The 115,343-nt window shown below is 44.7% G+C and carries 99 protein-coding genes, 3 tRNA genes and 1 pseudogene (1 of these 103 running past the window's edge); 43 read left to right on the plus strand and 60 right to left on the minus strand.

Annotated features, from left to right (window positions below):
• Positions 1 to 111: 111 nt before the first annotated feature.
• From QME20_RS00005 to lolB, 11 genes are all read right to left on the minus strand, one after another.
• Positions 112 to 188: transfer RNA gene (locus tag QME20_RS00005), tRNA-Met, on the minus strand.
• Between the two features lie 171 nt (positions 189 to 359).
• Entirely contained in the window at positions 360 to 1,355 is a 996-nt protein-coding gene (locus QME20_RS00010) for a peptidylprolyl isomerase (RefSeq protein ID WP_281715187.1), read from the minus strand.
• 125 nt (positions 1,356 to 1,480) lie between these two features.
• Positions 1,481 to 2,572 carry a redox-regulated ATPase YchF gene (gene ychF, locus QME20_RS00015; protein WP_014949009.1) on the minus strand — a complete coding sequence of 364 codons (1,092 nt, stop codon included), beginning with the start codon at positions 2,570 to 2,572 and terminating at the stop codon, positions 1,481 to 1,483.
• 41 nt (positions 2,573 to 2,613) lie between these two features.
• Complete coding sequence (pth, locus tag QME20_RS00020; RefSeq protein WP_014976149.1) at positions 2,614 to 3,195, minus strand: aminoacyl-tRNA hydrolase; 582 nt, start codon at positions 3,193 to 3,195, stop codon at positions 2,614 to 2,616.
• Between the two features lie 5 nt (positions 3,196 to 3,200).
• The gene (locus QME20_RS00025; protein ID WP_014976150.1) at positions 3,201 to 3,833 is read right to left on the minus strand and encodes a 50S ribosomal protein L25/general stress protein Ctc; all 633 of its coding nucleotides are present in this window, start codon (positions 3,831 to 3,833) and stop codon (positions 3,201 to 3,203) included.
• A gap of 366 nt (positions 3,834 to 4,199) precedes the next feature.
• Positions 4,200 to 5,201 (minus strand): NAD(P)-dependent alcohol dehydrogenase, encoded by a 1,002-nt coding sequence (locus QME20_RS00030; protein ID WP_049588854.1) that lies wholly within the window; start codon positions 5,199 to 5,201, stop codon positions 4,200 to 4,202.
• A gap of 124 nt (positions 5,202 to 5,325) precedes the next feature.
• On the minus strand, positions 5,326 to 5,808 hold the full coding sequence (locus QME20_RS00035) for a hypothetical protein (protein ID WP_049588855.1): 483 nt from the start codon (positions 5,806 to 5,808) through the stop codon (positions 5,326 to 5,328).
• 255 nt (positions 5,809 to 6,063) lie between these two features.
• On the minus strand, positions 6,064 to 7,011 hold the full coding sequence (locus QME20_RS00040; protein ID WP_014949014.1) for a ribose-phosphate pyrophosphokinase: 948 nt from the start codon (positions 7,009 to 7,011) through the stop codon (positions 6,064 to 6,066).
• A 33-nt stretch (positions 7,012 to 7,044) separates the two neighbouring features.
• A tRNA-Gln gene (locus tag QME20_RS00045) sits at positions 7,045 to 7,120 on the minus strand.
• Between the two features lie 33 nt (positions 7,121 to 7,153).
• Positions 7,154 to 8,020: a 4-(cytidine 5'-diphospho)-2-C-methyl-D-erythritol kinase gene (gene ispE / locus QME20_RS00050; protein ID WP_049588856.1), complete on the minus strand. Its 867-nt coding sequence runs from the start codon at positions 8,018 to 8,020 to the stop codon at positions 7,154 to 7,156.
• Positions 8,020 to 8,646 (minus strand): lipoprotein insertase outer membrane protein LolB, encoded by a 627-nt coding sequence (lolB, locus tag QME20_RS00055; protein ID WP_049588857.1) that lies wholly within the window; start codon positions 8,644 to 8,646, stop codon positions 8,020 to 8,022. Before lolB ends, ispE begins: the two co-directional genes overlap by 1 nt.
• 131 nt (positions 8,647 to 8,777) lie before the next feature.
• On the opposite strand from lolB, the gene hemA reads away from it, so the two are divergent.
• The 6 genes from hemA (at position 8,778) to kdsA (ending at position 15,223) form a co-directional block, all read left to right on the plus strand.
• Positions 8,778 to 10,052: a glutamyl-tRNA reductase gene (gene hemA, locus QME20_RS00060; RefSeq protein WP_014949017.1), complete on the plus strand. Its 1,275-nt coding sequence runs from the start codon at positions 8,778 to 8,780 to the stop codon at positions 10,050 to 10,052.
• Between the two features lie 15 nt (positions 10,053 to 10,067).
• Positions 10,068 to 11,153 carry a peptide chain release factor 1 gene (gene prfA / locus QME20_RS00065; RefSeq protein WP_014949018.1) on the plus strand — a complete coding sequence of 362 codons (1,086 nt, stop codon included), beginning with the start codon at positions 10,068 to 10,070 and terminating at the stop codon, positions 11,151 to 11,153.
• 36 nt (positions 11,154 to 11,189) lie between these two features.
• Complete coding sequence (prmC, locus tag QME20_RS00070; protein WP_049588858.1) at positions 11,190 to 12,029, plus strand: peptide chain release factor N(5)-glutamine methyltransferase; 840 nt, start codon at positions 11,190 to 11,192, stop codon at positions 12,027 to 12,029.
• Positions 12,030 to 12,182: 153 nt separating this feature from the next.
• Entirely contained in the window at positions 12,183 to 13,745 is a 1,563-nt protein-coding gene (locus tag QME20_RS00075; RefSeq protein WP_049588859.1) for a response regulator, read from the plus strand.
• Between the two features lie 237 nt (positions 13,746 to 13,982).
• Positions 13,983 to 14,348, plus strand: coding sequence for a SirB2 family protein (locus QME20_RS00080; protein ID WP_230598726.1), 366 nt, complete (start codon positions 13,983 to 13,985; stop codon positions 14,346 to 14,348).
• Positions 14,349 to 14,368: 20 nt separating this feature from the next.
• Positions 14,369 to 15,223: a 3-deoxy-8-phosphooctulonate synthase gene (gene kdsA / locus QME20_RS00085; RefSeq protein WP_014949022.1), complete on the plus strand. Its 855-nt coding sequence runs from the start codon at positions 14,369 to 14,371 to the stop codon at positions 15,221 to 15,223.
• A gap of 62 nt (positions 15,224 to 15,285) precedes the next feature.
• Here the strand turns inward: kdsA and QME20_RS00090 are convergent, their stop codons facing one another.
• Positions 15,286 to 15,564: a hypothetical protein gene (locus QME20_RS00090; protein WP_014949023.1), complete on the minus strand. Its 279-nt coding sequence runs from the start codon at positions 15,562 to 15,564 to the stop codon at positions 15,286 to 15,288.
• Between the two features lie 216 nt (positions 15,565 to 15,780).
• On the opposite strand from QME20_RS00090, the gene QME20_RS00095 reads away from it, so the two are divergent.
• From QME20_RS00095 to fusA, 5 genes are all read left to right on the plus strand, one after another.
• Positions 15,781 to 16,683: a transcriptional regulator GcvA gene (locus QME20_RS00095; protein ID WP_014949024.1), complete on the plus strand. Its 903-nt coding sequence runs from the start codon at positions 15,781 to 15,783 to the stop codon at positions 16,681 to 16,683.
• 1 nt (position 16,684) lies between these two features.
• Positions 16,685 to 17,377 carry an alpha/beta family hydrolase gene (locus QME20_RS00100; protein WP_281715188.1) on the plus strand — a complete coding sequence of 231 codons (693 nt, stop codon included), beginning with the start codon at positions 16,685 to 16,687 and terminating at the stop codon, positions 17,375 to 17,377.
• A gap of 35 nt (positions 17,378 to 17,412) precedes the next feature.
• Positions 17,413 to 17,880, plus strand: coding sequence for a DUF423 domain-containing protein (locus tag QME20_RS00105; protein WP_278345628.1), 468 nt, complete (start codon positions 17,413 to 17,415; stop codon positions 17,878 to 17,880).
• Positions 17,873 to 18,970 carry a 23S rRNA (cytidine(2498)-2'-O)-methyltransferase RlmM gene (rlmM, locus tag QME20_RS00110; RefSeq protein WP_278345627.1) on the plus strand — a complete coding sequence of 366 codons (1,098 nt, stop codon included), beginning with the start codon at positions 17,873 to 17,875 and terminating at the stop codon, positions 18,968 to 18,970. The genes QME20_RS00105 and rlmM overlap by 8 nt, the downstream gene beginning before the upstream one ends.
• Positions 18,971 to 19,154: 184 nt before the next feature.
• Entirely contained in the window at positions 19,155 to 21,242 is a 2,088-nt protein-coding gene (gene fusA, locus QME20_RS00115) for an elongation factor G (RefSeq protein WP_278345626.1), read from the plus strand.
• Between the two features lie 113 nt (positions 21,243 to 21,355).
• Here fusA and cynS read toward each other — a convergent pair whose 3' ends face one another.
• The 6 genes from cynS to QME20_RS00145 all read right to left on the minus strand — a co-directional run bounded on the left by cynS (position 21,356) and on the right by QME20_RS00145 (position 29,330).
• Entirely contained in the window at positions 21,356 to 21,805 is a 450-nt protein-coding gene (cynS, locus tag QME20_RS00120) for a cyanase (RefSeq protein ID WP_061094704.1), read from the minus strand.
• 18 nt (positions 21,806 to 21,823) lie between these two features.
• Positions 21,824 to 23,734, minus strand: coding sequence for a protein phosphatase 2C domain-containing protein (locus QME20_RS00125; protein ID WP_281715189.1), 1,911 nt, complete (start codon positions 23,732 to 23,734; stop codon positions 21,824 to 21,826).
• A 126-nt stretch (positions 23,735 to 23,860) separates the two neighbouring features.
• Positions 23,861 to 24,709: a formate/nitrite transporter family protein gene (locus QME20_RS00130; RefSeq protein ID WP_281715190.1), complete on the minus strand. Its 849-nt coding sequence runs from the start codon at positions 24,707 to 24,709 to the stop codon at positions 23,861 to 23,863.
• A 440-nt stretch (positions 24,710 to 25,149) separates the two neighbouring features.
• A complete protein-coding gene (locus tag QME20_RS00135) occupies positions 25,150 to 27,216 on the minus strand; it encodes a DUF3488 and transglutaminase-like domain-containing protein (protein ID WP_281715191.1) in 2,067 nt (688 codons plus the stop codon).
• Entirely contained in the window at positions 27,213 to 28,346 is a 1,134-nt protein-coding gene (locus QME20_RS00140; protein ID WP_281715192.1) for a DUF58 domain-containing protein, read from the minus strand. Before QME20_RS00140 ends, QME20_RS00135 begins: the two co-directional genes overlap by 4 nt.
• Before the next feature lie 36 nt (positions 28,347 to 28,382).
• On the minus strand, positions 28,383 to 29,330 hold the full coding sequence (locus tag QME20_RS00145; RefSeq protein WP_281715193.1) for a MoxR family ATPase: 948 nt from the start codon (positions 29,328 to 29,330) through the stop codon (positions 28,383 to 28,385).
• Positions 29,331 to 29,830: 500 nt separating this feature from the next.
• On the opposite strand from QME20_RS00145, the gene seqA reads away from it, so the two are divergent.
• From seqA to QME20_RS00180, 7 genes are all read left to right on the plus strand, one after another.
• Complete coding sequence (gene seqA / locus QME20_RS00150) at positions 29,831 to 30,616, plus strand: replication initiation negative regulator SeqA (protein WP_061094710.1); 786 nt, start codon at positions 29,831 to 29,833, stop codon at positions 30,614 to 30,616.
• Between the two features lie 47 nt (positions 30,617 to 30,663).
• The gene (pgm, locus tag QME20_RS00155) at positions 30,664 to 32,316 is read left to right on the plus strand and encodes a phosphoglucomutase (alpha-D-glucose-1,6-bisphosphate-dependent) (RefSeq protein ID WP_281715194.1); all 1,653 of its coding nucleotides are present in this window, start codon (positions 30,664 to 30,666) and stop codon (positions 32,314 to 32,316) included.
• Positions 32,317 to 32,534: 218 nt separating this feature from the next.
• Positions 32,535 to 35,012: a glycogen/starch/alpha-glucan phosphorylase gene (locus QME20_RS00160; RefSeq protein WP_061094712.1), complete on the plus strand. Its 2,478-nt coding sequence runs from the start codon at positions 32,535 to 32,537 to the stop codon at positions 35,010 to 35,012.
• A gap of 297 nt (positions 35,013 to 35,309) precedes the next feature.
• Positions 35,310 to 36,614 (plus strand): bifunctional diguanylate cyclase/phosphodiesterase, encoded by a 1,305-nt coding sequence (locus tag QME20_RS00165; RefSeq protein ID WP_049588977.1) that lies wholly within the window; start codon positions 35,310 to 35,312, stop codon positions 36,612 to 36,614.
• Positions 36,615 to 36,759: 145 nt separating this feature from the next.
• The gene (astE, locus tag QME20_RS00170) at positions 36,760 to 37,791 is read left to right on the plus strand and encodes a succinylglutamate desuccinylase (protein ID WP_049588976.1); all 1,032 of its coding nucleotides are present in this window, start codon (positions 36,760 to 36,762) and stop codon (positions 37,789 to 37,791) included.
• Complete coding sequence (locus tag QME20_RS00175; RefSeq protein WP_049588975.1) at positions 37,784 to 38,194, plus strand: HIT domain-containing protein; 411 nt, start codon at positions 37,784 to 37,786, stop codon at positions 38,192 to 38,194. The genes astE and QME20_RS00175 overlap by 8 nt, the downstream gene beginning before the upstream one ends.
• Before the next feature lie 56 nt (positions 38,195 to 38,250).
• The gene (locus QME20_RS00180) at positions 38,251 to 38,577 is read left to right on the plus strand and encodes a heavy metal-binding domain-containing protein (RefSeq protein ID WP_014949040.1); all 327 of its coding nucleotides are present in this window, start codon (positions 38,251 to 38,253) and stop codon (positions 38,575 to 38,577) included.
• 156 nt (positions 38,578 to 38,733) lie between these two features.
• Here QME20_RS00180 and QME20_RS00185 read toward each other — a convergent pair whose 3' ends face one another.
• The 7 genes from QME20_RS00185 to QME20_RS00215 form a co-directional block, all read right to left on the minus strand.
• Entirely contained in the window at positions 38,734 to 39,993 is a 1,260-nt protein-coding gene (locus QME20_RS00185) for a dicarboxylate/amino acid:cation symporter (RefSeq protein WP_281715195.1), read from the minus strand.
• Positions 39,994 to 40,183: 190 nt separating this feature from the next.
• The gene (locus QME20_RS00190; RefSeq protein ID WP_281715196.1) at positions 40,184 to 40,405 is read right to left on the minus strand and encodes a DUF2897 family protein; all 222 of its coding nucleotides are present in this window, start codon (positions 40,403 to 40,405) and stop codon (positions 40,184 to 40,186) included.
• A gap of 14 nt (positions 40,406 to 40,419) precedes the next feature.
• Positions 40,420 to 41,106: a M15 family metallopeptidase gene (locus QME20_RS00195; RefSeq protein WP_187447306.1), complete on the minus strand. Its 687-nt coding sequence runs from the start codon at positions 41,104 to 41,106 to the stop codon at positions 40,420 to 40,422.
• Positions 41,107 to 41,115: 9 nt separating this feature from the next.
• Positions 41,116 to 42,252 carry a succinyl-diaminopimelate desuccinylase gene (gene dapE, locus QME20_RS00200; RefSeq protein WP_281715197.1) on the minus strand — a complete coding sequence of 379 codons (1,137 nt, stop codon included), beginning with the start codon at positions 42,250 to 42,252 and terminating at the stop codon, positions 41,116 to 41,118.
• Positions 42,246 to 42,593: an ArsC family reductase gene (locus QME20_RS00205; protein WP_061094719.1), complete on the minus strand. Its 348-nt coding sequence runs from the start codon at positions 42,591 to 42,593 to the stop codon at positions 42,246 to 42,248. The genes dapE and QME20_RS00205 overlap by 7 nt, the downstream gene beginning before the upstream one ends.
• A gap of 257 nt (positions 42,594 to 42,850) precedes the next feature.
• On the minus strand, positions 42,851 to 43,351 hold the full coding sequence (locus QME20_RS00210; protein WP_281715198.1) for a PTS glucose transporter subunit IIA: 501 nt from the start codon (positions 43,349 to 43,351) through the stop codon (positions 42,851 to 42,853).
• 4 nt (positions 43,352 to 43,355) lie between these two features.
• Positions 43,356 to 43,745, minus strand: coding sequence for an ACT domain-containing protein (locus QME20_RS00215; RefSeq protein WP_281715199.1), 390 nt, complete (start codon positions 43,743 to 43,745; stop codon positions 43,356 to 43,358).
• Between the two features lie 954 nt (positions 43,746 to 44,699).
• On the opposite strand from QME20_RS00215, the gene QME20_RS00220 reads away from it, so the two are divergent.
• A complete protein-coding gene (locus QME20_RS00220; RefSeq protein ID WP_231506449.1) occupies positions 44,700 to 45,008 on the plus strand; it encodes a VOC family protein in 309 nt (102 codons plus the stop codon).
• A 37-nt stretch (positions 45,009 to 45,045) separates the two neighbouring features.
• On the opposite strand, the gene hppD is transcribed toward QME20_RS00220, so the two are convergent.
• Positions 45,046 to 46,119 (minus strand): 4-hydroxyphenylpyruvate dioxygenase, encoded by a 1,074-nt coding sequence (hppD, locus tag QME20_RS00225; RefSeq protein ID WP_014978916.1) that lies wholly within the window; start codon positions 46,117 to 46,119, stop codon positions 45,046 to 45,048.
• A gap of 292 nt (positions 46,120 to 46,411) precedes the next feature.
• Positions 46,412 to 47,707, minus strand: a complete 1,296-nt coding sequence (gene hmgA, locus QME20_RS00230) for a homogentisate 1,2-dioxygenase (protein WP_069944067.1) — start codon at positions 47,705 to 47,707, stop codon at positions 46,412 to 46,414.
• Positions 47,708 to 48,104: 397 nt separating this feature from the next.
• On the opposite strand from hmgA, the gene QME20_RS00235 reads away from it, so the two are divergent.
• The 4 genes from QME20_RS00235 (at position 48,105) to QME20_RS00250 (ending at position 51,957) form a co-directional block, all read left to right on the plus strand.
• The gene (locus tag QME20_RS00235; RefSeq protein WP_168532849.1) at positions 48,105 to 48,533 is read left to right on the plus strand and encodes a MarR family transcriptional regulator; all 429 of its coding nucleotides are present in this window, start codon (positions 48,105 to 48,107) and stop codon (positions 48,531 to 48,533) included.
• Between the two features lie 196 nt (positions 48,534 to 48,729).
• Positions 48,730 to 49,806, plus strand: coding sequence for a patatin-like phospholipase family protein (locus QME20_RS00240; protein ID WP_081106074.1), 1,077 nt, complete (start codon positions 48,730 to 48,732; stop codon positions 49,804 to 49,806).
• Between the two features lie 158 nt (positions 49,807 to 49,964).
• Positions 49,965 to 50,041 (plus strand) — tRNA-Val (locus QME20_RS00245).
• Between the two features lie 197 nt (positions 50,042 to 50,238).
• The gene (locus QME20_RS00250) at positions 50,239 to 51,957 is read left to right on the plus strand and encodes an EAL domain-containing protein (protein WP_281715200.1); all 1,719 of its coding nucleotides are present in this window, start codon (positions 50,239 to 50,241) and stop codon (positions 51,955 to 51,957) included.
• A gap of 159 nt (positions 51,958 to 52,116) precedes the next feature.
• Here the strand turns inward: QME20_RS00250 and QME20_RS00255 are convergent, their stop codons facing one another.
• The 6 genes from QME20_RS00255 to QME20_RS00280 all read right to left on the minus strand — a co-directional run bounded on the left by QME20_RS00255 (position 52,117) and on the right by QME20_RS00280 (position 62,597).
• Positions 52,117 to 54,051, minus strand: a complete 1,935-nt coding sequence (locus tag QME20_RS00255; RefSeq protein WP_281715201.1) for an EAL domain-containing protein — start codon at positions 54,049 to 54,051, stop codon at positions 52,117 to 52,119.
• Between the two features lie 194 nt (positions 54,052 to 54,245).
• Positions 54,246 to 55,313: an MBL fold metallo-hydrolase gene (locus QME20_RS00260; RefSeq protein WP_281715202.1), complete on the minus strand. Its 1,068-nt coding sequence runs from the start codon at positions 55,311 to 55,313 to the stop codon at positions 54,246 to 54,248.
• Positions 55,314 to 55,556: 243 nt separating this feature from the next.
• A complete protein-coding gene (locus QME20_RS00265; RefSeq protein WP_281715203.1) occupies positions 55,557 to 58,604 on the minus strand; it encodes an efflux RND transporter permease subunit in 3,048 nt (1,015 codons plus the stop codon).
• Between the two features lie 3 nt (positions 58,605 to 58,607).
• The gene (locus tag QME20_RS00270; RefSeq protein WP_039225671.1) at positions 58,608 to 59,741 is read right to left on the minus strand and encodes an efflux RND transporter periplasmic adaptor subunit; all 1,134 of its coding nucleotides are present in this window, start codon (positions 59,739 to 59,741) and stop codon (positions 58,608 to 58,610) included.
• Between the two features lie 278 nt (positions 59,742 to 60,019).
• Positions 60,020 to 61,945: a monovalent cation:proton antiporter-2 (CPA2) family protein gene (locus QME20_RS00275; RefSeq protein ID WP_281715204.1), complete on the minus strand. Its 1,926-nt coding sequence runs from the start codon at positions 61,943 to 61,945 to the stop codon at positions 60,020 to 60,022.
• A gap of 1 nt (position 61,946) precedes the next feature.
• Positions 61,947 to 62,597: an NAD(P)H-dependent oxidoreductase gene (locus tag QME20_RS00280; RefSeq protein ID WP_061094732.1), complete on the minus strand. Its 651-nt coding sequence runs from the start codon at positions 62,595 to 62,597 to the stop codon at positions 61,947 to 61,949.
• Positions 62,598 to 63,150: 553 nt separating this feature from the next.
• Between QME20_RS00280 and QME20_RS00285 the strand changes: the two genes are divergently transcribed.
• Together QME20_RS00285 and QME20_RS00290 are read left to right on the plus strand one after the other, a co-directional pair.
• On the plus strand, positions 63,151 to 63,645 hold the full coding sequence (locus QME20_RS00285) for an acyloxyacyl hydrolase (RefSeq protein ID WP_101564083.1): 495 nt from the start codon (positions 63,151 to 63,153) through the stop codon (positions 63,643 to 63,645).
• A gap of 202 nt (positions 63,646 to 63,847) precedes the next feature.
• On the plus strand, positions 63,848 to 64,207 hold the full coding sequence (locus QME20_RS00290; protein WP_239259659.1) for a helix-turn-helix domain-containing protein: 360 nt from the start codon (positions 63,848 to 63,850) through the stop codon (positions 64,205 to 64,207).
• 49 nt (positions 64,208 to 64,256) lie between these two features.
• On the opposite strand, the gene QME20_RS00295 is transcribed toward QME20_RS00290, so the two are convergent.
• A complete protein-coding gene (locus tag QME20_RS00295; RefSeq protein WP_014949064.1) occupies positions 64,257 to 64,532 on the minus strand; it encodes an antibiotic biosynthesis monooxygenase in 276 nt (91 codons plus the stop codon).
• Positions 64,533 to 64,825: 293 nt separating this feature from the next.
• Here QME20_RS00295 and QME20_RS00300 point away from each other — a divergent pair, with 293 nt between their 5' ends.
• The gene (locus QME20_RS00300) at positions 64,826 to 66,103 is read left to right on the plus strand and encodes a diguanylate cyclase (RefSeq protein ID WP_239259657.1); all 1,278 of its coding nucleotides are present in this window, start codon (positions 64,826 to 64,828) and stop codon (positions 66,101 to 66,103) included.
• Positions 66,104 to 66,146: 43 nt separating this feature from the next.
• Here the strand turns inward: QME20_RS00300 and QME20_RS00305 are convergent, their stop codons facing one another.
• Genes QME20_RS00305 through xdhA form a run of 7 tightly spaced genes read right to left on the minus strand, consistent with a single transcriptional unit; the run spans position 66,147 to position 74,330 of the window.
• Positions 66,147 to 67,406, minus strand: coding sequence for a urate hydroxylase PuuD (locus QME20_RS00305; protein WP_281715205.1), 1,260 nt, complete (start codon positions 67,404 to 67,406; stop codon positions 66,147 to 66,149).
• A 47-nt stretch (positions 67,407 to 67,453) separates the two neighbouring features.
• Positions 67,454 to 68,746: a guanine deaminase gene (gene guaD, locus QME20_RS00310; protein ID WP_049588801.1), complete on the minus strand. Its 1,293-nt coding sequence runs from the start codon at positions 68,744 to 68,746 to the stop codon at positions 67,454 to 67,456.
• Positions 68,747 to 68,751: 5 nt separating this feature from the next.
• Positions 68,752 to 69,078 carry a hydroxyisourate hydrolase gene (uraH, locus tag QME20_RS00315; protein ID WP_014976192.1) on the minus strand — a complete coding sequence of 109 codons (327 nt, stop codon included), beginning with the start codon at positions 69,076 to 69,078 and terminating at the stop codon, positions 68,752 to 68,754.
• A 58-nt stretch (positions 69,079 to 69,136) separates the two neighbouring features.
• On the minus strand, positions 69,137 to 69,640 hold the full coding sequence (uraD, locus tag QME20_RS00320) for a 2-oxo-4-hydroxy-4-carboxy-5-ureidoimidazoline decarboxylase (RefSeq protein ID WP_061485521.1): 504 nt from the start codon (positions 69,638 to 69,640) through the stop codon (positions 69,137 to 69,139).
• Entirely contained in the window at positions 69,630 to 70,529 is a 900-nt protein-coding gene (xdhC, locus tag QME20_RS00325) for a xanthine dehydrogenase accessory protein XdhC (protein WP_281715206.1), read from the minus strand. The genes uraD and xdhC overlap by 11 nt, the downstream gene beginning before the upstream one ends.
• Positions 70,526 to 72,892, minus strand: a complete 2,367-nt coding sequence (xdhB, locus tag QME20_RS00330; protein WP_281715207.1) for a xanthine dehydrogenase molybdopterin binding subunit — start codon at positions 72,890 to 72,892, stop codon at positions 70,526 to 70,528. Before xdhB ends, xdhC begins: the two co-directional genes overlap by 4 nt.
• The gene (xdhA, locus tag QME20_RS00335) at positions 72,885 to 74,330 is read right to left on the minus strand and encodes a xanthine dehydrogenase small subunit (RefSeq protein ID WP_281715208.1); all 1,446 of its coding nucleotides are present in this window, start codon (positions 74,328 to 74,330) and stop codon (positions 72,885 to 72,887) included. Before xdhA ends, xdhB begins: the two co-directional genes overlap by 8 nt.
• A 408-nt stretch (positions 74,331 to 74,738) precedes the next feature.
• Here xdhA and QME20_RS00340 point away from each other — a divergent pair, with 408 nt between their 5' ends.
• The 4 genes from QME20_RS00340 to QME20_RS00355 all read left to right on the plus strand — a co-directional run bounded on the left by QME20_RS00340 (position 74,739) and on the right by QME20_RS00355 (position 76,935).
• Positions 74,739 to 75,383: a TetR/AcrR family transcriptional regulator gene (locus tag QME20_RS00340; protein ID WP_014949073.1), complete on the plus strand. Its 645-nt coding sequence runs from the start codon at positions 74,739 to 74,741 to the stop codon at positions 75,381 to 75,383.
• Position 75,384: 1 nt separating this feature from the next.
• Positions 75,385 to 76,314, plus strand: coding sequence for an allantoinase PuuE (gene puuE / locus QME20_RS00345; RefSeq protein WP_281715209.1), 930 nt, complete (start codon positions 75,385 to 75,387; stop codon positions 76,312 to 76,314).
• 52 nt (positions 76,315 to 76,366) lie between these two features.
• The gene (locus QME20_RS00350; protein ID WP_275446548.1) at positions 76,367 to 76,501 is read left to right on the plus strand and encodes a hypothetical protein; all 135 of its coding nucleotides are present in this window, start codon (positions 76,367 to 76,369) and stop codon (positions 76,499 to 76,501) included.
• A gap of 266 nt (positions 76,502 to 76,767) precedes the next feature.
• Positions 76,768 to 76,935 (plus strand): hypothetical protein, encoded by a 168-nt coding sequence (locus QME20_RS00355; protein ID WP_231514267.1) that lies wholly within the window; start codon positions 76,768 to 76,770, stop codon positions 76,933 to 76,935.
• A 107-nt stretch (positions 76,936 to 77,042) separates the two neighbouring features.
• Here QME20_RS00355 and QME20_RS00360 read toward each other — a convergent pair whose 3' ends face one another.
• Positions 77,043 to 78,374, minus strand: coding sequence for an NCS2 family permease (locus QME20_RS00360; protein WP_014949076.1), 1,332 nt, complete (start codon positions 78,372 to 78,374; stop codon positions 77,043 to 77,045).
• A 322-nt stretch (positions 78,375 to 78,696) separates the two neighbouring features.
• On the opposite strand from QME20_RS00360, the gene QME20_RS00365 reads away from it, so the two are divergent.
• A complete protein-coding gene (locus QME20_RS00365; RefSeq protein WP_171338193.1) occupies positions 78,697 to 79,695 on the plus strand; it encodes an adenosine deaminase in 999 nt (332 codons plus the stop codon).
• 331 nt (positions 79,696 to 80,026) lie between these two features.
• Here the strand turns inward: QME20_RS00365 and QME20_RS00370 are convergent, their stop codons facing one another.
• Positions 80,027 to 80,389 (minus strand): Hpt domain-containing protein, encoded by a 363-nt coding sequence (locus tag QME20_RS00370; RefSeq protein WP_281715210.1) that lies wholly within the window; start codon positions 80,387 to 80,389, stop codon positions 80,027 to 80,029.
• Positions 80,390 to 80,559: 170 nt separating this feature from the next.
• Between QME20_RS00370 and QME20_RS00375 the strand changes: the two genes are divergently transcribed.
• From QME20_RS00375 to QME20_RS00385, 3 genes are all read left to right on the plus strand, one after another.
• Positions 80,560 to 80,811, plus strand: a complete 252-nt coding sequence (locus tag QME20_RS00375) for a hypothetical protein (protein WP_168533384.1) — start codon at positions 80,560 to 80,562, stop codon at positions 80,809 to 80,811.
• A gap of 236 nt (positions 80,812 to 81,047) precedes the next feature.
• Complete coding sequence (locus tag QME20_RS00380) at positions 81,048 to 81,968, plus strand: diguanylate cyclase (RefSeq protein WP_281715211.1); 921 nt, start codon at positions 81,048 to 81,050, stop codon at positions 81,966 to 81,968.
• A 159-nt stretch (positions 81,969 to 82,127) separates the two neighbouring features.
• A complete protein-coding gene (locus QME20_RS00385; protein ID WP_281715212.1) occupies positions 82,128 to 84,131 on the plus strand; it encodes an ATP-binding protein in 2,004 nt (667 codons plus the stop codon).
• Between the two features lie 14 nt (positions 84,132 to 84,145).
• Here the strand turns inward: QME20_RS00385 and QME20_RS00390 are convergent, their stop codons facing one another.
• The 12 genes from QME20_RS00390 to QME20_RS00445 all read right to left on the minus strand — a co-directional run bounded on the left by QME20_RS00390 (position 84,146) and on the right by QME20_RS00445 (position 99,965).
• Positions 84,146 to 85,282, minus strand: coding sequence for a purine nucleoside permease (locus QME20_RS00390; protein ID WP_049588837.1), 1,137 nt, complete (start codon positions 85,280 to 85,282; stop codon positions 84,146 to 84,148).
• Positions 85,283 to 85,413: 131 nt separating this feature from the next.
• Positions 85,414 to 87,849, minus strand: coding sequence for a TonB-dependent receptor (locus tag QME20_RS00395; RefSeq protein ID WP_281715213.1), 2,436 nt, complete (start codon positions 87,847 to 87,849; stop codon positions 85,414 to 85,416).
• Positions 87,850 to 88,090: 241 nt separating this feature from the next.
• Positions 88,091 to 89,668 (minus strand): nucleobase:cation symporter-2 family protein, encoded by a 1,578-nt coding sequence (locus QME20_RS00400; protein WP_281715214.1) that lies wholly within the window; start codon positions 89,666 to 89,668, stop codon positions 88,091 to 88,093.
• Between the two features lie 2 nt (positions 89,669 to 89,670).
• Positions 89,671 to 91,149: an adenosine deaminase gene (locus tag QME20_RS00405; RefSeq protein ID WP_281715215.1), complete on the minus strand. Its 1,479-nt coding sequence runs from the start codon at positions 91,147 to 91,149 to the stop codon at positions 89,671 to 89,673.
• 216 nt (positions 91,150 to 91,365) lie between these two features.
• The gene (locus QME20_RS00410) at positions 91,366 to 91,731 is read right to left on the minus strand and encodes an AraC family ligand binding domain-containing protein (protein WP_014976207.1); all 366 of its coding nucleotides are present in this window, start codon (positions 91,729 to 91,731) and stop codon (positions 91,366 to 91,368) included.
• Positions 91,732 to 91,767: 36 nt separating this feature from the next.
• Positions 91,768 to 93,012, minus strand: a complete 1,245-nt coding sequence (locus tag QME20_RS00415) for an allantoate amidohydrolase (protein WP_281715216.1) — start codon at positions 93,010 to 93,012, stop codon at positions 91,768 to 91,770.
• Complete coding sequence (locus tag QME20_RS00420) at positions 93,005 to 94,273, minus strand: alanine--glyoxylate aminotransferase family protein (RefSeq protein WP_281715217.1); 1,269 nt, start codon at positions 94,271 to 94,273, stop codon at positions 93,005 to 93,007. Before QME20_RS00420 ends, QME20_RS00415 begins: the two co-directional genes overlap by 8 nt.
• Positions 94,274 to 94,283: 10 nt before the next feature.
• Positions 94,284 to 95,102, minus strand: coding sequence for a sulfite exporter TauE/SafE family protein (locus QME20_RS00425; protein ID WP_014949089.1), 819 nt, complete (start codon positions 95,100 to 95,102; stop codon positions 94,284 to 94,286).
• 72 nt (positions 95,103 to 95,174) lie between these two features.
• The gene (locus QME20_RS00430) at positions 95,175 to 96,752 is read right to left on the minus strand and encodes a gamma-glutamyltransferase family protein (RefSeq protein ID WP_281715218.1); all 1,578 of its coding nucleotides are present in this window, start codon (positions 96,750 to 96,752) and stop codon (positions 95,175 to 95,177) included.
• Between the two features lie 168 nt (positions 96,753 to 96,920).
• The gene (locus QME20_RS00435; RefSeq protein ID WP_281715219.1) at positions 96,921 to 98,186 is read right to left on the minus strand and encodes an amidase; all 1,266 of its coding nucleotides are present in this window, start codon (positions 98,184 to 98,186) and stop codon (positions 96,921 to 96,923) included.
• Between the two features lie 181 nt (positions 98,187 to 98,367).
• Positions 98,368 to 98,931 carry a DUF924 family protein gene (locus QME20_RS00440; RefSeq protein ID WP_239259631.1) on the minus strand — a complete coding sequence of 188 codons (564 nt, stop codon included), beginning with the start codon at positions 98,929 to 98,931 and terminating at the stop codon, positions 98,368 to 98,370.
• Between the two features lie 200 nt (positions 98,932 to 99,131).
• Entirely contained in the window at positions 99,132 to 99,965 is an 834-nt protein-coding gene (locus QME20_RS00445) for a MurR/RpiR family transcriptional regulator (protein WP_281715220.1), read from the minus strand.
• A gap of 426 nt (positions 99,966 to 100,391) precedes the next feature.
• On the opposite strand from QME20_RS00445, the gene QME20_RS00450 reads away from it, so the two are divergent.
• Both QME20_RS00450 and QME20_RS00455 read left to right on the plus strand, forming a co-directional pair.
• Positions 100,392 to 101,018, plus strand: a complete 627-nt coding sequence (locus QME20_RS00450) for a CPBP family intramembrane glutamic endopeptidase (protein ID WP_101564128.1) — start codon at positions 100,392 to 100,394, stop codon at positions 101,016 to 101,018.
• A gap of 47 nt (positions 101,019 to 101,065) precedes the next feature.
• On the plus strand, positions 101,066 to 102,319 hold the full coding sequence (locus QME20_RS00455; protein ID WP_281715221.1) for a mechanosensitive ion channel family protein: 1,254 nt from the start codon (positions 101,066 to 101,068) through the stop codon (positions 102,317 to 102,319).
• Positions 102,320 to 102,472: 153 nt separating this feature from the next.
• Here the strand turns inward: QME20_RS00455 and QME20_RS00460 are convergent, their stop codons facing one another.
• The 3 genes from QME20_RS00460 to QME20_RS00470 form a co-directional block, all read right to left on the minus strand.
• The gene (locus tag QME20_RS00460; protein ID WP_348648715.1) at positions 102,473 to 103,570 is read right to left on the minus strand and encodes a DUF3080 family protein; all 1,098 of its coding nucleotides are present in this window, start codon (positions 103,568 to 103,570) and stop codon (positions 102,473 to 102,475) included.
• 80 nt (positions 103,571 to 103,650) lie between these two features.
• Positions 103,651 to 104,400, minus strand: a complete 750-nt coding sequence (locus QME20_RS00465) for a pteridine reductase (protein ID WP_281715223.1) — start codon at positions 104,398 to 104,400, stop codon at positions 103,651 to 103,653.
• A gap of 122 nt (positions 104,401 to 104,522) precedes the next feature.
• Positions 104,523 to 105,407 (minus strand): fructosamine kinase family protein, encoded by an 885-nt coding sequence (locus QME20_RS00470; RefSeq protein ID WP_281715224.1) that lies wholly within the window; start codon positions 105,405 to 105,407, stop codon positions 104,523 to 104,525.
• A 435-nt stretch (positions 105,408 to 105,842) separates the two neighbouring features.
• Here QME20_RS00470 and thrS point away from each other — a divergent pair, with 435 nt between their 5' ends.
• The 4 genes from thrS (at position 105,843) to rplT (ending at position 109,101) form a co-directional block, all read left to right on the plus strand.
• Positions 105,843 to 107,759, plus strand: a complete 1,917-nt coding sequence (thrS, locus tag QME20_RS00475; RefSeq protein WP_014976220.1) for a threonine--tRNA ligase — start codon at positions 105,843 to 105,845, stop codon at positions 107,757 to 107,759.
• 111 nt (positions 107,760 to 107,870) lie between these two features.
• Positions 107,871 to 108,410 (plus strand): translation initiation factor IF-3, encoded by a 540-nt coding sequence (infC, locus tag QME20_RS00480; RefSeq protein WP_071814473.1) that lies wholly within the window; start codon positions 107,871 to 107,873, stop codon positions 108,408 to 108,410.
• A gap of 118 nt (positions 108,411 to 108,528) precedes the next feature.
• Positions 108,529 to 108,726 carry a 50S ribosomal protein L35 gene (gene rpmI / locus QME20_RS00485; protein WP_012518091.1) on the plus strand — a complete coding sequence of 66 codons (198 nt, stop codon included), beginning with the start codon at positions 108,529 to 108,531 and terminating at the stop codon, positions 108,724 to 108,726.
• Positions 108,727 to 108,744: 18 nt separating this feature from the next.
• The gene (gene rplT / locus QME20_RS00490; RefSeq protein ID WP_012518092.1) at positions 108,745 to 109,101 is read left to right on the plus strand and encodes a 50S ribosomal protein L20; all 357 of its coding nucleotides are present in this window, start codon (positions 108,745 to 108,747) and stop codon (positions 109,099 to 109,101) included.
• 289 nt (positions 109,102 to 109,390) lie between these two features.
• On the opposite strand, the pseudogene QME20_RS00495 reads toward rplT, so the two are convergent.
• Positions 109,391 to 109,642: pseudogene (locus QME20_RS00495) on the minus strand (cupin domain-containing protein); the annotation flags it as partial.
• Positions 109,643 to 109,707: 65 nt separating this feature from the next.
• Positions 109,708 to 111,162, minus strand: coding sequence for an undecaprenyl-phosphate glucose phosphotransferase (locus tag QME20_RS00500; RefSeq protein ID WP_014949101.1), 1,455 nt, complete (start codon positions 111,160 to 111,162; stop codon positions 109,708 to 109,710).
• 683 nt (positions 111,163 to 111,845) lie between these two features.
• Between QME20_RS00500 and QME20_RS00505 the strand changes: the two genes are divergently transcribed.
• The 3 genes in view from QME20_RS00505 to QME20_RS00515 are tightly spaced (at most 24 nt apart) and all read left to right on the plus strand, a layout consistent with a single transcriptional unit that may run on beyond the window.
• Positions 111,846 to 113,051 (plus strand): outer membrane beta-barrel protein, encoded by a 1,206-nt coding sequence (locus QME20_RS00505; protein ID WP_049586449.1) that lies wholly within the window; start codon positions 111,846 to 111,848, stop codon positions 113,049 to 113,051.
• An 8-nt stretch (positions 113,052 to 113,059) separates the two neighbouring features.
• The gene (locus QME20_RS00510) at positions 113,060 to 113,596 is read left to right on the plus strand and encodes a polysaccharide biosynthesis/export family protein (protein ID WP_230598732.1); all 537 of its coding nucleotides are present in this window, start codon (positions 113,060 to 113,062) and stop codon (positions 113,594 to 113,596) included.
• Positions 113,597 to 113,620: 24 nt separating this feature from the next.
• A protein-coding gene (locus QME20_RS00515; protein WP_281715225.1) for a polysaccharide biosynthesis tyrosine autokinase crosses the window boundary here: on the plus strand, positions 113,621 to 115,343 show its 5' portion. The gene runs 494 nt beyond the window's last position; only the first 1,723 of its 2,217 coding nucleotides appear in the window; its start codon is at positions 113,621 to 113,623; its stop codon lies beyond the right edge, outside the window.

The raw sequence follows: 115,343 nt of genomic DNA on the forward strand, positions 1-115,343 counted from the left end.
AGGAGAGACTTGAACTCTCACGCCGTGAAGCACTGGAACCTAAATCCAGCGTGTCTACCAATTCCACCACTTCCGCGCAGCTAGACTTTCCTAAAAGAGATAAGTGAGAATTGGTGGCTACGGCGAGATTCGAACTTGCGACCCCATCATTATGAGTGATGTGCTCTAACCAACTGAGCTACGTAGCCTTACTATTCTCTTCCCTCTCAGGAAGTGGCGCGTATTATGCGTATATGACTGGCAACCGTCAACCCCTTTTTTACTAACTTTTTTTAAATGCTCATTAAGTGTGCGCATTAGGGCGAAATACGCGCAAAAAGCCGTGAAATTGAACAACTTGCACGAAATAAGCTAGCTATTTACCACGCTTTGTTACTGGTTTTTGTTTGGTAATAACATACGTCAATAGGGCGCGGGCCATACGTATTGTCATGAAAAAACGGGTTATCTAAGTTTCTTCCTGTGTTTGCCCGTTTTTTATATTCTTCATGATGCGGTGTTTGCAGAAAATAAGGTGTAGCGTTGTTTACATGCACAAAAGCCTGCTTAATTTTGCTTTCTTGCGTTATATCATCTAGAACGCCACCTCTGTCCATATTTCCTCGCGGCAACTTTTGAAGCACATCCATACCGTGCAGTACGCGACCAACGACCGACATATTTCTGTCTAAGTGTCGTGGTGCTTGCCCAATCACAATATAAAACTCCGTACTGGCTGTATCTTTCTCGCTATTGCGAGCAAACGCCACAACACCTGGGCAATGAAGTCCCCACATTTCTTTTCGGCTTTTATCAATGCCTACTGGAAAGCCATCTAAAAATCCGGTGTTAGGCGCAAACATATCCTGATTCTCAACCACGTTTACATTGCTATTAAGCGGTTGCGTAAATTCAGCGTTAATAGTTTTAAGCAGATTCGGCGGAAATTGTGATGCGTCATGCGTATCGTTGCTGCCTGCCTGTGCCACAAACCCGTCTACTACACGATAAAATGCTTGTTCGTTATAAAAGCCTGCGTCTATTAAACTTTTAAACCTGGCCACATGTTTTGGTGCAAGGGTAGGGTGAAGCGCAATAACTACATCGCCATATGCAGTTTTAAACGTCACAGTATTACTCTGAGGAACTTGATACCAACTGGCAGTGTTACTTGCTAATGCTGGTGCCTTTTCAACAGCATCGCTACTGATTTGTGAATTCACTGGATTAGTTTGAGGTTCACTGGCAAAAGAAAAATTAGCCAGGCTTAACAAGCACAACACTTTAATTGAGGTTTTTATTACTGAAAATCGTTTGGCGTGCTGTGATTTGCTGCAAGTTAAAGGGCGTGAAGCGCAAAGCTGATTAATAGTCATTACAAAAGCCGTTAGTTTTTTTACTAGTTATATCAGGCCTATGTGCGCTTCACAATTATTCGCTAGAAACAAAAAAGCCACCTTGCGGTGGCTTTAGTAAACAGTGCTAATTTCTACAATAGAAATTACACGTTAAAGCGGAAGTGAATAACGTCACCGTCTTTAACAATATAGTCTTTACCTTCTAAACGCCATTTGCCTGCGTCTTTCGCACCTTGCTCGCCATTGAACTCAACGAAGTGCTCGTAGCCTACGATTTCAGCGCGAATAAAGCCTTTTTCGAAATCGGTGTGAATTTTACCTGCCGCTTGTGGTGCAGTTGAGCCTTCAGGGAAGGTCCACGCACGTACTTCTTTTACGCCTGCAGTAAAATAGGTTTGTAGTGTAAGAAGACTGTAACCCGCACGAATTACGCGGTTAAGACCTGGTTCTTCTAGACCCATGTCTTGCATAAACTCTTCGCGTTCGTCGTCTTCAAGCTCAGCAATATCAGACTCGATTGCCGCGCACACTGCAACTACAGTGGCATTTTCGCCTGCTGCAATTTCTTTAACCTGATCAAGGTACGGGTTGTTTTCAAAACCGTCTTCATTCACGTTTGCAATGTACATGGTTGGCTTAAGGGTAAGCATGTTCATGTAGCTGATTGCCGCAAGCTCTTCTTTAGTCAGCTCAAGTGAACGTAGTAACAAGCCTTCGTCTAGGTGCGGCTTAATCTTCTCAAGCACTTTCATTTCGTACTTAGCTTCAGCATCGCCACCTTTTGCGCGCTTAGCAACACGGTGAAGTGCTTTTTCTGTTGTTTCTAAGTCGGCAAGTGCAAGCTCGGTGTTGATAACATCGATATCGTCTTTAGGGCTAACGCGACCTGCAACGTGAACAATGTTCTCATCATCAAAACAGCGTACTACGTGACCAATAGCGTCAGTCTCACGGATGTTAGCAAGGAATTTGTTTCCTAAACCTTCACCTTTAGAAGCACCTTCAACCAAGCCAGCAATATCTACGAATTCCATGGTAGTAGGAATAACGCGCTGAGGTTTTACGATTTCAGCCAACTTGTCCAAACGAAGATCTGGCACAGGAACAACACCTGTGTTTGGCTCGATAGTACAAAACGGGAAGTTTGCCGCTTCAATACCTGCTTTAGTTAATGCATTGAAAAGTGTTGATTTACCTACGTTTGGTAGGCCAACAATACCGCATTTAAAACCCATGGTATGGATCCTTAGTTTGGAAAAGTGATAACTGGCTAGGTTTACCCTTTGTGCGAGTGTAACCTGTTTTGTGCTTGCTTAAGGTCTTCTTTAAGCAAAATTTCTGTACAGCGTACCGCTTCATCGATGGCACTTTCAATGGCTGCTTTTTCTTCTGCTGGTGGTTTTCCAAGAACATGGCCGGTAACGCGGCTTTTATGACCTGGATGACCAATACCTATGCGCAAACGCAAAAAATTCTTGTTGTTACCCATTTTAGCCACAATGTCACGTACGCCATTTTGACTAGAGCTTCCGCCCACTTTGTATTTTGCAACACCTGGGGGTAAATCTAACTCGTCAAACGCTACTAATATTTGTTCTGGTTCTATGCGGTAAAAGTTAGCCAGTGCTGCTACGGCTTGTCCACTTTTATTCATAAAGGTAGTGGGGTAGAGCAAACGGATATCTTTGCCTGCAATGGTAATGCGAGCAGTTTTACCGAAGAATTTGGTTTCTGGTTTTAGCGGGGCGTTGTAGGCGTCGGCTAGTTGGTTGAGAAACCATTCACCGGCATTGTGTCGGGTATTTTCATATTCGGGGCCTGGATTACCCAGACCCACGATAAGGCGGATATCAGCCAAGAGGATTATTCCTCAGAAGCTGCTTCTTCGCCGTCTTCTTCTGCGTCAGCCGCTTTAGGAGCAGGCTTAACAGTTACAACCGCTAGGTCGTGAGCTTCGTCGTTCTTCGCAAGTTCAACTGAAGAAACGCCAGCTGGAAGAGTTAGGTCAGAAAGGTGTAGCGTTTGACCCATTTCAACACCAGCCATGTCTACTTCGATGAACTCAGGAAGGTTCTTAGGTAGACAAGTAACTTCGATTTCAGTTACGTGGTGCTCAGCAATACCGCCAGCTTTAACAGCAGCAGATTTCTCTTCATTTACGAAGTGAAGTGGTACGTTAGTGTGAACGTCTTGACCAGCGATTACACGTTGGAAGTCAATGTGTGTGATCTTTGGCTTGAACGGGTGACGTTGCATATCTTTAACTAGAACTTCAACAACTTTACCGTCAAGGTTAATCTCAAGAACGTGAGAATAAAACGCTTCAAAGTCAGCAGAGTTGTTTACTTTGTTATGATCTAGTGTGATAGAAACTGGTGCTTCTTCACCACCGTAGATGATACCAGGAAGCTTATCTTCGCGACGTAGGCGGCGGCTCGCACCTTTCCCTAGGTCTGTACGAACAGAAGCGTCTAGTTTGAAATTTGCTTCAGACATTGTCTGTCTCCAAAAATATAAGTCTAATGATGTGGATTTTTGCGACCAAAACCCACGGTAAAATGATGTGAATTACGTTTAAAAATAACTTTCTATGCGCAATAAAACACCAACCCAAAATTCAAGGGCGGCGAATTCTAACACCACCTACCAAAACATACAATTACAAAGGCAGATAAAATATCCAACTAAGCAAATGCAAGTATTTGCGTTACTCACAATAAAAGAAGCGCACCTTGGCGCGCTTCTATCATATTTATAGAAAAAAGCATTTTGTGAAGACTAACTTGACCGCTAATTGTCTTTTTCCCAAGGCTTGATAAGGTCAACAAGCCTTAGGAACATAGCAACTCTTTACACAAGCGTTTACTTCGTCAGCACCACTCTGTAATGGGCTTTACCTTCTCTTAATCGCGCAATAGCCTCATTTACGTCATCAAACTTGAAGGTTTCGGTCACAGGTTCAATATTGTGGTGTGCAGCGAAATCTAGCATGGTTTTAATGGTCGCGGGGCTTCCCACTGGCGAGCCTGACACACTTTTCTGACCACCAATTAAGTTAAATGCACCAATATCTAGAGGTTCAAGCGTGGCGCCTACAAAGTGAAGCCGGCCTTTCGGTGCCAATGTAGATAGGTACAAGTTCCAGTCAAGCTTTACATTTACGGTTGAAATAATTAAGTCAAACCGACCGCGCGCTTTTTTTATCTCATCTTCATCACGGCTATTAATCGTATCTGACGCACCTAGCTCTAGCGCTTCCGTCTTTTTAGATTCGCTAGAAGTGAACGCGACTACCTTACATCCCCATGCATTTAAAAACTGCAGGGCAAGATGACCCAGGCCGCCAATACCAACTACACCCACTTCACTGGTAGGACTAATACCAAACTGGACTAATGGGTTGAAGACGGTAATACCTCCGCAAAAAAGAGGGCCTGCCTTTGTACTATCGATAGCATCGGGAAGGGGAATAACGGCACGTGCTTGGGCGCGCACTTTATCTGCAAATCCACCGTGACGACCACCTATGGTCATCGTAGCATCGGCACACAGGTTATGATCGCCTTCTTCGCAGGTTCTACAACTATTGCAGTAGCCTGAATGCCAGCCTAAACCGACACGCTGTCCCACCTTAAGTGACGTTACATGTTCACCTATTTGGCTAATTGTGCCGACAACTTCGTGACCAGGTACAAAGGGATATTCTGTCATGCCCCATTCATTATCGAGCATGCTTAGGTCGCTGTGGCAGATACCACAGCTTTCAACGTCTATTTCAACATCATGTGAACCAAGCTTACCGGGGTCGTATTGAAACTTTTCTAGTTTTCCACCCGCTTCTTTAGCGGCATATGCATTAATCATCAATAACCGTCCTTTTAAGTGTTGCTACGCAACATTAACGCGTAAGCAAAAATTCTATAATTGCTAAATCGCTAGCTTAATTATTTTTGTCAGTAATTTGCTACACGCAAAGCAATATTCACGATCATTGTGTTTGCAGGTTATCAATGACTTTACTGGTATCGAGTACTTTAACGCTTGATACTTGAAGCACCGTACCGAATTGCGTAAAGGTCATCATATCAGGTTTAGGCGTACCTTTAACTTCCACAACAAGGCCGTTCTTTTGATAGGTTTCATCTAAACCATGTAGCGTATAACGATCGCCATTTTCAGCAATAAAAGCGTAAAAACCGCCTTCGAGATCTTTATAAATAATACTACCCTTCATAGTCATTTCACCTTTTGCATTATCTTCTACTGCTTCAGCCTGGGTAACAGGTTCGGCTACCAGTTCCTTGGGCATAGAACTCTTCTCATTAGCTTGAACTGTGGAAGATTTGTCTTTCATCTCAGTTCCTTGTTTCTCAAGATCTGCTTGTTTCACTGAGTCGTCATCTCCAGAGCAGCCCGTTGTATTTAAGAGGGCAGTAATTACTGCAACAAGGCATAGTGTTTTTGTTTTCATTTTATGTCCTTCATAGTAGTTTTAACGCGCAACAATTCTTAACGTTAAACCTAAAATAGATGAAAAGAAAGTCACATTAACGAGTCGGAAAACGGCAATAAAGTATATTTAAGGCCTAAACGGAATGTGTTTGGCTTGATGTACTGTTCTTATTTTTAAGGTGATGTTCGCTTTCAAAGAAAAAAGAAAGGTAAAAAAAGAGCCGGCGCCACTTACATGGGCCAGCTCTTTTGTAGGAGTAACAATATTTAAATTTTAGTATTCAAACATTGCTGAAATAGACTCTTCGTTGCTGATGCGACGAATAGTTTCTGCAAGCATCTCAGATAAAGTAAGCTGTTTTACTTTTCCAATTTGCTTCATCTCTGCACTTAATGGGATAGAGTCGGTAACGATAATTTCGTCAATAACAGACTCTTTAAGATTGTTTGCAGCGTTACCTGAAAAGATAGCGTGAGTTGCGTAAGCATAAACACGACGCGCACCATGTGCTTTAAGTGCTTCAGCTGCTTTTGCAAGCGTACCGCCTGTATCAATCATGTCATCGACAATGATGCAGTCTCTGTCTTTTACGTCACCAATGATGTTCATTACCTGAGCCACGTTCGCTTTAGGGCGACGCTTATCGATAATGGCAAGGTCGGTGTCGTTAAGTAGTTTCGCAGTAGCACGTGCACGTACAACACCGCCAATGTCAGGAGAAACGACTACAGGGTCGGCAAAATCACGTCTTACCATGTCAGCAAGAAGGATAGGAGTACCGAATGCGTTATCCACCGGAACATCAAAGAAACCTTGAATTTGTTCGGCGTGTAGGTCGATAGTAAGTACGCGGTCAACACCAACGTTAGACAGGAAGTCAGCCACTACTTTCGCAGTAATAGGCACCCTAGCTGAACGAACACGACGGTCTTGGCGTGCATAACCAAAGTAAGGAATTACTGCTGTAATACGACCAGCTGATGCGCGACGTAGTGCGTCGATCATCACAATAAGTTCCATAAGGTTATCGTTAGTAGGCGCACACGTAGACTGGATAATAAAAACGTCCGAGCCACGGACGTTTTCATGAATTTCTACGCTGATTTCACCGTCACTGAAACGGCCAACTTTGGCATTTCCAAGTTTGGTGTAGAGGCGATCGGCAACTTTCTGGGCAAGTTCTGGTACGGCATTACCTGCAAAGAGCTTCATATCTGGCACAAGTGGTTCCTCAGTGCGTTGATAAAAGAGGTTTGGCTGGGGTAGCAGGACTCGAACCTACGAATGGCGGGATCAAAACCCGCTGCCTTACCAACTTGGCTATACCCCAATTTTTAAGTTCTTGTCCGATGTGGCGTACACGCTATCTTTGTTGTTCTAATTTGTCTAATAGTGGTGAGCGATTCACACCTTTTGCGACAAAACTCTGCCAAGTTTCAGGCATTTGAGCCCTAACTTGTTCGGCTAAAGTGTAGTCAGAAAAAGTGGCAAACACGCATGCACCTGTGCCCGTCATTCGCGACGGTGCGTAGTGTACCAACCACTGTAATAATTTTGCAACTTCAGGATAGCGATTCGCGACTAATTGCTGACAATCATTCCAAGTTTTTTCAAATTTATAGTCTTCCCAACGTATCGCAGGTGTATTTCTGGGCAAATCCGGCGAGGTGAACACTTCGGCTGTGCTGACATGAACATTTGGGTTCGCTACAAGAAAATACTGTTCTTTTTGGGGAGCTGGCGTTATCTCTTCTCCAACGCCTCCTGCAAATGCCGTTAGACCTCGCACAAAAATAGGTACATCAGCGCCTAAAGATAACCCAAGCTCAGCCAGTTCATCTTCACTTAGCCCTGTGTTCCAAAGGTGATTAAGCACCACTAACGTGGTTGCCGCATTCGATGAACCCCCGCCAATTCCGCCCCCCATAGGAAGGCGCTTGTCTAACGAAATAACGGCACCTTTATCACATTTTGTTTTTGTTGCCAGCAGTCGCGCTGCTTTTACAATTAAATTGTCATCGTCTGGAACCCCATCCAGTGGGGTTTCCATGCGTATGGTTGTGTCGTCTGTACTTATGTCAAAGGCGAGTGCATCGCCGTAATCCAGCATTTGAAACAGACTTTGAAGCTGGTGATAGCCGTTGTCGTAGCGGCCAAGTATATGCAAGAAAAGATTCAGTTTAGCAGGGGAAGGCCACCAATCTTTATGTTCTGAAACAGATGAGTTCACTACAGAGTCCACTGATAAATTTTAATTTTAAGCTGAGTATTAGGCATGTCCGGCGTTTCATTCTGGGTAAGCGTTATGCTGTGAGGCAACCATACAGATGTGCCATCATCTAGCTCAATACTACCGTAGTTACCGTAAGCAACTTGCCAATTGCGGCAACCTTGGCAATAGCTCTCTAGGGTATTAACCAACCCTTTTTCAGTTAGGGTGAATTTATCACCGTCTAGCGGTAAGCCTTTTACCCAAGACAATAGTGATTCCACCGGAATGACCATTCCCGTAATCTGATAAATAAGTGGTTCTGGTAAAGCATCTACATACGTTTCACCGTCAGCCTCTAATACCGACTGCTGCTGGGTAACGTTAAGGTTAACCAGACTTACCCCTAGAAAATTGGTTAATCGAAAATCAAAATCACCGGAATCGTTTTTCCAGACTAAATTAAGGCTGGCCGCTTCCTTTCCTTGGCGAAATGCAATTTTTCCGCGCATTTGCCACTGATGTACTTCAGCAACTTTTTCAAGTTGGGCCGTGAGGTTTACCGCGTTTTCTGGGCCTTTGGGAGCGGTTGTGCATGCGCTCAGTACGAAGCAGAGAAACAACAGTAGGGAAATAAAGCGAATCATTAAGGCGCGTTACCTGTATAAAAATAAAACACATTTAATTGTGACATTATGGGAACACAGTTTCACCAACACTTTCAATCATTTTGGGTTTTTCGTACAATGCCGCTCCGACGTTGCCAGCACAGATTTTAATGACTTTACTCGCCCTCGGTATTAACCACAAAACAGCACCAGTAGCACTTCGCGAAAAAGTGGCCTTTACACCAGATTCTCTGGTGGAAGCGCTTGCGAGTTTAAAAAAGCTGGAAGGCGTAGATGAGTCTGTCATTGTATCGACCTGTAACCGCACTGAGCTATACGTTAATACTCAAGACGACACCGGCCAAAAGCTTCTACAATGGTTAAGTGACTTCCATCACTTGGATGTAGAAGAGATTGCCAATAACAGCTATGTGCTCGCGCAGGATGAAGCGGTAAAGCACATTATGCGTGTAGCCAGCGGACTTGATTCACTGATTTTGGGAGAACCTCAAATCTTAGGTCAGGTGAAGCAGGCGTTTGGTGATGCAAAACACTCAGGTATGGTGAGCAGCGAATTTGATAAGCTGTTTCAACATACGTTTTCGGTGGCGAAGCGAGTTCGCAGTGAAACAGATATAGGTGCAAACGCGGTAAGCGTGGCTTATGCAGCCGTTCAGTTGGCCAAGCATATATTCGCTGAACTACCAAAACGTTCAGTGTTATTAGTAGGAGCTGGCGAAACCATTGAACTTGTGGCTCAGCATTTGAAAGAGCAAGGCGTGAGCTGTTTGGCGGTGGCGAATAGAACCGTAGCGCGAGCAGAAGCCTTAGCCGAAACACTAGATGCGAGTGTGTTTACCTTATCGCAAGTGCCAGAGCACTTAAAAGACTTCGATATCGTGATAAGCTCTACCGCAAGCCAACTGCCTTTAATAGGCAAGGGAATGGTTGAGAAAGCCCTTAAGCAGCGCAAAAACATGCCGATGTTTTTGGTTGACCTTGCAGTACCACGAGATATCGAATCAGAGGTTAACGAGCTAGGCGATGCCTATCTTTATACCGTTGATGATTTGCAGCATATTGTTCAGAAGAATTTAGAAAACCGCGAGCAAGCAGCAAAAGAAGCCGAAAAGCTCATCGACAAACAAGCTGGCGACTACATGACGTGGAAGCAGTCGCAGCAATCGATAGATTTAGTAAGACAGTATCGCCAAAAAGGCATGGCACAGCGTGACGATATTGTGGAAAAAGCCAAAGCGCAATTAGCGGAAGGTAAAAATGCCGAAACGGTATTAGAAGAAATGGCGTATAAATTAACCAATACGCTATTGCACCCAACAACCTTAGCGTTACGCGAGGCTGCCATGCACGATGACCCGGCATTGAGCCGATGGATGGGACAGGCATTAGATTTATCTGACTTTTCGTCAGACGATAATAAATAAGGTAATAAGAAGCATATGAAAGAGTCGGTAGTTAGGAAACTCGAACACTTAGTCGAGCGTTTCGAAGAAGTTCAGGCGTTGTTAGGCGACCCTGGAGTTATCGGCGATCAGGATAAGTTTCGCAACTTGTCAAAAGAGTTCAGTCAGCTAGAAGATGTAGTGGCAGGCTTTAATGCTTATCAGCAAGCACAAGAAAACTTGGCTTCAGCGCAGGAAATGTTGAACGAAGATGACGCTGAAATGCGCGAGATGGCACAGGAAGAGATGAAAGATGCCAAGGCGGAAATTGAACGCCTTGAAACTGAACTTCAGGTGCTACTCCTGCCAAAAGATCCTAACGATGATAACAACTGTTTCTTGGAAATTCGCGCAGGTGCAGGTGGTGACGAAGCGGCAATATTTGCAGGTGACTTGTTCCGCATGTACAGCCGTTATGCCGAAAGTCGTGGCTGGCGTGTAGAGTTGGTTAACGCCAATGAAGGTGAGCACGGCGGTTATAAAGAAGTCATTGCGAATGTTAGCGGCGATGGCGTGTACGGCGTATTGAAATTCGAGTCGGGCGGTCACCGCGTACAGCGTGTACCAGAAACCGAATCACAAGGCCGTATCCATACCTCGGCATGTACCGTGGCGGTATTACCAGAAATTCCAGAGTCGCAGGCAATTGAAATTAACCCTGCAGAGCTTCGCATCGATACCTTCCGTGCATCAGGTGCGGGTGGTCAGCACGTTAACAAAACCGACTCGGCTATTCGTATTACCCACTTGCCAACAGGCTTGGTAGTGGAATGTCAGGACGAGCGCTCACAGCACAAAAACCGTGCGAAAGCGATGTCGGTACTTCAAGCGCGCTTAAATCAGATTGAAGAAGAAAAGCGTGCAGCAGAAGAGGCATCTACCCGTAAGAGCCTAGTCGGTAGCGGCGACCGCTCTGAGCGAATTCGTACTTATAACTTCCCGCAGGGACGTGTAACCGATCACCGTATCAACCTGACTATTTATCGATTAGATGAAGTGGTGGAAGGTGACCTTAAGCAGCTTATCGACCCAATTTTGCAAGAGCATCAGGCCGATCTGCTGGCCTCTCTTTCTGACGAATAACGCTGTCTTGTTAAACAAACTGTTTATAGAAAAACAATGCGCATAGACAACGCCTTAACATGGGCTGCTGAGCAACTAGAGGGTGGGGAGTCACCCTCTATTGACGCGAAAGTCATGTTGGCGAACATTCTAGGTAAGTCACAAACTTATCTATTCACATGGCCTGATAAAACCTTGGATGCCGACCAGAAAGCGCAATTTGAAGCGGATGTGACCAAGCGTAAACGGGGTGAGCCCGTGGCGTATATTATCGGCAAGCGTGATTTCTGGACCCTGTCACTGTTTACCTCGCCAGATACATTAATTCCACGACCGGATACAGAAGTATTGGTTGAGCAGGTGCTCAATTGGGCAAATCAACAATCCTCTGCGTCCTTATCTATCTGTGATTTGGGAACAGGTACGGGCGCCATTGCGTTGGCATTAGCGAGCGAACTGCCAGAAGCATCCGTTACTGGCGTAGACTTTCAAGCGGGGGCGGTGAACCTTGCTACCCGTAATGCCCAAGCTAATAGCATAGCCAATGCGCATTTTGTTCAAAGTGACTGGTTTAGTGCGCTGGCAGGTCAAACCTTCGACATTATTGTTTCAAACCCACCTTATATAGAAGAATCCAGTCCATACCTTAATGAGGGCGACGTGCGTTTTGAACCTAAAACAGCATTAACCTCGGGCACTGACGGCCTAGACGACATAAAACACATCATTAATAACGCGCCGCAATATCTCAATAAAGGTGCCTTACTTGCATTCGAACACGGCTTTGACCAAGGGGCTGCGGTTAACGCTTTGCTCGTAGATGCGGGATTTGTAGACGTCAAAACTGTTAAAGATTACGGCAACAATGACCGTGTAACGCTAGGACAGTGGCAGTAGTTTTCAACCTTCAAAGAAGTTATCTTTTCTGTAGTTATCAAAATTTAATTGCAAACTTGCTTATATTTTGTTTTACATTAGTATCTATTAAGCGGTTGTAAGACCTCAAAAAGCACTAAGTTAAACAATCTCTTACACTACAGGACGTACCAGATGAATGATGACTTTCTTTTCGCAGAAGATGACGATGAAAATGAAGTAGATGATCTGGGTAGCTGGAAAGTACTCATTGTTGATGATGAACCCGAAGTACACGCCGTTACCAAGCTGGCGCTAAATGACTTTAGTTTAAACGGCAAAACCCTTGAGTTTGTTAGTGCCTATAGCGGAGAGGAAGCGAAGGCCATTTTCAAAACCCATGATGATATCGCCGTTGTGTTACTTGATGTTGTTATGGAGACTGATGACGCCGGTCTTAAAGTGGCGGAGTATGTTCGTAACGAATTAGACAATCATTTCACGCGTATTATTTTGCGTACTGGACAGCCTGGCCAAGCCCCTGAAAAAGATGTCATCATTAATTACGACATCAACGACTACAAGTCGAAAACCGAACTGACCGCGCAAAAACTCTTTACTGTTATCATTGCAGCGCTCCGCTCATATCGAGATATTATCGTTATCGAAGAAAATAGACGCGGCCTTGAAAAAATTATAGATGCGTCTGTGGATTTATTTTCCTCCCGTTCCCTCGAAAAGTTCATGCAGGGGATTATTCAACAGCTGGCATCTATTCTGGGCTGTTCAAAGGATGCAGCCTACATTACTACAGCGGTGGCAACCACATCGCGTACTATTAATACCAGCAACAATAAACTGGGTGACGACGAACTATATGTTTTTGCTGGCAACGGTGAGTACGCCAGTAAGGAAGGGGTGCCTTTAAAAGACGCGATTAGCGCACAAGAATATGCCCTGTGCGCAAGAGCCATGCGCGATAAGCAAATTGTTTATGCAGAAGATCACGTTGTGGCTTATTGCAACAGTAAAAGCCACAATGGCGCACTCTTGTACTTGTCAGGATTACCGAGACGAATAGGGGAAAGTGATCGTCATCTGGTAAAACGCTTTTCAGACAGTGTTCAGCTTGCTTTTGACAACGTACTTAAAACCGTAGATGTTGAAGCGACGCAGAAAGAAATAATTGAGCGTTTAGGTCGAGCGTTAGAGCATGAGTCAAATGCATCAAATAATCTCACAAGAATGGTTGAAATGGCGCAACTGTTGGCAGAAAAGGTTGGGCTGAACGAGCAAGACATCCACGCATTACGCCTTGCCGTGCCACTCCATGATATTGGGACGTCTATAGTGCCTAAATCTATTTTGCACAAAACGACGCCGTTAACCGAAGAGGAAGTATTTAAAATACGTCAGCATGCTGAATTTGGTTACCAGATCTTGCGAGATTCAAGCCGGCCCACTATCCAACTTGCAGCAATGTTAGCAAAGCAGCATCACGAACGCTGGGATGGAAAGGGATATCCAGACGGGCTTGAAGGCGAAGAAATTGATATAAAAAGCCGTATTGCCACGTTAGTTGATGTGTTTGATGCACTGTTAAACGCAAGGCCGTATAAGCCAGCGTGGACAATTGATAAGGTTGAAGCCGTATTGAAAGAGGAAAGTGGCAAGCACTTCGACCCTGATTTAGTTCAGTGTATGCTAAATGACCTTCCGGCCTTTATGGCAATTCAAGCTCAATTCCCTGACGCATAATGATTTATTTCTCCGTTATTTACGTACTGTAATACGTTACAATAACAGCCTCTAAACAGGCGCCATAATTAAAACGAAGGCAGGTGCTACATGCACCTGTTTTTTGAGTCTGCTACTCGTATTCTGAGTCTGTTGAATTTTGCATTGCTGTAAAACTAAATCGGCTCAATTAACACCTGTGTTAAAGTAACCAGAAGCAGCCTTACTATCTAATAAGAACAGGAACACATTATGTACATGATGGCTAAACACCTTCACATGACCGCCGTTGGCTTAAGCATCTTATTTTTTGTCTTTCGCTTTATATGGAGTCAATTCGACGCTACAGCACTTAGCAAAAAATGGGTTAAAATTCTCCCACATATCATTGATACCGTGCTATTAGCCAGCGCAATTTGGCTATGCATTATTTTGTCTCAATATCCTTTAGTTAATGCATGGCTCACATTTAAAGTTGTGGGCGTGGTGCTGTACATAGTGTTTGGATTGTTTGCATTGAAAAAAGCCAAAACAGCGTTAGGCAAATGGAGCTTTTTCGTAGCAGCGCTTGTTGTGCTTATGGCAACGGCTATGGTTGCTGTAACCAAACAACCTCTTTTTTAAGATTTAATTGGAAATAGATAATGTCTGAATCTCAACAGATTATTAATGTAGGTAACGTTGACGTTGCCAACCACTTGCCGTTTGTTCTGTTCGGTGGAATGAACGTACTTGAGTCTCGCGATCTCGCTATGCGTATTGCAGAACACTATGTTGAAGTAACGCAAAAGCTCAATATCCCGTACGTTTTTAAAGCCTCGTTTGATAAAGCGAACCGTTCATCTGTGACTTCTTACCGTGGGCCTGGCATGGAAGAAGGGTTGCGTATTTTTGAAGAAATTAAGTCGACCTTTAACGTTCCGCTTATCACTGATGTGCACGAACCGCACCAAGCAGCTCCCGTAGCTGAAGTGGTGGATGTTATTCAACTGCCTGCTTTCTTGGCGCGCCAAACCGACCTTGTGGTTGCAATGGCAAAAACCGGTAGCGTTATCAATGTGAAAAAGCCTCAATTCTTAGCACCGCATGAAATGCGTCACATCATAGGAAAACTAGGCGAAGCGGGGAACGATAAGGTTATTCTTTGTGAGCGTGGTAGCTGCTTTGGATATAACAATTTAGTTGTGGATATGCTTGGCATGGACGCAATGAAAGAATATGCCCCAGTAATATTTGATGCGACTCACGCACTTCAAATGCCGGGTGGCCGTGCGACGTCTGCAGATGGTCGTAGAGCGCAAGCTGCACAGTTGGCCAGAAGCGGTATGGCATTGGGTTTGGCAGGGCTATTTATTGAAGCGCATCCTAACCCTGATGAAGCACTATGTGATGGGCCTTGCGCACTGCCGTTGGCAAAATTAGAGCCTTACTTGCAGCAGATGAAAGCACTAGATGAATTGGTGAAAGGTTTTGACGCGTTAGATACAAGTAATACCTAAGCTAGTATTTGATGGCGTATGCCGGTGCAAGCACCGGCATGCGTATCAGGTGTGTGAGTTGCTTATTCCGCTTCAGAAACGTTTACGCGCTCTTCACCTTTTGTCATTGCTAATAAGTTCTTGTGAAGCTGAACTTGCGTCTCTTCAGCTAAAATCGCTTTAGACTGCTTTTTCACAACAATGTGCGCATCGTTTTCTGGCAGTACTTCGGCCATTTTTACGCTGGTCATTGCTGTGTTGATTAACGATTGTAGATTGATCTTTTCTGGTTGTGCGTTAGCATTTGCAGCAGCGCTTACAAAAGCCATTACAGAAACACTAGCTAAAAGTAATTTTTTCATTTTCACACCTAATAAAAATAATTAAATAATTGTTGATGAATGTTAAAATGTTTAACAAATGTTCATCATAAAATGCTGAAATTAAATGTTCTTTTTTAATTTAGGGTAAATTATAGTCAGTGGGTGGTGAAAAATAAAACGAGTAAAAGTATGGGTTGTCATTAGAAAAACTAATGAATTTGTCATGCTTCGGTCACACTGGATTAAAAACGATATATGCATCGACGTTTACCCCCTCTCAACGCCTTGAAATCGTTTGAAGCGGCTGCTCGCCATTTGAGCTTTACTAAGGCTGCCGATGAGCTGTTTGTTACGCAAGCTGCCGTTAGCCACCAGATAAAAGCGCTTGAAGATTTCTTATCGATGAAGCTATTTCTTCGAAGAAATAGAACCCTGCTTCTAACCGAAGAAGGTCAAGCTTATTTTCTTGAGCTAAAAGATATCTTCAAAAACTTACAAGATGCGACAGAAAGGCTACTTGCGAAGGGCAGTAAAGGTGCTATCACGGTAGCGATGCCGCCCAGCTTTGCGAGCCAATGGCTGGTACCCCGTATTCATAAGTTTAGTTTGGCGCATCCAGACATCGACGTACGCATCAAGGCAGTTGATTTCGATGAAGGCTTCTTAGAAGACGATGTAGACGTTGCAATATATTACGGTAAAGGTCGTTGGGCTGGTCTTCAAGCCGACCAGCTACATCGAGAGTTTCTAACTCCGCTTTGCTCTCCAATGCTTTTTCAAGGCCCCAAACCTTTATCCAGCCTGTCTGACTTACGGCACCACGTGTTGCTTCACGACTTAAGCCGTACTGCATGGAAAAATTGGTTGAAGCATGTAGGTGTGGTTGGCGTAAACGTTAACCAAGGACCGGTTTTCAGTCACTCCATGCTAGTTTTGCAAGCCGCTGCACTCGGTCAAGGCATTGCGTTGGGTAACACGGTACTTGCAAGGCCGGAAATTGAAGCAGGAAGGCTAGTTATGCCGTTTGAAGAACGAGTGGAGAGTCGCGATGCGTTTTATCTCGTGTGTGAGGAATCACAGGCTGAACTGGGTAAGATTGCGGCATTTAGAGACTGGATTTTAGCGCTGGTCGAAGCTGAACAAGAGGACTTGTTGTAATATGACTAAGTTGAACACCATTGCTGAACAGCCTAGTTTTGACATTGAATTGCATGAAGCCGATAAGCCCTTAGCGTGTTTGATACTAGGCCATGGAGCCGGCGCCGGTAAGGAACATGAGTTCATGCAAGACATTGCGAAGGAACTTGTTGCTAGAGGTATATCAACCGTTCTTTTTAACTTTCCCTATATGCAAACCATAAAAGCTACCGGTAAGCGTAGGCCTCCCGATAAAGCCGATAAACTTATGTCACATTTTACTGCGGTGATTGAAACCTGCAGCAAAGATAACAAAGCCTTGCATAACTTGCCTGTGTTCATCGGTGGAAAGTCGATGGGCGGGCGTATGGCGACCATGGTGTACGAAGCGGTGAGCAATGTAAAAGGCGCGATAGCGCTGGGCTATCCGTTTCACCCTCCTGGTAAGCCAGAAAAAACACGCACCGACCATCTGCAAACGGCGTCTAAACCTTTACTTATTATTCAGGGTGAACGAGATACCTTTGGTACAAAGAGCGAAGTAGAGGATTACAAAAAGCACAACGTATTATCTACAGACATTGAATGCGCCTATTTAGACGACGGCGATCACAGTTTTAAGCCTCGCAAAGCAAGTGGCAAAACGCAGGAAGAACATATTGTTACCGCTGCCACGCTTACCGCTTCTTTTATTGAAGCCCATTTAAATAATTAATGATTAATTAGAAATCAGAGCGAACGACTAATTTAATGAAAACTGAAAAACTTGGGTTTGCCACCGTTGCTAAACCTTATCTTATTACTGGCGCATTGCTAGCGGGCCTTTCTGTTGTGCTAGGTGCGTTTGGCGCACATGGTTTAAAAAGCGTGTTAACCGCACAGCAGCTCAACACATTTGAAATTGGCGTGCGTTATCAAATGTATCACGCATTAGCCTTGCTTCTTTTACCTGCATTGTCAGGAGTTGTTTCATCGACGTGGGCTAATCGGGTAGCGTTTTGTTTTGTTACCGGAACTGTGTTGTTTAGTGGAAGTTTATATGCGCTAGGAATAAGCAGTATTAAATGGTTTGGCCCGATAACGCCTTTGGGTGGCATGTTCTTTATTATTGGATGGGTGTTGTTAGTGATTGGACTGATAAAAGGTCATGATTTAAACACGCAACAAAAAGAAGAGCAGAACAAAACTCACCATACGCCGGGGGCAGGTAATGTCTAATACCAGTATTTTGGGTTATTGTCGACCTGGTTATGAAAACGATACGGCTAACGAACTCACATCGCGTTATGGTGAAGCCCAGTGTTATGGCTACCCAGTGTCGAAGAAGAACAGTGGCTTTGTACTTTATCACTTATATGATGGCTCGCAGCTAGAGCGAACCATTACCCAGTTTACTGTTCACGACAGTATCTTCCCTCGTCAACTGGTGGCTGTTTTTGCCACGCTAAACGATATAGAGAAAGAGGACAGAGTAGGGCAAGTGCTCGAGGCTTTGAACGAGGTAGAAAAGCCATTTCAAATTTTTGGCGCCATAGACGTCGAATACCCAGATACAGAAGAAGGTAAAACCCTTGCAAAGTTTTGCCGGAAGTTTACTGTTCCTCTTCGCCAAACCTTAAGAAAGGCGGGATGGCTCACCGCAAAGGAAAATTTAGGTAAACCAAAGCTACATATTTTCTTTGAGTCATTTGAGATTTGCCATATTGGCTATACATTACCCAGTCATGCTAGTGGCGATCACTTGGGTATTTGCCGGTTAAAGTTCCCAAGTGATGCGCCGAGCCGCTCGACGCTTAAACTTGAAGATGCTTTAGTGAATATGCTGAGCGACAAACAGCAGGCTAAGGTACTTCGAAGCGGTGGACGTGCCGTGGACCTAGGTGCATGCCCGGGTGGTTGGACATATCAGCTGGTGAAGCGCGGAATGTATGTTGAAGCTATCGACAATGGACTTGTAGCCGATAGTTTAATGAGCACGGGCTTGGTTGAACATCACGCGGCAGACGGGTTTACCTATCGACCACAATTTGGTCGTGTAGATTTGCTGGTATGTGATATGATAGAGCAACCCGATAGGGTAGCTAAATTGATGGGTGATTGGCTAGTTAAGCACTGGGCAACGCACGCAATATTCAATTTAAAGTTACCTATGAAACAACGTTATGAAACTGTAGTTGAAGCCATGACGTTGCTAAGAAGCCGATTAAATGCTTTGGAAGATGCATTTGCGGTGAAGGTGAGGCATCTCTACCACGACAGAGATGAAGTTACAGTAACAATTGTTCGCACTTCAAAAGATGAGGTGTGATTTTGTTATTTTTCAAAAAAAGTGTCATTAATTAATAAATTATTGATACTTAAAGAAAAAAGTTAATGGTGGCGCGGATTTTAGCAAACGAATTTAAGGTTTATGCTAAAAAAGGTGTAAATCTGGTATAGAAATCCTTTATAATCCGGCCGTTTTTTTACTCTGAACCAATGAAAGTGAACTAATGGCAGACTTATCTCATTACAGAAACATTGGTATTTTCGCCCACGTAGACGCGGGTAAAACTACCACTACAGAACGTATTTTGAAACTAACCGGTAAAATCCACAAAATCGGTGACACTCACGATGGCTCAACTACAACTGACTTCATGGAGCAGGAAGCTGAGCGTGGTATTACCATTCAGTCAGCGGCGACTACCTGTTTCTGGAAAGATCACCGTATGAACATCATCGATACTCCTGGACACGTTGACTTCACAGTAGAAGTTTACCGTTCATTGAAAGTATTGGATGGTGGTATTGGTGTATTCTGTGGTTCTGGCGGTGTTGAGCCTCAGTCAGAAACTAACTGGCGCTATGCTAACGAATCTGGCGTTGCCCGCTGTATTTTCGTTAACAAGCTAGATCGTATGGGTGCAGACTTTTACCGTGTTGTTGGTCAAGTTAAGAAAGTACTTGCTGCTAACCCACTAGTAATGACGCTTCCAATCGGTATCGAAGACGATTTTAAAGGTGTTGTTAACCTTCTAGATATGAAAGCGTACATCTGGGACGATTCAGGTCTTCCTGAAAACTACGAAGTTGTAGATATCCCTGCAGATATGGTTGATAAGGCTAACGAGTACCGTGAGCAACTAATCGAAACTGCTGTTGAGCAAGACGACGATCTAATGATGGCTTACATGGATGGCGAAGAGCCGTCTTTAGAAGACATCAAGCGCTGTATCCGTAAAGGTACTCGTGACCTAGCGTTCTTCCCAACTTACTGTGGCTCTGCATACAAGAACAAAGGTATTCAGCTAGTTCTAGACGCGGTTGTAGACTTCCTTCCTTCTCCAACAGAAGTTGATCCACAAGATCTAACTGATGAAGAAACGGGCGAGCCTACTGGTGAAGTTGCAACAGTATCTGTTGACGAGCCGTTCCGTGCACTTGCGTTCAAAATCATGGACGACCGTTTCGGTGCCCTTACGTTTATCCGTGTCTATTCTGGTAAGCTAAACAAAGGCGACACCGTTCTTAACAGCGCAACGGGTAAGACTGAGCGTATCGGCCGTATGGTTGAGATGCACGCTGACGAACGTACTGAACTTACTTCAGCACAAGCGGGTGACATCCTAGCAGTTGTTGGTATGAAGAACGTTCAAACTGGTCACACATTATGTGATCCGAAGCACCCTTGTACACTAGAGCCAATGATCTTCCCTGAGCCAGTAATCTCGATTGCTGTTAAGCCAAAAGACAAAGGCGCTAACGAAAAGATGTCTATCGCTATCGGTAAACTAGTAGCAGAAGACCCATCTTTCCAAGTTGAAACTGATGAAGATTCAGGCGAAACCATCCTTAAAGGTATGGGTGAGCTTCACCTAGACATCAAAGTAGACATCTTGAAGCGTACATACGGCGTTGAGCTAGAAGTTGGTCAGCCTCAGGTTGCATACCGTGAAACTATCACGCAAGCGGTTGAAGACAGCTACACGCACAAGAAGCAGTCTGGTGGTTCTGGTCAATTCGGTAAGATTGATTACCGCATCCGTCCGGGCGAAACTAACTCTGGCTTCAAGTTCACATCTACTGTTGTGGGCGGTAACGTACCTAAAGAATTCTTCCCAGCCATTGAAAAAGGCTTCAAGGGTATGATGGAAGTGGGCCCTCTAGCTGGCTACCCAGTACTAGACGTTGAAGTTGAGCTATTCGACGGTGGTTTCCACGCAGTTGACTCATCAGCAATCGCGTTCGAAATTGCTGCTAAAGGCGCATTCCGTCAGTCAATGCCAAAAGCAGGCCCTCAAATTCTTGAGCCTGTGATGAAAGTTGACGTGTTCAGCCCAGAAGACAACGTTGGTGACGTAATCGGTGACCTTAACCGTCGTCGTGGTATGATCAAAGACCAAGAAGCTGGCGCTACTGGTGTTCGCATCAAGGCTGACGTACCTCTATCTGAGATGTTTGGTTACATCGGTCACCTACGTACTATTACATCTGGTCGTGGTCAGTTCTCTATGGAATTCAGCCACTACTCAGCATGTCCTCAGAACGTAGCTGACAAAGTAATTGAAGAAGCGAAAGCACGTAAAGCTGCTAAGTAATTAGCCTTTGCTAACGTAAGCTGACCTTGAGTTAGCTTACGCTTCAAGAAATACTAAAAAGCCGGTCGCATGACCGGCTTTTTTTATGTCGGGTGTCCCATCCTGAAATACGTTTAGTACATCTTATATGGCAGAAACTTCCCTGACATCACTACGCTGACACGGTCGCCTTTAGGGTCGTTCTCGCGCTGTAAATCCATAGAAAAATCAATGGCACTCATAATGCCGTCGCCAAACTCTTCATGAATTAATTCCTTTAATGTAGTGCCATACACACTCACCAATTCGTACCAGCGGTAAATAAGCGGGTCGGTAGGGACTTCTGTGGGTAACGAGCCTTTGTAAGGCACAATTTGAAGCCAGGCAATCGCTTCGTCGGTAAGCTCAAGTAACTCACCCACGGCTTCAGCTTGCTGCTTTGTCATGGCCATTTGTCCTAAGCAAGCTGCTGTACTCCATTCTTTTGACTGACCAACAGCTTCGGCAATCTGACTCCACTTTATGCCTTTTAAAATTTTGGCTGACTGGATCATGTCGGTAACTTGGGTTCTCGATGTAATCATTTGCATTTCCTTAAAGGGTTAGTTAAACAAAATGAGCGTAACTAGATTGCTGAAAATAAGTGCCAGTATTAGCACCTTGTACACAAAAAGAGGGTGTCGTTTTACTAACGGCTCGTACGCCGTATGTTGTGATGGATTTGGGTAGCGAAGCGAAAAAAGAAACTCAGATAGTGAAGAAAATCGCTTATCAGGGTTCACATGCAAAGCACGCTTAAGGGCGCTATCAACCCAATTAGGTATTGGTCGATTAGGAGCCAATGCGGTTTGGTATTTTAACTTTTTCTGCTCGGCCAACGTGCGACAATGAACGAGCTTTGTGCCATAGGGGTAACGCCCGCACAAGAGATAGTAGGTGAGTACGGCTAAGGAAAACAGATCAGAGCGCTCTGTGCCTACATTTCCTAAAAAGTATTCAGGTGCGGAAAAAAGTGCAGCGCCAGGAATAGGTGTGTCACTATAGAGGCTTGGGGCATCGGCTAAGGCTGCTGAACCCAAATCTATAATAGTACAGTGCCCTTGTTCGCTAATAATAATATTGTCGGGGCGTATATCCCTATGAAGAATGCCCTGACGGTGCATTGCCTGTAAACCTTTACCAACCTGCTCGATTATATTCCTAACTTGCTCTAATGGCGGCGTAGGGTTATCAACAGCCCATTGAGCTAGCGTTTGACCTTGCACATATTCACTTACGCTGTAAAAAGCAGAAGGAGAGTACGGTAAACCCAAATCAGTAAACGTTGGGCTTTTAATAACGTGTGCCGAATTAATCCGTCTCGAAAACCAGCTCTCTATTAGGAACCCATTTATTATTTCTGGTGATAGGGTAAAATCGGTAGCCGGCGTTTTTACAACCACAGGGCTTTTTGTGTGCGTAGCTTCACAAGACGAACTGGTGGCAATAAAGACATGGCTTCGGGCCGACGTATAAAGCTGTCGTTCTAGCTTCAGCCCATCAACATCATCACCCGTTTTGAAGTTTGCGGCAGCAGAGTCTTCGCATACTTGTTCATCAGACTGCTGATTTGAGTAATGAATCGCAGCATCAGAAACCTCAGAATTGGTTATCAGTTGGTCGCCCAATGACCTATTAAGTACAGATGAATGGGGTGAAGTTGAAACGCCGGCATACGGTGGATGTATGTGATCGTTTAGGCCATCATGGCTAGCTACAAAAACCTTTACGAGAAGTAAGGTGAGGTTGTCATCGCTTCCTCTAGTAAATGCCTCATGTACTACCAACGCAGCTTGGTTTTCAGAAAGCGTATCGGCCTCACTGATTTTCATAAGAATGGTAGATAGCGAAACAAACTCATAAACGCCGTCGCTACTAATCGAAAACGTGCTCGATGAGTTGAGGGTGAGTGTTGTGTGGTCGATATCTATATGTGCTTGAACGCCTAATGCTTTAGTAAGATAACTCTGCGAAGGCTCACTTTCCGATACTTGACGATGAGGTTTTGTGAGTAAGACAGGCGACTGTGCGTTCTTAGAAATAGCCTGAATTTGACAATCTCCCACATGAAATACATCCATGTGATTGCCTGTTACCACCGCCACTGTTAACGTGCACACATAACCTTTTTCTGGTGTATAGCAGAAGGGACTTCTTTGCGTACGTGTGTAAAGCAGCGCGTTTATCTCTTTAATAATGGTTTCAGCGCGCATCTTAACCGACCATTGTTCCGGCGCCATATTAAACAGTTTGATAAACTGACTGGTAGCAAAGTCGCTAGCAACTTGGCTAACCGTACTGCTACTTACACCGTCGGCGATTACAAAAACGCTGCTTTGATTTGGGTTATCAGAAACATGAAAAGCGTATGCATCTTGGTTTATCGCTTTAACGCCGGCTGTAGAAAAAGCACTTACACTGAGCGTGTTGGCTGGTGGATTAATTGGGGCGTTTAACGCGGCTCGCTCATTCATGTTTAATTGCTTCTTACCTGCATATTTAATTATGAGCCCAATTAGTTATTTCCAAGGAAACGGATAACGCCATCATGACATGTCTTGTAGGGACAAGGCATGATGGCTTTAAGATAAGCGCCTTAATTAAATAGGCAGTGTTTGCGATGCAGCGGCTTTATCAACAGGGATAGTACGTTTGGGTAGCGTCTTAACGTGGGTGGTGTACAGGGTTAGTCCAGTAAAGGCGAGGCCACCAACAAGATTTCCAAGTGCAGTTGGGATCTCGTTCCAAATGAAGTAGTCCATAACCGAGAAGTCGCCGCCCATAATAAGGCCAAATGGGAAAAGGAACATGTTTACTACTGAGTGCTCAAAACCCATAAAGAAGAACAGCATGATTGGCATCCACATGGCTAGTACTTTTCCGCTAACGTGGGTTGAAATCATTGCACCCACTACGCCTAGCGACACCATCCAGTTGCACAACATGCCGCGAATAAAAATGGTGAACCAGCCTGCAACGCCGTGCTCTGCGTAGCCCAATGTACGAGCTTCGCCAATGCTGGCTACCTTAGTCGCGATGGCACCGCCATCCACGTTATACCCCATGGTAAAAATAAACGACATCATAAAGGCCACGGTTAATGCGCCACCAAAGTTACCTAAAAATACTAATCCCCAATTCCGTAGAATTTGTTTTGGCGTGACGCCAGGTCGCTGTGCAAGCCAAGCGAGTGGGGTAAGTACAAACACGCCGGTTAATAGGTCAAACCCCATAAGGTAGAGCATACAAAAGCCCACTGGGAATAACACTGCGCCAAGAAGAAACACGCCGGTTTGAATGGCAATGGTAACGGCAAAAACAGCGGCAAGGGCCAATATTGCACCTGCCATATAAGCGCGGATTAGAGTATCTCGTGTAGACATATAAATTTTGGCTTCGCCTGCATCTACCATCTTGGTTGCAAACTCAGCGGGGAGAAGATAAGCCATGGTTTCACCTCACGTTGTCGTTATTAATAAGTTGTCATCTGTGTGTTGGCGTTTACTGTTTCAATGCGTTCCAGAAGATCAAAAAAAGGCGTCCGCAGCGCTCTCGTAAGAAAGAACTGGGGACGCCTTTGTCCGAAACTCATGCATTGTGGTAGCTAACAAATAAACCGTCGATTATGTGTACGCCTTTGTACTCTAAAGCCCGTTGGCAACTAATACTTGTATAAGCGCCTTCGTACTTTTGTTATCCATTTTTACAAAGCTAAAAAAGTGCCAATAACCAAAATGTAAGTAAAAGTGTTACTTATTTATATTAAAAACAATAGCTTGTATAAATTCGAAACTGTGTTGATAGACGCTTGCGCCAAGGCAGTATTAATTAGTCTGCACTAAAAAGGGGGGAGTGTGAGTGTTTAAGGTGCAACCGGTTTAACCATTTCCTACTTTAATGCCTGTTTTAACATTTTTAACTGACGCCTCATGGTTGGATAAACTTTTGTCTCTTGTGTTCGGTGTGCGTATTTTTCGTGCTCAAATTGTTCACACAGAAGTGTTAGTGCCTTGGCAGCATCTTCGTTTATCAAAGGGTTAACTTCACTCATAAAGGCGGACAAGGTTTTATTCCCTCTTTCTTTTCCTGTTTTAGCTTCAACGCATTTTATTGCGTTTAGTAAAACTCTGTGTGAGGGCGATAGTGTGTTGCGATGCGTTTTGGGTAAAAAATAAAGTGCTAAAATAAGCCCAATTAGGCCAATGGCGGAAAGAAATACAACTCGCATTTTTTGCGGCGTTAGCGAGCCTAGTAATTCTTTAAGCATGTTGGTTTGCGCAGTATTGTCAAAGCCCAGTACCCATTTACTCCACGAGTAATCGAGCTGTTGAAACCAGATTTGTAGCGTTGAAAAAATAGCAGCGTTGCTAAGGTCGCCCAAAATACTGGCTTCACGAGACTCCCCAAGTTCTTCCAACGCACGTTCAAGCCCGAAGGTTAAGCGTGACGGTGCCACCATACTCGTTGGGTCGTGTCGAATCCATACACCATCAATAAATGCTTCCACCCACGCATGTGCATCGTACTGCCTTATTTGCAGCACATTGTCATTAAGTGCGCTTCCGCCTTGGTAGCCTGTCACCATTCTTGCCGGCACCCCTGCGGCGCGAAGCACATACACCATGGCGCCTGCGTAATGGGCACAAAAACCTGAGCGTTCTTCAAATAAAAAACGATCGATGGGGTCGGTAGGCATGGCGTTCGGCGATAGGGTGTAGCGGAAGCCACCTTGATTAAATTCACGCATTATTGCGCTAACTATTTGCTGTGCGCCTGAATATTGTTTGGCAAGCGTCTGTCCCCATGCCCTGGCTTGAGGGTTACCATTCATGGAAACCTGAAGGTTTAGTTGTGATTCAAAATTTCCTATTGCGCTAGTGATTTGCGCAGTTGGATAGTAGCGCAGATAAAACGCTTTCTTACTGGATATTGGGCTATTCGCCCTTAACGTAAAATCAAAAAGACTTCTTACGAAAATACTGTTCTCGCGGTTGTTGGGTGTCGAAGGCGCTAACGCAAACAGCCACGTTTGCTGAGTGGGTTCCACGATCAATTCATAACTTATCACTTGAGGCGTGTTTTCCTCGGCCAGAGCTGACAAGGGCGTTGGCTTGCCCATGTAAGCTAGCTGTTGCTCTGCCTGTTTGCGTTTGTCGCTAATAGACCAGGTTTTCCCGTCAAAATGTTCTAAGGTCATAGCGCGCCAATACCTGGACGGTGCAACAGGGATTGCTTCTGCGTTTTCAAATGTAGCGCTGAAAGCCAATTCAGAGGAACTCGCCAGTGACGCAATATCACCAGGCGTCACTGTGTCAGAAAGCCCGGTTTCAGTAGATTTTGACGTGGGCATCTGCCAAAGCGGAGGGAGTTGGGGAAGCAGTAAGAACAGTAGCAGCGCGATAGGGAAAGCTTGGACAATAAGCACGGTCACGAATTTAATGCTTTTTGATTTGGGTATTCCTGCACCGTGATAAATGGCAGTCGCAAATAGCAGCAGGGCCAGTATTCCTGTATAGCCAATCCACGCAAATACGCTTAGAGACGAAATAAATCCACAGCCGATTAAGAACAAACAGGTACATACAATTAAGTGAAAATCTCGTTTTTTCTCAACCAGCATGATTTTGAGCGCGCATGCGGCGGTCAATAGGTTGATCATGCTATCAAGCAATCCTACTGAAAAGCCGAACCACGATAATGCGAACACTACCAATATCGCCAGCAAGTTAACCGTGCGTGATGTCGGCAGACTATTTAACGCACTAAGGCCTGCGGCCCTCACTATCACAGCACATCCACCTAGCATAATTACCCATGTCATGAGCGGCGCGGTGAGAGTAAAAAGAATAAGAGAGAAAGCTATGCAGAGCATAAGCACAGCCACGGAGGTTGGTTGGCTAAACACGCTTTTAACAACGGTTAATTGCGTTAAACGGCTTAAGATAGCGGAGCTCATTTTATTGACCTCGCTCTTTCATTCTTTATGGAAGATATTGAGACCGTTTTATTTGAGGTTGAAGAAGCTTGTGATGAATGCGAATTCAAACAAGCAAGTGCACTAAGACATTCGTGCCTATGTTTTACCCCGTGAGCAGGGGCAATGTTAAGCCCTTTGTACTGTATTCCAAATACCCGGTCTGCGCCTGTCCAAGACAATGTTGCATAGGTAAGTGCCGACACGGCAGTTTCTACATCGATGTTTGAGGGAACTGAAAGTACAAAACTGTCGCTTTGCAAGGAGGTAAAGGATTTCGAAACCCAATTTCCGTTTTTCGCCACATGCTTCCATGATACGCGATTAAGCGGCTGTCCAACTTCATAATCGTTTAATGCATAGAAGTCTTCGTTACTTGTAAGATCGTTCACCTGACTGACGCTATCTGACTCATTAGAACTGGCAATCTTATTAATAGTGACCGGGCCTTCTTGAGGTTTTGCATAGACAGTAACCTGTTGATCAAAATCGAGGTGGGTCCAGCATTTGTATAATCCCAGCGGAAAATCGCATGCAATAGTTAGTCTGCCCAATGCAAAATGGCCCCGTGCTGGTATTTGAAGAGGCACGCTAAGGGTTTGCGTTTGTTTTGTATCCGCAGCTTCATTGTCGTTTAAAGAAAAGCTGTACGTCTGCTGATCCACCGAGGTGTCTTCATTACTTGCATGAACAGCGGTTTCCATGGGGCGTACTGTATTTAGCCACTTTATTGCTAATACACCATTGCAGGTTTTCACTGGTGCTGCCGCGTGAGGGATAACCTGAAGCTGCAATTCACCCTGTAAGTTACAGTGAAACGAACGTGGGGGAGCCGCTTTAAGCGCTAAACGCGCAAAGTTTTGGTGAGTATAAAATAGCGTTAATAGCATAATGCTTAAGCACAAATAGCTAAGCAGTAACATCAAGTTGTTTTGGTAGTTAGTGCCAAGTAAAAACAAACACAGCGATAAAGTTATAAAAGACCAACCGAATCCGCTGGGCAATATAAAAATACTGTTCAGGGTGAGGTGATGTTCGTGAGAAGCCGGAACTCGCCTGTCTAACCACTTCAATAGCCTGTGCTTAAGGTAATTTGATAGTGAAGTTAGCATTCTACGCACCTTTAGCGCTCCGGTAATTCATGAATGCTAGGCTGCCAGCGGGTCAATACTATCAAGTAATTTCTGGCTCAGTTTTTCACCGTCAAAAGCATGGGTTTGCTGCCCTTGTGCCAACTGATGTGAAGACAATGTTAGCCTATGAGCGGTAATGGCCACGAAGACGGCCTGTACATCTTCTGGAGTAACATATGATTTTCCGGAAACAAACGCCCAGGCTTTGGCACCTTGGAGTATCGCTCTACTCGCTCGTGGCGATAGAGGATTAGGGTAATCATTACTTTCTCGACTTTCACTCACCAATCTTAGAATGTAATGAATAATGGCATCGCTGGTATGAATAGCGGCTACCTCTCGTTGCATCTCGCGCAAATTCTCCTCATTTAGTATTTGTGCAAGCGGTGCTATTGCATCCTGTTGCAATAGCATGGCTTTTTCTGCTTCCCACGCTGGATAGCCCAAAGAGATACGCATAAAGAAACGGTCAAGTTGGGACTCTGGCAAGGGATAAGTGCCCGATTGATAGCTTGGGTTTTGTGTAGCAATAACAAAAAATGGAGAGGGTAGCGCGTGGGTTACACCATCTATACTTACTTGTCGCTCTTCCATCGCTTCTAACAGGGCGCTTTGTGTTTTGGGACTGGCTCTGTTTAGCTCGTCCGCTAACACCACTTGGCTAAAAATAGGGCCGTGTCTAAATGAAAAGTGCTTTGCCTCGTCTTGTTCATTACTATGAAAAATGTTTACGCCCAACATATCTGATGGGAGTAAGTCAGAAGTAAATTGAATGCGAGAATATTGTAGGCCAAAAACTTGGGAAAGCGCATGAGAAAGGGTGGTTTTACCCATTCCTGGTAAGTCTTCAATTAATAAGTGGCCATTGGCAAGTAAACAAGTTATTGCGAGTTTTAACTGGTGATCTTTACCAATAATTTTCTGACTAAGAGCCCGCTGTACATTGATGATATCTTGGCGCATATAATTGTCACTTAAGTTTAAAGTTACTCTGTCACACTACGTATTAAACAGTGAGAAAGCGATTAAGGCTTTTCTAAGGATGTTGCGCAATGATGTTTAAGTTCATGTCTGAGTTCATGTTCTAGTTTACATGTTTAGCGAACGGTAACGAGTGCCGACAATGTGGTGTTTCGAAGGTCACTACTTCTTAATAATAGCAACGATAGTGAAAGGCTTTCTATTGAATTACCTGTTAAATTTTATACGCAGGTATATCAGCGACTTGATGGTTCGTTGTGTTGTTTCTCCTATGTTCTTAATGTTGTTAAGGCGACGTCTATTTTTGAAAAAGTAAAAACGGCTTACATGGACTTTATCGACAGCAAATACGACGGGTTGGGAAGCAGTAAAACGTCACTTTCTTATCTTATTAGCATAGATTCCCGCAAAACATCTGTTATTAAGTGCTGCGTAGTTTATCTGTGTTGTCTATAATGGTGCCTCTTAAAAAGGAAGTAGTTATGAAAAGCATTGAAATAGATGACGATTTATATGCCTTCATCGCCAGCCAAACGAAGCATATTGGTGAGAGTGCATCACAAATTTTAAGACGTTTACTTTTGCCTGAAGACGGTGCCGTGTCCCATGGTGTCCAGCATGGTGGGGCTTCATCTACATCTGTAAAAACAAGCGAACCAAAAAGTACAGACGTTGTAGAAACCGCAGATAACGCAAGTGAGTCAACACCCGAAGTTGAAACTCAAGTGGCGACTAAAGTACAAACCAAAGCGCCTACTAAAGCGACAGCCAGTTCAGCAGTTAAAGCAGCGCCAAAGGCTGCAGCGAAGAAAGCTCCAGCTAAAGCAACGGCAGCAAAAGCGCCTGCGAGCTCAAGGGCAGCTAAAAAGGTTTCGGAAGTTTCTTCAGTAACGCCAGCAACAGAAGCTCACTCGAAAAGAGACATTCTTGAAGCGGTGTCAAAAGATGCATTAGGCACATTTACCAAGCGCGTTGATCAATTCCTGTTTGTTTTAAGTGCAGCGCACAAGCTTAATGCAGAAAACTTTACTCGTGTTGAAAGTATAAAAGGTAAAAACCGTACGTACTTTGCGACAAGTAAGGCGGCATTGTTGGAAAACGGCAGCAGTACTAATCCTAAAGCTATCCCTGATAGCCCGTTCTGGGTGGTAACAAATAACAATACTGCCAAGAAAACGAATATGCTGGAACAAGTTTTGCGTAACTTAGGCTATCAACCCGATGTTATTGAAACCGTGATTGCGCGTTTCTCTTCAGAAGGTAAATAGCAAGCCAAGGTATAGAACAACGAAACTTCTAAATAAGGATTTTTTTCATGGCATTACATCCGCAGGCTGGACAGCATGCAGCAAAAGAGCAACTCATTAACGTAGCGCAGTTAGTGAGCCAGTATTACAGCTATAAACCGGATATGAATGACCCGGGTCAAGCGGTCTCTTTTGGCACGTCAGGTCACAGAGGTACAGCTTCCAACGCTACGTTTACCGATACCCACATCAGTGCAATTTGCCAAGCGTTGGTAGAGTATCGTAAACAAGAAGGTATCGACGGTCCGCTGTTCGTTGGTAAAGATACCCACGCGTTATCTGAGCCTGCCATGATTACCGCTATCGAAGTTTTGTGTGCAAACGGTGTCAATGTTGTCGTGCAGCGCGCAGACAATGAAAGCATGGGCTATACGCCGACACCTGTTATTTCTCGTACTATTATTCGCTACAATCGTGCAGGTAACACCGACAAGGCAGATGGTATCGTCATTACGCCTTCTCATAACCCTCCTTCAGACGGTGGATTTAAGTACAACCCGCCTCACGGTGGGCCTGCCGATAGTGATGTAACCAAACAAATTCAAGAACGCGCCAATGAATTAATTGCCGATGGCAATAAAAATGTTAAGCGCATTGATATTCGTCAAGCTACCGCGCGCAAATTGGTTCGTGAAGAAGACTTCATGGAACCTTACATTGAAGACCTTGCAAGCGTTATCGACATGGAAGCGATTGCAAAAGCTAACTTGAAGTTAGGCACAGATCCACTCGGCGGCGCTGGAGTAGGGTACTGGTCGCGTATTGCTGAAAAATACGGGTTGGACATTACCGTTGTTAACGACGCGGTTGACCCACAGTTTGGTTTTATGCGCCGCGACAAAGACGGTAAGCTTCGCATGGATTGTTCGTCTGCCTATGCGATGGCAGGGCTTATCGAGCTGAAAGATAACTTTGACTTAGCTTGGGGCAATGATCCTGACTTCGATCGTCACGGTATTGTGTGCAAAAGCGCGGGCCTAATGAACCCAAACCATTATTTGGCCGTGGCTATTAACTACCTTTATACCCACCGTCCAGAATGGCCTAGCGATCTAAATATCGGTAAAACACTGGTGTCTAGCAGTATGATTGACCGCGTAGCCAACAGTTTAGGTAAACCTTTGGCTGAAATGCCGGTAGGCTTTAAATGGTTTGTTGATGGTTTATCAAACAGCACTATTGGTTTTGCGGGTGAAGAAAGTGCTGGTGGAATTTTCCTTGAACGCAATGGAAGCACGTGGGCGACAGACAAAGACGGCTTTATTCTTTGTTTGCTGGCAGCTGAAATCCTAGCCATCACAGGCAAAGATCCTGGCGAGCACTACAAAGCGCTAACGGAAAAATTTGCAGCGCCGGTTTACAGCCGTGTTGACGTGGCAGCAACCCTTGAACAAAAGCAAAAGCTTTCGGCGATGGATGCATCTGTCGTCACTAGCGATACGTTGGCGGGCGAGCCTATCACGGCCGTTCAAACCCATGCGCCAGGTAATAACGCGGCAATTGGTGGCGTTAAAGTATCGACAGAAAATGGCTGGTTCGCAGCGCGTCCTTCTGGCACCGAACAAATTTATAAAATCTATGCGGAAAGCTTTAACGGTGAAAGCCACTTACAGGAGCTAATTGCTGAAGCCGAAGCCTTAGTCGGAAAAATAATCAAATAAGTGCAAAAATGAATCACTTTAAATTCCTTTTTGTAAATTAATTGTTAAAAATCGCATGAATGCATACGAATTCATGCGATTTTTTGTTATTTTAACAAAATTATTACAACATAATCGTTTAAGCGCTGCTATATTGCTGTCATATTCTGAAGTTATTCTGTAATTAAATTACGTTTTCGGTGTGTAAACACCGCTTCTACTTAAGAGTGAGACGCAAAATGAACGCAAAAGCGACCAAGACGCAACCCTCTCCAGTGATCGATAAGGCTGCATTCAAAGCAGCGGTTATTAAACACTTACACTGCACGCTAGGCACCGACGAAAACAAAGCAAACAATCACGCTTGGTGGAAAGCAACCTGTGCTGCCATTCAAGAACAAGTACTTGAAGGGTTGCGTAAAACCCAGAAAAGTCATTACCTGAACGACACGCGCGCCGTTCATTACTTCTCTGCTGAATTCCTAATGGGCCGTTTGCTTTCAAACAACCTGCAAAACTTTGGCTTATTCGATGTAGCGAGTGGCGCGTTGAAAGAGCTAGGTGTTGAAATTTCAGACATTCTTGAAGAAGAGCCAGATATGGCGCTGGGTAATGGTGGCCTTGGCCGACTAGCGGCTTGCTTCATCGACTCACTAGCGACAATGGAATTACCTGCAATAGGTTATGGTATTCATTACGAGCACGGTTTGTTCCGCCAAGAAATTAAAAGCGGTGAGCAAATCGAGCGTCCAGACAGCTGGCGTCACTACGGTAATCCTTGGGAAATTTGCCGTCCAGAATCTATTCAAGAAGTATCACTTTACGGCTATGTAGAGACTAAATACGGCGACAACGGACGTGTGCTGAAAGAATGGCACCCTGGCTCAATTGTAAAAGGTGTGCCGTGGGATATTCCTGTTGTAGGTTATGAAGGTAAAACCGTAAACGTATTGCGGTTGTGGCAGTCAGAAGCGTCTGGCTACTTCAATTGGGACGTATTCAATGCTGGTGGTTATGTTGATGCACAGCGTGAAAATGTATCAGCTGAAACTATTTCAAAAGTACTTTATCCAAACGATGAGACCGAAGCGGGTAAAGAGCTTCGCCTTATTCAGCAGTACTTCTTCTGCTCGTGCTCGCTTAAAGACATTATCCGTCGTTACAAGCGTGCTCATGGTGACGATTGGAGCCGTTTCGCCGATCAGGTTGTTATTCAGCTAAACGACACGCACCCAGCTATTTCTATACCAGAGCTAATGCGCATTCTTGTTGACCGCGCAGAGCTTGGTTGGGATGAAGCGTGGGGGATTTGTACAAAAGTATTTGCATATACCAACCACACCTTGCTACCAGAGGCACTTGAAAAGTGGCCTGCGCGCATGATTGAGAAGATCCTTCCTCGTCATCTAGAAATCATTTATGAAATTAACCACCGCTTTATGGCAGAGGTTGATAAGAAGTGGCCTGGCGACAATGCCATGAAAGCTAAGCTTTCAATCATTGAAGAAGGTAACGAGAAGATGGTTCGTATGGGCCACCTGTCGGTAATCGGTTCATTTGCTGTCAACGGTGTGGCAGAAATGCACTCTCGTCTTGTTAAGTCGTCTCTGTTCCCAGAGTTCGATGAACTATATCCTGGTAAGCTAACTAACGTAACCAACGGTATTACGCCACGCCGCTGGTTGAAAGCGTGTAATCCAGCGCTGTCTAAGCTAATCGATAAAAAGATTGGTGACGACTGGCCGCGCGACTTAGACAAACTGCAAGGGTTGGCTAAATTTGCAAGCAATAAAACGTTCCAGAAGCAGTTCATGAAAGTGAAGCTTGAGAACAAAGAGTTGCTAGCAGAGGAAATTCGCAAGTCACTTGATATAGAAGTAGACGTCAACGCCATTTTCGATGTGCAGATTAAGCGTTTGCACGAGTATAAGCGTCAACACTTAGCGCTTCTGAATATTATGGCGCTATACCGTCGTATTCTAGAAAACCCTGATTACGATATGCACCCGCGTGTATTTGTGTTTGGTGCTAAAGCCGCACCGGGCTACAAGCTTGCGAAAGATATTATCTTCGCTATTAACAAGGTAGCGGATAAGATCAACAATGATCCGCGCGTAAATAACAAGATTAAAGTAGCATTCTTACCAAACTACCGTGTATCACTCGCTGAAAAAATGATTCCAGCGGCAGACGTATCTGAGCAAATCAGTACGGCAGGTAAAGAGGCATCAGGAACCGGTAATATGAAGCTTGCACTGAACGGTGCGGTAACTATTGGTACACTTGATGGTGCAAACGTTGAAATTGCTGAAGAAGTAGGCGATGACAACATCTTTATCTTCGGACTTACAGTAGAAGAAGTGAACGAGCTTAAAGCGAATGGCTATAACCCACATGACTACTACTATAAAGATCCAGAAATTAAAGCTGTGCTGGATTGGTTAGAAACGGATTACTTTACGCCAGGTAAACCAGGTGCATTGGTGTCAATTAAGCAAAGCTTACTTGATAACGGTGACCCGTACATGGTGCTTGCAGATTTCCGTGCTTATTCTGATGCACAAATTGCAGTTGATGCTGCATACCGCGACAAAGAGCGTTGGGCGGAAATGGCCATCATCAATACAGCGAAGATGGGTAAGTTTACCTCAGATCGTTCAATTCGTGACTACGTAGAACGCGTTTGGAAACTTTCACCGTGTAAGATTGAAAGCTAATCGCAGAACCGTAAAGAAATAGCCCGGCAGTGGTACACTCGCCGGGTTTTTTATTACCCTCTAAATACTTCTTCATTGTTTCGTATCGGGTTCAAAATACGGCACAGTTTGTTCTTAACGTCACCAGAAATAAGTACTACAGCCATGTTTTTTGTCCATAATTAGGCTAATGTTGTACAAAAGTATAAGACGGTATGCAAAATAATACGTTACTGTCGTTGCGCCTTTCGTAGCGCCATGGTTTTATATAACTAGTTGTTTTTAGTACCTCGAAGCGTAAAGCTCAAGGAAAACATCATGAGCCAACACACATCACTGGCAACCATTCCCAATCGCTATGCGTTTATCGATAGCATTTCGAAGCAAGCGTCTCGCAGTGCTTCTATTTCATTGATGCTGGTCGATGTAGTACGTTTTTCTGATGTAACAACCAGTCTGGGCATTCATGTAGGCGATCGCTTTTTACTTGAAATAGCCAACCGCATTCAACTTCTCTTTGGGCAATCGGTATCAATTGGGCGTATCAGCGGTGATGTTTTTGGCATCGTTTTTCCTAATGAAAGTAATGAAACCGTAATGCGACAAATGTTCGAACGCTTAGTCGAGCATTTCAAAACGCCTATGCATTATGATGGTACGGCTTTTATTGCAGACTTTAACGTAGGTGTGGTGTGCAGTATTAAGAATGACTTTGATATCACTTCCTTTGTTTCCCGAGCAGAAGCGGCTTTAAAACAAGCAAAAGAAAACAAATACGAAAATTACTTCGCGTTGACTAAGTTAGACAAAACCGACACGGGCAGAAGTTTGGCGCTAAAAGCAGATTTAAAACGTGCATTAGCACAAAATGAACTCGAGCTTTACTATCAACCAAAAGTCGATCTGACAACGTTAGAAGTAGTGGGGGCTGAGTGCTTACTTCGCTGGAATCACCCTCTTGATGGCGTCTTATTTCCAGGTCCGCTAATCGAAGCGGCCGAGTCGTATAATATGATGAGCGAACTGGGCTACTGGACGCTTGAGCAAGCCTTTAGGGCGCTCTCGGAATTGGACCTAATGAAGCGGTCTTTAATGCTGTCTGTGAATATTTCTCCCACACAGTTATACGACAACCAGTTAGTCCCAACACTGACGATGCTGAGTCGTACGTATTCAATGCCGCTTTCGTTAATCGAGTTGGAGCTCACCGAGGACGTGGCACTGTCTAATTCATTAATGGTGAAAAAGCAGTTAGATGAGCTGCGAAGCTTAGGCGTATCTATTTCTGTAGATGATTTTGGTAAAGGGTATTCAAATCTTGCTTATATTCGAGATCTGGATTTGGATGCGCTGAAAATCGATAAGTCCTTTGTGATGGAACTTGAAGCTCACCCTGTTAATCGCGCCATTATCGAAGCGGCGAAAGTGATAGGGCATGCAAAAGAGTGCTGTGTAGTAGCCGAGGGCATAGAAACCGTAGAGCAGCTTCACATACTCAGAGAAATAGGGGTTACACAAGGGCAGGGATACCTATTCTCTCGCGCCATTCCATTCGATGATTTCGTACAGCTTACCCAACAAGAGATAATTATCGGCAACTCGCCTAGACGCGCTCAAGCCTAGTATTTGAAAGTGCGGTAATCTGTAGTTGCGTTGTTCAATCCTTACAGCTACTGGGAATTAAACAGTGAGATAACGTGATTTTGAAGGCCTGTCTGGGTACACTGGAAGCATTCGAGATTAGACAACGTAGACAAAGCTCACACTTATGCAAGAACTTATAGAAAGCGGCCAGTTTTTAACACTTTCTCGCCGTAATTCCGCATTATTTGAACGCTCTCATCAATTTACATTAGCTAATGGTACGCTCGTCGATATTACCGCACCTGGCATTATTAGTTTTTCAGTTCAGCCAACCTCTAAGCCTAACAAACGCATTGTTTTATCGTGTGGTGTGCACGGTAATGAAACCGCACCTATCGAAATCTGTGATGATTTGGTTAAGGGGATCCTTACAGGGAACATAACGCTGGCACATGATGTTTTGTTCTTATTTGGCAACCTGCCCGCGATGGATATTGCAGAGCGTTTCGTTGAAGAGAACATGAACCGCTTGTTTAGCGGTGCACACTCTAAGGGCGAAGGTTTAGTGAACGCAGAGCGCGTTCGTGCTAAACAGCTCGAAGATGCTGTGGCGTCTTTCTTCAAAGCGGGTGAGGGCACCCGATATCACTACGACCTACACACTGCAATACGCGCCTCTAAAAATGAAAAGTTTGCGGTATATCCTTATCTTCATGACAGAATACACAGCAAAGGGCAGCTGGCATTTCTCGCAGCGTGTGGTGTGAAAACCATATTGCTGTCGGAAAGCTCGACAACCACCTTTAGCTATTTCTCGTCATATCAATACAACGCGCACGCGTTTACGGTTGAACTTGGCAAAGTGCGTCCATTTGGGCAAAACGATATGCGTCGATTTGAAGATGCGAAACAAGCGATAACGCAGCTAATTACTCAAACCGAATACGCGCCAACCGTCGATATGAATGAGTTGGATATCTATCGCGTTAACCAAGTCATTAATCGAAATGAAGAGCAGTTTACGCTTCATTTTGATGACGATACTCCCAACTTCACTGACTACCCTAAGGGCACTGTACTGGCATCAGAAACGGGTAAAGAGTACGTAGCTGAGCAAGATGGTGAAGCTATAGTTTTCCCGAATGCAAAAGTGGCCATTGGACAACGTGCCTTGTTAACCGTTGTGCCTACTACGTTGGAAAAGCTAGATGTTTAAACTTGATAGCCGTTTACACAATGATACATTTTTTGTCTGTGATCTTTCGCTGTGTCGTGTACTGTTGATGAATGATAGTCAGTTTCCGTGGCTCATTTTAGTACCAATGAAAAATGATATAGCGGAAATTATCGACTTGTCAGAAGAAGATCAGATTACTTTACTCAAAGAGTCTGCATTGGCATCAAAAGCCATGCAGGCCGTGTTTTCACCGCTAAAACTTAATGTGGCAGCACTAGGCAATGTGGTAAGGCAGCTTCACGTTCATCACGTCGCACGTTTTGAAAATGATTGTGCGTGGCCAAACCCCGTGTGGGGCAACCAGCCAGCAGTGGCATATAACACAAACGATGCTCAGGCGCTTGTTAAGTCTGTTAAGCAATGGTTTGAAGACAACAGCTAGAGGGTGCACGCCCTTAATAGCAACAAATAAACAGTTCACATTAAAAGGAGTTATGCATGATAGTTTCAACTACCCCAACGCTTGAAGGGCATAAAATTGAAGCTTATTACGGTATTGTTGTGGGCGAGGCCGTGATGGGCGCAAACGTATTTAAAGATCTTTTCGCTTCTATTCGCGATATCGTTGGCGGTCGTTCTGGATCGTATGAAGAAGAGTTAACCACTGCACGTAAGTTAGCGTTTACTGAGCTTGAGCACGAGGCGAGAAGCATGGGCGCAAATGCTGTGGTTGGCATCGACTTAGACTATCAAGTGATTGGCGATAAAGGCAGTATGCTTATGGTGAGCATTAGCGGTACCGCGGTGAAAACAACCCCTTTATAAGATTATGAAGGGCGCATGCTTTAGTGAATTAACGTTTATCAATTAAGTGCCGATTAAAATAGCGATAAGCAAAAAAGCGACACAATCCAATCAAAAAAGGGCAGCCTAAGCGTTTCAAAAAGCTTTGCTGCCCTTTTCTATCTGTAAGACTAGGCTTTATTTGGCCATATTTTCTATTGCCTGCTCTTCAACAGCATCAGCATCAATGGCAATTGTATCTACAATCACTGCGCATGCTGCATCACCCGTAATATTTAGCGCAGTGCGGATCATGTCGAAAATTCTGTCCAAGGCAAATAGCAGGGGTAAACCTTCAATGGGAATGCCGGCAGCAAGCAACACCGCAACGACCAAGAATGATGGCCCAGGAACGCCCGCTTGACCAACCGCGCCAAGGGTAGAGGTTAGGACGATGGCAACATATGCACCCATTGATAAATCTATATTGAAAAGCTGCGCAAAAAACACCGCTACCAAGCCATAATAAATGGCATTTCCGCTCATGTTGATGGTGGCGCCTAACGGCAGTACAAAAGATGCCGTTGCGTTTCTTACACCTAGCTCATTCTCTACTGTATTCATAGTAACCGGCAGTGTCGCCATGGATGACGCGGTTGAAAGAGCTACCGCCTGAGGCTTTTTCATGGCGACGAGAAATGATTTAGCCGACGTTTTTGTAAATAGCTGTACCAAAAGGGGGTAAACCACAAAACCAAATACTAAAATTGCCGCAGTAAATACCAAGAAGAGTTTGAATACCACCATGAGCGCGGCAAAACCAAATGTTCCTACCGCCTCTGCCATTAAACCAAATACGCCGATAGGCGCGATTTTCATCACACAGTTGATCATCCACACCATGGCATCAACGATAGTGTTCACGCCATTTAAAATAGGCTCGCGGTTCTTTTTAGGCTGTTTAGAAAGGGCGAGGCCAAAGAACAAGCAAAACACCAGAATTTGAAGAATGTTCGCGTTGGTTAACGAGGCAAATACGTTAGTGGGGATCATACCCGTAACGGTAGCCCAAAATGAAGGTAGCTCACCTTTAGAGGCGTATTCACCAGAGAACATACCTTCTACCGCAGAAACGTCGATACCTATTCCTGGCTTAAACACTTCACCCATAATGAGGGCCAGTGTTACGGCAAGTGCTGACGTTAACGCAAAATAAGCAAGGGTAGATAGCCCCATTTTTCCTGCATTAGTGCTGTTGCCAAGCCCCGCAGCGCCAGAGATAAGCGCTACTGCTACCAGTGGAATGACCAGCATTTTAATTAAATTGATAAAAATGGCACCCAGTGGTGCGAACATTTCAGCGCTTTCACCCATAAAGGCACCAACCGCGGTACCAATAATCATGGCAATGACAACTTGTACGCCGATATTGCCCAGTAAGGACTGTTTTTTAGACACGTCTAGAACCTCTTAGAGTGTGTTTAAATGTGAAAAGTGATTTGTGAATGAATAATTTAGAGCCCTAATACTGAAGTGTCGGCATCGGCACAAACAATGGGTAAAAGCTTCTAATTATAAAAGCCTCGAATTATAAAAGCTTTACTTAGGCTTCGATTAAAATGCCACGACTGACGCTATCAGAATAGGGTTATTTCATAGGGGTGTTGCTGTCTTTATCTTGGTCTTGGTCATGGTCTTTAAGGGATGTACTCGCGCTTTCACTGTCCTTGTTTGAATCGTCGTCACTATCATCATAAGGTTTAGAAGGTGTCGGAAATTTAAATCTAGCACTGTATTTAAGCAGCGTGATATTCCCAATCACAACGCCCAACACTAAAACAATAATGATGATGACCCAGGTAGTACTCATAAAAATTCCGTAGGCTACAGCCCTTTGTTCAATACGTAGCGATTATACAAGCTAGGTAGCTGTGGCAAAATACATGTTTTGCCTTCTATATCGCTTTGTTCGATGGCTTTCGTAAAGCCATCTAAGTGCCTGGCGTTTTCGAAAGCACACGCTGTGTTTCGAAAGCTTAAATGCCATGGCTCTACTGCGACGCCACCCGTATTAACCGAAAAAGGGCGATAAAAGCCAAACTGTTCCATATTGTCAGCTAGCCAACATGAAAGGGCATGGCACGGTCCGCCAGAAAGGTATTCGCGTTCGACAAGATTAAACTTGCCCCCCCAGTTATGCACGGCAGCTCTGTCGTACACGTCGATGTCAGTGCCCCAGTGGTGGCGACTGCCGCCGGGAAGTGCTGACCATGTCAAAATAGCATGAAGCTTTTCATTATCGCTTAGTGCCTCGAATGGCAGTTCATCACCGTTGGTATCAAGAAGCTGTGCTTGACCTGCCCATTTGCGGTTAAAAATGGCTGTTTGCCTGTCGAAATCTCGAAAGCTACTGACCAACTGTAAGTCTATACCGTCTTTTTGCGCAGCATCTTGCATGGCAAGAAACGGCGATATCACGTCGCGATGCAGTCTATGGCCGTTGCCAGCATCAACGAGATAGTCGTTGTGCTGGCCTAACCACGCTTTTTCTGGCACTTGATTCATAACCATCAATAGCGGCTATTTAGCCAGCAAGCGTTCTAAGATACCGAAGTACATATCAGCAAGCTGTTCAAGGTCAGACATTTTCACGCACTCGTCAATTTTGTGAATAGTGGCATTCACCGGGCCTAGCTCTATGACTTGTGCACCTGTTGGCGCGATAAAGCGACCATCAGATGTACCGCCAGCAGTAGACAGCACGGTAGGTGTTCCTTTTACCGCCGCTATTGCACCTTGAGTGGCTTCTAACAGGGCACCCGTATCGGTTAAAAAGGGTTGACCGTTAAACGTCCATTTAATCTCGTACTCCAGTTCGTGGGCTTCCAAAATTGCCGTGACTCTCTCAATGAGAATTTGGTCGGTTACTTCCGTTGAAAAACGGAAGTTGAAGCAAACGTGCATCTCGCCCGGGATCACATTGCCCGCACCTGTACCCGCGTGAATGTTTGATATCTGGAAGCTGGTGGGAGGGAAAAAGTCGTTACCGTTATCCCAATGAGATTTAGCTAGCTCGTCAAGGGCTGCCATTGCACTATGAACAGGGTTTTTAGCTAAATGAGGGTAGGCGACATGGCCTTGGATACCTTTTACTATCAAATCACCCGTTAATGAACCTCTACGGCCATTCTTAACAATATCGCCTACTTCATCGGTTGAAGAGGGTTCGCCAACAATACACCAATCAATTTTTTCATTGCGGGCTTCAAGGGTATCAATAACGCGGGTGGTACCGTTTATAAAAGGGCCTTCTTCGTCGCTAGTAATAAGGTAGGCAATACTTCCCTTGTGATCAGGGTATTTGTTCACAAAATCGCGGGTGGCTACTAGCATAGCGGCAAGACTGCCTTTCATGTCAGCTGCGCCGCGCCCATGTAGATAGCCGTCAACTTCTGTCGCGGTAAATGGCGGTGTTTTCCATGCTGACTCAGGGCCACTAGGCACTACATCAGTGTGGCCTGCGAAACAAAATACCGGGCCTTCTTTACCTCTGCGAGACCAAAGGTTCGTCGTGTCTTCAAATACCATGGTTTCATTATTAAACCCTAAAGCACCTAAAAACTCGCCCATGGCTTCTTGGCAACCTGCGTCTTCTGGTGTTACAGAGCGGCGGTTTATTAATTGTTTAGCAATTTCAATAACAGAGTCGTTTAACAAAATATTTCCTCATACTGCGCGGGTTTGAAGCCAATATAAAACGCGTTGTCATGAACAAGGATAGGGCGTTTAACCATGGCAGGATGAAGCTCTAGCAAGGCCAGTGCTTTATCTTTATCTAGACTCGCTTTCTCTTGCTCTTCTAGCTGGCGAAAGGTTGTGCCGCGTTTGTTGAGCATTGCTTCCCAGCCAAGTTCTGCTTCGGCGCGTACAAGAAAGTCGTTATCTATCCCGTCCTTGCGGTAATCGTGAAATGTGAAAGCGATATCGTTGTCTGCTAACCATTTTTTTGCTTTTTTAATGGTGTCACAGTTTGGGATCCCATAAAGGATTGTGCTCATGGTGATTTATTCCGTACTACTTTGTTGTTTGTAAATGAAAGACGCTGGTTAGAACAGTGCCATTATGTGGCGTTGTTTCGAAGAGCTAGAAAAAATAGAAAACCGCAATAGCCCGAAAACAGTGCGCCTATGCATTTTTGTTTTTCAATGTGCTACATCATACAAGCTGTTGATACGTTGATAAACTCACTTGCGATGATTTTTAATAGCAAATTATTCAGGGCTGAAAGCCTGTTTTACAATTAGGTCAACAGGCCTTAGAGGTAAAGTGTCAACAACGTATCTTCGCCCGCTTCGACAAACTTTTGATGCGTAGGCACTACGCCTATAAGCGCATTTGCATTAAGCAACGTCATTGAACAGGTATTGCTAACACCGCGCTGCTTTAGCCATGCAGCATTCACGGTAAAAAGTACTTGTTTAAGTCTTATTTCATCGCCCCGCTTCAAAGAACAGGCGAATTGTGCGCCATGCAAATGACTAGTATCGCCACCATATTTAATCTTGCATTTAAGGCCCGCGCTAGACTGTATGTCGATTGCGTAATCTAGCGGGGAAACAGCTAATACTTTTCCAGCGAAAGGCGATACGACAGTATTTGACGTTGAGCTTATTGCTGCACCAGGCCCCATAAGGCCACTTTTATAATAGGGATCGTCAATGTGTGAGAGTGAAACCACTTGCCCTGAAAACGGGCTTAAAGTTACAAACTGCTTGGTAAAACTGTCTGGTGCGTATTGTAGTTGCTTAGCATTCACGGTATTAGACGTCCTCGCTTACCGAGTAGCCAGCTTTCTTCAGTGCATTAACCGCATCTTTTAACTTGTTATTTTTCACTAAGAAGAAGTCGGTATCGAAAGTTGAGACCACGAAAATTGCAACTTTTGCTGATGCCAGTACTTGGCCTATTTGCGCCATGATCCCAACCATGGACAAATGTAATGGACCTAACAGTTCAAGTGCACGCCAACCTTCATCACTATCCAGTGACGGTACATCTACCGTATCTGGCACAACAATAGATAATTCATCTTCTGTTTTACCTAGGAAAAAGAGGGGGCTATTGAGTACAGATGGGGGGATATTGGTTTCAGGATCCACGCTGTGAATGGTAAACAAAGATTTTCTGACTAAAAGTGTTTGTTTGGGCATGAGAAACCGAAAAAAGATAACTTCGAAGATATTCACATTAAACCACTAACTGTGATTAAGTGCTACGTGTTATCCACTTAATCTGTGGATAAGTTTGTTGAGTAGTTTGGGGCTTTGTTGTAAGTGTTTGTATTTTAAAGAATAAATAAACTGTACAAACAATGCTCAGTGGATAACATTCTCAATTTCACAAGCATTTTCCACAGGCCATGTCTACAACTAAAATAAAAAATGTTTTGTAATTTTGCAATTTCTTAGCTTGACAACCATGGCTTTTTTCAGAAATTTGCGTATTACTAAAACGCGAGATTCAAATGATCGAACGCTTTTGGCCATGTTGATCTTTGATGTACAGCAAAGGTCAATAGACTCTAGCCTTTTTACCTTTAAAACATCGGTACATTAAAATGATCTATTAGTTAACAAATATTCAGTAAGGGACTACTGTTAGTAGTTAATTTAGTCTTGGGTTTTGCTTATTGAAGCAATGGGGCATTGCGCTTATCAGTTATGTAGCTTACTGGGTATTTGATCTCTAACCAGAACAAGAGCGCTGACTAGAAAAATGCCTCAACCATAAATAGAGCCCTAACAAAACAACAGCCGTAAACAAAAAACAGAGGGAGAGACAATGTCAGATTCTTCATGGTGCGATATTACGGTAGAAAACGCAGACGAACTTGTCAGCTTTTATGAAGCTGAAATACCAGTCCGCATAGATAATTACCCACTCAGCGAGAGTTAAAATGTTCGTAATCGCGGCGTGTTACCGCAGGTATAGTGGCTCTACATCAAGGTGACACAACAAAGAGTACGGACATTTTAAACTCGCCCTTCGGGAAGGTCTGGCAAGCTTCCTAGCTTCATTCTGGGAATTTGAAAGGGAACAGCCATTCCTGCATTCCCACGCTTTGCTAGGAAACTTGCCAGCGCCTTCTGAGTGGGTAATTATCTATGCGGACTGGTATAACTGGATGGAAGAAAGAGCCCATAGATATGGGTGGCTACAATGATTATGTCATGATGAAGGCCGACGGCACACCTGTGGGCGGCATTTGTCATAAGCAGGGTGTAAACGCGCAGTACCCAAGCGGATGGATTAATTACTTTACCGTAGAAAATCTAGATGCCGCGTTGAAAGAAGTTACTTCCAAAGGTGGAAAGCAGGCGGGTGATATACGTCATCACGGCAAAGACAGCTTTTGTGTCATTATTGACCCAAGCGGCGCTGCGTGCGCGCTTTATGAAAAAGGCAGCAAGTAATGAGACTTGCTGCCCTAGTATTGTGTTAGCTATCGAATTACTTGTTTAGCACGCCGCGATTTACCTGATCGCGTTCAATTGACTCAAATAGTGCCTTGAAGTTACCCTCGCCGAAACCTTCGTCTTGTTTGCGTTGGATAAATTCAAAGAACACTGGGCCGAAAACGGTTTCAGAAAATATCTGAAGCAGTAGGCGAGGCTCACCATTTTCCGTTGTGCCGTCCAATAGAATACCGCGCTTTTGTAGCTCATCTACGTTTTCGCCGTGCCCAGGAAGACGTTCTTCAAGCATATCGTAGTAAGTGTTTGGTGGAGGCGTCATAAACTTCATACCTTTCGCTTTAAGCTTATCTAAACACGCCACTAGGTCGTCACAAGCGAAAGCGATATGCTGAATACCTTCACCATTGTACTTCATTAAGAACTCTTCAATTTGGCCACCACCGCCAACCGCCTCTTCATTAAGCGGTATGCGAATTTTACCGTCTGGCGCCGTCATTGCTTTCGATAATAGACCCGTGTATTCACCTTTAATATCGAAATAGCGAATTTCTCTAAAGTTGAAAAGCTTTTCGTAGAACCCTGCCCAGAAATTCATGCGGCCGCGGTACACATTATGGGTGAGGTGATCGAGCGTATGGAAGCCACATCCTTCAGGATGGCGATCAACGCCTTCAATCCAATTGAAGTCGATGTCGTAAATGGTATTTTCGCCTTCATAACGGTCTATAAGGTAAAGCATCGCACCGCCAATACCTTTAATAGCAGGAAGTTTCAGTTCCATTGGACCGGTATGGGTATCCATAGGCTGAGCACCGCGGGCAAGAACTTCTTTATATGCGTGCTGTGAATCTTTAACGCGGAATGCCATACCACACGCTGATGGACCGTGTTCTTCGGCATAATAGGCTGCATGACATTTCTTTTCGTAGTTACTTAATAAATTGATGTCGCCTTGACGCCATAATTCCACGTCTTTTGATTTGTGGCGAGCAACAAGGGTAAAGCCCATAGCTTCAAAAATGGGTTCCAACATGCCCTTTTTCGGCGCAGTGAACTCTAAAAATTCAAACCCGTCTAAACCAATAGGGTTTTCAAACAAATCAGCCATAGCGATACATCCTCAACGTAAATCACATTTTATAATTGTTACCTGATTGTAAGGGCGCAGTGAAAAAGCAAGCAATAGGTGTCGAGTTCAAGGATTTTGGGCATGGAAAGCAAAGCTGTAACGTTTTGTTTTCACCCGTGAGTGAGATGCTGAGTTAGGGAAAGCTAACTTCCCCTAACTTGTTGAAAATAAATGCTATTAAGCAAAGGTGATGCTTGTCGGTAGTGTTCAAAAATCAGTACAATTGCTTGTTTAGGTATCGGTACGTGTAACGTTACAAATCCCAGGGCGCTTATTTTTCACCATCGTAGTACTTTTTAAGGCCTTTCCAGCACGCCAAATAATTTCGTTGACGAATATCACTGTTTAAAGCGAACTCCGTTGGCGCAATGGCATAGCGAGATTCAAACATAAACGCCAGCGTGTTTTCATAGCGCTGTGGTGAAAGCTCGGCGTTCGAGGCTTTTTCAAATACTTCAGCTTCTGGGCCATGGGGAGTCATACAGTTGTGAAGGCTCATGCCGCCGGGCACAAAACCGTGTTCTTTGGCGTCGTACATCCCCTCAATTAGCCCCATAAACTCGCTCATAATATTTCTGTGGTAATACGGTGGGCGAAAAGTATTTTCAGCAACCATCCACCTTGGAGGGAAAATAACGAAGTCAACGTTCGCCGTACCTTCCAGCTCAGATGGTGAGGTAAGCACGGTAAATATCGACGGATCCGGGTGGTCAAAACTTACGGTGTTCATAACGTTGAAACGGGACAAATCATATTTATAAGGGGCAGAGTTACCTACCCAAGCCACCACATCAAAGGGAGAGTGATCGAGTTTTGCTTCGAACAAATTTCCACAGAACTTGTTTACCAAAGTGTGAGGCGTCTCATTATCTTCAAACCACGCCGTGGGATAGCAAAAATCACGCTGGTTCGCATAGCCATTCGCGCCTACCGGGCCGCGCTCTGGCAGCACAAAAGGATGACCGTAGTTTTCGCATATATATCCGCGAATTGGCCCATTAATAGGGTTAACCGAAAAACGAACGCCACGAGGAATAACGGCTATTTCGCCTACAGACAAGTTGAGCCTACCAAACTCGGTGGTGATCAGCATGTCACCTAGCTGGGGGACAATAAGCATTTCTCCGTCTGATGAGTAGAAAACACGATTTTGCATATTAGCACTGGCACTGTAGCAGTGAATGCCCATACCTACTTGGGCTTTAGCGTCACCGTTAGTGGCGATGGTTACAAGCGAGTCTACAAAATCAACGTCTTTGTCTGGTAAGGGAACAGGATCCCACCTAAGTACATTCGGAGGGCAATGGACATCAGACTCAGGTGCTGTTTTTACCAGGCCGTTATCAATTTTTTCAAAGTCGCCCATGGCAATAGAGGGGCGTAAACGATAGGTCCAGCTGCGGCGGTTTTCTGCTCGTGGGGCAGTAAATGCTGTACTGCTAAACTGTTCAGCGTAAAGCTTATAATTCACTTTTTGTGGGCTGAACTGGCCTTTAGGAAGGGCACCCGGCAGTGCCTCTGTCTCGTGCTCGTTATTAAAACCCGTTAAATACGACAAATTATCCATAAACCCTCCCACAGGCGGCCATCGATGTGGCTGTACAGATGAATGCAAAATAAAGTAGTTACAAATGAAACTATGTGATTTAGGCTAGAGGTAAATGAAATGTAAATCAATGGCCGTGGGCGAGTAGAGGGAATAGAACCAACGTCATTTGGTACGCTAGCTTTACACCTTTTATGTGAGGGCCATTACAAGGTTACACGTATTGCGTGTTTTTTAATGCACGATGTTAGCTGTGAAAGTTACGTGGGTTAATGTTGAACGCGCCTGAACGCTCGACAGATGGTAGCGACACTGTGGGTATAAGTAACGCCTAAGGTAAATGAAAAACAACCATGGCTTTTAAGGCGGTCACAGAAGTAAAAATAGCAAGAGTAATACGGTGATAAGGGCTTAAAACATGCAGCTAGAAGATATGCTTGCCTACAAGGTAGCCATGCTTGCGAGCGATTTAAGTGAATCGCTCTCAAAAGAATATGCAGAATATAAACTTACTAAACCAGAGTGGCGAATCTTAGCCACATTAGGCGGCCGAAATGAAAGCTCGCCAAAATCACTGCTAACGGGAAAAGAAATCGCTATTGCAACACGACTAGATAAAGTGCAGGTTTCGCGAGCGCTGGAGCGATTGGTTAAGCGAGATGCTATCGTTAAGCGTGTGAGCAAGCGAGATAAACGGGCCACATTAATTTCATTGTCAGTGGAAGGAGAACGAATCTATCGGGCGCTGTTGCCTAAAATTGTGGCTTGGCAAAATAAGCGTTTGGAAAATATCACTGAAGATGAGTATCGAATATTTGTAAAAGTGATAGATGCACTAACGCCTTAAGATTCGGGTGAAGTCGTTGAAAAGTCTGGTCTGAGCAGATGTGAGGGCATTGCTATAAAGGTTACTTTCGCGCCTTTAACTGTTAAATTCCCCCGAAACTAATTAAATGGGGAAGTTATTGGATTTATTCGTCATGGCTTGCTACCCCCTAAATATTTATCAAGCGCTTCTATTCGGCGCACAGCGAGGACATTGAGTGGCACCCTTAGAAATATACGCAGGTAAAAAAGCACGTGAATCCATAATGAAAAACGGATTTACGCCTGAGTTATTTAGCTATTTTCTGGGGGCATCTGGCGGCCCGAAATGGTTTTCTCTGGCTGGTCTAGATCGCGTACTGTTCCCTGAGTGGTTTGCCAACGTTAAGCATCAAATTCACGTGATTGGCTCTTCAGCAGGTGCGTTTCGTACCATTTGCGCTGTTCAAAATGATCCCTTAGCAGCCATAAATCGTCTAGCCTCTTCTTATTCAACAACGACCTATAGCAGTGATAAGCCTACGCCTAGAGAAATTACGGCTAAAGCTGAAGACCTGCTGAAAGAAGTGGTGGATGAAGCAGGTAAGCAAGAAGTGCTGTCTAACTCCCGCTTTAAAGCGCACCTGATCGTTGCTAAATGTTTAGGTGCTACTCGTTTTGAAAGTAAGTTTAGGCAACTTTCGGGCTTGGCGATGAGTGCAGCGGCCAATACAGTGAACCGACGACACCTTTCTCGTTTATACAAGCGCTATGTGTTCTCAACGCCGGGTACGGAGTTTGCGATAAACGACCCGTATCAACTGCCTACTCATTACCATGCATTAACGCGTGGAAATATTCATACCGCGCTGCTAGCGTCTGGTTCTATTCCTGTGGTAATTGAGGGCGTACAGCAAATTGAAGGTGCGCCAGCCGGAATGTATCGAGATGGCGGTATTATTGACTACCACTTCGATTTGTCCTTTGGGCCAGACGATGGCTTAGTGTTATATCCGCATTTTTACGACAAGCCCATTCCAGGCTGGTTCGATAAGGGCTTGAAGGGCAGGGTGCCTCATCGGTCAAGCTACGATAACGTTGTAATGCTAGTGCCTTCGGCATCGTTTGTGGCGAACTTACCTTATAGCAAAATCCCCGACAGAAAAGATTTCGAGGTGCTCGATGCAGATACACGCATCAAATATTGGCAAACGGTTTTAAAAGAAACCGACAGATTGGGGGAGTATTTTATGCGTGCTGTTAACGATGGCTCCTTAGTGGACGCTATCAAGCCGCTTCCATTTAAAATGATTTAAGTTAATCGCAATTGTTGAAGAAAATGGCTAATTGCTGTCAAATTAGTCACTTGAATCGTCATTTGATAAGTTTTCCTTGCAGGCAACGCTCGTGCTAAGTATTATACGCGCCGTTGCTTGGCATTCGCCCACCTATCAGGTGCAACAAAATTCTATATGCGTCTATAGCTCAGTTGGTTAGAGCGCTACCTTGACATGGTAGAGGTCCCCTGTTCGAATCAGGGTAGACGCACCATCTTACGATTTAATTTCATCTTTTGTTGACCCAAGTTCTGCGTAACACGCACTGGTACCCTTTTCTTTATTCAGCGATATTCATGGGTAATTTAACTTTTTAATGTCGGGTGGTCTGTGTGATTTGGACTACACTAAAAGAATGGTGGCCATTTTTATATCTTTGCTATCTAACAATTTAGCACTCGCGGGAGTACGATGAGCTTACAGAAATACCAAGAGCCCCCGTTATTTGAACAACATGGTTCGGCTGAAAGGCGGTTCCTTCAGCTTATTAGTGCCTTGCCAAAGGTATCGGTGCAAGGTTATGACAAGCACCGAAAAGTTATCTACTGGAATAAATCAAGTGAAGACATGTATGGCTTTCGTGAGTGCGAAGCACTAGGTCAAAAACTTGAAGATCTCATCATTCCCTCGTTCATGAAAAGTGAAGTGATAAAGCTACATCAGCGATGGATAGATTACGGTGAGGCAATTCCTTCAGACGAACTCGTGCTTGAGAAGAAAAGTGGCGAGCCTATCCATGTTTTCTCATCTCACGTCATGCTGAAAGAAGGCACAGATTCACCCGAAATGTATTGTGTGGATATTGACCTGAGTGAGCAGCACAACATCAGGCAAGAACTTGAGCGAATGGCATCCACAGATTTGTTAACCGAGTTGCCTAATCGACGCCTGTTAGAGCAGTTTTTGACGTCGTCCATCGAGGATGCATCGCGCAATGAGTCTGGCTTCGCTTTGTTTTTCATTGACTTAGATATGTTCAAAGAAGTTAATGACACGCTTGGGCATACCTGGGGTGATGAATTACTGCGCTCTGTTTCTAAGCGGCTGTCAGATTGTCTAAGCGAACAAGGCTTACTGGCTCGGTTTGGTGGAGACGAATTTGTTTTTGTCGCCACACAAGTGACTTCTGAAAATGAAAGTGCTGACATTGCTAAGAAACTTACTGAGTGTTTCAGGCAGAGCTTCGCACTTAGCACTGAAAACGTGCATATCACTTCAAGTATCGGTATTAGTATGTACCCTAAAGACGGAAGTGAGATTGATGATCTTCTGAAAAATGCAGACGTCGCAATGTATCAGGCGAAAGCTGAAGGACGAAACCGTTTTCATTTTTTCACCCACGCTTTAAGTCAGAAAGTTCGACAACAGCGAAGTATCGCAGCCTATCTCCATGAGTCTTTGGTTAACGATGAGTTTGAACTCTTATATCAACCTCAAATCGATTTGCTCACTGGAAAAGTGGCATCGTGTGAAGCGCTGTTAAGGTGGCGTCCTAAAGGTGAGGATAGGGCTGTTCCACCCAATATCTTCATCCCCATCGCCGAGCGGGGTGAGTTAATTGTTCACATTGGAAATTGGGTGTTAGAAAAGGCGTGCAAACAGGCACAGTTATGGAAAGAGCAGGGCATTAATATTCGCGTTGATATCAATGTTTCAGGAAAAGAGTTAGAGCAGAATGCTTATTTCGAACGCCTAAGGGAGTGTCGAGAGCGGCACGGTTTACTGCCTAAAGATATTGGGTTAGAGCTTACTGAGAATGTGCTTATTAAGTCTGACAATACGATTTTAGAGAATTTGAGAGCGCAACGCGACCAAGGCGTTGAAATATCGATTGATGACTTTGGTACGGGTTATTCTTCGCTTAGTTATTTAAAACAGTTTCCCGTTAGCCACTTAAAAATAGATCGTTCATTTTTAAGAGGTGCACCGGAAAATGCCTACGATAGCGCGTTAATGGAGGCTATCGTGAATGTTGGTCACAAACTCGATTTAAACATTGTTGTTGAAGGCGTGGAAACTCAAAATCAATCGAACTACTGCAAGTCTCTTAACGTTGAATATGTGCAAGGCTTTCTGTATTCAAAACCCATTAGCTCTGACGCCATTATAAAGCTGCTTAACGATCAGTAAATGCGGTTAAAAGGAGGTGTATATGAAAGAGATTTTCACAACACCGCCTTAAACGTTTCATTGAATCGACGCACAATTAAGTCGTATAAAGCGCGGTGGCTCACATAAAGCGTCAATACTTATCCTGACGTTCAGTGCCTCAGACCAGCGAGCTTACACTTAGTACATTGTCCAAAGTGAGGGTTTAGAAAAGTAATAGCCTTGTTGGTGTTCAACGTCTAGTTTGCTCAGTGCAACAGACTCAGCCTCGTTTTCTACCATTTCCGCAATAACATGGATATTAAGGCCTTTCGCAATATTGATAAGGCTAGAGACAAATAACTGATTATCTTTGTTGGTATGAATTCCCTGGGTTAGCCGTCCCGAAAGCTTAACGAATTGAGGCTGAATTGCCCTTAAACCCGCAAGCGAGGCAAAGTTATCGCCAAAGTGCTCTATGGTAATTCTACAGCCCAGCTGTATGAGTTGACGGCAAAAGTTCTCGGCTACTTCTCGATGGTGAATAAGCGCTGCATCTTCGACTTCAAAAATAAGTCTTGGGCATAGCGTTTCCCGGGTTCGAAGCTCTTCAATTAACCATTTTCTAAACTCGCCGTTGGCAACTGAGGCGTTACTAATATTTATAGCAACCTGATGAGACGTTACCGTTAGTTTTTTAAATACAATGCCTGCAACCAACTTGTCGACTTGAGGAATAAGGTCCAATCGCTCCGATGCGGGGATAAGTTGTGCCATGGGTATAACATCATTGGTGTCTTTGTCTTTAAATCGAGCGAACGTTTCGTAATATGCAGGTGTGTTTCGCTCTACATTCATCACGGGTTGAATGAGAATATCGGCATATTGCTGCGACACGATGTAATTGAGGCGCTCACGCCATTTTGTATTGCTATGAACCTGAGACACCTCTGAAGAAAACTGCCATCCTTTTTGCGTTTTCATGGCCGCCATCAACGCACAGTCAGCACTTTCCATTACCTGCTGTAACGACATTTGGCTAGAAAAACGTGTTACGCCCATCCACGTTGCTTTGCTTCCATCTCGAAGTGGCGTGGCGTTTGCAAACTGCTTCGACATATTTTCTAACATCAAATCCCGTTCGTCCCGCCCCATAATTTCACTTATCAAGGCGAAATCTCCGCCTGATAACCGAAATACAAAGCCACTTTTGCAACTGTGCTTCGCCTCATGCACAAGAAAGTCCGCGATAGATTTTACATAATTGTCACCAGCCAACATGCCCAACTTTGTATTAATAGTGGTAAGTTGAGCGAGCCTGATGAGAATCAGCTCTTTTTCCTGGAAATTAGACGTGTCAGACAACAGCGCGCGAGTGTGTCGCTCGAATGCACTGCGGTTCGACAACTTCGTCAATGTATCTTTATTGGCTTCTGTTTTGAATCGCTCAGATTGCTGAGCAATGTCATTAAATTTTGATGCTAACGACGTGGTTAGGGTGTTCACTGTGCTGGTAAGTTGGCGGTAATCTGTTGTAAACGCATTTACCTGCGAGGGGGTGAAGTCGTGGCTATTTATCTCATTAAGCTTCTTAATGGTGTTTGCAATGGGGCGCCTAGCAAATTTGGTTACCGTGACGATATATAGCGCGAGGGCGAAAAATAGCCCACAAAAGATAACAGCATTTTTGATGAGAATAGCGGTGATTTCAGTGTAGATATAAGACGTGTCAGACGTAACTAACAAATAACCATCATTATTTGAAAAAGGAATTTTCTTGTTAACGGCAGGCGCGGAGTCCAGCTTTAAGTACCAATTAGGAACAATAATGTTAGGCGAGCGCTCGTACTTCGCAAACACATTTCCTTCGACATCAATGACTTTTGCTGCAGATAAAAACGGCTGCAATACCATTTGACGAAGCATGGCATCAATCACTGATTGCTTCGACTGAGAAGACATGGCAGAGGTTTGTAAGACGGTTGTTTCGTAACGCAGCCGTGCTTCTTCAGCTTCTTGTTCGATTGACACTGAAGTGCGAGATTTTATTTCGCTTAGCTCAATACTCGACAACACCGTAAATGCTAAAAGCATAAGGGCAAAAACGCCCAAATTAATTTGACTAGACAGCTTCATTGCTAGCAGTTAGCTCCTTTAACTGAGAAATTTATTATTCGCCTCAACCAATTCGAGTGCTATCACTTTGATTGAGGCTTTTGTTATACCCGCCAATAGTGCCTAAGCGGCGAATAATAAATGTACTGCAAAACATAGAGTTAAGCGAGCAATTAAAGCCCAGAATAATGAAGCAAGCGCTGTTTATTAGCTACTCACCTTTCGTCTAACCACCAGGTTTTGTTCGGAGCTTCGCCTGCATCCTTAACTGGAACAACTTCGCCAAAGATAGGAATACTGGTGGGAACACCCTTAGCACCAGCAAGGTCTGTGATTTTTATTAAAGGCTCATTCCAATTATGTAGTGCTAAATCAAAGGTACTGTTGTGCACGGGCATCATGACACTCGCTTGAATATCAATATGGGCTTGCAAGCTCTCTTCAGGCAGCATGTGAATGTCAGACCATAGCTCGTTGTACGCACCGGTTTCAATCATTGATAAATCAAACGGACCGTACTTTTCACCAATAGCTTTAAATCCGTCAAAATAGCCCGAGTCACCGCTGTAAAAGATGTTGGTATTTGCAGATTTGATAACCCAACTTGCCCAAAGAGTTTCGTCTCTATCAAATAAACCTCGACCTGAGAAATGCTGAGACGGTGTGGCCACTATTTCAATGTCGCTCACTTTTGTACTTTGCCACCAATTTAGCTCAACAACTTTATTTGCATCCACACCCCAGTCACGTAAATGATTGCCTACTTTTAGCGGTGTAATAAACACGTCGACTTTGTTTTTTAGTATTTCAATACTGCCCTTATCTAAATGGTCGTAATGGTCGTGACTTATGATAACGGCATCCAATTTAGGCAAGTCTTCCAGTGAAATTGGCGCTTGGTGGAAACGCTTGGGTCCCATCCATTGAACGGGAGAAGCACGCTCACTAAAGACCGGATCGATCAATATATAACGCTCGGCAAGTTTCAATAGGGTAGTAGAGTGGCCCAGCTTTATCACGCTGTCTTCTGCAACTGCGTCAAGCATCTGTGGTGTAAGTGCCGACACGGGTATGTCAAACGTTGGCGTTGCAGCATCTCTATTGTCACGAAAATACGCTTTGGTGACTTTCCACATGTCTCGCCACGTCGTTTTATATTCAATATGAGTATTAGTGAATTTTTCAGGTTGCGGCGCGCTTGCAGCAAGGGTGTTTGAAGAACCACAGAAAGATGTCATAAATAAAACTCCAACAAGAAAGCGTGTGCGATTAAAAACGGGCATGCTCTCACCTTAAATAAAAAGTATACTGCACAGTGTAGTTTACCCATAATAAACTAATTTTGTTAAAAGTAAACTGGTGGGTGTAGTTTTTGTTGAGAAGGATAGATTGCAGCTAAGCGATAGTATGCAGCCAGCATGAGTAGACTCTCCTCATGCTGGCTGTTAACAATATTAGGTCCGCCCCGTTTTTGTGCTACCTACACGAACTAGCGCACAGCTAATCGAATTTGTTGTGCGTACTTTTTATTCTGACTTTATACCGTGGAACGTACAGTGCAGCACAGGCAATATGAGCAGTGTAAGTACGGTGGCAACGGTCAGACCAAATACAATAACAACTGCCATTGACGCGAAGAACGCATCAGAAAACAGCGGGATCATACCCAGTATGGTGGTGATGGCTGCCATTGAAACGGGACGTACACGAGATACTGACGCGGCTACTACGGCATCGAATGCGCCACTGTTACCCTTTGCCTGTACGTTTATTTCTTCCATTAATACGATTCCGTTTTTAAGCACCATACCAATAAGGCTTAAGCTGCCGAGCAGCGCCATGAACGTAAAGGGTGCACCAACTAGCACCAACCCGCCAATAATGCCGATAGTGGTGAGTGGAATTACGCCCCATATCGCTAACGCCTGACGAAGCTTGCCAAACAGCAAAACGGTGATAATGAACATACCTAATATACCAATAGGCATACTTGCAAATAGTGCGCTTTGCGCGTCTGTTGAGGTCTCGTATTCGCCGCCCCATTCAATATGGTAGCCATCAGGCAGTTGAAGCTCTTCTACAAGAGGGCGAACTTTAGCTTGCACGCTCGCAGCCGTCTCACCGGATAAAGGCATGGGCTCTGCATAAACCGCCAGCATCCGCACCCGGTTGCGGCGTTTGATGATAGGGTTATCAAGCGATACATCCACATTGCTGATAACATCAGCCATGCTTATATATTTACCTTGCTCTTGGCTCCATACGTTGAGTGAGGCGAGGTTATCTATGTCATAGCGCTGGTTTGGATCGTTGCGCATGACAATAGGTATTAAATCGCTACCTTCGCGGTAAAGGCCCACAGTCTCACCTTCATTGTTCAGTAAAAATGCGGTGTGAACGGCATCTCGCGTTACGCCGATACGCCTGGCTTGTTCTTCCAGAAACACAGGTTCAACAAATGGGACTTTGTTGCTCCACGACAAGCGAACGCTGTCCATGGTTTTCTCTGCTTGAAATATCGCTTCAATGTCGCTGCTTATCTCACGCAAAACTTCAGGCTCTGGTCCGTAAATTCTCGCTTCAATTGCCGCTTTTGCAGAAGGGCCTACTTGAAGTGCTTTTACCTTGTATTGCACATTAGGGAAGTCTTCTCGCACCAGCTCGATAATTTCTCGCATACGAGCATCACGGGACTCAACCGTATCAGTTTCAACGATAAGCTGACCATAACTGGCGTATCTGTCTTCTGGCGCATAGGTGAGGGTAAGGCGCTGTGCTCCACCGCCAATAACGCTTGTTACGTTGGCGATATTCTCCATGCCTAACACGTTGTCTTCTAAGCGACGAATAGACTGCTCGGTGGTTAAGATGTCGCTACCTTCAGGCAACCACAAATCGACGAAAAACAGCGGTGTGGATGAATCTGGGAAAAATGCATTTTTTACGAATTTACCTGACGCCATGCTGCCTACTAATGCAACAAGTACCAGTACAATTGTCACGTAACGATGATTGATAGCAGCAGTAAGCACACGCTTGTATACCGTAAAAATAATGCCCTTATATGGGTCGTCATCTTCGTCATTAGCTCCGCGCTCTTTTTCAGTTTTAAACAGTAAGTCGAAAAAGAAGGGGGTAATGGTAAGTGCGGTGATCCAACTTAAGAAAAGCGAAAAGCACAGTACCCAGAAGAGGGAGCCGACGAATTCACCTGTGGCATCTGGCGATAGACCAATTGGCGCAAAAGCGGTGATGGCAATCACAGTCGCGCCAAGCAGCGGCAACCCATTTTGCGACACCACGTCTTTTGCCGCCTGAAGCTTGGTTTGTCCTTTTCTCACACCAATTAGCATGCCTTCGGTTACCACGATGGCGTTGTCGACCAACATGCCAAGAGCAATAATAAGCGCACCCAGGGAGATTTTTTGCAACTCAATGCCTTTTACCGACATCAATATAAAAGTGCCAAGAATGGTAAGCACAAGAATGAGCCCCATCAGAACGCCACTGCGCCAGCCCATGAAAAGTAGCAGCACGAAAATAACGATGGCCACGGCTTCAACAAGGTTAATAAGAAAGCCAGTTACAGAATCGTCGACCACTGTAGGCTGATTGTAAACGGTATCCAGCGTCATACCCAGGGGCATACGCTGCTCTAGCTCGGCAATTTTGCTATCAAGTCGTCTACCTACATCAACTACATTTACCGCCGACGCGAACGATACACCAATTGACAGGGCCGGCGTGCCAGAACTGTGATAAAGAATTGAAGGGGTATCGTTAAGCTTGCGCTCAATAGTCGCGATATCTGTTAAGCGAATAAGGCCGCTTGCAGGTGAGCCAATTACCACCTGACCTAACGCCTCTAGGTTATCAAATTCGCCAGTGGGCTGTATGGACAGGCGCTTGCCCTGAACCTTAATCGAACCCGCGTTGCCCACTACATTTTGCGCGGTTAAAAGGCCAGCAATGGATTCTGCAGAAACGTTTAGGGTTTTCATTTTATCGTGATCTAACGACACAATAATCTGTTCATTAACGGTACCGGCAATCGACACCTTTTTTACACCATCAACAAGCTGAATCTCTCGCTGCATTAAATCTGCAAAGTCTTCCATTTGCTTAAGGGAGTAGTCTTCGCTTTTAAGGGTAAGCAGCAGGCCAAAAACGTCACCAAAGTCATCATTCACAATCGAGGTGCTGGTGCCAGGTGGCAGTGATGCTTGTGCATCGCCCACTTTACGGCGCAAGTTGTCCCAGTATTGCTCTAGGTTCTTGGCCTGGACACTACTTTTAAGCTCAACAGTAATTTGCGATAGCCCAACCATGTTTACTGAGCTGATTCGTTTTACGTTGGGTATACGCTGAATCGCCTTTTCAAGCTGCAGCGTCACTTCTTCCTCAACTTGCTCAGGCGTTGCCCCTGGGTATTGAGTAATAACCAGAGCATTTCTAATGGTGAATTCGGGAAACTCTAGCTGACCTAAGCCAAGAAAAGTCACAATGCCGCCAACACCCAAGATGATGGCGACCATCCAGCTAATTACTTTTTGACGAAAAAAATACTCGACCATGGCTTACAGGCCCCCTTCTTTCGTCCACTCCGTAACAGCTTGGCCTTCTTTTACAAGATGAGCTCCAGCAGCAACGATTTTATCATCGTCGTTTAGCGGGCCTTCAACTAACAGACCGTTGGAAATACCGCGCGTAATCATCACTTCTACTGCTTCTACGGTGCCCTTCGTCGCGTCGCTATCACTGGGTTTAAAACGCCATACAATCGCTTTGTCTGGATCTGCATTGTCGGTAACCACCGCACCAAAAGGCACCAGCCAAAGCTTTGCGTTAGACTCAATGAGTTTCGACATATCAAGTAATACGGTGGCGCTCATGCCCGCTAGAACATTGATGTCGTCTGGTTCTGGCAGAGTAATTGTTACCTCATAGCTAAGCTCGCCTTGTCGCGTGGTGCTTTCGTGGTCCTTATACATGGCCGCGTAACGCTTATCTGGCATACCTGAAAAGCTCACCCATGCCATTTCAGATGTACGATTTTCACGGGCTCGTGAGCGATCAATCATACGCATTTTTTGCTCTGGCAATTGAAACGTAACGTCGATTGCACCCGGCATATGAAGCTCGGCAATGGTCTGCTGCGGTACAATGACTTGGTAATTTTCAACAGGAACAGACGCAATAAGCCCCGCAAACGGTGCGCGAAGCTCCGTATAGCTTAGCTGGTCCTGTGCGTTGGTCAGACTGGCTTTAGCGGCTAAAAAATTGGCTTTCGCTTCATCAAAAGTAGAGCGGCTTACCGCGCCTTTTTCAACGGAAGCCTCCATACGTTCAAACATAGCCGATGACACGTCAAACTGAGACTGGGCGGTGGCTAACTGTGCTTTCGCGTCTCTATCATCAAGTCTAGCGATAAGCTGGTTCTCTTTAACTTCCTCGCCCGCTTTTACTTTGAGTTCTTGGAGTTTGCCGCCAATGCGAAACGAAAGGTTTGAATACTCAGCCGCTTCCACTTGCCCCGGGAATTTGGCGATGGTTTCGTCCGAGTGCTGCACTTTATAAAGCGTTACCGGTGTTGATGAGACTGCTTTGGGAGGCGTGGGGGCTTCTTCACACGCACTTAATCCAGCAAGTGCAGTAAATACCATCACAGTGCGCAGGGCTAAGCTGTGAAAGAGACTTTTTTCAGACAACATGGTAACTCTCCATTTAAATAGACCACTTTTTATTCCCACTAAGGCAATGGGTTATCTTGTACAAGGCGCGTGTTAACTTCTGAACGTGAAAGATAAAAAGCCAATATACGACAAGTTTGATATACATACAGGTTATAGCGCTTTTTTCCTTTTTCGATCAGCTTTTTGTTTATTTTTACAAGGCGATAGTATGCTACCACCCATAAATATTCGTGGGTGTCCGGTCACTATCAGACAATTACCTTCTCGAAATACCGCCGGCTAGTTCGCAATTCACCCTAATCAGGTTTCTCATCGGGCGCGAGGTTTTCAGCATAGCCTTTCGGTGGTGGCGTCCAGCCACGCATTTTCGAATGCTTGTCGTGTAAATCTGCTTTTAGCGCATTTTCGATTAGCGACTCAAGTTCAATAAAGAGTTTCAGATAATTATTGTCTACTCGTTCTCCGCTGGCCTCATCCGCCCACGCGTGATACAGCACATCGTTTTGCTGAGCCTCAATATTTTTATACGCCATTTTTTGCCGTTCAACTTGGAAAGGGTGAATATTGAGTGAGCGAAGTGCCTCTGCGCCCATTTCAAGAGCGCTGTGGTACGTTTCAGACACCACAAAATCTGCGCCCAACTGGCGCAAGCGATACCCATGGCCGCGGTCAAAGGCACGCGCAAGCACTTTAATGTTAGGAAATGCGTGCTTGGCGTATTTCACCATTTCGGCAGCGGTTTCTTTATCGTCTATAGCAATAACTAATAGCGATGCTTCATGGGCGCCAGCAGTATGCAAAATGTCTGATTTAGATGCATCGCCAAAATAGGCTTTGGTGCCAATCCGTCTGATAAGGTCTATTTGCTCAGAGCGAATATCAAGCACAACGGTATTTACATCGTTGGCCACTAAAAGACGGTTAATGATTTGTCCAAAGCGCCCAATTCCAGCAATAACGACGGTGCCTTTCTCGTCAATTTCATCTTCAGCTCGCTGTGATTTCGCGTTTTTGTAGCGAGGAATGATGGCCTTGTCGAAAAGAATAAAAAGTCCTGGTGTTAGGAACATTGAAATGGCAACAACAAGCGAGAGAACAGAAATAATGTCGCTGGGAAGCACATAGTTTTGCGAGGCAAAACTTAATAGCACAAAGCCAAATTCACCCGCCTGAGCAAGGCTTAATGTGAACAGCCATTTGTTAGTGCCTTTTATTTTAAAAATTAAGGCGATGATAAACAGCACAATGGCTTTCACAAGCATAACAGCTACGGTTAGCCCTGCTATTAGCATCGGGCTCTCACTAAGTACGGAAAAGTTAATGCCTGCGCCTACCGTTATGAAAAAGAGGCCTAACAATAAGCCTTTAAACGGCTCGATATTAGCTTCAAGTTCATGCCTGAATTCACTGTTTGCCAAAACTACACCGGCCAAGAATGCACCAAGGGCGGGAGAGAGACCTACAAGTCCCATTAGTGCTGCAATTCCTATAATGAGCATGAGCGCAGTGGCGGTAAAAATTTCCCGTAAACCCGACGCAGCAACAAACTTAAATAAGGGGCGACTTAAGTAGTGTCCTCCGATGGTTAAAAAGGCAATTGAGCTAATGATCACGAGACCTGAAGCCCAAGGGGCAAGCCCTTCAACTAAATTAAAGCTATCGTGTGACCCTGTATCGCCGCCATGTGCATTTCCTGCTTCGACCAGTTCGGGTATGGCAAGGAGGGGGATAAGCGCAAGCATGGGAATAACCGCGATATCCTGAAACAGCAGTACAGAAAAAGCGCTTTTGCCTCCTTCCGTTTTTTGCAGCCCTTTTTCTTGCAACGTTTGTAAAACAATGGCGGTTGAAGAAAGGGCGAATATAAGGCCTATTGTAAGGGCAATGCTAAAAGGCTGAGCAAGCAATATGGCTACGCCTGTGATAAGGGCGGTGGTTAACGCTAACTGAAGGCCGCCCAATCCCATTAGTTTTGACTTCATCGCCCACAGCGGGCGAGGCTCTAGTTCTAGCCCAACCAAAAACAGCATCATGACTACACCGAATTCAGCAAAATGTTGAATGGCAACAGTTTCGTCACCAACAAGGCCAAATATCGGGCCAATCACTAGCCCTGCTATTAAATAGCCTAGTACAGACCCTAATCCAAGACGCTTCGCAATGGGCACTGCAATTACGGCGGCGACCAGATAGATAAATGCATATAAGAAATAGCCAGTCACGTTACTCTCCTTGCGATGTACAAAGGTCTGCGAGATTCTCGATGTGCTTTGCTTTTTCTAGATTCAGGGTGTTAGTGGTCAATTTGTTTAGCAAGGTTGTCCACTTGCCTCTATGTTCAGCAACGCGATGCTCTTCTCGCGCAGTACGAGAGCCAAAGATCGCAAAAGGAGCAATGTAGGTCATGTGCGTGATCTGAGCCATTTGCTCTAAAGGCTGGAGCAGTTGCCTGATGGTGTAATGATTAAAGCCATCAGTTTGATAGGCTTCTTCCTTACCGCCTGCACTTAATGCGCAAAGAAATAATTTATCTTTAAGTGCAGTGCCTTCATGCCCATAGGCAAAACCATATTCCAACACTAAATCTTGCCATTCTTTTAAGATTGAAGGTGTGGAATACCAGTAAAGTGGAAACAGAAAAACAACGACATCGTGATCGATTAAACGCTGCTGCTCCCGTTCAATATCAATATTGAAATCTGGATACTCTGCATACAAGTCAACAGCAGTAACGTGTTTATTCATTTTTGCTTCGTGAAAAAGCGGCACATTTACTTCTGAACGGGTTTGCGCGGGGTGGGCAAAGAGAACCAGTACTTTCTTACTTTTCTTAGCGCTCTCTACATTGCTTTCAATGATGTTCTCGTCAGTCATACATTTCTACTCAGTGCTACAGCCAGCTCTCGTTGAGCGATAAGGAGCCGTTGATTGTTGATGTGCAAAACACGGCAAAGGTCAAAAGACCCTAGGTTATTCATTAATTCAATCTGTACGTTTAGAGCAAATAAGAATGTGTTTTTCCTCAAAGTTATAAGGTTACTAATATTTATTAGGTTGAAAAAAGTAACCTGATTACCATTATGTACTCACGTATAAAAACAGCTTCGAACAGAAGCGTCGACGGAACACTATTTTTAACTTTTGATTAGGGCCTGTTGACCTTTGATGTACAAATTTTGGTCTAGATAGAAGCCTTTTAATCGCGAAACAGTCCTGCAAGCCTAGTGGGCTAAGTTAAAGGACTGTAACAAAGAGTAAAAGGCTTCCATGACGACCCCTTTGGGCAGCGCCTGTGTGCCACCTATACTGCGTTGATTGTTTTCGATTTAGAACCACTAGACCGTCAAACATTCGTCTTGTCTAGATGGCACACAGACCGCTGCAAAATTGTACAGCAAAGGTCAGCAGGCCCTAGGACAGTATAAACATGAAAACACCAGTAAAAACACTCGCACTTGCATTATCTTTACTTTCTCCCCTTGTTTCTCTTTCTACTCAAGCCCTGCCGCAAGGAAGTGAGCTTAAAGCTGGGGCTGCGGTATGGAACTTGTTTGATGACGCAGACCGTTACGCATTGCACGTCGCCTACATTCATAAACCGCTGGACTCGTTTTACGGTTTACGACCTACCGTACTTCTGGTTAATGCGGACCAAGGCCAACATTACTTCGCAGCGGGTTTGGCAAAAGATGTCTACAAATACAATGACTTTTCAGTACGCGTTGCCTTTCACGCGGGCATTGTTGATGAATCTGAAAATTTAGGCGACACCATTGAATTCTATTCATCACTTTCCGGACTCTACAATTTTTCTGAATCATTTTCGCTAGAAGCTGAAATTGGCCACATTTCTAACGGCGGGCTAGGGGACACGAACCCTGGTTCAGAATCGTTTGTATTGAGCGCTCACTACCATTTCTAATGGTATGCATTAGTTGCTTGATTGGCGCCTAGTGCTCTACCTAATTCTCAGAGATAGCCGTGAACCTTTCGAATTGGAGTTAGACTAATTAACTAAAGGTATACTAGAGGCCAAACTTGCTTATGTGGTCTATTTTAGTTACCTTGTTCAAACAAACAATTAGTATACTTTTAGTAACTAGGTGGCTTTTTTAGGAAAATAGATGAGAAGTGAAATAAAAACAGACGCTAAGGGTAGAAAAACCGTTCTAGATACTTGTACAGAGCCTTGTGCTATAGAGCGTGGAATGCGCCTAATTGGTGGAAAGTGGACGGGTTCTATTATTTATCATCTCAAAGATGAGCCTGTTAGATTTAACGACCTGTGTAGAATGCTTGGCGGCGCCAGCCGGAAGATGGTCGATCAGCGCCTTAAAGAGCTGGAAAACAACGGTATGGTGATCCGCAACGTTATCGACTCTCGTCCAATTGCGGTTGCTTATAGTCTCACCGAGTTTGGGCGCTCAGCGCTAGATATTCTTGAACAGCTAAGAGTCTGGTCTGAAAACCACACGAATGATTAAATACCGCTAGCGGTGAGCATTTATCTCACCGCATTTGCTTTATAAAGAGCTAGACCGACACTAGCGGTAATCGAAGTACTTTTTCAACAAGCTCTCCTGCTTTTTCTTGGAAACCGACAAAGTGTTCAGTAGCTTCATGAGCATCAAGGGCATCCTGAGATTGCCATTTCTCCGTAATAACAAACACACCCTCTTCACTTGCATGTAGGTCATACATCACTGCGCCGACTTCTTCTCGGCTTGATTTAACCAAGGGTAACAATGCGTCTAAAAGTGCATCTTGTTGGTTTGGTTGAGAATAGATTACGACTGAAAACTCGATCATTTTACTGTCCTATTGAGAAAAAACGCTAACATAGGCAACTAACGGAGTAATGGTTAGCGTTTAAAGCTGACTAGCAACTTTTTTCAGGTGAAAAGCAATCTCCACCATCAAATGCCTTTTACCGCTATGTCGCAGTTAGACGCTATCTAAGCCTTTTTCTTAGATGCATTTTTTAGCGAATGAAAAAAGTTAATCTATAATGATTTATACTAAAGTATAAAAGGGTGCTCATTATCCTTTGAGTGCCACCTCTTGAGGCGACGGAATGCAATTACCGAACGGGGCGATGCCCTATGTTTGAAAAAACTTTTCACTTTTGTCCTGTTGGGCTCGCTCACGTAAGCGTGGATGGAAGCTTTATACGTGTAAATAAGCGACTGTGTGATTTTTTAGGATATTCTGATGAAGAACTAACGACGTTAACCTTTCAAGAATTAACTGCGCCAGATTATCTTGATGAAGATCTAAGTTACGTAGAGCGCCTGATGGCAGGTGATATCGATGACTATGCGATTGAAAAGCGATATGTAAGGCGCGATGGCGAGCAAGTTTGGGCGAAGTTAACAGTGTCTTTAGTAAGAGATCAGCGCGGCAACCCAGACTATTTTATTTCTATTGTGGAAGATATCGACGAGAAAAAGCGCATCCAGTCTGAGCTCTTTCAAGTTGATGCCTTGTTTAGCAAAATTGTTAGCGCATTTTCTGATAGAACATTTATATGGGTGGCGACGCCAGACTTGTCTAAACTGCAATACGTTAACGATGGCTATTCAAACATATTCGGTCGCAACGAGTACGAACTTTACTGTAACCCTATGAGCTTTATTGATCATGTACATGAAGATGATAAAGCACGGGTGTTAAAACTGTTCAGTCAACGCCCTTTGCAGAATTGGGATATTCAATATCGTATATACGACTCGAAAGGCGAAGTGAAGTACCTTCACGATCGCGGAAGCTTGATATTTGACGACCGTGAAATGCAGTCGCTTATCTTAGGTACAGCCGACGACATAACAAGAGAGAAAACGCAACAAAAAGCTCTGATGAGCGCCGTCACTAAATTAGAGCACCTGTCGAAAACCGACTCGCTCACTGGACTTGCCAATAGGAGAGAGATATTTAGCCAGTTAAGTGACGAAATTTCTCGTATGGATCGTGGCCAACAAACGTCAACGCTTGTTTATATAGACTTAAACAAATTCAAAGAAATTAACGATAAATACGGTCACAAGGTAGGAGACAAGGCGCTTGTTGAGTTCTCTGAAAGAATGAGTGGTTTGCTTCGTGATAGTGATAGATTCGGTCGTATTGGCGGAGATGAATTTGTGATCCTGCTCTATGGCACGGGTGAAAAGGAAACGGAAGCTTTTTTCAATAGGGTTGCCCAAAGCGGCTTTGAAGTTAATGTAGATGGCAATAAGGTAGTACCAATTGGCTTCAGTGTGGGCTGGATTGAGTGGAGCGAAGGGATTGAAACCGTGCAGGAGTGGCTAGATAAGGCCGATGAGGTAATGTACGGAAAAAAGCGTTATCAACAAGTTTTAACCGCGATTGATAAAGCGATGTAGATAGCTATTTCTGAGACTCGATATCTACATCGCTTTCGCCATTTTATTGTTGTCTTTGAGCGAACCAGCGCGCTATTTCCTGACGCTCTTTGTCTGTCATTTTTGTCTTATTTAAAAATGGCATGTCTTTGGTCACAGTGGTTCTTCGAACCACTTGTGGCGCAAACCTTTCAATATCTTCCCATGTATCTAATACTACGCCTAAAGGCGCGACTTTAAAGATATCGTCGGTTGGCGTGCGCGAGTGGCAATCCACACAATGGGTTGTAATTAAGCTTACTACTCGCTCATTGCTTACTTCAGAACTCGCTTGGGCGACTGCATTGTTAGCCGTTACTTTTTTACCTACTTCATCGACAAGGCTTACATCTTCATGTCCTTCATTCGATGTATGTGATGGCGACTGTGGCCATGACACCCATAGGGCGATTGCTAGCATGGCGACTGCGCCAGACACTAAAATACCAGGTTTAGTGGTGCCCACGTGACGCAAGTTAAAGAAATGACGTATCCAAGCGGCAGCGGCCATTATCGCAATGAGTACCAGCCAATTTTGCGGGTGTTGATACGTCATGGGATAATGATTTGAAATCATGATAAACAGCAGTGGCAGCGTAAAGTAGTTATTGTGTACCGAACGCAATTTAGCGCTCGCCCCCCAATTAGGATCAATATCTTTCTTATCGGCTACAGCTGCTACCATTTTGCGCTGGTTCGGCATGATGTTGAAAAAGACATTCCCTGCCATGATAGTGCCAATAAGCGCACCAACGTGAATATAGGCACCGCGACCGCTAAACCACTGGGTAGACAGGTAGCTGACAATACAAACAAGCGCGACTAATCCAATACCGAAGGCAAGTGGATATTTTGCCAATGGGCTGCGACACGCAAATTCGTATAAGGCTAGTCCGCCAAAGATTAACCCTAAACCTAAAGATATTGCCGTGGTCGGTGACATGGCGTTTACCGAAGGGTCGATAAGATAAGCGCTAGCACCAAAGTAATAAACAATAATGAGTAGTGCGAAGCCCGACAACCACGTGGTATAGGCTTCCCACTTAAACCAGTGCAGTGTTTCTGGCATTTTCTCTGGGCCATAGGCGTATTTGGCAACCTCATAAAAACCGCCACCGTGAATAGCCCATAAGTCGCCTTTGATACCTTTGTCCTGTTTCCATTTAGGTGGTGTGCGTAGATTGTTATCCAACCAAATGAAGTAAAACGACGCGCCAATCCACGCTACACCCGCTACAACGTGGAACCAACGTACAAATAAACTTATCCAATCTAGCCACGGCATTATTGTTCTCCTTATTCAGGGCCAAAAGGCCCTACAGCAGCCTGTTATTAATGATGTTCTTTTTTATAGCGGCAGGTGCCGCTTATCCACGTTTGGTCGATAGCGCGGTCATCACCTAAAATACTCAAGGCAAAAAACACATCGTCAAAGTCCGCGTCTTCTTTTATTCTCAATTGTGTCAATTCGTCAAACCTAGGCTCAACAACGATAAAGTCAGCGGTGGTGCCTGGGTTTAAGTTGCCTATTTCATGATCAAGCGCATGAGCTACGGCCGCGCCTTGGGTCATAAGATAAAAGCCTTCTAACGGGCTGATGGGCTCGCTGCGCAATTGACTAACCTTGTATGCATCGCCGTAGGTTTTAAACATGTTAAACGTAGTGCCTGCACCCACATCGGTGGCCATGGCCACATGGACCTTGTTAGCACGCGCTGCGGTCATATCAAAAAGGCCACTTCCTAAAAACAGGTTAGATGTCGGACAGAAGGCCACCGTAGCGCCGCTTTCGCCTAAGCGTGCCCATTCGTTAGGCGTAAGGTGAATGCCATGGCCAAACACCGCACGTTCACGCACAAGGCTGTAGGTGTCATATACATCTAAATAGCCGTCCGCTTTAGGGAATAAGCTCTTCACCCATGCAATCTCGTCTAAGTTCTCAGACAAGTGTGTTTGAATGAAAACGTCGGGATACTGCTTGGCAAGTTCCCCTAATGCAGCAAGCTGAGCTTCAGTACTGGTTGGCGCAAAACGGGGCGTTAGCGCATAGCGGTTGCGGCCCTTGTTATGCCAAGCTTCGATTAATTCTGCACTGTCAGCTTGTGCTGTGTCGGCGCAGTCATTAAGCGCACTAGGGCAATTCCTGTCCATACATACTTTACCGGCCACAATTGCCATATCAATTTCGCTTGCTGCACTAAATAATGCGTGGCTACTGCTTTTATGAACCGTAGTAAAAACAAAACCTGTGGTAGTACCGTTCTTTAGCAATTGGCGTAAAAATACATTAGCAATGGTTTTAGCGTGTTCACTGTCAGCAAACTGCATTTCTGTGGGAAACGTATAGTTTTCAAGCCAGCTCAACAGCTGCTCGCCATAATGAGCTATGCTCTGTGTTTGCGGATAATGCAGGTGGCTGTCTATTAAACCTGGCAAAATCCACTTGCCTGAAAAATCTGTCACAGTGGCAGCCGGGTAGCGCTTTGCTATCTCTTCAAATGTGCCAATGTCTTTTATTTCTTTATTGTCTACTAACAAACCACCGTCTTTGAATATAGCGATGTCATTATCGAACTGTGTAGTTTGGTTAGGAAAGTGCGCAATGCTTGCACGAAAAAGCTGCATGTTTGTTAGCTGCCCCTGTAGCTGCTGAAACCGAATGGAGAGATTAGAAGTGGCACATGATAATGACCGCCATTCTCATCAAGTTCAAATGTAATATCAATGTGTGGGTAGAAACTTTTGCCATGCGTTTCTACAAGGTAAGGCTTGCAGTGAAAGCGCAGGGTATAAACGCCTGCGGCAAAACCGTCTTCAACGCCCCAGTTGTTAAAACGCCCGTCATTATCCGTTTCACCCGAAAGGGTGCTACCGTCAGGTAGTGTAAGTGTAAGGGCAATGCCTTGTGCTGGCTTACCTAATGTAGTGTCGAGTACGTGGCTAGAAAGCGTATTCATACTGTTTTCCTTAAAAACTATTCAATGCGTATTGACCATATTTTTGAAAATTCGGGGGTTAATCCAGCGCTTTGTTAATACGCAATAGGGTTATCTTTATTTGCTCTGCAGCAGCATTGGTAATCTCTTGCTGTGTGGTATTAGGTAGCCTAGCTTGTAATGCTTCTAACATAGTCTGCGCAGAAAGACCGGTGGCACAAATAATAAAGATAAACCCGTGCTTGTCTAAATAGGCGTGATTGGCTTCTTTTAACTGGCGTAAAACGGCCTCGGACGCGCTGGCTGTACCCGACTGCTCGCCCGCAGCAATGGCTTTGGTATTTGCAAACTTTTTGCGCAACGAATCAACGTCGCCAATCATGGGGTGTGCCGTAAAAGCTTCAAGGTAGTCGTCATCACTGCATTTGGCCCACGCGCTCTTCGCTTGATTAACAAGAGCATTCTTGTCGCTGTAGGGGCGTGCTTTTACCATTTGATAAACCCAGGTTTTCGCCGCGCAGCATTGCTCAAACCAAGATGACGCCTCTTCAGCGCTTAGCGTATTTAATTCTTTAAGTATCACTGATGGTGTCCTTTACTTTGTGAAACGCTATAGCGGGTTTCTCACTGTATTTGTTACTGTTGCCTGCCGTTACTTCTTTTACATGAAGACGCTCGATAATTTGCGCAGATATAGAAACGGCAACTTCAATTGGTTGCTTGCCAGGAATATCTCGGTTACCTATTGGCGTAAATAGCCTTGCCAGCGCGTTGTCGTCAAACCCACGCTGAGTCAGCTTGGTAATAAAGCGCTTTGCTTTGGTGTCTGAACCAATTAACCCAACAAAGGGGAGGGAAGGTTGCTTTAACGCCTGCTCTGTAATGCGATAGTCCAATTGATGATCGTGGGTGAGTATAATCAGCCAACTGTTCTCATCAAGGTGTCTAACTTCGCTCTCTGGTGCTTCTTCCACGACTTTGTGCACGTTGGCTGGCAAAGACGATGGAAACAGTTCCTCGCGACTGTCTATCCACGAAATGCGTACAGGCAATTGAGCCAAAATAGGCACCAGTGCTTTTGCAACATGGCCAGCACCAAAAATGGCGATGTGCTGCTGATGAAGGTTACACACGTCAAATAGCACCTTTACTGCGCCGCCGCAGCACTGTCCTAAAGAACTGCTTAACGGGTAGCTGTAAAGTTCAGTGCATGCTTCGCCTTTTGCAAGGTACTCTCGTGCGCGGGCAATGGCATCAAACTCAAGGTGCCCTCCGCCAATGGTATCGATGCTTTGTGAAGCGGTAACTACCATTTTACTCCCGGGTTCACGAGGTGTAGAGCCTGCAGTGCCAACCACAGTCACAAGCACATAGCCTTCATTACGCGCCTGGCATTCGGCTATTCCCTCATACCAGTTTGTTGCACGAAATGATTGGGGCGCGCGAGATGACTTTGCTGCAGTGAGTGTCATAAAACACCGCCTCGACTGGAAGAATGCTGCATAGCACTTACTGCATTTAACACCCGTTCTGGTGTGGCTGGTGTATCTAGTTGCGGATCAACCGTGTAGCCAGATAGGCTAGATATGGCGTCTTTAAGGGCGCACCACACTGAAATAGCCAGCATAAATGGTGGCTCGCCAACCGCTTTTGAATGGTAAATGCTATCTTCAGCATTTTTTCTACCGAACAGCTTCACATTAAACTCTTTTGGCGTATCGCCAATGGCTGGAATTTTATAGGTCGCCATATTTTCACTTATCAGCTTACCCGCTTCATTCCATTTAAGGTCTTCTGTGGTAAGCCAGCCCATACCTTGAATAAACGCGCCTTCTATTTGGCCAATATCAATGGCAGGGTTAAGACTGTTGCCAACATCGTGGAGCACGTTAACTTTATCTACCGTATATTCACCGGTAAGTGTGTCGACAGAGACTTCGCTCATTGAGACGCCATAAGCAAAGTAGAAAAACGGACGGCCTTCACCGGTATCGCGGTTATACTGTAATTTTGGGGTTTTGTAGAAACCGCCTGAAGACAAAGATACACGAGCAAAATACGCTTGCTGCACAAGCTCGGTAAAGGTAATTTTGTGCTCATCCAATACCACGTGCTCATTAATGAATAGCACGTCGCCAGCGCGGTCCTCTAGACCTAAGCTTTTGGCAAAGCACTCGGCCAAACGGGCTTTTAGCGTAATACACGCATTTTGTACGGCTTTTCCGTTTAAGTCAGTGCCGCTTGAAGCTGCTGTTGGTGAAGTGTTAGGTACTTTGTCAGTGCGTGTAGCAGTGACTTCAATCATATCCAAATCTAGTCCAAATTCATTGGCTGCAATTTGGCCTATTTTGGTGTGAAGCCCTTGGCCCATTTCAGTACCACCATGGTTCACCTGAATACTACCATCAGTATAAATGTGCACCAAAGCGCCAGCTTGGTTTAAATGCTTCGCGGTAAATGAAATGCCAAACTTAACAGGCGTTAGCGCTAAACCTTTCTTAATCACCGGGCTTTCGCGGTTAAAGGCTGCAATAGCTTCACGGCGCTGCCAATACTGAGCGGTTTCTTCTAGCTCGGCAATCATATCGGGCAGAAGGTTATGTTCTACCTTCATTCCGTAGGGGGTAAAACTACCCGTCGTGGGGCCGTATAAATTACGTTTTCTTACCGATAGGGGGTCGCTGCCAATAGCACGGGCAATTTTATCAATCATGGCTTCAGCCATAATCATACCTTGCGGTCCGCCAAAACCTCGATAAGCGGTGTGCGATACCATATTGGTTTGCAATCTGTGGCCAACAATGTCGCTATCACCTAAGAAATAACCGTTGTCCGCATGGAACATGGCTCTATCGACAATGGCGTCAGATAAATCAGGCGAGTGCCCACAAATACCATTGATTGTCATGCGGGTGGCTTCAATTTTACCTGTCTCGTCAAAGGCCACGTCGAACTCGTTTTCGAATGGGTGACGTTTGCCAGTAACATGCATATCGGTGAAGCGTGGTAAGCGAAGCTTAACCGCACATTGATTGCGCGATGCCAGCAGAGCCGCTATACAGGCCCATTGCGCGGCTTGCGTTTCTTTTCCGCCAAAGCCGCCGCCCATACGTCGCATGTCTACCATTACACGGTGCAATTTTACATCGAGTACTTCGGCAACGAGTTTTTGTACCTCACTGGGATGTTGACTAGACGTATAGATTTTCATGCGATCTTCTTCATCAGGGATCGCAAGGCTCACTTGTCCTTCTAAGTACATATGTTCCTGTCCACCAATACTGAGCGTACCATGTGCTTGGTGGATCGCTTTTTCAAATGTACTTTCAACGCGGTCAGTATGTTGGCCGAACCGATGTAGGGGACGCACAAACGTTTGCTGCTGGTGCGCAGCTTCGGCACTAAGTATAGGTTTGGCTTCACTCACCTCTACTTTCCCTTTTAGCGCAGCTTGTCGGGCAAGGTTTACCGAAGTGGCAAGCACTGCAAATACAGGCTGACCGAAGAATTTGATTTCGCCATTAGCAAGTAACGGATCGCCTTCGAACACAGGTCCAATATCTTTATGGCCAGGCACGTCGTCAATCGTAACCACATCTACAACGCCTTCACTTTGGCGAACAGCGTCAAGATTTATCGAGTTAATCGTACCTTTTGCGCATTGTCTTACACCAACGGCAGCATAAAGAGTGCCTTGAGGTTCAATAACATCGTCAACATAGTTGGCGCTGCCTTGTACTTGGCGTGTTGCGCTCTCGTGCTTTTTAGATACGTGAACGACACTTTGCTTGTCGTTTTGTTGAAGTGGATTAGGGGTATCAATTAACTTACGCATGCTGCACCACCCGTGTTTCAATTTGGTTTGCTGTTTGGTTTTCTAACCAGAAGCGATGCCACAGGTTAGCTAAAACAGTTTTACGGTATTGGGCTGTAGCGCGCACATCATCGATAGGTGAAAATGCATCGAATAAGACTTGTTTGCCCAACGTTAAACATTCGTTGCTAGCGAACTGCTTACCTTTCAAAACGTTTTCTAACGCATTGCAGGTTGACGGAACTGCTGCTACACCACCAAAGCCACTGCTAATGGCTTCTACCTTACCGTTGCCGAGTGTGACATTAAATACGGCGCATACTGCAGAAATATCATCTTCAAATCGTTTCGATATCTTATATGCAGCTAATGCTTGATTGGGCTGTTTCAATGGTATTTCTATTGCACTTATCCATTCATCTTTCGCCAGCATGGTCTCGCGATAGCCTGTGAAGAATGTGCTAATTGGGATCATACGAATGCTCTCGCCGTTATCTAAATGCAGTATGGCATTCAACGCGAGTAGTAACGGTGGCATATCACCAATAGGGGAAGCGTTAGCCACGTTACCGCCAATGGTAGCCTGATTGCGGATAGGCAACGAGGCAAATCGGGTAACAAGCTCAGCCACTTGCGGAAATGCATTTAGTAATAAAGGTGCCGCATCATTTAGCGGTACAGCTGCACCAAGAGTAAGAGAATGCTCGCTTTTGGTGCATTGTTTTAGTGCATCAATATGCGTCACACTGATAAGCGTTTCTACATTTTTTAGCTGTTGCGTGAACTGAAGGCTTAAATCCGTGCTGCCAGCGACTAGCTGTGCAGTTGGATGCGCTTGAATCAGAGTCTTCAGTTCTTCGCGAGACGTTGGCGTATGGATATTGCCCGTACCAGTGGGTTTCTCACTAGATAATGACAGTAATGTAGAAAGGGTGGCAGCTTGGCGTGCAGTGAATTGATCATCAGGTGTTTGCTCGCATACCGCCAATGTAGCGTCGATAATGGGGCGGTAGCCTGTACAGCGACACAAGTTGCCTGATAAGGCGTGTAGCACATCGTCGCGATTTGGCTTTGTATTGCTGTGATACAAAGCAAACATCGACATAATAAACCCAGGCGTGCAAAAGCCACACTGAGAACCATGGTGATCAACTAACGCCTGCTGTACGGGGTGTAAGTGTTTACCATCGTTTAAATGCTCAACAAATAAAAGCTGCTTCCCATGAACTGCACTCATTAGCGTGATACAGCTATTCACCGTTCGATAATTAAGTTCTGCAGCGCTATTTGAAGAGGCTGGTTCCACAAGTACTACGGTACATGCACCACAGTCTCCTGCTGCACAGCCTTCTTTTGTGCCTGTTTTTTTGCGATGTTCGCGAATAAATTGTAGAAGGGTGAGGTCGGCCCGCGCTTCATTTAATTCAACGACATCGTTATTTATTAGAAAGCGAATCATACTCACACCTTCTTGTTATATTCATTCTTGTATTCATTAATATAGCTGTATTTTTTCAATAAAAGTAGACCATTTGGTCAATTTATTGCTTATAAAAAAAGGCCGAGTTCTAAAAGGCCATGATTTTGCGCAAATTTGATTGGAAAAAAAGAAGTGATACCTTTCTATTTTTCTTTTGCTAAGCACTACGTCGATTTGTTAATAAAGAATAAGGCAAGATTCGTGCAAGGTTTTGAACTATTCGCGTAATTCGTGTTTTAGTATGGTTAACACTCCCTGCATAGGGTATGTATGATCTATAAGAGCATAGCAACTCGTCGGCAATAAATGCTAACCTATCGAAAAGGCATGCAGCATTTATACTGCCCGTGCGCTTGCAAAGTAGATTGCAAAGGAATTTTAATAATAATGATGAAGGTAAAAAGTGCTGACGCTGGCGTTGGCGCTATGAACAGAAGAAAAATACTCCAAGCCGCTGAAAAATGTTTTGCACAGTTTGGCTTCAAAGGCACAGCAGTACAAAAAATTGCTGATGAAGCAGGACTTCCTAAGACTAACGTTTTGTATTATTTCAAAACAAAACAAGAGCTCTACGTAGCGGTACTAGAAGAAACCCTCTCGCTGTGGAACTCACGTTTTGATAAAGCCACAGTAGAAGACGACCCAGCCGAGGTACTCGCCAATTATATCGCCGAGAAAATGGAAGTGTCGCGAACGCATCCAATGGCCTCTAAGATCTTTGCGATGGAAATTATCAATGGTGCACAAAACTTAAGTGGCTACTTTGATGAAGAGCATGCGCTTTGGATGAAAGGGCGACTTGCGGTTATTGATGCATGGGTAAAGGCCGGCAAGCTGCCACCTGTTGAAGGGGAATACTTGCTTTACACAATCTGGGCGAGTACCCAGCACTATGCTGACTTCTCTGCGCAAATAACCCGTCTACGCGGTAAAAAGATGACAAAATCAGATTTTGAAGACGCTACAAAACAAGTGGTAAAACTCGTGCTCGGTGGCTGTGGGTTATCTGTGCCAGAAAACTTCGAGGTGTAGCATGACAGAGTCTGTTTACCCTCGTGATCTGATTGGTTATGGTCAACATGTACCTCACGCTAAGTGGCCGGGCGACGCAAAAATCGCGATTCAGTTCGTATTAAATTACGAGGAAGGTGGCGAAAATTGCGTGCTTCATGGTGACGAGGCGTCGGAAATATTCCTATCGGAAATTATCGGCGCACAAGCGTATAAAGACCGCCACCTCAGCATGGAGTCTATTTACGAATACGGCAGTCGTGCAGGGTTTTGGCGTTTACACCGTTTGCTTAATAAATACGACATTCCCGTTACTGTGTTTGGCGTCACTATGGCTATGCAACGACACCCTGACGCCGTAAAAGCCATGATGGATTCAGGTTGGGAAATCGCCAGCCACGCCATGCGCTGGGTGCATTATCAAGACATGGACGAAGAGCAAGAGCGTAAACAAATTGATGAGGCGATTATTCTTCATGAGCAGTTAACGGGCAGTAAACCTGTAGGTTGGTATACAGGAAGAACGAGTCCGAATACGCTGAAGTTGATTGCAGAGCGCGACGATATCTTATATTGCGCCGATTCATATGCTGACGACTTACCTTACTACGACTGCCATTACAGCAAGCCGTTATTAATGGTGCCGTACACATTAGACACCAATGATATGCGCTTTGCCACGCCTCAGGGCTTCAACAGTGGGGAACAGTTTTTCACCTACTTAAAAGATGCGTTTGACGTGTTGTATGAAGAAGGAGAAGAAGCGCCTAAGATGCTATCTATCGGCCTTCATAATCGCATAATAGGACGGCCTGCTCGACTCGCCGCACTTAAGCGCTTTATCGAGTACGTTAAGTTTCATGATAAAGTATGGCTAGCGACACGAGAGCAAATTGCCCGTCACTGGTTGGAGCTTCATCCTAAAGATGGTGGGGACAAGCCGCGTACGTAGCGTTTACAGTACGCCTACTATATTTGAAGTACAGTAAAGTGAAGAGACGAAAGTGAAACAAATGGAGCGCTATCGCCTTCACTTAATAAAGGACAAAACCATGAAAACAAAACTAGCCATTATTGCCCTTGGGGCGCTAGCGCTGACAGCATGCTCAAAGCTGACTAAAGAAAACTACGATAACTAAGAGGCTGTTATCCTTTTCTGTGCAGTTTTGGTCTAAATGGAAGCCTTTTAATCGCGAAACAGTCCTGCAGGCCTAGTGGGCTAAGTTAAAGGGCTGTGACAAAGAGTAAAAGGCTTCCATGACGACCCCTCCGGGCAGCGCCTGTATGTCATCTATACTGCGTTGAATGTTTTCGATTTAGGCCCACTAGACCTTCAAACATCCTCCTTGTCTAGATGACATACAGACGCTGCAAAAATGCACAGAAAAGGTTAACAGCCCCTAATATGGGTATGTCTCAGGACGAAGTTGAAGCAATTCTGGGTTCAGCTGACAACTGCGGAAAAACAATGGGTACCATGGCATGTACATGGGGCAATGAAGACAGTAAGCACGTTAAAATCGTATTTATGGGTGATAAAGCCGTTACCTTCACTTACGATGGATTGAAGTAAACGTATATCTTTTTCACTTGCCTAGTCTAATAAGAAAGGTGGCGTTGAAAGCCACCTTTTTTGTATCTAAAGCGTTAACTTACAGGCACGCAATAAGCGCCGTTGAATTATTTTAAATCCAATAAGTATCGTAATAAGAAAACAATCGCTAGTGCATAAGTGAGCGGTGTTACTTCTTTAAATTTTCCCGTACCTACCTTAATGCCAACATAAGTAATAAAACCAAGGGCAATGCCTTCGCTAATGCTGAATGTGAGCGGCATGGCGATAAGTGCAACAGAAGCAGTGGCTAACGCACCTAAGTCGTCGAAATCAACCTGTCGAATCGATTCCATCATTAAAATACCTACCATCAATAGCGCTGGCGTAGTGGCCATTAGCGGGATAACTTTCATTAGCGGTGTTAAAAATAGCGAGAGTAAGAAGCAGACAGAAACCACTACTGCGGTAAGCCCGGTTCTGCCGCCCGCCGATACGCCCGTAGCGGACTCCACATAGCTAGTTACTGGAGATGTACCCACTAATGCGCCAGCAATACTCGCTGATGCATCGGCTGTCATTGCCGAGCCAATTTTCGGTAGCTTGCCTTCGGGAGTAAGTAGATTGGCTTTTCGAGATACGCCGATTAAGGTGCCAATGGTATCGAACATGTTCACAAACATAAGTGCGAAAATGAGGTCCCACGTTTCAGCAAGGTGATCAATTGGGTACCAAAAGTCCATTGCCATAAAAGTGTTTGAAATAGATTCTGGCATGCCAACTACAGCAGAAGGCGTTGCAGTTAAGGTACCGTTTTCAGTGGGGATAAAAGCACCAATTAAGGTGAGTGTTACGATAGAGATTAAGATAGCGCCTGTAACGCGTTTCACCATAAGAACGATAGTAAAAATAATGCCGATGAGCGCTAACATTACTGCTGGCTCAGAAAGGTCGCCAAGCTGTACGAAGGTTGCGGGATTATCAACAATCAGCCCCGCATTTTTAAGGCCGATAAAGGCAATGAACAAACCTATGCCACACTGCACGCCGATTTTAAGAGAAGGCGGTATAGACTCGGCTATTTTGGTTCGAACTCCGGTGAGAGAAAGGAGTAAAAAGAGAATGCCGTTCCAGAATACAATACCAAGCGCTGCTTCCCATGGAATTTCACGACCAAGACAAATGGTAAACGCGAAAAAGGCGTTCAAGCCCATACCTGGTGCCAACGCAATAGGGTAGTTAGTCATTAGCGCCATCATTAAAGTGCCAATACACGCCGCTATTGCTGTCACTGTAATTAGGCCCTCTACGGGCATGCCACTTAACCCAAGAATACCTGGGTTCACCACGAGTATATAAGACATGGCTGCGAACGTAGTAAGTCCTGCAATGATCTCTGTTCTTACTGTTGTTCCGTGTTCCTGCAGCTTAAATAGCCGTTCGATTACGTTGTTGGACATCAAGAGTTCTCTGTTAGTATTTCATTGTGTGTTTTGTGCGTTGAAAGCAATAAACTGACCAATTAGTCAACTTGTTGGTGTGTTTTGTGCTAACTTACTTTTCAGTACAATGACTAATTAATAGCCATTGCGTGACTCAAGGTCACTAGCCAGGCAGCACAAAGCCAGCCAAACGGTTAGTAATCAACATAGATGAAGTCAAAAAAACCGCAAACAAAACCTAAATGAGCAATAGAACTCGTTTACAGATAGCATTAAAGATAAACTATTACGCACCAATTAAATGCCATTGCATTGTTGTGGTGCAAATAAGTGAGGGGCCATGTCGCTGTCATCAATAATTAAAAACATTCCAAAGGCCGAACTGCATCTGCATATAGAAGGTAGCTTAACGCCTGAACTTATGTGGCGCCTAGCTGAAAAGCACAGTGTATCACTTCCTTATGTTAGCGTGGAAGAGATAGAAGCGGCGTATAACTTTGAAGATCTACAAAGCTTCCTTGACTTATATTATGCAGGGGCGGGCGTGCTTCGCGATGAGGATGATTTCTTTGCTTTAATGTGGGAATACTTAACGCGGTGTCATGAGGACAATATCGTCCACACAGAAATTATGTTTGATCCGCAAACCCATACAGAGCGTGACATAGGTTTCGATATTTTCATGCCAGGCTTTTTGAAGGCGATGGAAAAAGCAAAAGATGAATACGGTATCAGTAGCTATTTAATCATGTCTTTTCTTCGTCATTTGCCTGAAGATGCTGCTTTCGATACGCTTTCTGCAGCAGAGCCCTACTACGAGCACATCACGGCGGTAGGGTTAGACAGCTCCGAACTTGGCCATCCGCCATCAAAGTTCGAACGTGTTTTCAAAAAAGCCAAAGCGCTGGGATTTAAAATTGTCGCCCATGCTGGAGAAGAAGGACCGGCATCTTACATTTGGGAAGCCATCGAGCTATTGGACGTTGATCGTATTGATCACGGTGTGCGCTGCCAAGAAGACGAGGCGCTTATGGACCTCTTGAAAGAAAGACAAATTCCACTTACTGTTTGCCCGTTGAGCAATCTCAAGCTTTGCGTAATTGATGACATGAAAGACCACAATATTGTCCAGCTTCTTGATGCTGGGCTTCTGGTCACGGTTAACTCTGATGATCCTACGTATTTTGGTGGTTTCTTAAATGACAATTTTGAAGCGTTGCACCAGTCGCTGGGTATTGACGAAAAAACAATTCGTACGTTGGTAGCAAATAGCTTTAAGGCAAGTTTTTTGCCGCAGGAGCAGAAAAACCAGCTTGTTGAAAAGGTTCTTTCAGCCTAGGGCCTGTTGACTTTTGGTGTACGAATTTTGGTCTAAATGGAAGCCTTTTAATCGCGAAACAGTCCTGCAAGCCTAGCGGGCTAAGTTAAAGGACTGTGACAAAGAGTAAAAGGCTTCCATTTAGACCCCTTCGGGCAGCGCCTTTGTGCCATCTATACTGCGTTGAATGTTCTCGATTTAGAACCACTAAACCGTCAAACATTCGCCTTGTCTAGATGGCACACAGACCGCTGCAAAAATGTACAACAAAGGTCAACAGGCCCTAGCAAGGCGAGGAGTGGAAGATAGTCGCGTTAGCTTCTGGCGATTAATGCGAGGAGCTAATGTGATTTTACGATTTCATGACTGCAATAGTTTGCTTAATCAAACTGTCTAATTCTGTGATGTCTTGAACGATTTCGCTTAAATCATCTTGCTTGGCTTTGTTTTCAATAGACGATGCCTTTTCCCAGATGGCATCAGCACCTACATCGCCCGACATACCTTTCATAGCATGACTGTTGAATCTAACGGCTTCAACATCTAATGCGGTCGCTGCACTTTGAAGTGCTTGTTGTTTTTGTTCTATTTGCGCTAGGAACATTTCAAGAATACGGTTCAATAACCCCTCATTTCCACCCAGCCTGCTTATTGCGGCATCGCGGTTCCATAATTGTTCTCGAGTGGGCGTATCGTTTGAGTCAGATGTGTCCATATGAGCTACCGTAATTGAAGCGTTAGGCCAGTGTACAATAAATGTTCTAAACAAAAAACAGCAAGTTCAGCCGCTTAGCAAACAACGGTTCATAAACCGGCAAAACCTAGACGAAAGACTAATATTTTTTACGTATCTCAGGCAATGTAACTTTTGTTAACCCGGTAGCTATGTCTTATAGCGCTGCGCTGGCCCGCGTGGGTGGCGATGAGTTTGCCTGCTTACTTAATGAAATTGGCTCGGGTTACAGTGCAGACAGTATTGCTATGGCGTGTTTAAAGGCGGGTAGAGAGCCCATTGAAATAAACGGTAAGGCCCATCAACTTAGCTGCACTCAAAGCTCTTGGGTATCACTTAGGGCAGGGTTATTTTATGTGTCGTCCCCTGGTGGTGGCGGATTTCTTCACAAAGTTCATCGATGATTGCCAAGTTGCGTAAGGTTCACTCGGCGGCGTGCAGAACGCTATCGATAGACCTTCTTTATAACCTTGTCTTTCAAACCATACCTACTTGGAAGCAAACTAGCTGACTTTTCGATACAAATTTGGATGTAAGGTGTTAGACTTGCATAAAGCGTTGTCATTACTTTGATATTGTAAAAGCAGAAACAACGCAAGCGAGAATGGCCGCCTTGGTGTAGTAACAATAAAAGTACCCGATGAATCGAAAAGAAATAAAACCCTACGCAGAGTGTAACGTGCTTATTGTGGATGATGAGCCGATGAGTCGTATGCTGCTTGAATCGATCCTAGAGTCGGTGTTTACCTGTGCTACAGCCGAATCGGGAGAAGAAGCCATATCTTACTGTAAAGCTAATTTCCCGGATTTAGTTTTGCTGGATATGAACATGCCAGATATTGATGGTCTAGACGTTTGCACAGCCTTAAAGGCCTCGCCTGAAACGAATCATATCCCAGTCATTTTCGTTACATCTACAATGGATATTGAAAGTGAAAATGCGTGCTGGGAAGTAGGGGCGTCAGACTTTGTGATGAAACCGGTTAACGCTTCCACGTTAACGCATCGCATCAGAACACATCTGCAAAACAAGCTTCGCACCGAATTCCTTGAAATGATGACATTTCACGATCAGCTAACGGGCTTGTACAATCGCATGTATTTAACCAACGAAATTCCGTTACTTATTAAGCAAGTTGCGAGAGACAATGGTACAGTTGGAGCAATAATGATCGATATCGATTACTTTAAGCTTTTCAACGACACGTACGGGCATCTCGAAGGCGATATTTGCCTTCAAAAAGTGGCGCAAACTGTATCGGATACGGTTAAACGCCCCAAAGACGCCGTTATTCGCTTTGGCGGCGAAGAGTTTTTAGTCGTCCTCCCCTATATCGACCATCAGGGCACAAAATTAGTGGCACATCAGCTTGTTGAGGCTGTTGCCCATGCAAAAATTCCACATGGTAAAGGGATAGAAAACCGCGTATCAATAAGTGCAGGCTTTGCAGTTTGGAAAGCTACGGATGTGGTTGAAGACGATGTAGCTGCGCTTATAGAAGACGCTGACATTTCACTGTTTGAAGCAAAAGAATTAGGGCGAAACCAAGCCAAGGGCTGAGGCCACCGTCCAATATCCCATCATAAAAATAGAATTTCTAGCCTATTGTTTAATATCGCGTATTCAAATTCCAAGCTATCTTTATAAATGCGGGGCCGCTATGCATGAATCGAGCAAGGCGGCAAGAATCTTGTGGTCTTTACGCTTGGGTAGCGAACCATGGTTTATTTTGACGAACAATCGAGTTTGAATGTGAAACTGGAACACCAGTTGAAGGCATCGCTAACCAGTTTGGTACAGCGAGGCTGTGATTCGTTTGGCGTGTTTCAAGGTTTACTTCTACAGTTGGACGAAGAGACAGTTAATATATTGGTTAAAGCTTCGTCGGCGTATGCACCCAACTTTAAGTCGGTCCCTTCTTTCTCTACCTGTGTACCTGTAGACAACTGCTTTCCTGTAAACAGCGCTAAGTGTTCTACTGCATTTAAACAATGGTTTTTTACTTATTTTAATGCCGAAAAGTACATCCGAGGCCGTGTTCATACCCTGGATGGAAGCCAAGTGTGCTTGGTCTTTATTAATGCGTGCCCGGAACAGCCGGTTAACCTCGACAAGCTGTCGCTGTTAGACGATTGGCTGAGCGTGATGTTGAATAAGTTTCATCTCGAAAAAGCAGAGACCAATCAAAACACGTTGTACGAAAAGTTACAAAGTGTAGCGAACATAGGCACATGGGAAGTTGATTTGACCACTAATGCACTTAGCTGGTCTTCACAAACTCGGCGTATTCACGAAGTCTCAGAGGACTTTGAACCCACATTAGAAACAGCTATCAACTTCTATAAAGAGGGGTTTGATAGGGATGAGATTAACCGCATTGTCTCCCACGCGGTGGCTACGGGTGAACCGTGGAGTGCAACGCTTGAACTTGTCTCCGCCAAAGGTAATTCGGTTTGGATAGAAACCCACGGCATGGCTGAGATGAAGCACGGAAAGTGTGTTCGTTTGTTTGGAACTTGCCAAAACGTTAACAAATCGGTGCAACTTAGACTCGAATTGGAAGAGAGAAGAAGAGAAGCCGAAGCTGCGTCTAAAGAACGTGGCATATTGTTATCTCGTATAAGCCACGAGTTAAAGACGCCGCTCAATGGCATAACCGGCATGTTGCAGGCGATTAAGTTCGAAAATAAAGAAAATGTACGAATGCGCAAAGCGGATGTGGCGCTTCATAGCGCAGACCGTTTATTGTCTCTTATAAACGATGTTTTGGATTACACCTCCATCATTAACGGCGAATTCTCACTAAAATATAGCGACTTTTGTGCACGTTCGTTAATTGAAGATATCCTGGATGTATTTAAAACAAAATGCGTAGAGAAAGGCGTAAGGCTTTACGCAGTGCTGTCTTTTGACGAAAACACTTATGTTCACGGAGATGCCGCCCGAATCAGTCAAGTCATTACAAATTTGTTATCGAACGCGGTTAAATTTACACCGAAAGGGTATATTTCGGTGCAAGTTACGTTAAAGCATCAAGGCGATGTGCCTATCTTACTTGCGTCAATTGAAGACACTGGGGTGGGCATGAGTGATGAAATATTGTCACGTATTTTTAGACCATTTCAAAACGATACCGCCAGTGCCTCTGAAGAGTTAAATGGAAACGGTTTAGGGTTGTCTATCGTCAATCAACTTGTTGGCAAAATGGATGGCGAGCTTGAAGTGCGGTCAAGCGCAGGGAAAGGCTCCTGTTTCGATATTGCTATACCTGTAGAAATGGCAGTTTTAAATAAAGAAAAGCAGAGTGACGTTGTCCTCTCTTCAGACCTGCTTAGCATTCCTCTTAACGTTTTGGTTGTTGATGACAACGATATAAACCGTTTCGTGCTCGCATCCATGCTAGAGAAGTTTAATTATCTTCCAGATGAAGCCGAAAATGGCGAAGTGGCCGTTCAAATGGCCCGAGCTAAAAAATACGACATTATATTTATGGATTGCGCTATGCCAGTGCTCGATGGCGTAAGTGCAACTAAGATTATTGTTCAAGAAAACTTATTGCCCAAGTACGGCCGCATTGTGGCTGTAACGGCAAATACTACACCTGAAGATAAAACTGATTGTAGCAATGCGGGCATGGCCGATTTTCTTGCCAAGCCCGTGGTACAAAATGACGTTACCCTTCAGGTGCGCCATGCACTAAAGGCTAAATCAGTGACAGCGTAGAGGTTAATGTGTGTTTATTCCGCTGAAGGGGGCGTATCTTTTACGGTTTCCCAATGCGTTACAATATAGTCTGTAACCTGCGAGCCGACATTATAGGCGGCTTCTATAGCGGCTCCCATTGCTGCATATCCATCGCCAGAACTCTCTAACTTTAAGTTCTCCGCAGCGCTCAACGATGGTGGCTGCATGGTAAAATTGCTCGCTGTTCTAAGAATAAGTAAGCGGTCTTTGTTGACTACCCCTGCATTGTCCAAGTAGCTCAAGCTTTGAAGTGTTGCTGAGTCTTCCATGCCCGAGGTAACAAAATTTCCTTTGCCCTGCGTCCAGTATGCTACCCAATCGTTTGCCCACGCATTTAGTTTTTCGCCATGCCAAAAGGTAGAAGCAGATAAATGCGCACCCATCGACACATTTGGAAGTGCTTTAGCACTAGCTGAGTTGGTGTACTTTGCTCTCAGTGCATCCATCGCTTCGTTGTTTAAAAGCTTGGTGTCTTTTGTCAACGAATAGGCCCACTTTGCTAACGGTAAGTTCAGCGCGTACACCTCGCCATTTGGGCTGTTGTTTACGTCTACAGCGTCAGCGTTTTCAAAGGGCGCATGAGTGAAGAGGGGGAAATAACCCGTACTCCACTGAGACGGAATTTCTCTAGCGTCAATTTGATGTGCTAGGTCGCCATCGACTACATAATCGGTCCAAATTGCACTTCCAATGGTGTTATCCGCTGGGTCGACTCCCGCGATCCCAGCGACCAACCAATAGGCTTGGGATAAATCAAAGCGAGGATCAAGACCTAGTGCCATTATTGCTGCTGAAGCGCGCGCAATGCCCATTCCCGTAACCATACCGATTACACCTGTATCAGGATTGGCGTAAATATCGTGAAATCCATGAGGCAAAGGGTATTGGGTTGTGAGTTTCTGGCGAGCCTTCCACAATTGAAATTCACCAGGCGCGTCGCCTTCGTCGTTGCCAATTTCGAACATACTTACTACAACAACCTTCACTTTCATTGGCGGCTTAGCGTCATTGGCTTTAACATTGGCAGAATAACTACTGCTACAGAAACCCAAAAACATAGCCAAAATAAGCAAAGCGTTGAAAAAGGCAGACCGTTTTTGTTTAAGCAGTGGATAAAAAGAAAGATGCATTTAGTACTCCTAAAAAAGAGCCCAGCATAATCAAACTGGGCTTCTTATCGAAAAAACTTACAGGCCTGAGAGCGTGTGTCGAACGTTCAATCTACACATGAAGCACGACCACGCTCAAAGAGTATGCGAACTTAGAATGAGTAAGTAAATTTAGCATTCCAGTGACGCGGTAGTTCAGGTAGTACAATTTGACTACCAAATAGATCAGGGAAGTTAGAGCGGAAATAACGCTCGTCAGTTAAGTTTTTAACGGTTAAGTTCAACGACCAATCTTCTGCCTGATATGACAAGCCAGCATTGACTAACGTGTAGGCTGGAAGTGTCACTGCAGCTGAGTAGCCAGACGCGACCTCATCCACATCCACAATACTCACGTTGGCAGCATAACCATTTTGGAAGTCATAGGTTGCTGTCAGCGTGTAAATATTTTCAGGAATACCGGCCTTTCGACCGTCAGAGTTTGTTTCTCCTTCACCAACAAGGTTAAGACCTACTACGTTCCCGCCAAAAATTAACGAAGGATCATCAAGAGCAACTAAATCGTCAGCACCTAAGAATCCAAATTGGTTTCCATTGGCAAGTGCAGTTAAGTTAATAACTTCTATATTTGTATAGCCAGCAGAAACAACAAGGTTCTCATTGACTACCCAACGAAGTTCAAATTCGGTGCCTTCGTTATTGGTTGTGTTGTTGGTAACCGTATTCTGAGTATTGAAGTCGGTACGCTCTTGCTCAAAGAATGAAAGGGCAAAATAGAGTGTATCGTCAACGAGAGAACCTTTAATACCGTATTCCATCAGCTCAGAGGTGTCGAATGCACCACCACCACCAGGTTGATTGAGTTGGCCAACACCAATCTCGGCGCCCTGGCCTGCAACAAGGGTAGCTTGCTCTGCTGCAGTGATATAAGGAATAAGGCCAAATTCAAATTCATATGAAATACTAGCGTTCCAAGACCATCCATCTACGGTTTCTTCAGCATAAACTGGTGTTTCATCTCCAGTAGCCCCCAGAAGTAAATCCGTGCGCGATGTGCTTTCAATATCAATAGTGTCGTATCGTAAACCTAGTACTAAGTTTAAACCCCAGTCCCAAGTTAAATCGGTCATTGCAGCAATGCCTAAGTCTAAGTAATTACCTACGTCATAGTTGTCGTAGTTTTTACCCGAGCGGGTAGACAAAAGGCGGCGATCGAGCGCTGAAGACGGCATGGTTAGGTCGCGACGATTGAAAAACTCGTAAGTGAAGTCGTCGCCGTGCTCAAAGTCGGTATAGCGCACAGATGGAGAAAATTGAAATTGCGCTAATAGTCCGTCGTTCTCATATTCTGTCGCAAAAATTAGTTTGTCTTCTATAACCCAGCTGTCATGGAATTGTGAGAAGCCATAAGCATTTTCGTTTATGTTGTCGTATGCATCATAGAAAAGCTGGTTGCGAATTTCCCAATTATCCGTGAAGTAAATGGTGTCGAAGTAGAGCGTTATGGCTTCGTTACCAAGTTGGTCATCAGGTGCTACCAAAGTTTGGCTACCACTTAAGGTCGTAGTACCTGGGTTTTGTAATGCCATTAGAGGATCGAAAAAGTCGCCTGTAACCGAATCTAATGGGACAGCTGGCGTGAAAATAAACGGTGAAATCAAGTCGGCGACTTCAGCATATTCTTCGTGACTGATTTGACCGTCGCCGTCCGTATCTAATGGTTGAGCCGTACCTGTAATATAGGTTCCGTCGTCAACTAACTCCTGAGTTAATCGGTTCCAGCCGGCCACTTGGTTACCATCGTAGTCGTGGTACATACCACCAAATTCGAAACGAAGGTTATCGGTAATATCGATATTAAATGATGCTTGAAGTACGGTTTGATCAGTCTGGGTATTGTCGTAGTAACTGTCAGAGTTTTCTAGCTCACCGTATATGTAATAGCCCATTTCTTTACCGGCAACACTAGTCGGTCCGCCAACTTCTGCGGTTAAAATGCTCTTGTTCCACGACCCCGTTGTGTAAGACAACGCGCCTGTTGGTGCATCTAAATACTGCCCCGATGACGCACGGGCAGACTTGGGATTAAAGTTCAGATAACCACCAATTTTTGATGGGCCGTAAATAGGTGATGCCGGACCACGAACGATGTCGATTCGGCTGGACGCGCCAATAGGCGTAGGATAGTTACCTGGGTTGTCTAAGCGCTTAACACCGCGGAAGTAAGTTTCCCCGGGCGTGCCCCGCACATCCAGAGAGCCTGCAACACCGAAGAACGACTGTGTGAATGTACCTGGTGCGAACGCGACGAGTTCATCAATGTCTGAAACGTTGAAGCGCTCCATTTGCTCTTGAGAAATCGTGGACGCTGAGCGAGGCGTTTCGAGAATAGATTTGCCAAAGCCAAAAACTGACTCAACGTCTTGGCCAGGAAGGCTCCCAAGGGATCCTGTTACCTGAATTTTTTCAACATCTTTTTCTTTAACCTCTGTTTCTTCTTGAGCAAAAGCTTGCGACGATAGCGCGACCGCGGTAGTCATTGCAAAAGCTTTTGCTAGAGGAGATAAATTGAATGTAGTGTTTTTCATGGTTTCCTCGTTATTTTTAGTTGCCCCTTTTTAGGGCTCTTTTCACGCATTTTTATATGCGTTTTGTTATTGGCAAGAGAGTTAGCAGGATGAGTGCCAACTACTTGTCCAGTTGGTCAACTTTTAACCTTCTCTTAAGTTGCTGAATTATAAGGATAAAAATATATAATGTTGTTCTTATATTGTTATTTTTATGTAAATAAACTCAATCGCATAAATGCATGCACTTATAAGGTGATTTTTAGCGAGCTTTTGCACTAAAAAGAGCAGAGGTTACGCCCGGTTGTCCGTCTATACTTAAAATGTGTGTCGAGTGAGCTGAGTGCTTAACAACCTCATGGTTTACAACGGCTTTTTCATTGAGTGCTTTCGGCGCCCTACGGTTACCTTCTGGCTTTGGGTTGTGAATAAGCTCGTAAGCAGGGGTGTCCTGAGCAACGCCAGTGCTGCTTTCAATTTTTTGTGCACTAGCGTGTGGGGAAGCAAGGGGCTTTTTTCCAGGTAAGGTTAAATCAAGGATGACGGCGGTAAGGCCGGCCGAGGTTACTGGGGAAAGTAAGATATTTTCAAGCCATGAAGGCAATTCAGAAAGGGCTTCTGGTACCATCATTACACCAATCGCCATACCTAGCGCACACGCTGTCACCAAACTACTGCGCCTATCAAGTGCGTAGCTGGCTAATAGCTTTAAGCCACCCACGGCCACCATGGCAAACATAACCAGAGTAGCACCGCCAAGAACTGGCTTGGGAATAGCCTGCAGCACAACACCTACAATGGGGAAGAATCCAATAACAACGAATAGCGCTGCAACAAAAAAGCCGACCTTACGGCTGGCGATGCCGGTTAATTGGATAACCCCGTTATTCTGGCCAAATGTAGTATTTGGAAAGGTGTTGAACATGCCAGCAAGTAACGAATTAACGCCGTCGCCCAAAATCCCGCCTTTCACTCTTGCAAGATAAATAGGACCGCTCACAGGCTGCTTACAGAAAAGGCTATTTGCGGTTAAGTCGCCGGCCGTTTCTATTGCACTAAACAAATAGATGAGCGCGATAGGTAAAAAGAGAGTGATATCAAATGCAATGCCAAAGGCAAAAGGGGTGGGGATCGCTACGACAGAAAGCGAAGCAAGGCCGCTGAAATCTAATCCTTTTGTAATGCCGACATAGGTTGCGCCAATCGCCATACCAATAAAGATGGCGCTTAAACGCAGCCAATGATTTGTTGAGGCGTTCAAGAAAACAATGATGAGCAACACGCCTAGGCCGACGGCTAAGTTTTCTGTGCTGGCGAAGTCAGCGGCGTGAAAGCCTCCCGCAAGATCAGTCATGCCTACGTTTATCAAGCTTAGCCCAATAGCGGTTATTACAATTCCTGTAGTTAATGGTGTAATGATACGTTTGAGCTTATGTACAAATAGACTAAACACCACTTCGACCATGGCACCCGCCATAGTTAATCCAAACAACAAAGACAAGACATCTTCGGGTGTTCCTCCATCCGCCTTGACCTGATTTCCTGCCAGTATCAACGCGCTAATAAACGCAAAACTGGTACCTTGGATGGCTACCAATCCACTGCCTACCGGGCCTATACGCTTTGTTTGAATTGCCGTGCCTAAGCCGCTTACAAACAAGGCCATACTGATAAGATAAGGCGTGTATTCAGTAAGGCCCAGTGTTGATGTAACAATAAGAGTCGGCGTAATGACACCGACAAAGCTTGCAAGTAAATGCTGAAATGCCGCGGTAAGTGAAGGAAGAAATGCCGGACTATCATGTAAATCGTAAAGTAGTTCGCTGTGATTTGAAGACATGGTTACTTCCTTGTTATTTCCTTGTTATTTCCTTCATTGGCGCAGACCGAGGCGGCAAACTCGCAGATGAAATCACTGTAGCGTTCCACGTTGCTGTTTAGAGGTTGTACTTTGCTGTTTGCAGAAGGTATTTGGTTAGCGTTTTCCGCTATTAAGGCTAAAAACTGCGTTCGATCTCGGTTTAACTCAGTAAGTAGTTGCTCTTTTTTCTCGTCTTGTAAAAAGCTGTACTTGATACTGTTTTGACTTAATGTAACTAGCTCACTCCAGCTTAGATTGAACTGGGTAAATGCCAGGTAATATTCATCTGTGAGTGTGGCATCCCACATCCCTCGGTCGTCGGTTGAAAGTGCAGTGGGTACACCGGTTCTTAGAAGTTGAGGAAAGGGATGAGCGCTCAAATCATCGATGTATTCTAACTTTAGGTTTGAAATTAAATTGGTTTCAATCAAATAGCGGTTATGGCGCATGAGCAAATACGTTGATGGATCTGTTAGCAGATTAATGCCATGACCTATTCGCTCTGCGCCTAACAGTAAGGTGTCGCGAATATTGGTATCTGCATGCTCAGATTCACCTGCATGAAAGGAGAGGCGAATGGCTGGATATTGAGCTCTAAGTCTCGTTATGGGCGCTAAAAAGCGTGTGGGTTGACCTCGGGGATCATCCTCCCTGCCAACCAAATTTATCCCTACATACCATTTTCTATTGGCGTCTACGAATTTGAAGATCCAGTCTAATTGGGCTTCAATGTTGTCAGTAAAACGAACCAAGGCATATTGAAAACGAACGGTGACTCCAGTAGCTTTCGCTGGTTCGCTATCGAGCATGTCTGTAATAACTTTAAGCGCTTCAACAGGGTGAAAGCGGCTCCCGTCTGCGCGATTCATAAACCTAACGTTCATTTGCGTTTCTAAATAGCGCACATTTTCTTGTTGATACAGCTGCATGTTTCTAAGCAGAACCTGCGCTGTAATATAGGGGTTTTGAGTAAGCTCGCTTAAACGCTGCCAGTGAAACTCAAAAAACTCCTCTCGACCTTCTTCTGGCTTATCAAGTTCAACACTATGGATAAACGCTTCTTGTTCTTTGTTACTTAGGGCATTCAGCGCTTTATATTGCTTTTGCTCACATTTCGTTAGTTTAGAGTGGGTAGTGTTAGAAATAGTATGAAACAACGGCGCCGAGTCCCACTCGCTATGATTTATCTTAGTGAAGTACTGATAGCCGCCGTTTAGCGCTTGATTAGTTGCTAGCTCATACCACCATTTGCCGTACGCCGAACCTGATAAGTGATGGTGCAAGTCACCGCCTTTTGGAAACTGTTTAAGTAGTTGATAGGTCTGTGAGTCGGTCAATGACTGTGTATATTGCTTAAACCAACTGTTTGCGTCTTCTTCAGTAGGAAAGGGGCTTGCGGCGGAATAAAGACCAACAAAGGATAAAGACAGAATGAACAGGGTTCGTACAACAAATGACATGAGCAATTTTTCTTAGCAATAGTTGCTCTGTAGTTGCAAGATATTGACCAGTTGGTCTGCTTAGTAATGTGTTTTTAAGTTGTTGTTTTAAAGTGTTTTTTATGTGGGTTTGGGGTAGGAGCAAATAATTAGGCAATTCGTAAGCCCCATTTTGGTGCCTAAACAAAAAAATGCGCTAAATTAGCGCATTTTTTCAGAGCAGTGCGAACGGTCGTTTTATAGGACTACGCCTTCATCTAACGTCACAAAAATTGAGTGGCGTACTTCATTGTACATTGCGCGGGAACAATGGCCTTCGCCTTCTGTGTCTTCTAGCAATAGTACGTCACCTGCTCCAAACACATGACGTTCACCGTTAGACACCGTAAATTCAGCACGCCCTTTAATAATGAAAAGGAGTTGTCGCGCCGGCGCTGGATGCCACTTAAAATCATAATCTGCGGGCGTTTCGCGAAAAATTATTTTATCTGCACCGAATTTCTCTGAAAGCATACCGATAGGACCGCCGTCTTTTAGCGCAATCTCCACTTCGCCAAAGTGACTTTTGCCTGCTTCATCGTTGTAAATCCTTGTTATTTTCATTATTAACCCTTCATTGAAACTTTACTGATTTGACCACTACGTATGCTTGAGCTTGCTAATGGTTTTATAAAGTACTGACAAACTTGCGGCCACGTCATCAATGGTAATAGATTCTGCAGGGTGGTGACTTATTCCGCCCTTACAACGTGTGAACAACATGGCCACAGGGCAAATATCAGCAATGGCCATAGCGTCATGACCTGCTCCCGAGGCAAGGACTCTTGGCTTAATCCCGCTTTCTTCTACCCCCCGAACGAGTGCTTCTTTTAGCTGGCTATCGCAATGTACCGCGGGCGCGCTGTGGGTTTGCTCCCGTGTTAGCGTTATTTGTCTTGCATGCGCAATGGCATCAAACTTTTGCAATATTTCTGCCAATACAGAATCTCGCAATTCATCATCTTCGCTTCTGATATCGAGAGAAAAACGTGTGCGACCAGAAATGACGTTAACGCCGTTTGGCGCATTTTCAATTTTACCTACCGTGGCTACAACGCCCGGACGCTGCAAGCTAATGCTCTCTACAGCCAATAGCATCTCTGCACTTGCGCACAGCGCGTCTTTGCGCATAGACATCGGCACAGTGCCAGCGTGACCCGCCATGCCTTCTACTGAAAAAATAAAACGTTTTGCACCTGCAATAGCACTGACAACGCCAACAGGCAGATTTTCTTGCTCTAAAACAGGGCCTTGTTCAATGTGAAGCTCTATGTAGCCCAAAATGTCGGTACGGGAAATAGCGGCACTGTTTACTGCGTCGAAATTAAGGCCGAAGTTCGCCATGGCTTGCTCTAAGTTCACGCCATTTTCATCTTTTAAATGACGCCATTGCTCTTGCCACTTACCGGTGAGCGCGCGGCTTCCTAAAAGGGTGGTGCCAAATCGCGTGCCTTCTTCATCACAAAAACCCACAATATCGATATGAAAAGGGAACTTGGTTTGCGTGCCGTCAAACATAGCGACCAGCGAAATAGCGGCGACCACGCCGAGCATGCCGTCGTACTTTCCGCCGTTAGGCACAGTGTCGAGGTGGCTACCTAGAATTAATCGCGGTGCGTTGGGCACGCTTGATGTATAGCGCCCCCATATATTGCCAACGGCGTCTTGCCAGGTGGTCATTCCGGCTTCAATCATCCACCCTGAGGCGAGTTGACTTGCAAGCTTGTGTTGTTCGGTCAAATAGCGCCTGTCTAAACAGGCTGGGTCCTGGCTTAAGGTGCCTAATGTTTCGCACCTTGCCATAACTTGCGTAGCTAATTCAGCAAATTCTGCGAATTCACCCATTCGCGACTCCCGCCACTTTAGCCTTAGCATAAACGCTAAGCGCAGCATCTACACCTTTACCAGCAGGTAGCGCAAACCCTTGCATACGAAGCACAGTTTCAAGGGACTGGAGGGTATGTAACACGGCATCTTCTCTGGCGTTATAGCCCATAGTGCCAATGCGCCAAATTTTTCCTTTTAGCGGACCAAAACTAGTGCCTATTTCAATGTTAAAACGCAGAAGTAAGGTTTCGCGTACCTCTTCGCCATGAACACCCTCGGGAATATGAACACCTACAACATTGTACATTTTGTGTTTCAGGTCGCCGAAGGGCTCAAGTCCCATGGCCTGAATACCGGCTAGCATGGCGTCGCCCGCTACTTTGTGACGAGCAATCACGTTCTCCTGGCCTTCTTCTAAATGCAGGCGCGCGCATTCACGGGCGCAATAGAGCATACTGGCCGCTTCGGTGTGGTGATTTAGTCGCTCTTCGCCCCAATAATCCATGATCATGGGCAAGTCGAAGTAGTTAGAACGAATTTTAGGGCCACGCGCAGCTTCATGGTGAGCATCGCGAATGCCGGCTTCAACGTGGTGACGGGTACGCACGGTTTTAACAAACTTGTCGCTTAGTGTAATAGGAGCACTGCCTGATGGGCCTCCTAAGCACTTTTGCAGGCCAACTGACACCGCATCTAATTTCCAAGCATCAACGTCTAGCGGGTTCCCACCTATTGACGCTGTTGCATCGCAGTAAAACAACACATCGTTTGCTTCACAAATCGCGCCAATTTCTGCAAGCGGTTGCAGCATGGTGGTGGACGTATCCCCTTGAACAATGGCAAGCAGTTTTGGCTTTACGTCTTTTATCGCGTTTTCAATTTGTTCAGGTGAAAACACTTCGCCCCACGGCACTTCAATGGTGTGAACTTCAGCGTCGGCGCGCTCTGCAATTTCAGCAAGCAAATGCCCAAAACGCCCGAAGATAGGCACGAGGACTTTATCGCCTGGCTCTATTGCCGACACCAATACAGCTTCAATTCCAGCGCGCGACGTACCGTCAACCAAAAAAGTTTGCTGGTTTTTCGTATTGAAAACATCGCGGTAAAGTTGCATCACCTCGTTCATGTAGCCAGTCATTACAGGGTCATATTGACCTACTAACTGGGTAGACATGGCGCTTAACACACGTGGATAGCAGTTAATTGGGCCCGGGCCCATTAGCAAGCGAGGCGGCGGGGATAGTGGAGCAAACGTTCTGTTAGAGGCTTCTTTAGACATGTGGGCACTCCTAGATAAGCACTTGCGCTAGCATGCGCAAGCCAGTGATGATGAGAACAACGGCGAAAATTTTCTTAAGTAAGCCAGCGTCTAGCTTATTGGCTATGCTTGCACCGACAGGCGCAAATAACACGGTGAGCGGAACGATGCAGACAAACCCCAGCAAGTTTACATAGCCGTACGTAGCGAAGGGCGCATCAACAGGAGTGGTACCAACAAATAGCAGCGTAAGCGCCGCTGGAAGCGAAATAATTAAACCGACTGCAGCAGCGGTGCCCACCGCTTTGTGTGCTGGGTAGTTACAAAATGTGAGAGTCGGCACGGTTAACGTACCGCCACCAATGCCTACCATAGAACTGAATAGCCCAATGCAGGTTGCCATAATCGACTGACCCGCGCGGCCCGGTAGCCCTTTAAATAGCGCGTCTTTCTTGCCAATGAGCATATTAATGGCAGACAAGGTTGCAATAATGCCAAACAGTAAGGTAAGGAACGTCGGGTTAACCGCCGTCACCGCATAGCTTCCGGCAAGCACGCCAATTAGAATGAATACTGCCCACGCTTTTAGCAATGCAAAGTCTACATTGCCTTTACTGTGATGAGCACGAATAGAGCTTACTGAAGTAGGGACGATGGTTGCCAGAGACGTTGCCGTGGCTATAACCATTGCGCTCTCAGGGGACACACCGAGGGCTTGGAACAAGAAAAACAGTACCGGCACGATGACAATACCGCCACCTACGCCAAGCATTCCTGCTAGTATGCCTGCGAACACGCCTGTTCCTGCTAGCGATAATATAACCGTTAGGTTATCCATTAAAAACTGCATGTGATTTCTTTCTCTTTAACGTTTGTTGGTTTAACTATTTTTCAGTGCTGCGTCTTAGCCACTGGGAATAAACTAGCGATGTCCAAAGTAGGCTTTGCCGTCACTTCTTGGGTCGCTTGCGCCGCTAACCGTACCTTCTGTGTCGCGAATAATTGCACCAGCATGACCCATGAGTTCGTTGCAAGGATCTACCGTCACCATATCGTGGCCCCGTGCCAGTAAGCTCTCACCCACATACTCAACTAAATCTCGCTCTGCTTTTAAATTGTGACTCTGATCGCCCCATGTTCTACCAAGTAGCCAACGGCCTAGGGAAATAGCCTTGGCGATAGGTTGGTCGTGGTACACATGACGAGCAAACAGCGCCGCTTGGGTTTGAGGCTGACCTTCACCACCCATGGTGCCGTAGCTCATGCGTCGACCGTCAACAAGCTCAGCGAAAGCGGGGTTAAGTGTGTGAAATGGTTTTAAGCCTGGCGCCAAATATTGGTTACTGTTTGGATCGAGTGAAAACGAAGTGCCACGGTTGTTCCACACAATGCCTGTTTGCGGGCTCACTACGCCCGAGCCGAACTCCCAATATAGCGACTGTATATAGCTCACCATTCGACCTTCAGAGTCGCAGCAACCCATCCAAATAGTATCGCCGTGCTTGGCTTCATGGGGCCAAGGAAGTGCTTTATCTAAAGAAATGTACTTCACCATTTCATCAAGTACATCATCACTTAACAGGCTTTGTAAGTTAACGGGCGTACGAGACGGGTCGGTAACGTTCGCGTTGCGCGCAATAAAAGCTTGTTTTGTGCACTCGATAAGTAAATGCACCATGTCAGCATCGGTGCTCTCTAAATGCTGAACTTTGTCGTACAGGGCTAAAATAATGAGCGACGCCACACCTTGTGTGGGCGCCGGCAAGTTATAAAGCTTGCCTTTGCTGGTGGACACTGACAATGGCTCAACAATTGTCGCTTTGTAATTGTTAAAATCTTCAAGACGAATAGGGGAGCCGGCGGCTTCTAAGTCTTCAGCCAGCTGTGAAGCTAACTCACCGTGGTAAAAATCATCTAATCCTTTTTCTGCTAAATGCTTCAAAGTTTCAGAGAGCTTTGTTAGCTTTAAAATTTTACCTTTTTTAAGGGCTTTCCCCTTAATCAAAAACTGAGCGAAGTTTTCATCCGCACTTAGCTCGTCAAAGGTTTTGTTGCTGGCATCCACCAAACTTTGGGTAACTTCAATCCCCCAGTTAGCTTGGCTAATAGCAGTATCGAACAACGTAGTTAACGGTAAACCGCTTTGCCACTTGTGGCTTATTTCGAGCGCGGCTTGCCAACCGGCAACAGCACCTGCCATGGTTAATGCTGACTTTCCGCCTCGACTAGGTATGGCATCGCTACCCTCGTAGAAAGAAGGTGTCGCGCCCTTTGCTGCTACGCCAGATGCATCAATGCCAATCGGCTTTTTACCAGGCTCACTGATTAGCCAAAATCCATCACCGCCCATGCCATTCATGTGCGGATATTCAACCGCGATAGAGGCCGCCGCAGCTACCATAGCTTCAATAGCGGTGCCGCCTTTTTCTAATATGTTTAAGCCCACTTGCGATGCCGCAAAGTGAGGGGCAGTAAACGCTATATTTGGTTTTTCACTCATTTTTAATTCCTTCAAAAACTTGGCAACCGCGCAGTCAGGTTAAGCCCAAATCAGGCAAAATGACGGGCGCTTAAGTCTTACTTCCGCTTTCTAGTTTCAACTTGAATGCGACAGGGCGCTAATGCTTTTTTTAAGTGCAACTTAAAAAAACAGGCGCGCTTTACACGTTTAGCGAGTGGTTAGCTTTTTTGCTAACGCGAGAAGTGCAAGATCGTTGCCTTTTTTGCCCACTAGCGACAATCCGCATGGGGCGTTGTGTAGGGTAAACAACGGCAAATGAAGTTGGGGTAATCCCGCAAGCCCAGCTATCGCCGTGAGTGCGAGCAGAGCGTTTCTATCATTTGCCAGCGTTGTTTCATCGGCATCACATTGAGGTGCTACACCGGGTGTCGTGGGAATAATCAATACATCTATTTCTTCAAACAGCGTGTTTAAATGATTGATTACCACAGATTGTTGCGCTATAGCTTGCTCTACTTCTTGCGTTGTTATGGTTTTACACCAATTCAAGCGCAACATTATATCTTTGGCGATATCGGGTTGAGTGTATTCAATCCATTCGCCATGTTGCTGCCATATTTCATTGCCCTGTAAGGTACGAAAGGTAGCGGCAGTTTGTAAGGTTTTTAAATCTAGCTGTGTCTCTGACAATACAATACAGTCGTTGTTATCAGCCAGCGCTGCAAGCCATGTTTTGCACAGCGATTTGTGAGCGGCCTGCTCAAATAAATGCGCTGCTATGCCAAATCGAGGCGAACCTGATATTTCACTTTGTGTTGCGCTATCTATGCAGACATTGGCAACCTTAGTCAGCGTGTTTAGGTCGCGTGTCATCCAGCCCACGGTATCAAACGACGGAGCAAGTGCCACCATATTGTCGCAGGCCACAACGCCGTGCGTGGTGCGAAGCCCCCATAACCCTTGATAGCTAGACGGTACGCGAATAGAGCCGCCGGTGTCGGTGCCAAGCCCTATGTCGGCAAGGTGTGCGCTAACAGCCACCGCTGAACCTGATGAAGAGCCACCAGGTATATGAGCCGGAGCCGCCGGGTTAACCAGTGTTTCATAGTGCTTATTCTGCCCGTGTAAACTGTAGGCAAGCTCATCAGTAATGGTTTTACCTTTGAACACGGCACCCGCTTGAAGCATCTTTGCTACGCAACGATTGGTGTTTTTCGGAATCGCGTGTGTGGCTAACCAATCAGGATTTCCTGCTGCGGTTGGCAATCCTTCAATGTGAAACAAATCTTTTACTGCCAGACCTAGTCCGCTAAGCGGCAATTTACTTTGACTTTTTGCCTGATTCAGCGCTTTTCCTGACGCCGAAAATGCGTCATCTTTAACACTACCGTCAAGACTGAATGCGATTTCTAGGTTTTTAATTGCCTGTGTGAACTTGGCATCACAGGGCTTCAGTACAAAAGGAGAGCTCACAGCGCGTTACTTATTCGTTATTGTTTCTTTATTCGTCTTTAGATTAATGAAACAACTGTTTCATTAAAAAGTCAAGAGAAACGAACGTTACTTCATTGGGCATTTTAGTACGTACATTATTCTCTGTGAGTTACATAATTGGTAAAGCGCTGAGTAAATCGTTAAAAAACTAGATAAGTTGCTAGAAACCTTGGGGGTTTTGCTTCAGGTATGCAACTTCTTCTGGTGTCGACTCGCGCCCTAAAGCTCGGTTGCGGTGGGGGTAGCGGCCAAACATTTCAATTATCTGTTGATGGCGCTTTTCAAAGGTGAATTCTCTTTCAAGGCCTTCTTGTGAAAATAGTTCCAATGCGACGTCGTGGATTGCGAGTGATTCACTATGCATAAACGGCATATACAGAAACGCGCGCTGCTGCGGTGTAAGTACTTTATCGGCTTCAACACTTACCGCTTCTTGCGCAAGAACCAAAGCAATGCTGTCTGCACTGAATGCATCTTTGTCATTGCGATGAATATTTCGCGAGAATTGATCGAGAAGAATTATTTCGGCAAGACGACCGGTAGCCGTCGCTCGCCAAGGCCACAACTCGCCCTTTATGGCTGCTGCGCGCAATTTTGAAAATCGCGAAGTGATCGTTTTATCTAGTGCTGCATCTTCCTTAAACCATTGCTCTGGGGAGAGTTCTCCAAACCAAAAGTCTAGCACACCGTTAGCTTCTTCCATGACTACTTGCGTTTTATCCATATCAACTCCAACCACACGCTTTTAGCAGTGAAATTAAATTAACAGGTACGTTTTTATGCATTAAAACCCAAAATAAGCGTTGTGAATTAATACTTATACCCATTTTTAAGCGCTTTAGTTCCCTTTACGCTTGCAAAATAACAATTCTCTGCTATCCGCTCTCTTTATAGTATTGCTTAAAAAGTGTTTTGTGGGAAGGGTTAACGCTTTGGACTTTCTAGTTCATCCATTTGAATGTAGATGTCAGTAATAGCGTCGACGCGGTCTGCGGCCTGGCTTCCTAATACTTCGTAGGTAAGGTTACACAGTGATGCAACCAGGCTCATTGGAGCCGCGTAACTATCAAAAGGCGAGTCACTGCCAATGTGGGTAACCAGCAGGTGGTCGACATCGTGACGATATCCTTGCCCCGTTGGATCGGTAATTAATACGGTTTTACAGTGTTTAATGCTATTTAAAACAAACTTGAATTGTCGGGTTCTACGACGAAAACCAAAAAGTACGACAAGATCATTTTCGGTTAGGTCGATAATATCTTCACTAAGTGTTTGACCGGGCTGGGGAAGCACACGGACCGACGCACGAATTTGTTTGAGTTGCTGCCTAAAATGAAGTGCAATGGGGTAGGCGTTTCTAAAACCAATCAAGGTGACCTGGCCTGCTGATGCCAGCAATTTAGCAATTTCTGTCAACGCCTCTGAGGAAGTGCTATCAAATGTATTGGCCAAATTCTTACTATCATTCTCATGCTGAAGTACACCACTTGAAGGGCTTGCAACAGGCACGCCTTGCTCACGTAGCTGAACAAGCGCCTCTTTAGCTTGCTGGTGCGAGTCAAACCCCAGCTGGCGAAAGAAGCGACTGACTGTGGCCTTTGACGTCCCCGTTTTTTCTGCGATTAAAGACGTAGATTGACTTAATACTGCGATAGGATTCTGCTGAATATAATGCGCAATAGCCTTGCCCGAAGGGGACAAAGAGGCATAGTGATTTTCAATTTGCTGTAAAACGTCGCTAGGGCTATTTTTTGTCATTGGTATCGCCTTATACATCTTATGCAATTATTTCACGACTTTTGTGCGATATACAAACACTACCTGAATTCAACGCGTTCACGTACTTTAAAATAGGTTTTTCGAAGCCGATTATTGAAGTAGATCACTATAATAAGCGTTGTTGCTCATTACTAAAAAACGCTTACAAGTTTCCACTGCTCTTAAAAAACCTTATCTATATAGAGAGTTACGAATGCGTAGTGAAGCATAGGGCTAAAGTAGCACTTAATTAATCACTCATGCTTTGCAAATTGGCACTACACTTTCATAGACATAAACCGTAAAAATTCATAAAAGTGTCATCGGTTGGTAATTATCTTGTTGGTTTAGCATCGATTCTAGTTAGTAAAAACGTTTGGGGAATCGATCAGCGAACCTAGCATGATCGAGAGAAAGAGGTGAGTTGTGGCAAAGCTGTGGTCTGAATTGATCTTGCTCTTTGTGGTGATTCCCTTTGCCGTTCTCTACTGGATAAAGCATTTTGCAAATTATCTCATGCCTATTTTAGGTGTTATGGGACTTTGTTGCTTAGCTATCTTGTTAGCAGATAAGCAATTTAAACGCATTAAATTGTGGCATTGGGAAGACTATCGAACGCATTTAAAAAGTACGCTAAGGTTATTTTTGCCTTGGGCGAGCTTACTGGCGCTGGTAGTTTACTTTTTTAAACCGGAATTGTTCCTACATTGGCCTATGAACCAGCCATGGATGTGGATAGCTACATTATTGATTTATCCGTTAGTGTCGGTCATCCCGCAAGAGATCATTTTTCGAACGTACTTTTTTCACCGTTACAAGCGAATACTGCCTTCGAAATATGCAAGGTGGGCCTTAAGTACTTTTTTATTTGGTTTAGCCCACTTAGTGTACGGTAACTGGATTGCTGTAGTCATTTCTTGGATTGGCGGTGGCATTTTCGGTTATAGGTATATGCAAACTAACTCGACGCCCGTGGTGGTTATAGAACACGCTATATGGGGCAGTTTTTTATTTACCATCGGGCTGGGATCTTATTTAGTTATCGCGTCGTAGTTATTTATATTAAAAACCGAAACACATGAACGCCAAGGAGTGAGGTGATGTTCAGTGCGCAACAAATATTACAACCCTCTATTTTAAATAAGCGAACGAGGCTTCCTTTCTCGCAAACCGACAGCGAACCTTTTATACAAACTTTGCTTCAACAAAGTGACGAAGGTGGCGCAATAAGCAGTTTATCAAGTGCACAGTCGCTACTCTCTCAGCTTTGGGAGAACTTTGTTTATCGTTTACCGGGGTTGGCGCTAGGTTTAGTTATCATGGCGGCGTTTATCCTTTTAGCGCCACATATTGCCAAGGTTTTAGTTAAACCGTTAACCCGTACGACCACATCTCCACTGCTGCGCTCAGTCATTCAAAGAAGTGTCAGTTTAGTCTTAATTTTACTCGGTATTTATCTATTTTTGTTCTTAGCTGGGCTCACTGGGTTTGCAATCGCGGTGGTGAGTGGTACAGGTGTGGTGGGGCTTATTCTTGGTTTCGCCTTTCGCGACATCGCCGAGAACTTTATTTCAAGCCTACTGCTTACTATTCAACGCCCCTTTAGGATAGGGGATATCGTACAAATCAACGATTTCACCGGCATCATTCAGAAAGTAACGGCACGTGCGACAACGCTGGTGGATTTTGACGGCAACCATATTCAAATACCTAACGCGACTATTTACAAAGGGGTAATCAAAAACCTTACGGCCAACCCGCTAATGCGTGGTCAGTTTGTTATTGGCGTTGGCTACGATGCTGATATACAACACGCACAGCAGATGGCGCAAGAAATTACGTCAGCACAAGACAACGTGTTAATCGACCCTGAACCGCAAATTCTCATCGACGAATTAGGCCCCTCGACCTACAATATCAAGGTTTATTTTTGGGTGGATGTAGAGAAAACGAGTGTACTAAAAATGGCGTCGGTGCTGATGCGTAAAATCACCCAAGCCTTCTTAGAGGCGAATATCAGTATGCCTGATGACGCGAGAGAGCGCATTTTCCCTGAGGGTATGCATATTTACCACGCTTCCGAGAAAGACGCTTCAAGCGCTAACTCTTCAGAAAACGTAGCAAATGAGTTAAGTGAAAGTACGACTGAACAAAAGAACGTAAAAAGTTTTGATAGTGAACAAAATAGTGGAGAGGGCACAGAAAATCGAAACGAGAGGTCAAGCGCTAAAGGGGCTGGAACAACGCGTCCACAAGACTCGAAAATTAATGATGATGTGTCTTCCGAAGCCCATGAGATTCGAGAGCAGGCCCGTAAGTCGAGAGACCCGGAAGCAGGAGAAAATATTCTTTAGCATTTGTTATGTGAAGGATTATTGGAATGTGTAATTTGCCCTCTTTTCAAATCTAGAAGGGAACCGTGCAAATTGAGCGTGCTTCGGCAAAGCTAGCCAGAGGTGAGGAGATGTTCAGCAAAAGCTGGGCTGGTGGATTTGCTCGTCGCGCTATTAAATAGGCGCGACGGGCGATAGATTACATCTACCAAGGAATCCTTGCCATAAGTTGACATGCGCTTTCATTACGCTGCTGTATTGATTGAATCCGTCTTGTGACTGCTGCCTGATGTAGCGTTTGAATTCCTCGTGCAGCGACGGCTGCGCAAGCCAGTCTTCCCATAATGGCGCTAGTTTGTAATGGTATTGATTTACCAAACTTCCTACAGGTTGTATTTCCTCAATAAAGAAAAGATAGAATACATTACGCAATATTTTTGCTTTGTCGCTGGCGCGGCCTTCTGGGCAGCTTACAGCATCAAGCTCGGTTTCAAGCATATTCGTAAGCAATGAGAGGTTTTGCGTTAAGGTTTGTTGTGTATGCCAAAGTGTAGCGGGTAACCTGGCTGAACGTATAATTTTTAACTGTTGTTCAAGCTCGCTGCTCTCAATAATACTCTCACTATTATTTTCATTCGTAGCCTCTGTTTCTGTATCGCTCGATGCTGTATTGGAAGAATACATATTGCTCAAGAGCAATTCTTTGTTACTTAAGCTGTTGATGTAATAAAGCGCGTTTACGCTAGAAAGTGCATCTCTATTATTTTCAACTGAGAAAAGACGTTCAGGTGTATTAAGCGCCAGACGCAATTCTTGGCTCCCTTGGACTAGGTTTGCCCACGTTTTACTGTAGTCTTGTATCTTTTGTTCACGCCACGATGCGATGGTTGCTGCCAGTGCCGCGTTTCTCTGGTTAGACTCGTTTTCTTTCGTGAGCGCTGCTTCACAGCTGTTGAGTACATTAAGCAGCTTGCTCTCATAAACAAGCCGCTGTGATGGCAGCTGACTTTTTCCTAGCGACGTATTGCGTTCGGCAACCACTGTGCCTAACTCACAATCTTGCAGCGCATAAAACTCACGCAGGTTTATACTCACGCCCTCAATAGTGTGTTTAAGCGTGGCGGAGTCTGCAAGTTTGGGAAGCGGGGTGGTAATCTTATCGTTAAACGAATCGGGGAGGGGCGTATCGAGTACACGCGAGAGTCGTGCGGCGTAATCGTCAATGCTTTGCTTTACGGTACTACCGCCAAAACAGCCTAGCAAAGCAAACATGGCAACGCTGATGACACCAGCGCGGCAAGCGTTTCTTAGTTGCGAAACTTTTGGGGGCCATGGTTTTACTAGGGAAATATTCACGCGGAGGCACCAGTATGAAGTCCGCGCCCGCCATCGACATAAATGATTTGTCCAGTGATGTAAGGGGCCGATGCCAAGAACGACAATGTTTTAGCAATATCATTTAGTGTACCTAGTTCACCCAGTGGAATACTCGATATCAGTTTGTCTTTTTCGTCCTCGTCCATTTCCCGTTCTGGCCACAAAATTGCCCCTGGCGCAATACCATTTACGCGAACGTTGGGGGCTAAGTCTATAGCTAACGATTGGGTTAGTGAGGCAAGACCGGATTTAGCAATGAGGTAAACACTGTGTTTGGGGAGTGGACGGTCGATATGCATGTCGACCATATTGATAATGCAGCCTTTACTTACCGTTAATGCTGGTGCCAATGCTTGTGACAAAAACAATGGCCCCTTCACGTTACTGCCTATCAGAGATACCCAGTCGTCTTCTGAAATTTCGCCCACTGGAGTGGGGTAAAAACTAGAAGCATTATTTACTAAAACGTCTAACTGACCCCAAATGTCTAATGCTCGTTGCCCAAGTGCACTTACTTCGTCTGAATTACAAAGGTTGGCTTGGAGACAGGTAGCAGAGTCCTCCCGCTGACTATTTAGCTTTTCAGCCAGTGCAAGTGCCTCGTCTTTAGAATGCCCATAATGGATAATAACGCGATAGCCTTCGCTATGAAGCTGACACGCCATGGCGGCGCCAATTCGCTTTGCTGCCCCGGTAATGAGTGCTACAGGGCCTGAGTTTGTCATAATAAAAGCTACTCTCTATTTTAAATCGACTTATATCTATTTACAGTTTGCGGTGCTTTCTTTCTTAATCCGCAGGTAAAACGGCTGATGGTAAACAAATGCAAGCGAATTTGTTTGTCACATCAATGCGTGTAAATGTCATCTATTATTTGTTTGGCTTGCGTAATGTAATGCGCGCCGAATAATAACCCGTGATTTAAAATATGGTAAAGCTGGTAAATTGGTTTTCTTAATCGGTAATTTTTTTCAATTGGGGTGTGTTGATGGTAACCCTCAAAGAATGATTGGGGAAAGCCACCAAACAATTCGGCCATGGCAAGGTCGGTTTCCGCATCGCCAACATACACAGCGGGGTCAAATAACACCGGTCCTTTTTTATTAAAGCCTGCATTGCCCGCCCACAAATCGCCATGAAGTAGTGAAGGGTGGGGTTGATGTAAGCTCAAGAGATGTCTTACTCGAGTAACAATATCGTCTATATTGCCATCTCCGCTTTTCCATGTACCAATTGATGCCAAGCGTTCTAGCATGCTACCAATCCGTTTTTCTGCAAAAAAGTCAGCCCAAGACGCCATTCTTCCATTGGTTTGTACACTGGCACCAATGTAATTGTCATGCGGCCATCCATAGCTTGTGTAGGCGTTAACCGCATGAAGTGCAGCGAGTTGCTGCCCTAAAATGAAATAGTCATTATCAGTAGGTTCAATAAATCGAACGTGAGAAAGTACCAAATATTCCATATTAGGCGTTTCATTGGCTGTAATTCCATGGCAAATGACTCGCGGGGTAGCAATGGTTTGCGTGCTAGCGATGGCCGCTAGTCCTTCGGCTTCATGAGATAATTGCTGAGTATCATCATATTTGCGGGTTTTAACAAAGTAGCGATGGGTCGTATCTTTTATGATGTAACTTTCGTGTGTATCTCCGCCACTTACTCGTTCGGCTTTTTGGCAGCTAAAAAACTGCTGGGTTTCATCTGAAATATGCTCGCTGATAAAATGCCACATATTGCACGCTCTGCTTGTTTTAATGCTTTTTTCAAGGCGATTGGAGTGTTGAGTGACTCTTTCCTATGGCACACTAGAACACCAGTGAAGAGCCAGTCCAGCAACCTTTATCGCCTTACACTAAAGTATGGGATAAAAACGGTGAAATGCATAAATTACAACTCAAAATCTTCCTAAACGAAATCAAACCTTCACAAATTAGCCAATAAAGGCTTTTCGATATTGAAGTTGCCCCTACACTGGTTATAATCCACAACTTGCTTTAATACTGAGAAAACTCAGTAAGTTCGACGCGTATGCAGTTTTGCAGTACCAATGCGCTGTATTTTTATGCTGCTTCAAATAAAGCAAGTTTCGAGTGCTATAAAGCACGATTAAATTTTCAAAAATATGCATGTGGCGCAGAGTAGGCGTCACCACTGTAAAGGAATTAAAATGCCTGTAATTACCCTTCCTGATGGAAGCCAACGCGCTTTCGATAACGCTGTTTCTGTACTAGATGTTGCAAATGATATTGGCCCTGGTTTAGCCAAAGCAACCATTGCAGGAAAAGTAAACGGTGAGTTAGTTGACGCCGTTGATATGATTGACGCGGACGCACAACTTCAAATTATTACTGCAAAAGACGATGAAGGTTTAGAAATTCTTCGTCACAGTTGCGCGCACTTGTTAGGTCACGCTATCAAACAACTTTGGCCTAACACCAAAATGGCTATCGGCCCAGTTATCGACAACGGTTTCTACTACGATGTTGATATGGAAGAAAGCCTAACCCAGGAAGATTTAGCCAAACTAGAAAAGCGTATGCTTGAACTGGCTAAAACTAATTACGACGTGGTTAAGAACAAAGTGAGCTGGCAAGAAGCACGCGATGCATTTGAAGCGCGCGGTGAAAGCTACAAAATGGAAATTCTTGATGAGAACATCAGCAAGGACGACCGCCCAGCACTGTATCACCACGAAGAATACACAGATATGTGTCGTGGCCCTCACGTGCCAAACATGAAGTTCTGCCATCACTTCAAACTGATGAAAGTGGCAGGTGCTTACTGGCGTGGCGATAGCGACAACAAAATGCTTCAGCGTATTTACGGTACTGCGTGGGCAGATAAAAAGCAGCTTAAATCTTACCTACAGCGCTTAGAAGAAGCTGAAAAGCGCGACCACCGTAAAATTGGTAAAGCACTTAACCTTTTCCATTGGCAAGAAGAAGCGCCGGGTATGGTGTTTTGGCACAACGACGGTTGGTCAATTTACACCGAGCTAGAAAGCTATGTGCGTAAGAAGCTTCGTGAATACGATTATGACGAAGTTAAAGGCCCATTAATGATGGACCGCTCGCTTTGGGAAAAATCAGGTCACTGGGACAAGTACGCTGAAAACATGTTTACGACTGAATCTGAAAAGCGTGAATATGCCGTTAAGCCAATGAACTGCCCAGGCCACGTACAAATTTTCAACCAAGGTTTGAAATCGTACCGCGACCTGCCGCTTCGTATGGCTGAGTTTGGCTGCTGTCACCGTAATGAACCATCGGGCGCACTACACGGCCTAATGCGAGTTCGTGGCTTTACGCAAGACGATGCTCACATTTTCTGTACTGAAGAACAGATCCTAGAAGAGGTGAGTGGCTGTATTAAGATGGTGTACGAGACATACGCTGCGTTTGGTTTCGAAAATATCAAAGTTAAGCTGTCTACTCGCCCAGAAAAGCGCGTAGGTGCTGACGAGATTTGGGATAAATCAGAAGCTGCGCTTGCAGATGCACTTAAAGCCAATGATATCGAGTTCGATTATCAGCCTGGAGAAGGTGCGTTCTACGGACCAAAAATTGAGTTTACGCTGCACGATTGCTTAGACCGTGCATGGCAGTGCGGTACCGTACAGCTAGATTTCTCAATGCCAGGTCGCTTGGGCTCTACTTATGTAGCAGAAGATGGCGAACGCAAAGTGCCGGTTATGATTCACCGCGCTATTTTGGGTTCACTAGAACGCTTCATTGGAATTTTGACCGAAGAATTTGCAGGTTTCTTCCCGCTCTGGTTGGCTCCTCAGCAGGTTGTGGTAATGAATATTACCGACAAACAAGCTGAATATGCCTCAGATTGTGTAAAAAAACTGCAAGAATTAGGTTTTAGAGCAAAGTCTGACTTGCGAAATGAGAAGATCGGCTTTAAAATCCGCGAGCACACTTTGAAGCGTATTCCGTATATGCTAGTTGTGGGCGATAAAGAAATGGAAGCGGGCGAAGTAGCAGTACGCTCTCGTCGCGGTGACGACCTAGGCAAAATGCGCCTGGAAGACTTTATTGCCATGGCTCAACAAGAAGTTGTTGAAAAGACGATTAAGTAGTTGAGCAAATTGTGTATAATACACAATTAAGGTGTCTGCTTTTGGTTTTACTTTGGGTCAACCGACCTCCCAAAAGCAGACAAAAGAATTAAATGTTTGGAGGAATAGCACATTAAAGGCGCTAACAACAAGGCTCAGGGCGACAAAGCCCGCATTAACGATGAGATTAAAGCCAGAGAAGTAAGATTAATTGGCAAAGACGGTGAACAGGTTGGTGTGGTTTCTCTAGCAGAAGCTACTCGTAACGCAGAAGAAGCGGGCCTAGATCTAGTAGAAATCAGTCCGAATGCCGAGCCGCCAGTCTGTAAAGTTATGGACTATGGCAAATTCCTCTTCGAAAAAAGTAAAGCTCAAAAAGAGCAGAAGAAAAAACAGAAGCAAATTCAGGTCAAGGAGATTAAATTTCGCCCTGGCACTGATGAAGGCGATTACCAGGTCAAACTGCGCAACCTGCGTCGCTTTCTTGAAGGTGGTGATAAAGCCAAAGTTACGATCCGCTTCCGCGGTCGTGAAATGGCGCACCAAGACATCGGTATCGATCTACTAAACCGCGTTAAAACCGATTTAGAAGATATCGCTACATGCGAGTCTTTCCCACGTCGTGTGGAAGGCCGTCAGATGATCATGGTGCTAGCCCCAAATAAGAAGTAGTAACGGTCTAAAGTTTTAAGGAATCTGCACCCTTAAACACCTTGCTGCTAAACATTAACCGGTATGAAGTGACTGCAACACGAAAAATACCGATATTAAACAATGCGGAGTTTTAGCAATGCCTAAAATGAAAACTGTAAGCGGTGCCGCCAAACGTTTTAAGAAAACGGGTTCTGGCCGCTTTAAAAGCAAACAGTCTCACTTACGTCACATTCTGACTAAGAAGAGCTCTAAGCGTAAACGTCACCTTCGTGGCAAAAAACTGGTTCATGACTCTGATACCAAATTGGTTCAGCGCATGTTGCCTTACGTATAAGACTTAGGAGACTGATTAATGGCTAGAGTAAAACGCGGCACTATCGCACGTGCTCGTCACAAAAAAGTCCTCAAGCAGGCAAAAGGTTATTACGGCGCACGTTCACGTGTATATCGCGTAGCGGTACAAGCTGTAACTAAAGCTGGTCAATATGCTTACCGTGACCGTCGTCAGCGCAAGCGTCAATTCCGTCAACTATGGATTGCACGTATTAACGCTGCTGCTCGTCAAAATGGTATGTCATACAGCCGTTTCATTAACGGTTTGAAGAAAGCGTCTGTTGAAATCGATCGTAAGATCCTTGCCGACATCGCAGTACATGACAAAGCAGCTTTCAGCGCACTAGTCGAAGCGGCTAAAGGCGCATTAGCTTAATTATTAACTAATTAAGTTTAAGTTCTTTCGGAAAAAGGCGAGCAGGATGCTCGCCTTTTTTCGTTTTTGTGTTCAGACTTTGTTTTAGACTTTTTTAGTCCATTGTTTAACACACCCTTCTTATATCCATTTATTGAATATCTGTAGAAAAGCGCGCCTTCTCTAGCGTTACTCTAGGTTTTCATGCGCAAAGAACAAAAGAGTAGGGGGGCTTCTACATGTGGAATTTTAAGCACAAAAAAGCAGAACTAAAGCTCTGCTTATATTCGCAACTTAGCACTTAGTGCTATTATTTTTTCTCTACACGCCCGTAGCGGTCTGAAAACCTAACTATATCATCTTCACCAAGGTATGCGCCCGATTGAACCTCTATAAGCTCTAGAGGGATTTTTCCGGGGTTTTCTAGTGCGTGTACTGCACCGATTGGGATATAGACAGATTCGTTCTCTGTTACTAATTGAGTATTGTCATCAATAGTCACATTGGCACTGCCCGATACCACAATCCAATGCTCAGCGCGGTGGTGGTGCATTTGGATGGCGTATTTCAGACACAAAAAAAGCGACACTGTGAGAGTCGCCTTTTCAGATTGTTACACACTAGTCTCTAATATGCATTCTTGTTAATAAATCCATTAAATACAGTCATGAATACAATTTTAATATCGAACCAAATTGACCAGCGGTGTATATAGTCTAAATCGTACTCTACACGCTGTACCATCTTGTTCGTGGTTTCCGTTTCACCGCGCAAACCATTCACTTGTGCCCAACCCGTAATACCAGGCTTAACTTTATGTCGCAGCATGTAACCTGTGATGATCTTACGATATTCCTCATTGTGAGCAACCGCGTGCGGGCGAGGGCCTACAATTGACATGCGACCCTGCAGAACATTGATAAACTGAGGTAGTTCATCTAGCGATGTGCGCCTTAAGAAACCACCTATTTTGGTTAAACGCGCATCGTTTTTCGTTGCTTGCTTAACAACTGCTCCGTTGTCTTGCGTAGTCATAGATCGGAATTTATAAACCGTAATTTGTTTACCATCTAATCCGTAACGCTTTTGTTTGAAAATGACTGGCCCTTTAGATGTGAGCTTAACTGCGGCCGCAATTGCTAACATGGGAACGGATATCAACATTAAGATCAGACTGCTTAATACAACATCTTCAAACCGCTTCAATACGTCACTGGCGCCTTGGAATGGGGTATCATATACACTTAGTGCCTGTACATTACCCACGGTTTGCCAGCGAGCGTTTAACAAGTTGTACATAAAGAAGTTCGGAATTACATAAACGTTAGCAGTGGTATCGCTGCACTGTTCAAGAATTGCACGAATGCGATTTTCTGCACTCATTGGCAATGCTATGTAGATGTAATCAACTTCGTTGCGCTTGGCCATTTCAATGGCTTCTTCAATGTTGCCGAGCACAGCGCCCTGCATCTCATGAGGGAGACGTTCTGCTTCACGGTCATCATAAATACCGTTAAAGCGAATACCTAAATGTTCGTTCTGTTGTATCTGAAGAGCAACATTCGCGCCTAAATGAGTAGCGCCAATGATAATTGAACGGCGTGTGTTCAAGCCGCTTTTGCGAATGCGGAAGAGAAACTTGCGCATAATAAAGCGCCACAGAATCAAAACGACAAATGAAGATGCAAACCAAAGCAATATTGCAGGTGGTGGCGTTTTTATTTCTTGAACGAAAAAGTACCCCATCGACATGGTACCGAGAACGCTCAATGTCCATGTGATTGCAGCCGCTCTTAGCATTTCAGGCGTTCTGTGCCCACGCCACGACCGATATAACTCAACGCCTTCGGCAGAAATTTGAAAGCAAATAACGTTCACAAAAAGAAGAATTAAGCTGGTGGTATCTATCTGGGTACCGTAATACGCTGCTGCTGAATAATACAAAATCGTTACCAGCGAAAGATCGATGAGTCTGTAAATGGTTGAAAAACCACTTTGGTTCCTGACTACCAAACCACCATTAGTATTAGACTCAACGGGGTGAGCTTTAAGTGCTTTGTTAGATTCTACTCTATTGTCCATTTAAGTAATCTCTAAGTGAAAAAGTGAAGCCTGTAGCCAAAGCTAACGACAACAAAAACAAGCTAAGCCATGAATTAAGAAGAATAGCGAAGACAACTTATGGAAGTTAGGCAAATACTGTGCCCACTTTTAAGCGCGTAAGATGAATAATCACAACGTGCTGATTATATTCGCGTTGAAATTTTTCACGTCTAACGCTTAAGTGCTCTAGCAACAGCGTATTATATGGATATTGTAATTTTATTACAAAAACAAAGTTCATTCCGTACTAATTTGGTGCAAAATGAGTAGAATACGGCGCTAGCGCTTTTCATGAACAATATAAATAAGATAGCATATACTGCATTTGCAGCCTTGGACATATAGATGCAACAATATCTAGGTATAAGTTGCAGTACTTTGTTAACTGACTGTTGAGTCAAACAATACAGAGCAAATTGACTTTCGCTTCAATGTGTTCGCTAGTAATGTTCAGAGCCTAATACAGCAAAAGCGGCACGCCTATTGCTCGACATTGATTATCCATGAACTATTAAGGCATTCACCTTGTTTAGTTTGTAATAATTACACATATTCCGGCTGTTTCGCGGTTTATAGCGTTTATGTAAGGATGTATTTGAAAGCGCTATATCGAAATAATGCACCGTTTTAATACACCCAAGCCATCGTAGGAAGGAAATAACATGTTAAAAAGGACCAAAAGCATAATAGCTATGTCGGTAATTTGCGCCACACCGACTCTATTTGCCCAAGAGGCTGGTCGAATTCAAGCTGGGCAATTTGATTTGATCCCTTCGTTTACGTCTTCGATGGCGTATGTTGACAACGTAGCTTATGCGCGAGATGACGATCCTGAAATTTATAGTTGGCGAGCGACTATTTCTCCAGAGTTAATTGCTGCTACACAGATTGACGGCAATCCATTCCAAGTAGGCTATCGTTTAGAAAGAGGTGTATTTTTTTCAAGCAGCGCTGATGACTATACAGACCACTTTATTGAAGCATCAGGAGAATATGAACTAAATAGTAGGCATAGAGTTAATGCAATTGCCCAATACGAAGATGGACATGAAGAGCGCGGTACTGGCTTTTCTTTAGGACTAGGTACAGCCATCACAACACCTGACCGTTACAAAAGTACTTCTTTTGGCGGCGAGTATTCCTACGGTGCTGTTACATCAGATGGAGTAGTAACGCTAAAAGCAAACCGTGAGACGTTAGATTATGATCGAAGTGAACAAGCCTATTTGATTAGAGATCGGGTAAAAAACAAAGTCGGCGCTGAATTGGGTTATCGTATTGGCTCTGCGACAACAGCACTGCTCGATGTAACGCAAACGTTTGTGAGGTATGACAACCAGACGGGTATTACAACTAGAGATAGTGACGAAACTCGAGTTTTACTTGGTGTTAGATGGGAATCTACGGCAGCGACTACTGGCTTTGCAAAAGTGGGTTATAAAGAAAAAGATTTCGATGCCGCTACGAGAAGTACTTTCTATGGAACTGATTGGGAAGTCGGTATAGAGTGGCAGCCTATTTCATATTCTACGTTTCGATTTTCTACGAATGCAGACACTAGGGAAACCAACGGAGAAGGTAATTTCATAAGAGGTAGAGATTACACTGCGGCGTGGAATCACGAGTGGCTAAGCCGGTTAAGCTCTTCAATTAGTATAACGCGTGAAACAAACGAGTACATTCTTGATGAAGATGGCATTGAAAATAGGGATGACGAGTTGATGCGTTACATGGCGTCATTAAATTACCAGGCTCGTAGGTACTTGTCTTTTTCCCTATTCTATCAGTTGGCAGATCGTGAAAGTAACCGCGATTCAATTGGCTATGACCGAAATGTTGTAGGAATTTCCGCAGAGGTTACATTGTGAAGCAACATTTGATGATTAAAACAGTATTTTTATTTTTAATTTTTGTTACGAGCTCTGCCTTCGCTCAGGAAGGAAACTTGAGCATGAGTCAGTATCAACTTGGATCTGGTGACAGAATAAAAATCAGTGTTTTTGGCCAAGATGATCTTTCTATGGAAGTACGTCTACCTGATGTCGGTACAATCAATTATCCATTCCTAGGAGAAATTAAATTGGTTGGCTTAACAGCCGATGAAGTCGAAAAGAAAATTTATGATGGCTTGCTAGGGGATTATTTGGTTAACCCTTCTGTCTCAGTAGCTATCGTTGAATACAGGCCCTTCTTTATTGATGGTGAAGTGAAAAGGCCGGGCGGCTATCCATATCAACCAGGCCTTTCTGTTAATAAAGCGGCTGCATTAGCCGGCGGTTACACAGAGCGAGCGGCCCGCGACAAAATTACCATAATTCGTGAAAAGGACGGCAGAACAAACGAATTCACCGTAACCGTGAGCGATATGATTCAGCCTGGTGATATTATCACCATCAATCAGCGTTTCTTCTAAATTACGTAGCGTGCAGGAAATAAAATGGCAGTAAATGGCAGGGAAGAGTTCAATGCTGGTGTGTTTGAAAATGAGACCATCGACATTGCTCATTATTTGGGAATTATTAAGCGTTACGCATTTCGAATTGTATCATTAGCAATTGCATTTACGATCTTAGTTGCATTGTTAGTCATGCGTATGACGCCCATGTTCACTTCTACTACAACTATTTTGGTAGAGGCAGAAAAGGCGAATGTTGTTTCAATAGAAGAAGTATATGGTCTTGATACAAAGCGAAAGGACTATATGCAAACGCAATTTGAAATACTGCAATCCCGTCAAATTGCAGAACGCACGGTTGAAAGCTTATCGCTTTATAATAACGAAGAGTTTATGCCAGTTGATGAGGGCCCTAGTCTATTCGATGAACTAAAAGCTAGGATAGTCGAAGCTTTACCGTTTCTTCCGCAGGAAGAGCCTAAAGATTTAACTGAAGAGCAAATTTTAGCGGCTAAAAAGCGCAAAGCTACTTCACTCTTAATGAGCGCACTTACCGTTGAAATGGTCGACAATACGCAAGTAATGAGAATAACCATTACTACTGAATCACCTACACTTTCAGCGGAACTAGCTAACGCAGTTGCAGACGTATACATTGAAAACTATCTGCAGGCTAAGCTTGATATGACTGCAAAAGCAACGTCTTTTCTTACAGATAGCTTAGAAGGCCTCAAGCAAAAGCTTACTGTGGCTGAACGCAATCTTGCTAAGTTTTATGAACAAAATCAAGTTGTTAATATAGATGGTGTAGTAGGCTTAGCGGCCGATGAGCTAGAGCAGCTGAGCAAGCAATTACTCGATGCGCAAACCGCACTTAAGCTGAATGCTGTTATTTATAGACAAACGCGCAACGATGTATCGTTAGAAGACATAGCGCGTCTTCCTGAAGTACTGAATCACCCAACCATCAGAGATGTTCGACGTGACGAAGCAAAGGCGATGACGCGCGTGAGCGAACTGAGTAAAGTTTATGGCCCTAAACACCCTAGAATGATTGCTGCGAATGCAGAGCTCTCTTCTATTCGGGAAACACTGAGTAGTCAGATTAGAGATTTGATAACGAGTATTACAACGCAATACGAAGTGTCGGAAGACCGCGTTGCGCAGCTAGAGCAAGAAGTAGCGCAAGCAAAGGCAGAATTCCGTTCGCTGTCAGCGTTAGACAATCAGCGGCGAGCTCTGCAACGTGAAGTTGATATTAATCAGCAGCTTTACAACTCTTTCTTTACTCGTTTGAAGGAAACCGATGAGCTGGGCGGCTTTGAGTCAGCAAATGCGCGAGTGCTCGACGCGGCGTTACCCAAATATACGCCTTCAGAACCTAACAAAAAGCTGTTAATAGGTGCCGCTTTTGTTTTTAGTATGGGCTTTGGCGTTTTCTTGGCTATTGCCATGGAAACCCTAAACAGCGGTATTCGCTCGGTAGAAGATGTTGAGCGTAAACTTGGACAGCGTATGTTAGGTCTTATCCCATGGCTTCCACACAAGAAGAAGACTGACTTACCAATTCGTTCTTTCTTTGATGGTAAAAAGCATCAATTTGCAGAGTCGGTTCGTACCCTGCGAACTAGCCTATCATTATTGAATTTAGATAAAGAGCAGCAGGCCATAATGATTACATCGAGCGTGCCAAAAGAGGGTAAAACTACCGTTTCGATTAATTTAGCGTTTGCCTTGGGGCAGCTGGATAAGACCATACTGATTG

Source organism: Alteromonas sp. CyTr2 (assembly GCF_947311905.1).
In the GTDB taxonomy this organism is placed as follows: Bacteria; Pseudomonadota; Gammaproteobacteria; order Enterobacterales; family Alteromonadaceae; genus Alteromonas; species Alteromonas macleodii.

Bases quoted from the DNA above. Each gene is read 5' to 3' on its own strand.
- uraH (WP_014976192.1), bottom strand. From the start codon at position 69,078: ATGAATACGCTTTCTAGCCACGTACTCGACACTACATTAGGTAAGCCA.
- QME20_RS00160 (WP_061094712.1), top strand. From the start codon at position 32,535: ATGAACGCAAAAGCGACCAAGACGCAACCCTCTCCAGTGATCGATAAG.
- QME20_RS00090 (WP_014949023.1), bottom strand. From the start codon at position 15,564: ATGAAAAAATTACTTTTAGCTAGTGTTTCTGTAATGGCTTTTGTAAGC.
- QME20_RS00340 (WP_014949073.1), top strand. From the start codon at position 74,739: ATGATGAAGGTAAAAAGTGCTGACGCTGGCGTTGGCGCTATGAACAGA.
- QME20_RS00295 (WP_014949064.1), bottom strand. From the start codon at position 64,532: ATGATCGAGTTTTCAGTCGTAATCTATTCTCAACCAAACCAACAAGAT.
- hemA (WP_014949017.1), top strand. From the start codon at position 8,778: ATGACTTTACTCGCCCTCGGTATTAACCACAAAACAGCACCAGTAGCA.
- QME20_RS00205 (WP_061094719.1), bottom strand. From the start codon at position 42,593: ATGAGCACAATCCTTTATGGGATCCCAAACTGTGACACCATTAAAAAA.
- QME20_RS00195 (WP_187447306.1), bottom strand. From the start codon at position 41,106: ATGGTTATGAATCAAGTGCCAGAAAAAGCGTGGTTAGGCCAGCACAAC.
- QME20_RS00235 (WP_168532849.1), top strand. From the start codon at position 48,105: ATGCAGCTAGAAGATATGCTTGCCTACAAGGTAGCCATGCTTGCGAGC.
- QME20_RS00430 (WP_281715218.1), bottom strand. From the start codon at position 96,752: ATGAGTGAAAAACCAAATATAGCGTTTACTGCCCCTCACTTTGCGGCA.
- QME20_RS00075 (WP_049588859.1), top strand. From the start codon at position 12,183: ATGAATGATGACTTTCTTTTCGCAGAAGATGACGATGAAAATGAAGTA.
- rpmI (WP_012518091.1), top strand. From the start codon at position 108,529: ATGCCTAAAATGAAAACTGTAAGCGGTGCCGCCAAACGTTTTAAGAAA.
- QME20_RS00290 (WP_239259659.1), top strand. From the start codon at position 63,848: ATGAGAAGTGAAATAAAAACAGACGCTAAGGGTAGAAAAACCGTTCTA.
- QME20_RS00285 (WP_101564083.1), top strand. From the start codon at position 63,151: ATGAAAACACCAGTAAAAACACTCGCACTTGCATTATCTTTACTTTCT.
- guaD (WP_049588801.1), bottom strand. From the start codon at position 68,746: ATGCAGCTTTTTCGTGCAAGCATTGCGCACTTTCCTAACCAAACTACA.
- kdsA (WP_014949022.1), top strand. From the start codon at position 14,369: ATGTCTGAATCTCAACAGATTATTAATGTAGGTAACGTTGACGTTGCC.
- QME20_RS00465 (WP_281715223.1), bottom strand. From the start codon at position 104,400: ATGACAAACTCAGGCCCTGTAGCACTCATTACCGGGGCAGCAAAGCGA.
- QME20_RS00365 (WP_171338193.1), top strand. From the start codon at position 78,697: ATGTCGCTGTCATCAATAATTAAAAACATTCCAAAGGCCGAACTGCAT.
- QME20_RS00355 (WP_231514267.1), top strand. From the start codon at position 76,768: ATGGGTATGTCTCAGGACGAAGTTGAAGCAATTCTGGGTTCAGCTGAC.
- QME20_RS00415 (WP_281715216.1), bottom strand. From the start codon at position 93,012: ATGGGTGAATTCGCAGAATTTGCTGAATTAGCTACGCAAGTTATGGCA.
- QME20_RS00105 (WP_278345628.1), top strand. From the start codon at position 17,413: ATGAAAACTGAAAAACTTGGGTTTGCCACCGTTGCTAAACCTTATCTT.
- QME20_RS00080 (WP_230598726.1), top strand. From the start codon at position 13,983: ATGATGGCTAAACACCTTCACATGACCGCCGTTGGCTTAAGCATCTTA.
- QME20_RS00370 (WP_281715210.1), bottom strand. From the start codon at position 80,389: ATGGACACATCTGACTCAAACGATACGCCCACTCGAGAACAATTATGG.
- cynS (WP_061094704.1), bottom strand. From the start codon at position 21,805: ATGATTACATCGAGAACCCAAGTTACCGACATGATCCAGTCAGCCAAA.
- QME20_RS00255 (WP_281715201.1), bottom strand. From the start codon at position 54,051: ATGAAGCTGTCTAGTCAAATTAATTTGGGCGTTTTTGCCCTTATGCTT.
- ychF (WP_014949009.1), bottom strand. From the start codon at position 2,572: ATGGGTTTTAAATGCGGTATTGTTGGCCTACCAAACGTAGGTAAATCA.
- QME20_RS00125 (WP_281715189.1), bottom strand. From the start codon at position 23,734: ATGAATGAGCGAGCCGCGTTAAACGCCCCAATTAATCCACCAGCCAAC.
- QME20_RS00410 (WP_014976207.1), bottom strand. From the start codon at position 91,731: ATGAAAATAACAAGGATTTACAACGATGAAGCAGGCAAAAGTCACTTT.
- QME20_RS00395 (WP_281715213.1), bottom strand. From the start codon at position 87,849: ATGAAAAACACTACATTCAATTTATCTCCTCTAGCAAAAGCTTTTGCA.
- QME20_RS00390 (WP_049588837.1), bottom strand. From the start codon at position 85,282: ATGCATCTTTCTTTTTATCCACTGCTTAAACAAAAACGGTCTGCCTTT.
- QME20_RS00215 (WP_281715199.1), bottom strand. From the start codon at position 43,745: ATGCCCAAACAAACACTTTTAGTCAGAAAATCTTTGTTTACCATTCAC.
- QME20_RS00425 (WP_014949089.1), bottom strand. From the start codon at position 95,102: ATGCAGTTTTTAATGGATAACCTAACGGTTATATTATCGCTAGCAGGA.
- QME20_RS00445 (WP_281715220.1), bottom strand. From the start codon at position 99,965: ATGACAAAAAATAGCCCTAGCGACGTTTTACAGCAAATTGAAAATCAC.
- QME20_RS00440 (WP_239259631.1), bottom strand. From the start codon at position 98,931: ATGGATAAAACGCAAGTAGTCATGGAAGAAGCTAACGGTGTGCTAGAC.
- QME20_RS00190 (WP_281715196.1), bottom strand. From the start codon at position 40,405: ATGAGTACTACCTGGGTCATCATCATTATTGTTTTAGTGTTGGGCGTT.
- thrS (WP_014976220.1), top strand. From the start codon at position 105,843: ATGCCTGTAATTACCCTTCCTGATGGAAGCCAACGCGCTTTCGATAAC.
- QME20_RS00460 (WP_348648715.1), bottom strand. From the start codon at position 103,570: ATGTTTGCTTTGCTAGGCTGTTTTGGCGGTAGTACCGTAAAGCAAAGC.
- xdhB (WP_281715207.1), bottom strand. From the start codon at position 72,892: ATGCGTAAGTTAATTGATACCCCTAATCCACTTCAACAAAACGACAAG.
- QME20_RS00175 (WP_049588975.1), top strand. From the start codon at position 37,784: ATGTTTAAACTTGATAGCCGTTTACACAATGATACATTTTTTGTCTGT.
- prfA (WP_014949018.1), top strand. From the start codon at position 10,068: ATGAAAGAGTCGGTAGTTAGGAAACTCGAACACTTAGTCGAGCGTTTC.
- QME20_RS00265 (WP_281715203.1), bottom strand. From the start codon at position 58,604: ATGGTCGAGTATTTTTTTCGTCAAAAAGTAATTAGCTGGATGGTCGCC.
- pgm (WP_281715194.1), top strand. From the start codon at position 30,664: ATGGCATTACATCCGCAGGCTGGACAGCATGCAGCAAAAGAGCAACTC.
- QME20_RS00010 (WP_281715187.1), bottom strand. From the start codon at position 1,355: ATGACTATTAATCAGCTTTGCGCTTCACGCCCTTTAACTTGCAGCAAA.
- QME20_RS00030 (WP_049588854.1), bottom strand. From the start codon at position 5,201: ATGATTAATGCATATGCCGCTAAAGAAGCGGGTGGAAAACTAGAAAAG.
- lolB (WP_049588857.1), bottom strand. From the start codon at position 8,646: ATGATTCGCTTTATTTCCCTACTGTTGTTTCTCTGCTTCGTACTGAGC.
- QME20_RS00100 (WP_281715188.1), top strand. From the start codon at position 16,685: ATGACTAAGTTGAACACCATTGCTGAACAGCCTAGTTTTGACATTGAA.
- QME20_RS00165 (WP_049588977.1), top strand. From the start codon at position 35,310: ATGAGCCAACACACATCACTGGCAACCATTCCCAATCGCTATGCGTTT.
- astE (WP_049588976.1), top strand. From the start codon at position 36,760: ATGCAAGAACTTATAGAAAGCGGCCAGTTTTTAACACTTTCTCGCCGT.
- QME20_RS00145 (WP_281715193.1), bottom strand. From the start codon at position 29,330: ATGCGCCAAGATATCATCAATGTACAGCGGGCTCTTAGTCAGAAAATT.
- hppD (WP_014978916.1), bottom strand. From the start codon at position 46,119: ATGGCTGATTTGTTTGAAAACCCTATTGGTTTAGACGGGTTTGAATTT.
- hmgA (WP_069944067.1), bottom strand. From the start codon at position 47,707: ATGGATAATTTGTCGTATTTAACGGGTTTTAATAACGAGCACGAGACA.
- QME20_RS00420 (WP_281715217.1), bottom strand. From the start codon at position 94,273: ATGTCTAAAGAAGCCTCTAACAGAACGTTTGCTCCACTATCCCCGCCG.
- QME20_RS00140 (WP_281715192.1), bottom strand. From the start codon at position 28,346: ATGCTAACTTCACTATCAAATTACCTTAAGCACAGGCTATTGAAGTGG.
- rplT (WP_012518092.1), top strand. From the start codon at position 108,745: ATGGCTAGAGTAAAACGCGGCACTATCGCACGTGCTCGTCACAAAAAA.
- QME20_RS00505 (WP_049586449.1), top strand. From the start codon at position 111,846: ATGTTAAAAAGGACCAAAAGCATAATAGCTATGTCGGTAATTTGCGCC.
- QME20_RS00385 (WP_281715212.1), top strand. From the start codon at position 82,128: ATGGTTTATTTTGACGAACAATCGAGTTTGAATGTGAAACTGGAACAC.
- QME20_RS00300 (WP_239259657.1), top strand. From the start codon at position 64,826: ATGTTTGAAAAAACTTTTCACTTTTGTCCTGTTGGGCTCGCTCACGTA.
- QME20_RS00455 (WP_281715221.1), top strand. From the start codon at position 101,066: ATGTTCAGTGCGCAACAAATATTACAACCCTCTATTTTAAATAAGCGA.
- xdhA (WP_281715208.1), bottom strand. From the start codon at position 74,330: ATGATTCGCTTTCTAATAAATAACGATGTCGTTGAATTAAATGAAGCG.
- rlmM (WP_278345627.1), top strand. From the start codon at position 17,873: ATGTCTAATACCAGTATTTTGGGTTATTGTCGACCTGGTTATGAAAAC.
- xdhC (WP_281715206.1), bottom strand. From the start codon at position 70,529: ATGACACTCACTGCAGCAAAGTCATCTCGCGCGCCCCAATCATTTCGT.
- QME20_RS00405 (WP_281715215.1), bottom strand. From the start codon at position 91,149: ATGTCATTTGTTGTACGAACCCTGTTCATTCTGTCTTTATCCTTTGTT.
- QME20_RS00375 (WP_168533384.1), top strand. From the start codon at position 80,560: ATGTCTTATAGCGCTGCGCTGGCCCGCGTGGGTGGCGATGAGTTTGCC.
- puuE (WP_281715209.1), top strand. From the start codon at position 75,385: ATGACAGAGTCTGTTTACCCTCGTGATCTGATTGGTTATGGTCAACAT.
- fusA (WP_278345626.1), top strand. From the start codon at position 19,155: ATGGCAGACTTATCTCATTACAGAAACATTGGTATTTTCGCCCACGTA.
- QME20_RS00470 (WP_281715224.1), bottom strand. From the start codon at position 105,407: ATGTGGCATTTTATCAGCGAGCATATTTCAGATGAAACCCAGCAGTTT.
- QME20_RS00360 (WP_014949076.1), bottom strand. From the start codon at position 78,374: ATGTCCAACAACGTAATCGAACGGCTATTTAAGCTGCAGGAACACGGA.
- QME20_RS00025 (WP_014976150.1), bottom strand. From the start codon at position 3,833: ATGTCTGAAGCAAATTTCAAACTAGACGCTTCTGTTCGTACAGACCTA.
- QME20_RS00130 (WP_281715190.1), bottom strand. From the start codon at position 24,709: ATGGCTTATCTTCTCCCCGCTGAGTTTGCAACCAAGATGGTAGATGCA.
- QME20_RS00380 (WP_281715211.1), top strand. From the start codon at position 81,048: ATGAATCGAAAAGAAATAAAACCCTACGCAGAGTGTAACGTGCTTATT.
- QME20_RS00220 (WP_231506449.1), top strand. From the start codon at position 44,700: ATGCGGACTGGTATAACTGGATGGAAGAAAGAGCCCATAGATATGGGT.
- QME20_RS00135 (WP_281715191.1), bottom strand. From the start codon at position 27,216: ATGAGCTCCGCTATCTTAAGCCGTTTAACGCAATTAACCGTTGTTAAA.
- QME20_RS00250 (WP_281715200.1), top strand. From the start codon at position 50,239: ATGAGCTTACAGAAATACCAAGAGCCCCCGTTATTTGAACAACATGGT.
- QME20_RS00400 (WP_281715214.1), bottom strand. From the start codon at position 89,668: ATGTCTTCAAATCACAGCGAACTACTTTACGATTTACATGATAGTCCG.
- QME20_RS00270 (WP_039225671.1), bottom strand. From the start codon at position 59,741: ATGTTGTCTGAAAAAAGTCTCTTTCACAGCTTAGCCCTGCGCACTGTG.
- QME20_RS00305 (WP_281715205.1), bottom strand. From the start codon at position 67,406: ATGCCGTGGCTAGATTGGATAAGTTTATTTGTACGTTGGTTCCACGTT.
- QME20_RS00180 (WP_014949040.1), top strand. From the start codon at position 38,251: ATGATAGTTTCAACTACCCCAACGCTTGAAGGGCATAAAATTGAAGCT.
- seqA (WP_061094710.1), top strand. From the start codon at position 29,831: ATGAAAAGCATTGAAATAGATGACGATTTATATGCCTTCATCGCCAGC.
- QME20_RS00280 (WP_061094732.1), bottom strand. From the start codon at position 62,597: ATGACTGACGAGAACATCATTGAAAGCAATGTAGAGAGCGCTAAGAAA.
- QME20_RS00035 (WP_049588855.1), bottom strand. From the start codon at position 5,808: ATGAAAACAAAAACACTATGCCTTGTTGCAGTAATTACTGCCCTCTTA.
- QME20_RS00500 (WP_014949101.1), bottom strand. From the start codon at position 111,162: ATGGACAATAGAGTAGAATCTAACAAAGCACTTAAAGCTCACCCCGTT.
- QME20_RS00095 (WP_014949024.1), top strand. From the start codon at position 15,781: ATGCATCGACGTTTACCCCCTCTCAACGCCTTGAAATCGTTTGAAGCG.
- prmC (WP_049588858.1), top strand. From the start codon at position 11,190: ATGCGCATAGACAACGCCTTAACATGGGCTGCTGAGCAACTAGAGGGT.
- QME20_RS00260 (WP_281715202.1), bottom strand. From the start codon at position 55,313: ATGCCCGTTTTTAATCGCACACGCTTTCTTGTTGGAGTTTTATTTATG.